General features: G+C 39.2%; 59 protein-coding genes, 2 tRNA genes, 2 rRNA genes and 8 pseudogenes (1 of these 71 running past the window's edge). 30 read left to right on the plus strand and 41 right to left on the minus strand.

Annotated elements, in window-relative coordinates; translation table 11 throughout:
• The 4 genes from N824_RS21230 to N824_RS21245 all read right to left on the minus strand — a co-directional run.
• A 23S ribosomal RNA gene (locus tag N824_RS21230) occupies window positions 1–1,042 on the minus strand (it extends 1,836 nt beyond the left edge of the window).
• A gap of 224 nt (window positions 1,043–1,266) precedes the next feature.
• Window positions 1,267–1,343: transfer RNA gene (locus N824_RS21235), tRNA-Ala, on the minus strand.
• An 18-nt stretch (window positions 1,344–1,361) separates the two neighbouring features.
• Window positions 1,362–1,436 (minus strand) — tRNA-Ile (locus N824_RS21240).
• Window positions 1,437–1,550: 114 nt separating this feature from the next.
• A 16S ribosomal RNA gene (locus N824_RS21245) occupies window positions 1,551–3,072 on the minus strand.
• Together the 16S and 23S rRNA genes with 2 tRNA genes alongside form the textbook arrangement of a ribosomal RNA operon.
• 943 nt (window positions 3,073–4,015) lie before the next feature.
• On the opposite strand from N824_RS21245, the gene N824_RS21250 reads away from it, so the two are divergent.
• The 12 genes and pseudogenes from N824_RS21250 (at window position 4,016) to N824_RS38640 (ending at window position 15,110) form a co-directional block, all read left to right on the plus strand.
• Complete coding sequence (locus N824_RS21250; RefSeq protein WP_048907148.1) at window positions 4,016–4,387, plus strand: DUF5655 domain-containing protein; 372 nt, start codon at window positions 4,016–4,018, stop codon at window positions 4,385–4,387.
• A gap of 87 nt (window positions 4,388–4,474) precedes the next feature.
• Window positions 4,475–5,413 (plus strand): annotated as a pseudogene (locus N824_RS21255) (outer membrane protein assembly factor BamD).
• Window positions 5,413–5,739, plus strand: a complete 327-nt coding sequence (locus N824_RS21260) for a DNA-directed RNA polymerase subunit omega (RefSeq protein ID WP_048907150.1) — start codon at window positions 5,413–5,415, stop codon at window positions 5,737–5,739. The pseudogene N824_RS21255 and the gene N824_RS21260 overlap by 1 nt, the downstream one beginning before the upstream one ends.
• A 42-nt stretch (window positions 5,740–5,781) precedes the next feature.
• Window positions 5,782–6,975 carry a bifunctional phosphopantothenoylcysteine decarboxylase/phosphopantothenate--cysteine ligase CoaBC gene (gene coaBC / locus N824_RS21265; protein ID WP_048907151.1) on the plus strand — a complete coding sequence of 398 codons (1,194 nt, stop codon included), beginning with the start codon at window positions 5,782–5,784 and terminating at the stop codon, window positions 6,973–6,975.
• A 2-nt stretch (window positions 6,976–6,977) separates the two neighbouring features.
• A pseudogene (locus N824_RS38605) lies at window positions 6,978–7,922 on the plus strand (DUF4835 family protein).
• Between the two features lie 77 nt (window positions 7,923–7,999).
• On the plus strand, window positions 8,000–8,380 hold the full coding sequence (locus N824_RS38610; protein ID WP_084498412.1) for a BlaI/MecI/CopY family transcriptional regulator: 381 nt from the start codon (window positions 8,000–8,002) through the stop codon (window positions 8,378–8,380).
• Between the two features lie 27 nt (window positions 8,381–8,407).
• Window positions 8,408–10,021: a M56 family metallopeptidase gene (locus N824_RS38615; RefSeq protein WP_048907153.1), complete on the plus strand. Its 1,614-nt coding sequence runs from the start codon at window positions 8,408–8,410 to the stop codon at window positions 10,019–10,021.
• A 1,465-nt stretch (window positions 10,022–11,486) separates the two neighbouring features.
• Window positions 11,487–11,813: a hypothetical protein gene (locus tag N824_RS38620; protein ID WP_235207231.1), complete on the plus strand. Its 327-nt coding sequence runs from the start codon at window positions 11,487–11,489 to the stop codon at window positions 11,811–11,813.
• 81 nt (window positions 11,814–11,894) lie between these two features.
• Window positions 11,895–12,218: pseudogene (locus N824_RS38625) on the plus strand (SDR family oxidoreductase).
• Window positions 12,160–12,711, plus strand: a pseudogene (locus N824_RS38630) (enoyl-ACP reductase). The pseudogenes N824_RS38625 and N824_RS38630 overlap by 59 nt, the downstream one beginning before the upstream one ends.
• Window positions 12,712–12,728: 17 nt before the next feature.
• Window positions 12,729–13,964: a carboxypeptidase-like regulatory domain-containing protein gene (locus N824_RS38635; RefSeq protein ID WP_048907154.1), complete on the plus strand. Its 1,236-nt coding sequence runs from the start codon at window positions 12,729–12,731 to the stop codon at window positions 13,962–13,964.
• A gap of 72 nt (window positions 13,965–14,036) precedes the next feature.
• Complete coding sequence (locus N824_RS38640) at window positions 14,037–15,110, plus strand: PA0069 family radical SAM protein (protein WP_048907155.1); 1,074 nt, start codon at window positions 14,037–14,039, stop codon at window positions 15,108–15,110.
• A gap of 4 nt (window positions 15,111–15,114) precedes the next feature.
• Here N824_RS38640 and N824_RS38645 read toward each other — a convergent pair whose 3' ends face one another.
• From N824_RS38645 to N824_RS38670, 6 genes are all read right to left on the minus strand, one after another.
• Window positions 15,115–16,053: a hydroxypyruvate isomerase family protein gene (locus tag N824_RS38645; RefSeq protein WP_048907156.1), complete on the minus strand. Its 939-nt coding sequence runs from the start codon at window positions 16,051–16,053 to the stop codon at window positions 15,115–15,117.
• A 38-nt stretch (window positions 16,054–16,091) separates the two neighbouring features.
• Window positions 16,092–17,099 carry an FAD:protein FMN transferase gene (locus N824_RS38650; protein ID WP_048907157.1) on the minus strand — a complete coding sequence of 336 codons (1,008 nt, stop codon included), beginning with the start codon at window positions 17,097–17,099 and terminating at the stop codon, window positions 16,092–16,094.
• A gap of 14 nt (window positions 17,100–17,113) precedes the next feature.
• The gene (locus N824_RS38655; RefSeq protein WP_048907158.1) at window positions 17,114–18,439 is read right to left on the minus strand and encodes a Gfo/Idh/MocA family protein; all 1,326 of its coding nucleotides are present in this window, start codon (window positions 18,437–18,439) and stop codon (window positions 17,114–17,116) included.
• A 42-nt stretch (window positions 18,440–18,481) separates the two neighbouring features.
• Window positions 18,482–19,450: an SUMF1/EgtB/PvdO family nonheme iron enzyme gene (locus tag N824_RS38660; protein WP_048907159.1), complete on the minus strand. Its 969-nt coding sequence runs from the start codon at window positions 19,448–19,450 to the stop codon at window positions 18,482–18,484.
• A 211-nt stretch (window positions 19,451–19,661) separates the two neighbouring features.
• Window positions 19,662–22,202: an ATP-dependent Clp protease ATP-binding subunit gene (locus tag N824_RS38665; RefSeq protein ID WP_048907160.1), complete on the minus strand. Its 2,541-nt coding sequence runs from the start codon at window positions 22,200–22,202 to the stop codon at window positions 19,662–19,664.
• Window positions 22,203–22,568: 366 nt separating this feature from the next.
• Complete coding sequence (locus N824_RS38670; RefSeq protein WP_052334245.1) at window positions 22,569–23,723, minus strand: lactonase family protein; 1,155 nt, start codon at window positions 23,721–23,723, stop codon at window positions 22,569–22,571.
• 220 nt (window positions 23,724–23,943) lie between these two features.
• On the opposite strand from N824_RS38670, the gene N824_RS38675 reads away from it, so the two are divergent.
• Both N824_RS38675 and N824_RS38680 read left to right on the plus strand, forming a co-directional pair.
• The gene (locus N824_RS38675; RefSeq protein WP_048907161.1) at window positions 23,944–25,020 is read left to right on the plus strand and encodes a sensor histidine kinase; all 1,077 of its coding nucleotides are present in this window, start codon (window positions 23,944–23,946) and stop codon (window positions 25,018–25,020) included.
• On the plus strand, window positions 25,017–25,778 hold the full coding sequence (locus tag N824_RS38680) for a LytTR family DNA-binding domain-containing protein (protein WP_048907264.1): 762 nt from the start codon (window positions 25,017–25,019) through the stop codon (window positions 25,776–25,778). Before N824_RS38675 ends, N824_RS38680 begins: the two co-directional genes overlap by 4 nt.
• Window positions 25,779–25,874: 96 nt before the next feature.
• On the opposite strand, the gene N824_RS38685 is transcribed toward N824_RS38680, so the two are convergent.
• Window positions 25,875–26,648 (minus strand): hypothetical protein, encoded by a 774-nt coding sequence (locus N824_RS38685; protein WP_048907162.1) that lies wholly within the window; start codon window positions 26,646–26,648, stop codon window positions 25,875–25,877.
• Between the two features lie 287 nt (window positions 26,649–26,935).
• Between N824_RS38685 and ettA the strand changes: the two genes are divergently transcribed.
• On the plus strand, window positions 26,936–28,612 hold the full coding sequence (gene ettA, locus N824_RS38690; RefSeq protein ID WP_048907163.1) for an energy-dependent translational throttle protein EttA: 1,677 nt from the start codon (window positions 26,936–26,938) through the stop codon (window positions 28,610–28,612).
• A gap of 43 nt (window positions 28,613–28,655) precedes the next feature.
• Here the strand turns inward: ettA and N824_RS38695 are convergent, their stop codons facing one another.
• The 6 genes from N824_RS38695 to N824_RS38720 all read right to left on the minus strand — a co-directional run bounded on the left by N824_RS38695 (window position 28,656) and on the right by N824_RS38720 (window position 33,336).
• Window positions 28,656–29,576: a TIM barrel protein gene (locus N824_RS38695; RefSeq protein ID WP_048907164.1), complete on the minus strand. Its 921-nt coding sequence runs from the start codon at window positions 29,574–29,576 to the stop codon at window positions 28,656–28,658.
• An 89-nt stretch (window positions 29,577–29,665) separates the two neighbouring features.
• Entirely contained in the window at window positions 29,666–30,484 is an 819-nt protein-coding gene (locus N824_RS38700) for an alpha/beta hydrolase family protein (protein WP_048907165.1), read from the minus strand.
• Between the two features lie 3 nt (window positions 30,485–30,487).
• On the minus strand, window positions 30,488–31,360 hold the full coding sequence (locus N824_RS38705) for an ROK family protein (protein WP_048907166.1): 873 nt from the start codon (window positions 31,358–31,360) through the stop codon (window positions 30,488–30,490).
• A gap of 151 nt (window positions 31,361–31,511) precedes the next feature.
• Window positions 31,512–31,739, minus strand: coding sequence for a DUF1456 family protein (locus tag N824_RS38710; RefSeq protein WP_048907167.1), 228 nt, complete (start codon window positions 31,737–31,739; stop codon window positions 31,512–31,514).
• Between the two features lie 44 nt (window positions 31,740–31,783).
• Window positions 31,784–33,091 (minus strand): DEAD/DEAH box helicase, encoded by a 1,308-nt coding sequence (locus N824_RS38715; RefSeq protein ID WP_048907168.1) that lies wholly within the window; start codon window positions 33,089–33,091, stop codon window positions 31,784–31,786.
• A 26-nt stretch (window positions 33,092–33,117) separates the two neighbouring features.
• A complete protein-coding gene (locus N824_RS38720) occupies window positions 33,118–33,336 on the minus strand; it encodes a hypothetical protein (protein WP_048907169.1) in 219 nt (72 codons plus the stop codon).
• Window positions 33,337–33,600: 264 nt separating this feature from the next.
• Between N824_RS38720 and N824_RS38725 the strand changes: the two are divergent.
• Window positions 33,601–34,075, plus strand: a pseudogene (locus N824_RS38725) (ribonuclease H-like YkuK family protein).
• A gap of 34 nt (window positions 34,076–34,109) precedes the next feature.
• Here the strand turns inward: N824_RS38725 and N824_RS38730 are convergent.
• The 3 genes from N824_RS38730 to N824_RS38740 all read right to left on the minus strand — a co-directional run bounded on the left by N824_RS38730 (window position 34,110) and on the right by N824_RS38740 (window position 37,235).
• The gene (locus tag N824_RS38730) at window positions 34,110–34,694 is read right to left on the minus strand and encodes a hypothetical protein (RefSeq protein ID WP_048907170.1); all 585 of its coding nucleotides are present in this window, start codon (window positions 34,692–34,694) and stop codon (window positions 34,110–34,112) included.
• Between the two features lie 96 nt (window positions 34,695–34,790).
• Window positions 34,791–35,633 carry an outer membrane beta-barrel protein gene (locus tag N824_RS38735; RefSeq protein WP_235207232.1) on the minus strand — a complete coding sequence of 281 codons (843 nt, stop codon included), beginning with the start codon at window positions 35,631–35,633 and terminating at the stop codon, window positions 34,791–34,793.
• Window positions 35,634–35,867: 234 nt separating this feature from the next.
• Complete coding sequence (locus N824_RS38740) at window positions 35,868–37,235, minus strand: ammonium transporter (protein ID WP_048907171.1); 1,368 nt, start codon at window positions 37,233–37,235, stop codon at window positions 35,868–35,870.
• Between the two features lie 339 nt (window positions 37,236–37,574).
• On the opposite strand from N824_RS38740, the gene N824_RS38745 reads away from it, so the two are divergent.
• Window positions 37,575–38,051, plus strand: coding sequence for an SRPBCC family protein (locus N824_RS38745; RefSeq protein ID WP_048907172.1), 477 nt, complete (start codon window positions 37,575–37,577; stop codon window positions 38,049–38,051).
• A gap of 25 nt (window positions 38,052–38,076) precedes the next feature.
• On the opposite strand, the pseudogene N824_RS38750 reads toward N824_RS38745, so the two are convergent.
• From N824_RS38750 to N824_RS21460, 11 genes and pseudogenes are all read right to left on the minus strand, one after another.
• A pseudogene (locus N824_RS38750) lies at window positions 38,077–40,152 on the minus strand (family 20 glycosylhydrolase).
• Between the two features lie 253 nt (window positions 40,153–40,405).
• On the minus strand, window positions 40,406–41,356 hold the full coding sequence (locus tag N824_RS21415; RefSeq protein ID WP_048907266.1) for a TIGR01212 family radical SAM protein: 951 nt from the start codon (window positions 41,354–41,356) through the stop codon (window positions 40,406–40,408).
• A gap of 90 nt (window positions 41,357–41,446) precedes the next feature.
• A complete protein-coding gene (locus N824_RS21420; protein ID WP_048907173.1) occupies window positions 41,447–41,947 on the minus strand; it encodes a hypothetical protein in 501 nt (166 codons plus the stop codon).
• A complete protein-coding gene (locus N824_RS21425) occupies window positions 41,940–43,208 on the minus strand; it encodes a condensation domain-containing protein (protein ID WP_048907174.1) in 1,269 nt (422 codons plus the stop codon). The genes N824_RS21420 and N824_RS21425 overlap by 8 nt, the downstream gene beginning before the upstream one ends.
• A complete protein-coding gene (locus N824_RS21430; protein ID WP_048907175.1) occupies window positions 43,205–44,458 on the minus strand; it encodes a condensation domain-containing protein in 1,254 nt (417 codons plus the stop codon). The genes N824_RS21425 and N824_RS21430 overlap by 4 nt, the downstream gene beginning before the upstream one ends.
• Window positions 44,455–45,381: a glycosyltransferase gene (locus N824_RS21435; protein ID WP_200869921.1), complete on the minus strand. Its 927-nt coding sequence runs from the start codon at window positions 45,379–45,381 to the stop codon at window positions 44,455–44,457. Before N824_RS21435 ends, N824_RS21430 begins: the two co-directional genes overlap by 4 nt.
• Before the next feature lie 260 nt (window positions 45,382–45,641).
• Window positions 45,642–46,853 (minus strand): annotated as a pseudogene (locus N824_RS21440) (glycosyltransferase).
• Window positions 46,846–47,610: an alpha/beta fold hydrolase gene (locus tag N824_RS21445; RefSeq protein ID WP_048907177.1), complete on the minus strand. Its 765-nt coding sequence runs from the start codon at window positions 47,608–47,610 to the stop codon at window positions 46,846–46,848. Before N824_RS21445 ends, N824_RS21440 begins: the two are co-directional and overlap by 8 nt.
• The gene (locus N824_RS21450) at window positions 47,601–47,900 is read right to left on the minus strand and encodes an acyl carrier protein (protein WP_048907178.1); all 300 of its coding nucleotides are present in this window, start codon (window positions 47,898–47,900) and stop codon (window positions 47,601–47,603) included. Before N824_RS21450 ends, N824_RS21445 begins: the two co-directional genes overlap by 10 nt.
• Entirely contained in the window at window positions 47,888–52,165 is a 4,278-nt protein-coding gene (locus N824_RS21455) for a type I polyketide synthase (RefSeq protein ID WP_048907179.1), read from the minus strand. Before N824_RS21455 ends, N824_RS21450 begins: the two co-directional genes overlap by 13 nt.
• 12 nt (window positions 52,166–52,177) lie before the next feature.
• Window positions 52,178–59,188 carry a type I polyketide synthase gene (locus N824_RS21460; RefSeq protein WP_048907180.1) on the minus strand — a complete coding sequence of 2,337 codons (7,011 nt, stop codon included), beginning with the start codon at window positions 59,186–59,188 and terminating at the stop codon, window positions 52,178–52,180.
• A gap of 548 nt (window positions 59,189–59,736) precedes the next feature.
• Here N824_RS21460 and N824_RS21465 point away from each other — a divergent pair.
• Window positions 59,737–60,270, plus strand: coding sequence for an OmpA family protein (locus N824_RS21465; protein WP_048907181.1), 534 nt, complete (start codon window positions 59,737–59,739; stop codon window positions 60,268–60,270).
• 40 nt (window positions 60,271–60,310) lie between these two features.
• On the opposite strand, the gene N824_RS21470 is transcribed toward N824_RS21465, so the two are convergent.
• Together N824_RS21470 and N824_RS21475 are read right to left on the minus strand one after the other, a co-directional pair.
• The gene (locus tag N824_RS21470; RefSeq protein WP_152542438.1) at window positions 60,311–60,733 is read right to left on the minus strand and encodes a hypothetical protein; all 423 of its coding nucleotides are present in this window, start codon (window positions 60,731–60,733) and stop codon (window positions 60,311–60,313) included.
• Window positions 60,734–60,787: 54 nt separating this feature from the next.
• Window positions 60,788–61,345, minus strand: coding sequence for a hypothetical protein (locus N824_RS21475; RefSeq protein WP_048907183.1), 558 nt, complete (start codon window positions 61,343–61,345; stop codon window positions 60,788–60,790).
• A 137-nt stretch (window positions 61,346–61,482) separates the two neighbouring features.
• Between N824_RS21475 and N824_RS21480 the strand changes: the two genes are divergently transcribed.
• The 12 genes and pseudogenes from N824_RS21480 to N824_RS21540 all read left to right on the plus strand — a co-directional run bounded on the left by N824_RS21480 (window position 61,483) and on the right by N824_RS21540 (window position 78,507).
• Window positions 61,483–62,433 carry a hypothetical protein gene (locus tag N824_RS21480; RefSeq protein WP_048907184.1) on the plus strand — a complete coding sequence of 317 codons (951 nt, stop codon included), beginning with the start codon at window positions 61,483–61,485 and terminating at the stop codon, window positions 62,431–62,433.
• Window positions 62,434–62,527: 94 nt separating this feature from the next.
• Window positions 62,528–63,988, plus strand: a complete 1,461-nt coding sequence (locus tag N824_RS21485; protein ID WP_048907185.1) for a PP2C family serine/threonine-protein phosphatase — start codon at window positions 62,528–62,530, stop codon at window positions 63,986–63,988.
• 1,605 nt (window positions 63,989–65,593) lie between these two features.
• Window positions 65,594–68,020, plus strand: coding sequence for an FtsW/RodA/SpoVE family cell cycle protein (locus tag N824_RS21495; protein ID WP_255327466.1), 2,427 nt, complete (start codon window positions 65,594–65,596; stop codon window positions 68,018–68,020).
• 18 nt (window positions 68,021–68,038) lie between these two features.
• Window positions 68,039–68,827, plus strand: coding sequence for an FHA domain-containing protein (locus tag N824_RS21500; protein ID WP_048907186.1), 789 nt, complete (start codon window positions 68,039–68,041; stop codon window positions 68,825–68,827).
• A 10-nt stretch (window positions 68,828–68,837) separates the two neighbouring features.
• Window positions 68,838–69,998, plus strand: a complete 1,161-nt coding sequence (locus tag N824_RS21505; RefSeq protein WP_084498413.1) for a serine/threonine-protein kinase — start codon at window positions 68,838–68,840, stop codon at window positions 69,996–69,998.
• A 151-nt stretch (window positions 69,999–70,149) separates the two neighbouring features.
• Window positions 70,150–71,220 (plus strand): annotated as a pseudogene (locus N824_RS21510) (serine/threonine protein kinase).
• Window positions 71,210–71,698, plus strand: coding sequence for a hypothetical protein (locus tag N824_RS21515; RefSeq protein WP_048907187.1), 489 nt, complete (start codon window positions 71,210–71,212; stop codon window positions 71,696–71,698). The pseudogene N824_RS21510 and the gene N824_RS21515 overlap by 11 nt, the downstream one beginning before the upstream one ends.
• 40 nt (window positions 71,699–71,738) lie before the next feature.
• Window positions 71,739–72,653, plus strand: coding sequence for a LytTR family DNA-binding domain-containing protein (locus N824_RS21520; protein ID WP_048907188.1), 915 nt, complete (start codon window positions 71,739–71,741; stop codon window positions 72,651–72,653).
• Window positions 72,654–72,735: 82 nt separating this feature from the next.
• Window positions 72,736–75,486 (plus strand): carboxypeptidase-like regulatory domain-containing protein, encoded by a 2,751-nt coding sequence (locus N824_RS21525; RefSeq protein WP_048907189.1) that lies wholly within the window; start codon window positions 72,736–72,738, stop codon window positions 75,484–75,486.
• Between the two features lies 1 nt (window position 75,487).
• Complete coding sequence (locus N824_RS21530) at window positions 75,488–76,771, plus strand: parallel beta-helix domain-containing protein (RefSeq protein WP_048907190.1); 1,284 nt, start codon at window positions 75,488–75,490, stop codon at window positions 76,769–76,771.
• A gap of 12 nt (window positions 76,772–76,783) precedes the next feature.
• Window positions 76,784–77,848 (plus strand): SO2930 family diheme c-type cytochrome, encoded by a 1,065-nt coding sequence (locus N824_RS21535; protein WP_048907191.1) that lies wholly within the window; start codon window positions 76,784–76,786, stop codon window positions 77,846–77,848.
• A gap of 368 nt (window positions 77,849–78,216) precedes the next feature.
• Window positions 78,217–78,507, plus strand: coding sequence for a hypothetical protein (locus tag N824_RS21540; RefSeq protein WP_048907192.1), 291 nt, complete (start codon window positions 78,217–78,219; stop codon window positions 78,505–78,507).
• Between the two features lie 202 nt (window positions 78,508–78,709).
• On the opposite strand, the gene N824_RS21550 is transcribed toward N824_RS21540, so the two are convergent.
• From N824_RS21550 to N824_RS30535, 8 genes are all read right to left on the minus strand, one after another.
• Window positions 78,710–80,995: a GH92 family glycosyl hydrolase gene (locus tag N824_RS21550; protein WP_048907194.1), complete on the minus strand. Its 2,286-nt coding sequence runs from the start codon at window positions 80,993–80,995 to the stop codon at window positions 78,710–78,712.
• Between the two features lie 359 nt (window positions 80,996–81,354).
• Window positions 81,355–82,167, minus strand: coding sequence for a DUF4249 domain-containing protein (locus tag N824_RS21555; protein WP_048907195.1), 813 nt, complete (start codon window positions 82,165–82,167; stop codon window positions 81,355–81,357).
• Between the two features lie 5 nt (window positions 82,168–82,172).
• Window positions 82,173–84,500: a TonB-dependent receptor gene (locus tag N824_RS21560; RefSeq protein ID WP_048907196.1), complete on the minus strand. Its 2,328-nt coding sequence runs from the start codon at window positions 84,498–84,500 to the stop codon at window positions 82,173–82,175.
• A gap of 165 nt (window positions 84,501–84,665) precedes the next feature.
• Window positions 84,666–85,538, minus strand: coding sequence for a pirin family protein (locus N824_RS21565; protein WP_048907197.1), 873 nt, complete (start codon window positions 85,536–85,538; stop codon window positions 84,666–84,668).
• Between the two features lie 85 nt (window positions 85,539–85,623).
• The gene (locus N824_RS21570) at window positions 85,624–86,073 is read right to left on the minus strand and encodes a membrane protein (protein ID WP_048907198.1); all 450 of its coding nucleotides are present in this window, start codon (window positions 86,071–86,073) and stop codon (window positions 85,624–85,626) included.
• 62 nt (window positions 86,074–86,135) lie between these two features.
• Window positions 86,136–86,720 carry a Crp/Fnr family transcriptional regulator gene (locus N824_RS21575; RefSeq protein ID WP_048907199.1) on the minus strand — a complete coding sequence of 195 codons (585 nt, stop codon included), beginning with the start codon at window positions 86,718–86,720 and terminating at the stop codon, window positions 86,136–86,138.
• A 16-nt stretch (window positions 86,721–86,736) separates the two neighbouring features.
• Window positions 86,737–87,315 carry an RbsD/FucU domain-containing protein gene (locus tag N824_RS21580; RefSeq protein WP_161662348.1) on the minus strand — a complete coding sequence of 193 codons (579 nt, stop codon included), beginning with the start codon at window positions 87,313–87,315 and terminating at the stop codon, window positions 86,737–86,739.
• A 29-nt stretch (window positions 87,316–87,344) separates the two neighbouring features.
• Window positions 87,345–88,164 (minus strand): GH116 family glycosyl hydrolase (locus N824_RS30535; RefSeq protein ID WP_200869922.1); only part of this gene is annotated, 820 nt, incomplete at its 5' end.

Below are 88,164 nucleotides of genomic sequence, written 5' to 3' on the forward strand. Positions count from 1 at the left end.
ACTGTAACTTGGGGACCTTAGCTGATGGTCTGGGTTCTTTCCCTCTCGGCGCGTGACCTTAGCACCCCGCGCCTCACTGCCGTGTATATTAAATAGCATTCGGAGTTTGTCTGGATTTGGTAGGATTTGACTCCCCCGCACCCAATCAGTAGCTCTACCTCTATTTAACTTCACCACGACGCTGTTCCTAAAAACATTTCGGGGAGTACGAGCTATTTCCCAGTTTGATTAGCCTTTCACCCCTACCCACAGATCATCCGGAAACTTTTCAACGTTTATCGGTTCGGTCCTCCAGTACGTGTTACCGCACCTTCAACCTGTCCATGGGTAGATCACAAGGTTTCGCGTCTACCTCCCCTGACTATACGCCCTATTCAGACTCGCTTTCGCTTCGGATCCGTGTCTTAAACACTTAACCTTGCCAGAGAAGAGTAACTCGTAGGCTCATTATGCAAAAGGCACGCCGTCACGCCACCTGGACGCTCCGACCGCTTGTAAGCACACAGTTTCAGGTTCTATTTCACTCCCCTGTTCGGGGTTCTTTTCACCTTTCCCTCACGGTACTGGTTCACTATCGGTCTCTCAGGAGTATTTAGCCTTACCGGATGGTGCCGGCAGATTCCCACAAGGCGTCTCCGACCTCGCGGTACTCAGGATACTACTAGACTAATGGTACTTACGTGTACGAGGCTCTCACTCTATATTGCCAGGCTTCCCATCCTGTTCCACTTCATTGCATTATAATCATATCGTAGTCCTACAACCCCAGTTATGCCGTAACATAGCTGGTTTGGGCTCTTTCCCGTTCGCTCGCCACTACTTAGGAAATCATTATTATTTTCTCTTCCTCTGCTTACTTAGATGTTTCAGTTCGGCAGGTTTGCGTATATATACGACTAGTCTTCAACTAGCCAGGTTTCCCCATTCGGAAATCACCGGATCAATTCATATTTGCTAATCCCCAGTGCTTATCGCAGCTTATCACGTCCTTCATCGCCTCTGAGAGCCAAGGCATCCCCTGTGTGCTCTTATTTACTTTCTTCTCTCCATAGCCTTTTGCGCCTATGGAAATGCTTTTTTTGATTGTTGTTATCTCTTTAGTATACCTACAGCAATTGCTCGCTTTTGGTATCCTGCAGATCAAACAACGTCTCTATTGTTGTTTGCTCTTCTTTTTTAACTTCTTCCAATATGTCAAAGAACTTTTCTATCCCGGAAAGTATTTCTACTTCCTATTTCTGTACCTTTTGTAACAGGTACCGGTGATGGTGGAGAATAACGGAGTCGAACCGTTGACCTCCTGCGTGCAAGGCAGGCGCTCTAGCCAGCTGAGCTAATCCCCCGTAAGATTAATCTTAATGTAGTCCCGAGCAGATTTGAACTGCTGACCCCTACATTATCAGTGTAGTGCTCTAACCAAACTGAGCTACGGGACTTTATGTCTATACTGCAGTATGGAGCACTAAACGATGCTTCATCCTATGGGTTTTCTTTTTTGAGATCTTTTGTCATTATATCATTTACGTAGCGAGTAGTCTAGTCTACTCCAGAAAGGAGGTATTCCAGCCGCACCTTCCGGTACGGCTACCTTGTTACGACTTAGCCCCAGTTATCGGTTTTACCCTAGGACGCTCCTTGCGGTTACATACTTTAGGTACCCCCAACTTCCATGGCTTGACGGGCGGTGTGTACAAGGCCCGGGAACGTATTCACCGCGTCATTGCTGATACGCGATTACTAGCGAATCCAACTTCAAGAGGTCGAGTTGCAGACCTCTATCCGAACTGTGAATGGCTTTTTGAGATTTGCTTGCTGTTGCCAGCTTGCTGCCCTCTGTACCATCCATTGTAGCACGTGTGTAGCCCCGGACGTAAGGGCCATGATGACTTGACGTCGTCCCCTCCTTCCTCTCTGTTTGCACAGGCAGTCTGTTTAGAGTCCCCACCTTAACGTGCTGGCAACTAAACATAGGGGTTGCGCTCGTTGCGGGACTTAACCCAACACCTCACGGCACGAGCTGACGACAGCCATGCAGCACCTAGTTTCGTGTGATTGCTCACTTATCTATCTCTAGATAATTCACTAACTTTCAAGCCCGGGTAAGGTTCCTCGCGTATCATCGAATTAAACCACATGCTCCTCCGCTTGTGCGGGCCCCCGTCAATTCCTTTGAGTTTCACCCTTGCGGGCGTACTCCCCAGGTGGAATACTTAACGCTTTCGCTTAGCCGCTAACTGTATATCGCTAACAGCGAGTATTCATCGTTTAGGGCGTGGACTACCAGGGTATCTAATCCTGTTTGATCCCCACGCTTTCGTGCCTCAGCGTCAATAAAACCATAGTAAGCTGCCTTCGCAATCGGTGTTCTGTGACATATCTATGCATTTCACCGCTACTTGTCACATTCCGCCTACCTCTAGTTCATTCAAGCTCATCAGTATCAAAGGCACTGCGATGGTTGAGCCACCGTCTTTCACCCCTGACTTAATAAGCCGCCTACGCACCCTTTAAACCCAATAAATCCGGATAACGCTTGGATCCTCCGTATTACCGCGGCTGCTGGCACGGAGTTAGCCGATCCTTATTCCTTCGGTACATTCAGCTTATTACACGTAATAAGGTTTATTCCCGAATAAAAGCAGTTTACGACCCAGAGGGCTGTCTTCCTGCACGCGGCATGGCTGGTTCAGAGTTGCCTCCATTGACCAATATTCCTTACTGCTGCCTCCCGTAGGAGTCTGGTCCGTGTCTCAGTACCAGTGTGGGGGGTCATCCTCTCAGATCCCCTAGTCATCGTCGCCTTGGTGGGCCGTTACCCCGCCAACTAGCTAATGACACGCATGCCCATCTCAATCCTATAAATATTTGAACATTGGATAATGCTATCCTGTGTTTTTATGCGGTGTTAATCCGAATTTCTTCGGGCTATCCCCCTGATTGAGGTAGGTTGCATACGCGTTACGCACCCGTGCGCCACTTTCATAAGGAGCAAGCCCCTTAATCTCGTTCGACTTGCATGTATTAGGCCTGCCGCTAGCGTTCATCCTGAGCCAGGATCAAACTCTCCATTGTAAAATGTTATAGTTTGAATCGCTGACCATTCTTAACTTGTTAATAATAGTCTGTATTCTTTTTTTTGTATTGTCTGTCAGAACTTGACTCGAAAATAATAGCGCAGGTTTCATGTACTTTGAATCTGTACTTTCTTACCTCGCTACGTTGATAAATGACATCTCTTTAATGAACTTCGCGGGTCACCTCACGGATCCCCTTCTTATATATCTTTAAAATCATGGCCTGTGTTTCTGCAAGGTCGTATTGCTCCCCGCTTTCTGTTTAACCATTCCTTTATTTCAATCTTTTTTATTCCGTTACTAAACTCCGTTTGGTAACACCCGTTTTGTTTGGGACTGCAAAGGTAGAAATCTTTTTCTAATTATCAAGCTTTTTAAAACTTTTTTTCCTTTTTGTTTTACTGAACTCACATTCACTAAAACCTAAGGGACAATCTCCTTTACATACTTTCAAAATACCATCCTCACTAGCCCTTTCCCCTGTTTATCTTCCTCCGAAGCGGGATGCAAAAGTAGGAAAATTCAACCACTACGCAAACATTTACGCACCATTTATTACAAAATAATCCTAACTCACTAAACCACAACCAGAAAAATTAACAACAAGTTAAAAACAGGTTAATTCTTTATCTTAAAATACCACAAAAGGCGAAAACAAGGCCGGCGAAAATGACTACCTTACACTATATATAGTATATGATGGTCACATCTAATTCTACACTATATTAGTATACTATAATAATATGTATAATACACCATCCCCTGATACCTTACATCAAAAAGTCTTACAAACGACAAAAGGTCGTTCAGAGTCGTCGCAAAGTCGTTGAAAAAATAATATAGCGATTCTTAAATGCATCCTAGTAAACAATAATCAAATAAGAACCGCCTAAGGAAAAATGAATTATCTTTATAGATTGGCACTAATATAATATGCTATTATGGACAACAACATATCATTGCTAGCATTTCTTCAAGGAAAATCATCTTCCTCGATTGAGCTTTTCAATCACTTTGTTTCATGTTACCAACAATTAGGCGAGGTGAAATTCCATGCTACCAAAACAATGATAGCTTTCTCATCCCGCATTAACTTCGCTTACGTTATACAGTTTAGCAAAAACTTTATTGATGTTGTATTTCCATTTAAACAACCATATGAAGACAATATGTGTTTTCGAAAAATAAAGCTTGTTCCTGGGAGTGATGATTACAACCACCATCTCCGAATATATTATAAAGAAGATATAAATGACGAGGTATTAATGTATATGTCTATGGCTTATAAAAATGGAAACGTTAAATTATGTTAAGCACTTGACAGGATGAATGCCTTTACATAGCTTAGCGTCCTATTATTTTTAATTGACGGTATCGTATTATTAACTTATCTTTGCAGAATGTTTAAAATTAAACACGTATTACTATTAAGTTTCACCATTATAGCTCTTACTATTGCTGGTTGTAAAAGTCAGTTTGAGAAGATCAGACTGAGCAACGACGTTGCAAAGAAGTACCAGGAGGCCATGAGGCTATATAACAAAAAGAATTATTCTAAGGCATTGATCTTGTTCGAGGACTTGTCTCAAAAATACAGAGGAAGAGCTGAAGCTGAGGAATTAAATTATTATTACGCACTAACTCTCTTTAAACTAAGAGATTACACAACTGCAAGATATCAATTCAAATCATTTGCGGACAGCTACCCAACTAGTAAATATGCTGAAGAGTGTAGATATATGAGCGCTTATTGCTATTATCTGGATTCTCCAAGACCAAGCTTAGATCAGGAAAACACCTATAAAGCCATCGACGCATTACAGCTCTTTATTAACTTCTACCCAAAAAGCGAACGTGCTGTAGAGGCTGCAAAATACATTGGTATTCTGCGTACTAAACTTGAAGACAAAGCATATGCAAATGCAAAAATGTATTACGAAATAGGCGGTAATGGCGGTGAAGCATCTAACTACAGAGCAGCTGTTATTGCACTAAAAAATGCACAAATTGACTATCCTGATATTAAATATTCAGAGGAAATGGATTTGTTAATGATCAAATCACAGTACGCTTTTGCTAAAAACAGTATTGAGGATCGTCAGGAAGACCGCTTTACAGAAGCTATTACCTATGCAAATGAATTTGCAGAAGCGCATCCTGAAAGTAAATACTTAAAGGAAGCAAATGCCTTAAAGAAAGACAGTGAATCTGGAATAGAAAGTGCTAAACGCTTTATAGCTGAACGCCTTGCTAATTATGAAAAATATMARKMTNARTYAAYAAAAGAAGCTAAAAGAGATAGTTCTGCAATTAATACAATTAAAACCCCCAACAGATAATGAATACGAATAAACCCGCAATACCAAATACTACGGTTACTAGAAATGTTAATGATCTGGATCAAAAAACCGGAAATATCTATGAGTCTTTAGTAATTATTTCTAAAAGGGCTAATCAGATTTCTAATAACATGAAAGAAGAGCTTCACGGCAAATTAGCTGAGTTTGCATCTTCTAATGATAATCTTGAAGAGATTTTTGAGAACAGGGAACAAATTGAGATCAGTAAGCACTATGAGCGTTTACCAAAACCTTCATTAATTGCTATTGACGAATTTCTGAACGACAAAATTTATTACAGAAATCCTGCTAAAGAGCAACAATAATATCGCGCATAGGTATTAAACTGCATCAATGCATTATAAACCATGCTAAAAGATAAAAACATTATTCTAGGCGTTTGCGGCAGCATTGCAGCATACAAATCAGCTACACTGGTAAGGCTCCTGGTAAAGGCTGGCGCAAACGTTAAAGTAATTCTCACTGCAGATGCGGCAAATTTCATCACTCCGCTCACGCTCGCAACACTATCAAAAAATCCTGTTTACACCCAATACTTCGAAGAAGAAACCGGAGTTTGGAGTAATCATGTAGAATTAGGCCTCTGGGCCGATTACATGCTCGTTGCACCGGCAAGTGCAAATACATTAGCAAAAATGGCTACCGGCCTTTGCGATAATCTACTAACTGCAGTTTACCTTTCGGCAAAGTGTCCTGTTTTAGTTGCACCTGCAATGGATCTGGATATGTGGAAACATGAAACCACTCAAACCAATATAGATAAATTATTGTCGTACGGCAATCTTCTTATATCTCCCGGGAAAGGAGAATTAGCTAGCGGCCTATATGGTGAAGGTAGAATGGCTGAGCCTGAGGAAATCGTTTCGTTTCTATCAGAAATAATAAGTAAGGCCCTTCCGTTACTAGGGAAAAAAGTACTTGTAACAGCAGGACCTACTTATGAAGCTATAGATCCTGTACGCTTTATAGGAAATCATTCTTCTGGCAAAATGGGTTTTGCTATTGCAGACGAGTTTTCTCGTTTAGGTGCTGAAGTAACATTAATTACAGGACCAACAGCTGAAAAGAGCTCACAACAGTTCAATAGAATAGATGTTATAAGTGCTGCTCAAATGCTAACTGCATGTCAAAAAGAGTTCCCTACTGCACACATTGTGGTAATGAGTGCTGCCGTTGCTGATTATACACCTGTAACTACAGCCAGTCAGAAAATAAAAAAAACCAGCGGGGAGTTCAACCTGGAGTTAAAAAAGACAGAAGATATTCTGGCTACTTTAGGCACACTGAAAAAAGAAAATCAAATACTTGTTGGCTTTGCTTTAGAAACTGAAAATGAGGAAGAACATGCAAAGGACAAGCTTACGAGGAAAAATCTTGATCTCATTATCCTTAATTCCTTAAATGATAAAGGAGCAGGTTTTAAGGTGGATACCAATAAAATAACTATCTTTAATAAAGCATTTGAGAAGACAGTTTTTGAAACGAAATCAAAAACTGAGGTTGCCAAAGACATTTGCAATGAAATTTTAAAGCTTGTTTAAGCATGAAAAAACGCTACTTACTTATCTTACTTTTCTTTTTTATTTGCCAAACCTTTGTTAATGCTCAGGAATTAAATGCAAGAGTTCAGGTACAGGCTCCTACTATCCCTAATATGGACAGAAGAAACCTGGAAGTTCTTGAAACTACCATAAGGGAGTTCTTAAATAATAATAAGTGGAGTAACGAAAATTATATCCCACAGGAGCGTATTGAATGCAACTTTGTAATCACCATAACTGATTGGGATGGCAGTGCTGCCTATAAAGCAGAGGCACAACTTCAATCTAGCCGACCGGTTTACGCATCAGCCTATAACAGTACCCTGCTYRATCTWAGYKWTAMANAYYTCNATYTSMWYTMKKMKRAARGTMRAWSWTTGGAWWWMTMSRAYCWAAYNTNTRTWTKTCCANWTSTTNKYWMYCTACTAAGCTACTATGCTTATACGATTATTGGGTTAGATAAAGATAGTTTTAGTCACCTTGGTGGCACTCCTTTCTATAAGAGGGCCTCTACCATTCTAAACAACGCTCAGGTATCTGGCAATAAAGGCTGGAAAGCCTTTGATGGGTTACGTAACCGCTACTGGCTAAATGAAAATCTACTTAATAAAACCTTTGAAGAACTTAGGGTATTTATTTACGACTATCATTTTAATGGGCTTGATCGCTTGCAAGAAAATACCGGCCGTGGAGTAAAAAAAATGATAACCCTGCTTAGTGGATTAAAACAAATGGACAAACAGAAATTAGGTTCTATTTTTCCAAACTTCTACTTTTCTACGAAAGCAGATGAGGTTGTAAATATCTTTTCTATTCCTACCGGAGATGTCTCTGATCGTATAAAAGCATACAACCTGCTTGTGCAAATTGATCCCGCGAACATCAATAAATACGAAACGCTCAATCAGGCAATTGCCCCTCTTAATCAAGGTCTCAAAAACAATTAAAAAAAAATGTTAAAAATATTTTGTTTGTACGAATACATTCGTACATTTGAATACGAAACAATTCGTATAAACAAAATATGGCACCATCAATAAATCTTAAGCCTACCGAAAGCGAACTAGAGATCTTACAGATATTGTGGGAAAAGGGTAATTGTACGGTTAGAGACGTCCATGAGATTTTGGAGAAAAGCAAAGACTCTGGTTATACCACTACGCTGAAGCTAATGCAGATTATGCACGAGAAAGGACTTGTTAAACGCGATACCTCTTCTAAAACCCATATTTATACTGCACTTCTCAATCAGCAAAAAACAGAACAGCACCTGGTAAATAAAATGATCGATAATGTTTTTAACGGATCGGCGGCGAGATTGGTAATGCAAGCACTGGGAAACCACACCGCAAGCAAAGATGAAATTGATTCGATAAAAAAATATCTTGATGAATTAAGTAAGTAATAAACCTAAAGAACCAACTATAAACACATGGAAGCAATAGTAAACAATCTCATTAAAGCTACCGGATGGAGTATCTTCCACTCTCTATGGCAAGGTGCCATCATTTATGGTATATTGGTAGCTGTTACAAGTGCATTTCCTAAAATAGATGCAAAAATTAAGCACAATCTGGCCTATGGAGCATTGTGCCTTATATTTCTTGGATTCTGCATTACATTCTTTTCACTATTTAAACTTCCGGTAAATAGCGTTGTAACTGCATCTGATCAAATCTCGAATGTACAGCAATCCGATTACCTTGTGCGCCTGCCTCAGGATATGAGTAGCATAACAGAGAACTTTTTCCCTTATCTGGTTAGCATATATACTATCGGTATATTGTTTCAGCTGCTCATCCTGGGTATAGGCTATAAGAAATTGTTAGATTTAAAATGGGCTGATCGTACTCCAGTTCCCACTTTATGGCTTCCGGTTTTTGAAAGTATGGTGGCTAAATTAAACCTTCGTCAGAATATTGAGTTTTATTTATCGTCAAGGGTAAATGTTCCACTGGTTATCGGTTATTTAAAACCAGTGGTGTTATTTCCAATCGCATTAGCATCGCAGCTTGATATAAAACAAGTTGAAGCAATATTAATTCATGAGCTTTCGCACATACGAAGAAACGATTATCTGTTAAATCTAATAAAAACGGGTATTGAAACCATACTCTTCTTTAATCCATTTGTATGGCTGGGCGGCCGACTAATCAATATAGAACGTGAACATGCTTGTGATGATCTTGTTTTAAAATTTACTGGCAGCCCCCTAACCTATGCTCATGCACTTTTAAAACTTGAAATATTAAAAAATAAAAGCACCCCCGCCCTTTCAATGGCAGCAACTGGAAATGATCAACATTTGTATCAACGAATTAAAAGAATTACGGACATGAAAACCAATTATATGAATGCCAAACAGCAGATTTTGGCTATAACATTAACAATAGCGACTATAATATCTTTAGCATGGATTAGTCCAGCAAAGAAAGCCCCTGTAGTAAAGAAGGAAGATCAACATAGCAAAAAGGTTGATATTGAAGGACTAGCTATAAAATCAAAAATTCAGACACTACTAGCACCAGTTGCTAACGAGGACTGCGATAACGATCTTGTAAAAACAGATACCACAAAGAAAAAAAATAAGTTTAAAATCGTTACCCTTGATGCTAAAGGAAATAAAAAAGAATATAACTCTCTTAAAGAAATGCCTGATAGTTTAAGACAGGAAGTAGTTAATGAATCATTTATGAATGATTTTAAGTTCGATTACAAGTTTAATCTTGACTCGGTAACAAAGGTAAGCATGGCCTATATAAAATCACCTGAATTTCAGCAACAGATAAAAGAAGTGCAAAAAAATGCTGTAGAAATGGCTAAACATTTCAATTCTCCTGAATGGAAAAAACAACAGGCCGAGATGAAGAAAAACATGGATCTGATGCGTGAAAAAATAAATTCTCCTGAATTTAAAAAACGTATTGAAGAGATGAAAGAGCTACAAAACTCACCTGAGTATAAAGAGCTGAAAAGAAAATTTGACAATGGAATTGATAGCATTAAAAAGAAAAAAGGAATTAAAACAGATATAGACCTGAATTGATCTAACACAGATCGTACGAATTATTAAACCACACAATAAAATTAGATTGAGGGCAGAAGAGAAATCTTCTGCTTTTTTTGTTTGTAAGAATAAACATCCATTGATTAAGTTTTCATAATTTAGCAGAGTAATATGCTACAAAAACTTTCTATTCGTAACTATGCTTTAATAGATAGTGTTGATTTGGAACTTAATAAAGGTTTAAATATCATCACTGGCGAAACAGGTGCCGGTAAGTCTATCATGCTTGGCGCACTCTCCCTTATATTGGGTCAGCGTGCCGAAACTAAGTATTTCTTTAATCAGGACAAAAAATGTATTATCGAGGGGCAATTTCTGCTTAGGGACACTACATTACAATCTCTTTTCGAAGAAAACGATATTGACTTTTATAACGAAAGCATTTTAAGGAGGGAAATATCCACAGATGGAAAGTCTAGAGCCTTTATAAACGATACTCCCGTTACGCTTACTGTAATGAAGCAAGTTGGCGAGAAACTCATTGACATACACTCTCAGCATGCTACGCTAGAAGTAAACGACCCTGGCTTTCAGCTGCTAGTGGTAGATACCCTGGCAAATCATCAATCCTTGTTGGCTCAGTACCGTGAGCAATATAAAGTTTATAAAAAAGCGCAGCAACAATTATCCACCTTACAGGAAGCCGCTGCCGAAGCCCGCAGTAGACAAGACTACGAACAGTTCCTTTTCAATGAATTGGAAACCGCAGCCTTAAAGTCCGGTGAGCAGGAACAGCTTGAAACTGAATTACAAATGCTTAGCAATGCTGAGAGCATCAAAAGAAGCCTTTTAAATAGTCAGAATATACTGAGTGAACAGGAAACAGCTGTGTTACCTCTATTAAAAGAGGTTATCAATCAGCTCCAAAGCATTGAGAAATTTAATCCTGATTACGCCACTTTAAATGAACGTTTAAGATCTTCATTAATAGAAATTAAAGACATTGCTCAGGAAACTGTAGCATTTGAAGAAGGAATAATTTTTAACCCTTCCAGAATTGAGGAAATTAATGCACGTTTAGACATCATTTATAATCTCCAGCAAAAACACAGGGTAAATTCTATTGAAGAATTGCAGGCTATTGAAGCGCAATTATCACAAAATCTAAGTCAGCTATTAAGCGGAGATGAAGAGATTGAACGTCTTGCAAAAGAAATAACCTTGATGAAGGAAGATCTGGAACGCAAAGCAACCGAACTATCGGCAAATAGAAGCAAATCTATAACCAATACAGAAGATCAGGTAGCTAAGGTACTTAATCAGGTTGGAATGCCCAATGCTAAAATTAAAATTGAAYMGAAWGTACTTTCTNAATKSMWKWWNGNYGGWAMRSWCARTMTCNWCCTTWYTATTCTCTGCCAATAGCGGGCAGGCGCCTGCTCCTGTTGGTAAAGTTGCCTCCGGAGGAGAGTTATCCAGACTGATGCTGGCTATTAAGTCGATTATGGCCAAGCATACCTCATTACCTACCTTAATATTTGACGAGATCGATACAGGTATTTCAGGAGAGACAGCCGTTCGGGTAGGTAATGTAATTGGAGATCTGGAACAGAATATGCAGGTAATATGCATTACTCACCTACCTCAAATTGCAGCAAAAGGTGATGCTCATTATTTTGTTTATAAAAATGAGGAGACTGAGCGTACCACAACAGGCATTAGAAAATTAAAGCCCGAAGCTAGAATAAAGGTAATTGCCGAAATGCTTAGTGGTAAAGACCCCGGTGCATCGGCTCTCAAGAATGCTCAGGAGCTACTTGGTTTTAACTAATCTTTAACAATAACCGCCACACATATCTTTTAGATTTTTATTACTTTCGATAAATCATAAGAAGAACCAAAATAAAAAGATATGTATAACTTACTAAAAGGTAAACGTGGTATCATTACTGGAGCATTAGATCAAAATTCAATAGCATGGAAAGTTGCTGAAAAAGCACATGAAGAGGGTGCTGAATTTGTTTTAACCAATGCTCCTATTGCCATGAGAATGGGAGAGATTAATGCTTTGGCAGAAAAGACAGGTTCTCAGATTGTTCCAGCTGATGCGACCAATGTAGATGAACTCACAAACCTGTTTACCCAATCACAAGAAATATTAGGCGGTAAAATAGACTTTGYRCKMCRYTCWWYYGRYMTKAGNTGTAAACATCYKWRAAAAAATCCCTTACACTGAATTAAACTACGATTATTATCAAAAGGGTATAGATGTTTCTGCACTTTCATTTCACAAAATGCTTGCTGTAGCCAAAAAACTTGATGCGATAAATGAAGGCGGCAGTGTTGTAGCTTTAACCTATATGGCAGCTCAACGAACCTATCCGTTCTACACCGACATGGCAGATATTAAAGCAATGCTTGAATCCATTGCCCGCAGTTTTGGCTATCATTACGGCCTGGAGAAGAAAGTTCGTATCAATACAGTTTCTCAGTCGCCAACTAAAACCACCGCCGGAGCAGGAATTAAAGGCTTTGGCGACTTCTATGATTATGCAAATGCCATAGCTCCATTGGGCAATGCCGATGCTGAATCATGTGCAGATTATTGTATCACTCTTTTCTCTGACTTAACCCGCATGGTAACAATGCAGAACCTTTTCCATGATGGAGGGTATTCATCAACAGGGGTTAGCGATATCGTTATGCAGAAAATGGGATTAGAAGAATAACCCGTTAGTTTATAATTATGATCCGTCGACTATCATTAGCCATTTCCCTAATATGCTTTTCTATTACTGTTTATGCACAAAATTCATATTCAATTAGTGGTGTTGTCAGAGATCAGAAAGAAACTTTACCTGGTGCAGGTGTTTACATTAGTGGCTATAAAATAGCTACGGCAGCCGATAACAATGGCCGCTTTAAGATAAACAACCTGCAACCAGGAAATTACGATATACTTGTTCAAATGGTAGGGTACCTACCCTATTCCAAAAATGTTGTCATTTCCGATAAATCAGTAGAGGTAGACCTAACCCTTAAAGAGAATACAGTTCAGTTAAATGAAGTAGTAATTCGTGCAGATCCTAACAGGGCCAAATACATTGAGCAGTTTAAAGAGTTCTTTATTGGTAAATCGCCCAATGCTTCCCAATGCAAAATACTAAACCCTCAAGTCCTTAATATTGATTTTGATGTGAGCAAAAGCTTGCTTACGGTAAAAACAGATGAGTTTTTGGTAGTTGAAAATAAAGCTTTAGGATATCGCTTAAAATATATGCTTGATAATTTTGAGTACAATTCCAGAACACGCATAATTTATTATTCCGGCCATCCATTTTTTGAAGAACTAAAAGCTTCATCAGCACGAAGAAAAAAATATACCATAAATCGCGAAATTGCATATTATGGTTCTTCCCAACACTTCTTTAAATCCCTTTATCAAAACAAAACTAAAGAAGAAGGCTTCATCATTAACAAAATGATTAAAGTTCCTAATCCTAACCGTTACCCTGATAAGGTGATAAATGAGAAATTAACCAAACTGAGAACCATTCCACCAAAGACTGGTATCTTTAAAACCGCGGCTAAAATGGACACGGCACAAGTTAACTTTTGGCAAAAGCAACAAGATATGCCTAAATATCTTGATAAGCTTGACCGTAATGAAGTGCTTCCAGACACGCTGGTTCACTATTACAATCAGAGTTTAAAGCTACTCGACTATACTGACGCACTTTGTGTGATATACACAAAGGAAAAAGAATCCTTAGCTTATTCCAAAACCGGATTTTGGATTTTCCGCCCATTGGATTTGCCAAGTTATGAAATCTCCGTAGCCAATTTGATGAACGGACCAGTCCGATTCTATGAGAACGGGGGTATTCACGATTCCAGATCTTTTTTATATGAAGGCTATTGGGCTTATGAGAAAATAGCGGATATGGTACCTATGGACTATATTCCTCTAAAGCGCAAATAAAGATTACATCCCTTCTCAAAAAAGTGAATAACTTCCTTTTAATAATACTAATATTTTTAGTAATTTTAACTAATGATATTAGATAAAGAAACACCGGATAATTACCATAAAGGAAGAGGAGCTCAGTTTAACCCTCATAATCGCTTTGCTAAAAATGATTATGTAAAGGAACATGATGAAGGAATTGACGAATGGGTAGAAGAGGATCAAAAGACCACTTTCATTTTTGGTAAATCAAAATCTATTGTAAACAAAGTAGATAGTCCTGATGTAGGGATGCTTTACTCTCTAAATCCTTATCAGGGCTGTGAACACGGTTGCACCTATTGCTATGCACGAAACGCGCACGAATACTGGGGATTTAGTGCCGGATTAGATTTTGAACGCAAAATCATAGTAAAAACAGACGCTCCTGTTCTGTTCAAAAAGTTTCTGGAGCGTAAGGGATGGGATGCATCTACTATTTCATTATCTGGCAATACGGACTGCTATCAACCCGCAGAAAGACGCTTCAAAATAACTCGTCAGCTTCTAGAAATTGCTTTGAATTATAAACAACCCATTGGGATGATCACAAAAAATGCGCTCATACTTCGTGACCTGGATATTCTGCAGGAAATGGCTAAACTTAATTTGTGCATGGTATATGTTTCGATTAATAGCTTAAATGAAAAGCTCCGTTCAAAAATGGAACCGAGAACAACTACTGCCAAACAACGATTAAAAATAGTGGAAGAGCTAAGCAAAGCTGGAATTCCTATGGGCGTTATGGTTGCCCCGCTAGTTCCAGGTCTAAGTGATCATGAAATCCCGGTTATCCTAAAAACCATTGCCAGTTGTGGAGCAATATCAGCGGGTTATACTGTGGTACGACTTAATGGCGCTATTGGAGGGATATTTGAAGACTGGCTGCGCAAAAACTACCCTGATCGCTTTGAGAAGGTGTGGCATATGATTCAGTCCTGTCACGGTGGAAATGTAAACGATAGCAGATTTGGAGATAGAATGAGGGGCGATGGCAATATCGCTCAGTTAATTAGAGATAACTTTAAACTTCATTGTCGGCTGAACCACCTAAACGAGAAAAAGATTGAGTTAAACTCCGGTTTGTTTAAAATCCCCAAAGCTCAACTCGATCTATTTTAAAATGCTAAGAAAGAAAGTTGTCTTCTTCTCTATATGCCTGTATTACTCTAAGTTCACCTTCTTTTCCTGGTTTTGAATTGCCGTGTTCCATACCCATAACGCCTTTATACCCTTTTTCATAAAGGTGTTTGAATAAGTTCTTATAGTTAATTTCACCGGTTGTTGGTTCATTTCTTCCAGGATTATCACCTATTTGAATGTAGGCAATCTCATCCCAGCATCTATCAATATTAACTATTAGCTGCCCTTCTGTTTTTTGCATATGATAAATGTCATAAAGAATTTTACATGAAGGGCTTTGCACTGCCTTACAAACAGCATAGGTTTCATGCGTTTGTTGTAAAAATAATTCAGGGGTATCACTTAAGGTCTCTAATACCATTATTAAACCATGAGGTTCAAAAATTTCGGCACCAGCCCTCATAGCATCAATAACATTTGCAAATTGATTTCCATAAGGTAATTTGCGTTCGTAAAATCCAGGAACAACTGTTAACCATTTTGCATTACATCTTTTTGCAGCTTCTACAGACTTTTTACAGGTCTCTACGAATTTATCTTTAAATTCTTTTTTACCCGTTGTTAACGACGTTTTCCAATTATCCCCCCCATCAACAACAAAAACACCCATTCTCATGCCCAATTTGGCAAGCAGGTCTCCTATTTTTGTTTGTTCATCAACTGATCTTCCTAAATAGCCATTGTCCTCAATAGAACGAAAACCCTGATCATGCATAAATCTAATCTGATCCAGAAAGCTATCACCAGCATTATTCTTGAACATTCCCTGATGAGGAGCATAATCAAGATTAAAAGTTTTACCAGCCAAGGTTGAGCCTTGACCCGTAGTAGTTTTGTCTGCAGCAAGTCCATTTATTGAAGACCCGGCCACAAGTGCACCAGTGGCAACAAAGCTATTTTTTAAAAATTCTATTCTGTTCATATTTTTGGTTTTTGGTTAGGTACTTTTTTAATAGTGGATTAGTGTATTATCATTTTTTTAAATCCTGCCGTTAATGTATCGGCAACACTTCCATCCTTACGGTGATAGATAATATACGCTTCCATATTTTTTTTAGTTGCAAAATCAAGTGCTTCATTAACATTCATAGCCATTATGGGGCTATCATATCCATCGGCAGTAATAGCATCCTTTGCATAAATTGTCACGCTGATCAATGCATTATCTAAAGGATAACCCGTTTTAGGATCAATTAGATGTGCAATCTTCCTGGAGCCTTTTTGCAAATATTTTCTATAATTACCCGCAGTAGTTATTGCTCCATCATTAATGCTGATAACATGCCTCACTTCAGGTTCAGCATTTGGTGAATCCGCAGGTCCTTCAATCCCTATATTCATTGATGTCCCATCTGGTTTCGGCCCTTTTATCCTTAGTTCGCCTCCTATTTCTACTACAAACGATGTGATTCCTTTGTTAATTAAATGATCAGCCACTACATCAACACTATATCCCTGGGCAATTCCATTAAGATCTACATTTATACATGGCTTTTGTTTTTTAAGAAAATTACCTTTTAAACTAAGGTTATTCATGCCCACGCACTTCAGTAATTCCTTTACCCGAGCACTATCGGGGAATTTATCTATTGGCTTTGCACCAAAGCCCCATGCTTGTACAAGAGGCTCAACAGTTACGTCAAATTTTCCCTTGGTAGCTTTATAAACCTCAAAAGATTTTGCCATTACTTTAGCAAAATGTGGATCTAAAACAATCCCTTTCGAAGACGCATTAAACTTATTGATCAAAGAATATGATTTGTATAGCGACATAGATGAATCGATAACCATAAGAATGCTATCTACATTACCCTTCGTTACAATACTATCCCGAGCAAAATACTTAATGGAATAATCAGTTCCCTGAGCATAACCATGTATAGCATACTGTCGCAGCTCTTCCTTCTTAAAAAGAAGAAAAATTTGCGACAGCAGCAATAAAATAAAAGCTTTATTTATAAAAAACATTACGTTAGTAACGTTTATATCACCTTTGTTTGCCCTGGTGTAGGAATTGGATACAATCCATTAGCATCGGGTAATAGTTTAGGTTTTGCAGTCCAGCTCAACTCATCAGGGAATAAACTGTTCTCTGCTTTTAAGGCATCGTCCCATTTAATTGTTTTTCCAGAATAAGTTGCATAACGACCAATAATGGCTGTCATACAGCTTTTTGCACCACGTTCTGCATCCGAGAATTTATATTCACCCTTAGCAATAGCAGCAAAAAGTTCGTCGTGCTCAGTTTGATAAGGATTAGGGTTTACTTTTGAACTGTAGTTATAGATCAGTTTATTTTTAGTGTCATATAATCTTCCTTCGTTACCTGCAGATAAGAAAACACGACCTTTAGTTCCATGGAAGCTTTCATCAACACGGTTATCAATACCTTCAAAGTGGCGGCACTGACTGTTAATTACAGAACCATCTGCATAAGTTAATTCTACAGAGTGGTTATCATAGATCTCACCATAATCTTTTCCTGTTCTCCAGGCACGGCTGCCAGTACCTTGAACAGAAACCGGATAAGCATTTTTAACCCAATTCGCAATATCAATATTGTGTACGTGTTGCTCAACTATATGATCACCACATAACCAGTTAAAATAGTACCAGTTACGCATTTGATATTCCATTTCAGTTTGGCTGGCTTCACGCGGTTTCACCCAAACGCCACCACTATTCCAATATACCTGACCACCAGTGATATCGCCTATAGCTCCATCCTGAATGCGTTTAATAACATCTCTATAGTTATTTTGATATCTGCGCTGCAGACCTACAACAACATTTAATTTTTTAGTTTTTGCAATTTCGGCAGCTGCTAAAACTTTACGGATACCTGGCGAATCAACAGCCACTGGTTTTTCCATAAATATGTGCTTGCTCTGGTTAACTGCCTCTTCAAAGTGACTAGGTCTGAATCCTGGAGGAGTTGCTAACAAAACAACATCGGCCAGGGCTATTGCTTTTTTATAAGCATCAAAACCTACAAATCTACGTTCCTGAGGAACATCAACTTTGGCTCCAAATTTTTCAGAGATCTCTTTGTATGCACTTTCTAGTCTATCGCTAAAAGCATCGGCCATAGCCACCAACTTTAGGTTTTGCTTAGTACTTAATGCCTGAAAAGCGGCACCCGTACCACGACCGCCGCAACCAATTAAGGCAATTTTGATGGTGTCATCTACAGATGAATGCGCTCCGCCGTTAGCAAAAGCAACTCCATTTAACATAACACCTCCGGCAACAAGAGCCGAAGTTTTTAAAAATTCGCGGCGTTTGTCGCGCAGTTCTTCATTGTTCATTGTAATTTAGGTTTATATATGGTTCTTAGTATGTTTGGTTTATTAGTAATCTTTAATAGGAGCCTTGCTATAATAAGCATCTATCTCTTCTTTTGATGGAGGTGTTACTGGTCTAACTAACCTCATTCCGACAAAAGGAGCTTCAGGAAACCACCAATTACTTTTTGGAATCTGAGGATCCAGCTGTTTCCAACTAGGGTCTGATGCTAATCGGGATGCAGAACGAGCATCTTTAGCTTCATCATTGTATGCACCACCTCTAACTGCATTTGGATATAATTTTTCTGGAACAGCAACAGGATCATTTGCCTTATCACCTTTTACTGATGCATAAAAACCCGGCAGATATTGATCATAGGTCCATTCTGCAACATTTCCATACATATCGTATAACCCCCATGCATTTGGTTTTTTCTGACCAACAACATGAGTTTTACCGTCGCTGTTTCCATTAAACCATGCATAATCACCTAATTTTGAACCATCGTTTCCAAAAGAATATTCGGTAACAGAACCTGCGCGGCAGGCGTATTCCCATTCAGCTTCAGTAGGAAGTCTGTAAAACACGCCTGTTCTGGCATACAGCCATTTACAATACTGAATAGCATTATAATGAGTCATAGCTAGTGCAGGCTGCCCCTCTTTACCCATTCCGAAAGTCATATCCAGATATGGTTTTGTAGGTCTTGTTATTGCATCAACATTTTTTGGAATTGGAGCAGTACTATGTGCCACTTCATAATCCTTATATAAAAATGGCTCGTAATTATCCCAGATCACTTCATAGGTACTCATCCAAAATGGGGCAACTTTCACTTTGTGAACCGGCTGTTCATCAGCATTTCCTTTTTTACTTCCCATCATAAATTCACCACCGGGAATAGCAACCATATCGAATGACAACTTTGTGCCTTCCAACTGTTGTTTATAAGATTCGGGTTTCTCCTGTGCCAGAGTAGTTTGGACAGCAAAAAATGCTAAGGGCACTAACAATGATAATTTCACTTTCATTTATAAAATTTTGATACAACAAATATTTTAACCTAACCTATTTATTCTCTAAAATAGAGGCAATAATTGATAAACCAAAATCTGCACCCATATAATTTCATAAAATGTGTAATATAAACACTAAGCTCACCTCATAAAATGAAAACTACCACAAAAGAAAACGCCTGTCAGATGTTCATCTAACAGGCGTTTTATAGTCACAGGTGGTAGTTTATTCTACACTTCCCTCTTCTTTTTTCTTTTTCTTACCCGGACTTTTATTTTCTACAACAATAACATCTCCTTCTTTATCATAATCGATTTCCAAAGTGTCTCCATCATGAATATCTCCTTTAAGGATTTCTTCAGCAATTGGATCTTCAAGATATTTTTGTATTGCACGTTTAAGAGGTCTGGCTCCAAAGGCAGAATCAAAACCTTTATCAGCAATAAACTCCTTCGCTTTCTCTGTTAATTTAACTTCGTAACCTAAATTATGTACGCGGCCAAATAATGATTTCAACTCTATATCGATGATTTTGAATATCTCTTCTTTTCCTAAAGAATTGAAAACCACCACATCATCAACACGGTTAAGAAACTCAGGAGCAAATGCACGTTTCAATGCAGTTTCGATAACGCCTCTTGAGTGCGCATCGACCTGGTTCACTTTAGCTGAAGTAGAGAAACCTACCCCCTGTCCGAAATCTTTTAGCTGGCGGGCACCGATGTTAGAAGTCATAATGATAATGGTATTTCTAAAATCCACTTTACGACCTAAACTATCTGTAAGCTGTCCTTCATCAAGCACCTGCAATAAGATGTTGAATACATCAGGGTGAGCTTTTTCAATCTCATCCAAAAGAATTACGGCATAAGGTTTACGTCTAACTTTTTCAGTTAACTGACCACCTTCTTCATAACCCACATATCCAGGAGGCGCTCCCACTAAACGTGATACCGCAAATTTCTCCATGTACTCACTCATATCAATTTGAATTAGTGAATCATCACTATCAAACATAAAACGAGCAAGTTCCTTAGCTAATTCAGTTTTACCAACACCTGTCGGACCTAAGAAAATAAATGAACCAATTGGTTTTTTAGGATCTTTTAATCCGGCTCTGGTACGTTGAATTGCTTTAGTCAGTTTTTTAATGGCATCATCCTGACCAATAATTTTCTGTCCAACAGTCTCGTACATATTCAATAGCTTAACGCTATCAGTTTGTCCAACACGTTGTAACGGAATACCAGTCATCATAGAAACAACCTCAGCAACATTATCTTCAGTAACGGTATAACGTTTAGTTTTAGTTTCATTCTCCCATTCAGCCTTGGCACGATCCAACTCCTCTAAAAGATTTTTTTCAGTATCTCTTAATTTAGCTGCTTCTTCGTATTTCTGACTTTTTACAACTTTATTTTTTTCAAGCTTGATCTCTTCAATCTTGTTTTCAATTTCGATGATGTTCTCTGGAACATGAATGTTCGTTAAGTGAACTCTTGAGCCGGCCTCATCTAAAGCATCAATAGCTTTATCTGGTAAAAACCTATCAGTAATGTATCTTGACGTTAAGGCCACACAAGCATTAATTGCTTCGTCGGTATAAGTTACACCGTGGTGATCTTCGTATTTTTCTTTAATACGGTTTAATATCTCAATAGTTTCATCAGGTGTAGCAGGCTCAATCATTACCTTTTGGAAACGACGATCCAATGCACCATCTTTTTCTATATACTGACGGTATTCATCAAGCGTTGTGGCACCAATACATTGTATTTCGCCTCTGGCCAATGCAGGTTTAAACATATTCGATGCATCCAGTGAACCAGAGGCACCACCTGCACCTACAATTGTATGAATCTCATCAATAAACAAAATTACATCTGTAGATTTTTCAAGCTCGTTCATCACAGCTTTCATACGTTCTTCAAACTGCCCGCGGTATTTAGTACCCGCAACCAAAGAAGCAAGGTCTAAAGTAACTACACGTTTGTTGAAAAGAACTCTTGATACCTTGCGTTGAACAATTCTCAAGGCCAATCCTTCAGCGATAGCTGACTTACCAACGCCCGGCTCACCAATTAAAATTGGATTATTTTTTTTACGACGCGATAAGATCTGAGACACACGCTCAATTTCTTTTTCACGACCAACAATCGGGTCTAGTCTTCCTTCCTCAGCAGCTTTTGTTAAATCTCTTCCAAAATTATCTAATACCGGAGTTTTAGATTTTATGTCAGAAACTTTTTTAGGGCTACTAAAGCTCTCTTCCTCACGGTAATCTTCATCACCGCCTGTTGATGCACTATTTTGAGTTTCGTCTTTGAATCCGTTTTTATTCACTTCAACCTCCTGCTTAAAGATTTCGTAATTAACGTTGTATTGTAATAAAATCTGCGACGCAATATTATCATCATCACGAAGGATAGACAACAATAAATGCTCAGTTCCTATCAAATCACTTTTAAAGATTTTTGCCTCCAGATATGTTATCTTAAGAACCTTTTCAGCTTGTTTTGTTAAAGGAATGTTGCCCAGATTTACTGTTACACTTGAGGTACCTCTTACGGAATCCTCAATTGAGCGGCGAAGTTTTGAAGTATCAACTCCTAATGATTTCAATATCTTAATAGCCATACCATCGCCTTCGCGAATAAGGCCTAACAAAAGATGTTCTGCGCCTATGTAATCGTGACCTAATCTCAGGGCTTCTTCCCTGCTAAAAGAAATCACGTCTTTTACTTGTGGAGAAAATTTAGCTTCCATATATACCTTTCTAAAATCCGGAATGCTCTAAACTATAAAAATTGTTTAATAAAAAGCATCCCTGATTTTTTTATTTTATCAACAATTACGCCATTGACTATTAATTAGATGTTGGAACTGCCGTAATTTCATAAATGTTACCAATCTTTGACTAATTCATTTACGCTTAATTTTCAATACTTCCACATATATTTATAGGCCAGAAACGCTTATTTAACTGTTTTAAACATATTCAGATCACTTTGTCGTATAAATGTAATGATTTTTATGGAATAATATCACCTGTCAAAACTGGATATTATCAATAAAAAAACTACCAAAATGGCAGACTTTTGCCAGATCAAATAAATATGGCCACCCAACCTTTTAGTCGGCCTGCACCAACTTTAAGCATACAGGCTGCCCAACGTCTATTTTATTGGATGTTTTTGTCAATTTTCCAGTTGTCTTGTTTACTTTATAAACCGAAACGGCATTGGCGTCTTGAGCTGCAACCAGCATGAAATTGCCAGATGGCGTTATCACAAAGTTTCTTGGCGTCTTGTCAACATCATATCGTTCTACAAAGGTTAAACGACCATCCTTTTGATTTATGGCATAAGCTGCTATATTGTTAGCGTTCCCCCTATTTGATGCATATAAAAATAACCCATCGGGAGATACATGTATATCTGCGGCGCTATTTTCAGTAAACGCTTCTGGCATCATTTGACCACTTTGCAAAAAGGTTAACTTCCCATTATTACAGCTGTATACATTAATAACAGCTGTCATTTCCTGAACAAGGTAAAGGTATTTTTGATCAGGAGAGAAATCCATATGACGAGGACCATTACCAGGCTTCACACTTTCAAAAGCAGGTTCGGCCGGCGTTAAGGGAGTTTTTTTGCTGCTGTTGTAATTATAAATGTTTATCTTATCTGTTCCAAGGTCCGCAAAAAACAGAATTTTCTCATTCTTTGATAGTAAAGCCGAATGTACATGTGGCCCCTCCTGTCTTAATTTATTGGCGCTCCCTCCCTCATCTTGTATACTTTGCAATGCCTGGGCTAAAGAGCCATCGCTGTTTATTGGCAAAACAGTTAAGCTGCCACTCCCATAATTAGATACAAATACATTTTTACTATCTCGATCTATAGCAATATGAGCTGGCCCCACGCCTGAGGACGATTGCTTATTGATAAATTCGAGTTTACCGGTTGAACGATCAAATTTAAATGAACTTACCTCTCCTATTTTGTTCGAATTAACCGCATAAACAAACTTAAGATCATTACTTACTGTTAAAAAAGCAGGATTTTCTACGCCGTCGATCTGGTTTAAATAGGTCATTTTACCACTTTCATCATCAAATTGATAAACCAATATACCCTTACTTTCATTAGTTCGGGTATAAGTACCAATCAGCAGATCAAATGTTTTAGAGGAAGTGCCTTTTTTCTGAGAAAAGCCAATCAGAGGCAGTAACAACATAGCCAGGAAATGGACAGCCTGTTTTCTGTATTTTTTGAAACAATTCATTTACTTAATTTTACTACTATAGGTGAATTAGCTATATAAAAACTGGTTAATGTAAACATATAAAAAATCTTTGACTGGTGTTTTTCTTATCTTTGCTCTAAATAGGGCTCAAATGTGTTCTTTTTCCACTAAAAAATGAATCTTTCATTTCTCCATATGGACCGTACCTCCAACATGTCTTCAAAACTTTGTGAGTAATCAGGAGAAAATATCTAACACAATGAAAAAGATTAAAACCAAAGCTTTGTTGGTACTGGTTTTCACTTTTATGGGCTCGTATGCAACTTTATTTATGATACTTCCATATTCCTATTGGAAAGAGTATGCCGACATGTCTGTTTCCAGATTAATAATAGACCTTCTAATAAACCTAGCATTTTGTGTGGTCATGTTAGAGCTAAGTTTGTTCATAGACAGAATATTGAATAAAAAAATCCCGTGGATGGTTCATCCCTTAAAACGGCTACTGACCCAAACGCTCTTTCAAATTCTGGGGGTGCTGTTCCTTATCATTTGCCTATCATTAATTTATCTGATAATCGTGGGACCTGCAGGTAATCAATCTCCACACATTGGTTTAAGACAAACATTGTACTCCATTATTTCAATTGTATTATGGGCCTTAATAATCAGTGCACTAAATACTGGCAATTTTTTATTAAATAATTGGAAAGCTACTACTATAAAGGCAGCTGAATTTGAGGTAAAGGCAGCCCAAAACAAGCAATTAGCAGCCGAAATAGAATTGCAGGCACTTAAATTACAACTTGATCCACATTTTGTTTTCAATAACCTTAGCGTGCTTTCGGAATTAATATTGAAGGACCAGCAATTAGGATATGAGTATACAGAGAATTTTGCGAAAGTTTACCGCTACCTGTTAATCAACTCGAAGAAAAAACTAATCTCCCTAGGCGAAGAGCTCAAATTCCTTGATGCTTATCTTTTTCTCATAAACAATCGAATGGAAGGAGGAAGTATATTTCGGATTGACATTGATGAGTCAAAGCTTGATTTGTTAGTCCCCCCTGTTACGCTTCAACTGTTTATTGAAAATGCCATAAAGCATAACCGTACCGAAGAAGAAAATCCTTTGATCATAAACATCTATACGAATAACAATGATGAGCTCATAGTTTCTAATACAATATTGCCATTAATTAATAAACCTCATTCTACAGGTATGGGTTTGAAAAACATAATTGATCGCTATGCCTTATTAGGAGATAAAAAACCTACTATTGAGACAAACGACAAAACCTTTACCATAAAGGTACCTCTTATCAAATGGATATGATAAAGAAGATATTGATTCTGGAAGACGAAAAACTTAATTCAGATCGAGTACAAAGATTATTACTCAAAATAAGACCAGAATTTGAAATTCTTGGCATTTTGACCAGTGTTAAAAAGACTGTGGATTGGCTTGCGGATAATGCAAGTCCTGACCTGATACTAATGGATATACAATTGGCAGATGGTGTAAGTTTCGAAGTCTTTAAATTGGCGGACGTAAAATGCCCGGTAATTTTTACAACAGCCTATGACGAATATGCTGTCCAGGCATTTAAATACAATAGCATAGACTACTTGCTGAAGCCGATTGATAAGGATCAGCTCGAAGCTGCCATTATAAAATTTGAGAACTCAATACAGAGATCATACCAACAATCCCCTTTGATAGAAGAATTACTAAGCCAAATCCGGCCGAAAGAATACAGGTCGCGGTTCTTTCTTCCATATCGAGATGGTTATAGAAAAATTAATGTGGAGGATATCGCCTTCTTTTATTCTCATTTGAACATTAATTATGCAAATCTTTTTAATGGTGAAAAAGTTGTAGTCCCTCAGACCCTCGAAGCGTTGGAACAAGAACTAGAACCTAAAAATTTCTTTAGAATAAACCGCCAGTATATTGTTCATGTCAATTCAATTGAAAAAGTCCACAACTTTTTCAATGGTAAGCTAAAGCTCAAAGTAAAGAATAGTACAGACGATGATATTCTAGTGAGCAGGACAAAAGCTCCTTTATTTAAAATGTGGTTAGATTACTAATAAGTAATAAATGCCTGATAGACCCTATATAAGTTTATAAGGGCCCATCAGGTCATGATATTAAATTTTACCTTTCGACAGGGTTTAATACACCCATTATTTTTTAGTATAGTTTGAGTATTCCGTAATTGTCTGTACAATAATTTCCTGTCCAATGAATTTAGCTAACATGTTGAGCTCCTGGCTTACAGGTAGATAACGTTTTGATTGGTCATTTTTTGTATATTTTATGACTAGATCAAACTTTTCAGCATTGAGAATCTTGATTCTTACAGGCTTTTCATTAATGACTTGTACCTGCTCAATTTTCTTGGTTTTGAGATTGATTGTCATATAGGATCTACAGTCTTTCATAAAAGCAGCATCCTTTGGAATAGAGGCCGGATCTATTTTGTGGCTTATTACCAGGTAGTCTTCTGATTCCTTCTCAACCTTGTAACTTGATTCGTCTGTTTGCGTAGATTTCACCTCTTTTCCTTGATTTTTACGGAAGGTATTAATATCTCCTTTAGAAGGCGATTTCCCATCTAGGGAAACTACAGTCCATTGTTCCTCCTTTGGGCTAGACGGATCATATTTAGCTATGGTCACTATTTGCTTGCCTGCAGTTATCGTTGTCTGTTTGAAGTCAAAAGCAAAGTCCTCAGGTTGTTGAATATTGTCGGTATTGAGGATGCTGGCATCAATATTATATTTAGAAAGAGCACTCAATACAGTTGATTTTTGAGCAGAAGCTGTTAGTGAGCATGTTACCAAAAGAAAAAGCGCTATAAGCGTTTTTCTTCCATGACCTTGTAATTCAAATTTTGTTTTTTCGCTACCCGCTTCATTAAGAAGTGTTACCTCATTTTGTTTTTTAATGTTTTTCATTTCTTCAGTTATTATTTTGATAGCGTAAAACTAAAGGTTGCTAAAACTTGTAGTCTGGACTTCTTCTGTGAAGTAGCAAAAATATCAGCTGAATTGTCGATCTGACGTATTGAATTGATAAGCGTTTAATGAGGAGATTAACGTTTCTTCACATTTTCTACACACATCATTATATTGAATATCAAATACACCACTTTTTTAGTGGCTTTCCTTTCTTATCTTTGCAGTAAACATAGGGTTCCGTAAAATTTAATAAAAAAGCCTATCTAATACTCGAAATAACAAGCATGGACGAAAAAATAATATTTTCAATGGCCGGGGTAAATAAGATCTACCCCCCTCAGAAACAAGTTTTAAAGAACATATACCTATCCTTTTTTTATGGCGCAAAAATAGGTGTTATTGGTTTAAATGGATCCGGAAAATCATCGGTTTTGAAGATCATTGCCGGTATTGACAAAGCTTTTCAGGGCGAAGTTGTTTTCTCTCCGGGCTACACTGTAGGTTATCTTGCACAGGAGCCGGAACTAGATGAAAACAAAACAGTTAGAGAGGTTGTTGAAGAGGGTGTGGCTGAAATTACCGCTATCCTTAAAGAATACGAGTCTATAAATGAACAGTTTGGTCTGCCAGAAGTTTATGAAGATGCTGATGCAATGGATAAACTAATGGCGAAGCAAGGTGAGCTTCAGGATAAAATCGACGCCGTAAATGCATGGGAGTTGGACAACAAACTGGAACGTGCAATGGACGCACTTCGCTGTCCAGATCCGGATACAAAAATTTCAGTACTATCGGGTGGAGAAAGAAGACGTGTGGCGATGTGTCGTTTACTACTTCAGGAGCCAGATGTTTTATTACTAGATGAGCCTACCAATCACCTTGATGCTGAAAGCATCGATTGGTTAGAGCAGTTTTTAAAAGAATACAAAGGAACTGTAATTGCAGTAACCCACGATAGGTATTTCCTTGATAACGTCGCAGGATGGATTCTTGAATTAGATCGAGGTGAAGGTATTCCATGGAAAGGAAATTACTCTTCTTGGCTAGATCAGAAAGCTAAACGTTTAGCACAAGAAGAAAAAACGGAGAGCAAACGCCAGAAAACACTTGAAAGAGAGCTTGAGTGGGTGCGCATGGCACCAAAAGCGCGTCATGCTAAATCTAAAGCGCGTCTATCAAACTATGACAAGCTGGCATCAGAAGATTCAAGAGAAAGAGAAGACAAATTGGAATTGTTTATTCCACCTGGTCCGAGATTAGGGAATGTAGTTATAGAGGCCAACAATGTTACCAAAGCCTATGGTGATAAATTGTTATTTGAGAATCTGAGTTTCTCTTTACCACCTGCCGGTATAGTAGGTATTATTGGCCCCAATGGCGCAGGTAAAACGACATTGTTCCGCCTAATTACTGAACAGGAAATCCCTGATACCGGAACCTTCCGCGTTGGAGAAACTGTTTCACTTGGTTATGTAGATCAGATGCACAATGACCTTGATCCAACCAAAACGGTATATGAAAATATTACTGATGGCTTAGATAATATCCAATTAGGTAACAAAGCGGTAAATGGGCGTGCATATGTTTCTAAATTCAACTTTAATGGTGGTGATCAGCAAAAGAAAGTTGGCATTTTATCTGGTGGAGAGCGTAATCGGGTGCATTTAGCCATCACTTTAAAGAAAGGTGCAAACGTGTTGTTACTGGATGAGCCAACTAATGATATTGACGTAAATACTTTACGTGCATTAGAAGAAGCGTTGGAAAACTTTGGTGGCTGTGCAGTTGTAATCAGTCACGATCGTTGGTTCTTAGACCGAATCTGTACTCACATTTTAGCCTTTGAAGGAAACTCTCAGGTTTACTTCTTTGAAGGTAACTACAGTGATTACGAGGAAAATCGTAAAAAACGCCTGGGCGATGTAACTCCTCATAGGATTAGATATAAAAAGTTAGTATAATCCTCTTTTAACAAAACAGGCCGGTAATACCGGCCTGTTTTGCCTATTTATATTGCTTTTGTATTCTTAACAGCAGCTCTTTCGTTTTTTTGATTCCCTCGTCTTCCGACAAGCCGTCGCCCTCATATTCAATACCCACAATACCGCTCCATTTTGCATCCTTAATAATTTTGAACATGCGATCGTAGTCGATATCTTTTTCATCTCCCTTTTCATTGAAATTAAAGGTTTTTGCACTAATTCCTTTTGCAAATGGAACCAGATCAGTTACTCCCTGGTACATGTCATACACTCTATCTTCATTTACCCTAAAATTACCAAAATCAGGCAAGGTGCCACAATAAGGGCTATTTACCTGTTTCATAACATCCGACAACCATTTTCCATCGGAAGAATACCCCCCATGATTTTCAACGATAATGTTGATTTTATTTTGTTTACCATATTCAGTAAGCCTGCCTAAACCATCAACCACTGCGGTTTTTACATCTTGTTCAGACCCATTTCCTGCTGCATTTACCCGAATCGTTTTACAACCAAGCACCTTGGCAGCATCCACCCACTTATAGTGATTTTCAATAGCCCTTGAACGCGCTTTTTCTTCAAGATTACCCAATTCACCTTCTCCATCAATCATGATCAGGTGGTTTTGAATTCCCTCATTTTGAGTTATGCTTTTTAATTCCTTCAGGTATGCCGGATCTGTTTCTTTTTTATTAAAAAATGGACTTACATACTCAACTATATCAATACCGAAATCTTTTTTAGCTTTTATAGGAAATTCAAGGTTTGTTAGCTTACCGCCAAACAATGATTTATGCAACGACCACTGAGCTAAAGATATACTAAAAAATTCTTTTTTAGGGAGCGCCAGCGCGTCAAACGGAATTAAAGAAGAAAGTCCTGCAGCCGCAGACAACATTCCTAAATCTTTGAGAAAACTTCTGCGATCTGTTGTATTCATGTTCTTATTTATAAAGGGTAACTATCGGTTTTGTTCTTCTAAAATAGGAATAATTCCAGCAGATTTCTCCAGTTATTTAGGAAAACGTATTATTTTTTGATGAATTGATTATTGAAGAACATCAGTTGAAATCCAATCGCATTTTTCCAGTAATCCCAGTTATGAGATCCTGGCCTAATGGTAAAATCATGCGGTATGTTATTGTATTGAAGTTTTTCATGCAATTTGATGTTTACATTGTAAAAGAAGTCTTCAGAACCACAATCGATAGTTAAAGCAAGTTTGTTAGGAACAAGCAGATAGGTTAAATCGATAACAGAATTTGCTTTCCAACGTTCAGGATATTTATCTTCAGGCCCAAGGCGCTTGGCTATGTCCCAATTCAATGGAAAAGGTTTAATATCTACACCACCACTCATACTGCCAGCAGCGCCAAATATGTCCTGATGTTTAAAGGCTAGGTATAGTGCACCATGACCACCCATACTTAAGCCCGTGATTGCACGACCTTTTCTATCTTTTATGGTCTTGTATTTTTGATCTACCCAATTAACCAGTTCTGTAGCTACATAAGTTTCATATTTCCATGCAGGGTCTTCAGGACTATCAAAATACCAACTGGTAACATTTCCATCGGGGCATACAATGATCATCTGATAGTGATCTGAATATTCCTTAATTGATGGCACCTTATTTACCCAGCCGGAATAAGCATCTCCGGCTCCATGCAGTAAGTAAACAGTCGGATATGTCTTGCTTTCATTATAACTCTCGGGAGTAATTACAACAGCCTTAATATTTTTCTTCATTGCAGCGCTATAGGTCGATACCGTATCAACCTTAGCTGCAAAAACTGATTCGACACTTAAAAACGCAAAGATGCCGATGAGAAAACCCCATTTTTTCATTTTCTAATTACTTATCCAGGTACATGCAGCACCCACGAGGGCAGCGTCTTCCCACATCTCACTTTGCTTTATTACCACGGTTTTATTAACTAATTTTTCCTTCAATTTAGCAATAAAATGATCCCATGTTTTGGCAATGTTTCCACCAATTACCAACACCTGTGGATTTTCATCAGCAATAAAATCATTTAAGAAAGCGGCCAGGTTTGTAGAAAACTCTTCAAATAATTGTTCTTTTACAGACTCATCTGCTGTAGCGAGCAATTCTTCGACATTTTTCGCTTCCTTTCCGGTTAGCTCTTTATAATGTTTTAAGAACCATCTTGTTGATATGTATTCTTCAGCAATGCTATCTTGAAAAGGAGCAAATGCTAAGTTCATATCCGTTACCCGACCATTGCAATTACTTGTTGAGCCAAGGCCCGTACCTAATGTTATTCCTATTGCTCTTTCAAAATCTGAAGCAGCACCTGATGCAAGTTCCCCCCTTAAAAATGCTTCTGCATCATTTATAAAAACAATATGCTCACCTGGAATACCTAATTTTTCAGATAAAATGGAGCGGATATTTAATCCATATAATGAATCATATTTCTGCATACCTTTCATCAATGAAATACCTTCTTGATAATCGAAGGGCCCGGGCATAGCTATTCCAATTCTTATCGTTTCATCAGAAGATTTTAAAATTAGTGAAGAAAGTGCATCTACCCATGACTGGATAATTACTTCAGCACTGTCCATTGATGCCACGCGTAAACGTTGCATAGAACTATCAATAACTTTATATGTTGAGCAATCTACGTGTGCTGCTGTGATGTGAGAGCCACCTATGTCGACCCCAATAAAGGGAAGTTTAGAGGTTTTAGTGTTCATTTATTTAGGTCTATTTGGTTAACAATAGAATTGATTTGATTCTATAACTCAAATAAAGTCATTTAAACCGTTTTAGCAAAATTTATTTATAATTTTTTATTGCTTACAAAGCGGTAGAACGTTAAGAAATTAAAGATGACTAAAATATAATTTATTTCACTGGTCTTGGCCCACGTTTGTAAATAACGAGTCCATTTAAAAAATTACGAAGAATCTGATCGCCACAAGGCTTAAAATTTGGATGATCATCACTTCTAAAAAATGAGCCCAATTCACTCTTGGTGATCTTAAAGTTTACTAATTCCATGATCTTAATAATGTCATCATTTGTTAGTTCAAGTGCTACACGCAACTTTTTAAAAATATCGTTATTGCTCATGTGTTGAGTTTTATATAGTAAATCCTTTAGATGCTTTTGGTCAATTACATTGCTACTTCAATCTTAACCTTTTTCCCTTTAATCTTCTCATTAGCCAAAGATTTTAGAATTCGGTTAACCATAGTACGCTTCACTGCAACGTATGAAGACTGATCTTTAACTTCAATCAACCCTACATCTTCCTTTTGCAAACCTCCTTTTTTAAGTAATAAGCCAACGATATCAATTTTATTTACTTTGTCTTTTTTACCGGCAGCAATGTATAAGGTTTGCCATTCGCTATCACCTGGCAATACAAAATTACCTTTTAAATTTTCAGTTTCTATATCCGCTTTTAAAAATGGGTACTTTTCATCATCAGCAACTATAAGATATGCAGTACCTTTAGCATTCATTCTGGCTGTACGCCCGTTACGATGTAAAAATGCATCTTGTGTATATGGCAATTGATAGTGAATGATACATTGTACTTCAGGGATATCTAAGCCCCTTGAAGCGAGATCAGTAGTGATAAGGATCTTTATACTTCCATTTCTGAACTTCAATAAAGCCCTCTCCCTTTCATCCTGCTCCATTCCACCATGAAATATATCATGTGCCAGATCTTTGTCGACCAATAAATCGCTAATACGGTCAACCGTTTCTCTATGGTTACAAAAAATCAAAGTATTTTTATTCCCGATTTTACAAATCAGGTTTAATAGGGTATCCAACTTATCCTCAGCGGTAGTAAGTACTTTTTTAAGCTTTAAATCGGGAACAACTTTTATATCCTTTAGAAAGTTAATCTCTGCGGGGTTGCTAACACCAGTAAAGCCAGGAATCTCTTCCATAGCCGTTGCCGAGGTAAGTAAACGTTGCTTTAAAGAAAGTAGCTTATTGATGATGTACGACATGTCCTCCTGGAAGCCAAATTCGAGTGCTTTATCGAATTCATCCAATACAAGTGTACTTATAGTAGATTCATCAAAATTTTCATGACGCAGGTGATAAGCTATCCTGCCTGGCGTACCAATAAGTACTGCAGGTGGCTGCTCCAGATTATTTCGTTCCGTTCTTACCGGATGACCACCATAACAGCAATTTACCTTAAAACCTGTGGCCATCTGTTTAAAAACAGTTTCAATTTGCAATGCAAGTTCTCGTGAAGGGACAAGCACTAAAGCCTGCACACCCTTAACTTCGGCTTTTAGGTTGTTTAGAATAGGCAATAAAAATCCAATTGTTTTACCCGAGCCTGTTGGAGCCAGCAAAATTACATCCCCATCTTTTTTCCATGCAGCTACAGCTGCCTGCTGCATTTCATTTAGTGAAGCTATTTTTAAATTTTCCAATACCTTTTCTACCATCATGGCGCAAAGATAGCGGAATTAAGGCATTAAAACTTCAGATACTTCTTTCTTAAGTGTTTCATTGAACTGTTTAGCCGAACTTCCATGTTCATCAGCATATGTCCTCTTTCACAGATCCATGTTGTCATTTTCCGATTCGCATGTTTAATTGGGGTATATACGTTATCGTCAAGCATTTCATTATAATCTACAGATGCCCTGCTTCGTTGCATCAAATAAAACTCATTTATCAATTCTGTCTTCATAATGATTTAATCTGATTAATTTATTATTGGTACATTTATATAATCTTATCTAACGCTGTTTTGTTTTAACGAATATTCTATTTGCAATAGTATAACAAGCATATATTAAAAATACCAAAACTTGCAACAAAACAGCACACTAAACTGTTGAAAACTAGAGAATTGTTAGCAATTAAACAATAAAGAATTAACTTCATTTTAATTTAATCCTCTTATTTTTAGGAAACCTGAATACGGGTTGTTAATAATAACACCAATTAGCGTATGATCTGGAAAAAATTTAGCGGCGAGGTAATCCACGCACCGATCTTAGAAGAAGTAGAAAAAGCCATCATCAGAGAAACTGAAAAAGGCTACCACCTTAAAGTTTGTATTGGAACAGATTCACAGGTCAAAGNAGCTWWRANCKGAWTTTGCGACTGTAATAGTCCTGTTAAGAGAGCACCATGGAGGTTTTATGTACATCCACCAAGAGAAAACACCTCAGCGAATGAGCATAAAGGAAAGAATGCTTATTGAGGTTCAAAAATCTATTGAAACCGCTTACTCAATTTGCGATCTTTTAGATTTGTATGATGTAGATCTGGAGGTTCATGCTGACATTAATACTAACCCAATGTTTAAATCCAACAAGGCCTTAAATGAAGCCATGGGCTATATTCTAAGCATGGGCTTTATTTTTAAAGCAAAGCCAGAAGCTTTTGCCAGTTCTACTTGTGCTGATAAAATGGTACATTAAGTAAAGCGTATATTCTAAAACTATTTTTAAACCGTTACCACTTTGTTGTGGAAATGGCAGCAGGCTTCTTTGTTTCAGGCTTCGGATCTTTAACGGTATTACTCATCATAGTTTTTAGCTTATCTGCAATTTTTCTAGATTCTCCGGCAATAGATGATACATTCTTTTCCCATTCAGTATTATTTAATTTGCCTGGAGATTTCTCAAGTGCTGTACTAACAGCCACTGGCACAAAATTACCGTAGCGATCCCGCTCATAAGGAGTAAACATAAAGTCGGTAAGTATTAATCGATATTTACCATTACGCAGCTCCAACGAGATATTATATTTAGCTTCGCCCGTTGGATGACCTACCCCTACAAGGCTTTTATTTAAAACCATTTTTCCTTTTCCATAAAAAGCAGTATCTCCTTCTGAAGAACTCAATTTAATTGCTTTTGAGTAACCTTTGAAAAAGCGCTTTGCATTTGCTGACATCACCTCTTTTTTAACAAGAGGAAGTTCTGCAACCTCCAAAAAAGTATACTTTCCGCGCTCATCCATGGGTAATGCATTTGTTTGAGAAAATGCACCAAGACTAAATACTAATAAGGGTAGAACAAACATTATTTTTTTCATCGGTAAATAATTGATTTAAGCTTAGAAAACAGAATAAAAAACCGCCAGAAGTAATATTCTGGCGGCTTAAAATTAAAAAATATATTGGACAAATCTCTAGAATGCGTAAACGGCAGCCAGCGAGAATTGTGAGGCCGATTTAGCCATAGCACCGCTCTTTTTCACAAATTCCTGAGAATAATCTTTATCACTATCAAAACGTACTTCAGGGATAAAAGTTAATCCACCTGCTTTAATATTACCAGATAAAGTAATGGCCGCTACACTTGCATCAGGAAGCTCACCTATACCCTTGTAATTAAAATACTCACCTCTTAAACCCAATGAAACAGCAGTGGTAAATGCATATTGCGGATACAATGCAACACCTGTATAACCGCCATTATCATTAGAAACAGAGTAATCAGCAGCGTTTAAACCTAACTTGAATTTATCAGTTACCTGATAAGCAGTTGTTAAATCAAAAATAGTTCCTGTACCTCCAGCACCGGCTGAATAACCAGACAAGAAGTTCAGGTAAGCAGACCAGCCCTCAACAGGTGCCACCATTAACTGAGCACCTATATGTGACACTCCATTAAGATCCTGATAAACATTCCAATCGTTAAACAACCCAACCATTAAACTAGCTTTTTCTGAAAAAGCATAAGTTCCTTTGATACCCGCATTTTGAAAAGGGCCGGCACCAAAAAGGTACGAAGTAGAATAGTTAAAGTTAGCAACCGGCGATATCACCTCATAACCGATAAACGTACCCATATAACCTGCGGTCATGCTAAATTTATCAGTAAATGCATAGTTAACGTACAAATTCTGGATATGGAAAGAGTTATCATCTGGTCCATTTGGAATAGATTGATACTGTCCTCTTGGTCCAAAAGATAATTCTCCAACAAATGAAGCTTTACCGGTAGTTTTCTTTAAAGCCAAATCGATCATCCCGAKMGANMACCGAGWTNTNNNYKCTYTNMMSYAMAMKASGYTYTWMYRWTCGGAGCTTTCGCAAAATCATATTTAAAATATGTGTCAACTGAACCCGAAATTTGCAATGGAGCTTCAGCGGCTTCCTGAGCGTAGGTAGCCGAAACAATAGAGAGTAATGCTATAGTTAGTATTGATTTTAATTTCATAATTTTCGGTTTGAGGTTGATAATTCAGATAGTTTGTGGTGGATTAAAATGTATTTTCTATTTCTGCTCCGGTTGAAGCAACAATCAAAGTACCTTGAGAATATTTCTCATTATGTTGAGAAGCATCTAACCCTTCTTCTTCTTCTTCTGAAGTAACACGGATTGGTTGAACTACGTTGATTAATTTAAAGATGATGAAAGAAACTACGAAACTGAATATGATTACAATTACAGCTCCTTTAAGCTGAGTAAAGAAAAACTCAGGATTTCCATAAAACAACCCATCTGCACCAGCGCTGTTAACAGTTTTAGTAGCAAATACACCAGTTAATAGCATACCAACAATACCACCTACACCATGGCAAGGGAACACATCTAATGTATCATCTAAACTAGTTTTTTGTTTCCATGAAACAACAAGATTAGAAATAACCGCTGCAATTACACCAATAAAGATACTTGAAGGAATACTTACGAAACCTGCACCTGGAGTAATGGCAACCAAGCCCACTACAGCACCTATGCAGAAGCCTAAAACAGAAGGTTTTTTACCTCTTGCCACATCAAAGAACATCCAGGCTAAACCAGCAGCACCAGCAGCAGTATTGGTAGTTAAGAAAGCCGAGACCGCTAAAGCATTAGCACCCAAAGCAGAACCTGCATTAAAGCCGAACCAACCGAACCAAAGCAAGCCAGTACCAATTAGCACATAAGGAATATTAGCCGGTGGAACTTCCTGATGCTCAATATGAGATTTTCTGCGTTTTAACACCAAAGCACCAGCCAGGGCAGCCATACCAGCAGAGATGTGTACAACGGTACCACCCGCAAAATCTAGTACACCCATTTTTAAAAGGAATCCATCCGGAGACCAAGTCCAGTGTGCTAAAGGAGAATAAACAAATAGGGCAAACAATACAATAAACAAAATGTAAGAGGTAAAACGAATACGTTCTGCAACCGCTCCAACAACCAAGCCTGGAGTAATGATAGCAAACATCAATTGGAATACCGCAAACAATGAAAGTGGAATAGTTCCCCATGCCGGACCAGAATTTACACCCTGGAAGAACAAGAAGGTAGTTGGATTACCTATAAAGCCACCGATTGTTTCTCCAAAAGCAAGACTAAAGCCTACAACAATCCAAAGCACGGTAATTACACCTGCAGCCACCACACTTTTAATCATGGTAGATAGAACATTTTTACGATGAACCATACCGCCATAGAAAAATGCAAGTCCTGGAGTCATCAAAAATACAAGAGCTGAAGCAATTAATACAAACGCAATATCAGGCGCACTGTATTTTCCCTCGTCAAAGTTAGGAAGTAAGGGAATAAAAAGAGCCATAATTGCAATTATTAATAAAACTGCAAATGGACCCCATTGTTTAAATAAAACTTTTGCCATAAATGTTAGATTTTACTAGTTTATAATTATACTTTATCTGATTTTTTGATAAAACTAGATAAAATTTTCAATTATTCATATTTTTAATCAAACAAAAACAACAGAAAACAACAAAAAATCCAAAAATTACACCAAAAAACATTAAAATTTAATAAAATCACTATCAAATTTTTAAATATTTGTCACATTCAACATAAAAACACCTTTATTTTTTAACAAAAACATAAAAATTAGCAAAAAGCAAAAAACACAAAGAAAAAACCCGAAAGCGAACCAAAAGAGGTATAAACAAAGAGAAAAAAACAATTTCACCTCTTTTAATGTATCTTCAAATACATTATGAAATCATATCACCTCATTTTTAAGCAGAAATTACCAATTCTGAAAAGAGAAACATGGGATTTTTTCTCTTCCCCGATGAACTTAGCCAGAATAACCCCAAAAGAGATGTTGTTTACCGTAACTTCCGACATAAATCATTTAGGGGAAATGTACCCTGGAATGATTATTACTTATAAGATATCCCCATTAATGGGAATTAAGCTTAATTGGATCACCGAAATCACCCATATTAAAGAAGAAGAGTATTTTATCGATGAGCAGCGGTTTGGTCCTTATAAGTTTTGGCATCATCAGCATCATTTTAAAGAAATAGAAGGAGGCACAGAGATGACGGATATATTAACTTATGGACTGTCGATGGGACTAATTGGGAGATTAGCCAATAGTATATTTGTTGCAGATAAACTACAGCAAATATTTAATTTCAGAAAACAAAAGGTTATTGAATTATTTGGAGCTTATCCGGAGATTTAAAAGCACTCTCCGGATAAGCAACATATTAATGAACGAAAACGGATGCATCAACATCCTTAAGTTTACCTGAAGGGGTTTTATATTGTAATTTTAGGGTATAGCCTCCACCACCTTCCAAAAACATAAGTTCAAATGGATGATATCCTTTTTCAAGCGCAATTTCGGCAGACTTTTCAATGGATGTGTGCATTCCATCACTATCAATAAATACTTTATTGCCTAATTTTAGTACACTTCCATCATCTGATCGCAATGCGAACGAATAAATACCCGTTTCTTCGGCATAAAAATAACCTTTATGACGGGTAGCAAAACTCTCCGCTGTTTTTGCTAGAGGAATTTCAATTGCCGCACTAATGCTTTCGCTGGCAAGGTCTTTTTCATCAATTGCGTTTACGGTTTTGTAAAAGCGTGGATAATATGAAAACTTAAGTCCCTTTGCAGGTGATGATAACTGCACAGGCTTCATATAATCCTGATGCTCGTAATTAATGGTATAGACATCTCCTCTGTTACCATTTGGCCTAAAACCTGCTACTTTAAACTCTACAGGCTTGGTTATCGTCAAATCGTCATTAAAAATTTTCGACTGCAAGGTAGGCAAGGTACCATCGGTGGTATACCTTATTGTTAAACCTGCAAGTGGTTTGTTTATATGTAACTTACCTTTATCAACAAATACACTCTGGGTGGTAAATCCATCCAGATCCGGAAGCCGATAATTTATATTCATAGCATCCAACAATGAAAAGTGCTTTTGTACACGCTTTTCAAAATTATTCCAGTCTACTCCCCCTTTAAACCAGGCTACTTCAGCCATAGCCAACATTCTTGGAAACACCATGTACTCTAATCTTCTCTCAGAAGGAATATATTCCGTCCATATATTAGCCTGCACCCCAATTATAAATTTCTTCTCATTTTCTGCGAGGTTAAATTTATATGGATCAAACGAATACACCTTTTGTAATGAACCTCCGTCTTGTTGAGCATCAAAATAACAAAACTCACCAGGAGTCATGATCACATCATTCCCTTTTTCCGCAGCGTGTTTAGGTGCTGTAGGCACCCAGGTTCTCCAATACATCATTGTAGCTGTTGGTGATACACCTCCATCCAGAATTTCATCCCAGCCGATAAGTTTTTTTCCGTTGCTGTTAAAAAACCGCTCCATCCTGCGCACAAAATAGCTTTGCAGCTCATCCACACTTTTCAACCCCTCTTTCTTCATCAGCGCCTCACATTCAGGTACATTTTTCCAGCTGCTTTTTTCAACTTCATCAGCACCCAGATGGATGTATTTGCTCGGGAATAATGCCACAATCTCTGTAAAGACATTTTCCGCAAATTCAAAAGTTGTTTCTTTACACGGGCACAATGGGTCAGAAAAGTCCTTTGCCTGTCCGCCTTTGCCATGAGAAGTTAACCATTGCATAAGGTTAGTTGCAGCCATCATATGCCCTGGCATATCAATTTCAGGTATAATCTCTACTCCTTTCGAATCAGCATACGCAATTAGCCCACGCATCTCTTCTTGAGTATAAAAGCCTCCGTACATCTTTTTTCCATCAATCATTTTGAAGTGTTTTTCAGGAATAGCATAGTCGGGATTTGTTTTAGCAAGTGCGATACAACTCGAATCCTGGCCATTCATCTCTCTCCAAGCGCCTTTCGATGTTAGTTCAGGGTATTTTTTGATTTCAATCCTCCAACCCTNAKCWWMSRTTAAATGCAAATGAAACTTATTGAATTTATAATAAGACATCCTATCTATCATTGTTCTCAAATAGGCAAGATCAAAGAAGTGACGTGAGACATCCAAATGAATACCTCTCCATGAAAAACGTGGTGCGTCTTCAATTTTTACGCAAGGAATGGTGATTGCGCTCAACAATGTTTTTTGTAAAACCTGTTTGCGACGAAATATCGAAATTCCCATCAATTGTTTCAGGCTGGCTATAGCCCAAAAGGCGCCTTGTATTGTGGCAGCCTTAATAACAATTGAATTTTTCTCAACTGACAACGTATAACCTTCATTTGCAATAGAAGGATCAAGACCTAAAGTAACTGTATTTGCCGCTATTTTTCCTTGTTTAAGCACTGTGAAGGTCGCCTTTAATTCTTKKRAARCWGRMGNNARAYKWTSCKRGKKTWCAKNCAWGANAYYARYYKKKTMSCWSWWRTMMWCTKWRAATNAMCNGWTRYMGGRNTSWSMWTMAYRGRWTKARKWWKMAWAGCAKANTCKGTAKNCTNTTNTWGCKNGNTKMRMMKGTTSYMWSWAMWCAAAKWWRYANAAMTWMSRYSAYCTTNANAKMKTCRARGKRWYNAWMRTKGKTSNTAAAATATTTGGTAATCTATTTCGCTAAGTATTCTGATCCTTGCACTACCCCTCTTCGTTCAATTTCCTTATCAATATAAGTTTGAATTGCTGATTTATTTAAACCCCAGTTAGGTGCTATTAACAAATCCCAATCTGATATCCCAAATAATCTTTGAATAACGATATCGGGTCTCAATAATGGAATTAATTTGCAAAGCAGATCGGTATACTCTTCTAGCGAGAATAACTTAAAGGGTTCCTTTTTATATTTTACACCCATGATCGACCCCTCGACTATGTGAAGGTGGTGGAATTTTACAAATTTGATTTGAGGGAACCGGTTAATCTCATGGATGTAACCCAGCATCATTTCTTCTGTTTCCCAAGGGAAGCCAAAAATAGTATGCACACACAGATCAAGCTTACTGTTTTCAAGTAATTTAACCGCCTCAACAAACTCGCCATGACTACATCCTCTATTGATCTGATTAAGCGTTTCGTCGTATATAGACTCCATGCCCATCTCCAAATCTACATCGAAGCGATCAGCATAGCTTTCAAGTAAAGCAATCTTTTCTGCATCAATACAATCCGGCCGGGTTCCCACAGAAAAACCTACCACATCTTCTGTATTTATAGATAGTGCTTCATCGTACATCATTTTTAAATAATGTACCGGAGCATAGGTATTCGTATTAGGCTGGAAATAAACAATAAACTTATCGGCTTTATAAAAACCCTTACCTCTTTCCATACCCTGCTCTAATTGTTCGCGTATGGTTGGCAGCTTTCTGGAAAGCTCAGGAGTAAAAGAGTCTACATTACAATAGGTACATCCTCCATAACCTTTACTGCCATCACGGTTAGGACAAGTAAATCCACCATCAACTATTACTTTAAACACACGCTGCCCATTGTATTTCTCTTTGAGATGTGTTCCGTAATTTCTATATCCTTTTATTCCTTGATCCAGTAAAGTTCCCAATTGCTTTTTTTCTTGCAAAAATACAGCTTTTAATTTATTTCTGACAAAGAATGATTGTTAACCACCAGGTAGTTACTATCAAGCTAGAAATTAAGCGCTTTTTAACTCCTTAATTTTTTTAATGGGCCAGAGGGTAAAAACTATCGACAATGTGCCAGCCAGGACACCCAAAAGGATAGAAAGCAATTTCCCATTAAAACTATAATCTTTAGGGATACTAAGTTGAACCGCCAACATAAAAAACAAAATAACAGAAGAGGTAGTTACACCGTTAATACCTGCCATCTTAAACATAAATTTATTCTTTGTAAAATTATCAGGCAGCACAAATCCTACTTTACCCTCTTCAGAAAGCGCTATGGTCTTTTTTAAAATATCAAAAGTGATTATAAATGGAAGCAACAATGCCATAGGTAGCAGAAACCTTGCGATGCAATACTCCCCTTCAAATAAATGAACCGCATTGAGATTTTTAAAGCTAAAATAAGGGATAATAGTGTTGGCGATCACATTGGGAATAAAGTAAAGCGGTAGGTTTCGTAGAACAAGCCTTTTCAATACCATGTCATCACTTTTTAAATCTTTAAGCATAACTTACCATCAACTCTTGCTGTAACAGTTCCAGCGCTTTATTTTTAATTGCTATTGCCTCGCTTTCAGGTAAAAAAGCGTCATTTGAGCAAAATGTGAAATCCATTTCTCCTCTAAAAGTACTTACAACTATGGTATTGGAATTTCGCCAGGGGAAACCGACTGTTGGACTATATATAGCTTCCACTTCAAAAGAATCGTAGTTTTCAAGAATTCCCAGCCTCCCCATATTTGAAAAAGTTACATCATGACTACCTTCAGTGCTCAATAAATACTTCACCATCTTCTTTACCGAGCTATGGAAATATTCGCTCATGATCAAGAGTTCATGAACATTCATGGCAGCAATTTTTGCATTCAGGTCTTCCTTTACTTTCTTTGCTTTTTCCCAAAAGCCGATAAGCTTATCATCAACCGATAGTTCGGCAATGGGTGCAAAAGCAAACATGGTATCCCCTTTTATTTCGCTGATAAATCGCCTCACATCAACCGGACAGATTACCTTGCCATGAGCCTTGGCCCCTTTGACAGATTGAAATGCTTTTAATAAAATAACACACAATGCGGAATATACACTTACACCTGCTGTTTTACATTCAATAGCAAGTGCTGCCGTTTTCTCTGCATCCAGTTTCCAATGCAAGAAATAGTTTTGTCCATCCGGACTTTTACTTTTTGTAGATTTAAAAAGAAAAAACAGCCTTGCAACTACTGAAAAAAACTTCGCTTTTAAAACCTTTCCTTTACTCGCTTTAAATGATTGAGAAAGTAATCCTTCCATAGAATTAAATGGCAGGTAGCTGGACAACTCCTTTTCCGGCTTATCCAGTACTCCTAATATCTCATTCATTAAAGCAACAAAGGTAGTACCGTCACAAATACAATGTGGACAAACTAGAATCAGATCCGAAACTTCGGCATCTTTAAGCCATACAACTCTTGCCAATGGCGCACTTTTCCCATCAAAGAGTTTCCTCCATTCAGCTTTAGATTGTACTTTCCAATCGTCATCACTAACCCGTTCTCCGATTCTAACTGGAATTTCGGAGAGCTTATTGCTTGAAACAAAATACGGAACCCCAGCAGCATCTTCTTTTATACTTGCTCGCAATAAAGGATGTTTTTGCTGCACTTTATGTAACGCATTACGTAATCTTTCAAGAGTAAAACTCCCTCGAATGGTAATCGCAAATACACAATTTAAAGGAGTAGAAGCATCCACATACATGATTCTTTCTCCCATAATCAGTCTTCTTCTCATAGCTCATTAAGTATTTCCATCATTTTTTCTTTAATAGCCTGCGCTTCATTGTAAGGGATAAACCCTTCGCTGGCAATAAATGTAAAATCCATTTGCCCAAGATAGGTTGAGGTTACAAGTGTTGTCGTATTCCCCAACGGACCTATTACAGAGGGACTAAAAATGGTTTCAACAGCAAAATTTTTATACAGGTAAGGGATATCTACTTTGCCCAGATTAGAAAACATGCAATCGTTACTCGATTTCCCATACTTTAGAAAATTAGTGAAGTTATTTAATGATGAATGAGACTCTTCCATCATCATAATCGTTTCATACGGATCTAGCTTTGCTGTTTTCTTATCAATATCTTCCTGCATTCTTTTAGCGTCCGCAAAAAAGCCGAGATCTTTATCTGCAGAAACCACCAGCATCAAACCAAATGCAAAAATGTTATCTCTCTTTATTTTTGGTGCAACCCTGCGAATATCAACAGGGAGTGAGATTTTGTTATGAAAATTTTTTTTTCGAACCCCCTTAAAGGCATTTAATACTGCCACACATAGCGCTGTATTAACGGTAACTCCTTCAGATTTACACTTATGGATTAACCGGTCGCTCAATTCTTTTTCAAGCTTCCAGTGAATCATATAATCGCGCTTTCTTTCGATCAATTTCTTCTTAACGGGAATCAGCCACAAAAACAGGTTTGCTACACCTCCAATTAATTTAGCCTTAATGATCTTCTTCTTACTGTTAAGAATCGAAACCGGTATAATATCTTCAATCCTTAAAATAGGATCTTCCTTACCTATCTCTACTGAGCCATCATCTATTAATAGTAAAAGCTCCGCCAAAATTGCCATAGCCGAGCCTCCATCACAAAGGCAATGATGAATAACCATTATAAATTCAGAAAACTCCTCGCCTTTTATCCACACCAGCCTCATTAAAGGCCCTGATCTGGTATCAAACACGGTCGACCACTCATTCATTGACTCTGTCTTCCAGTCGTCATCAGTATTCCGAGTTACAATCCTTAAAGGAATTTGCAGTTCAATTTTTTCACTAACCACAAACCAAGGCCTCAACTTCTGGTCATCGATCACAAAAGCATTCAAAAACGGGTGCTTTTCCTGGAGCCTCCGTAACGCATAATGCAAACCCTCTATCTCAAAACTGCCCTTTAGTTTTATAGGAATTACGGCATTAAAGGGTGCTTCTCCATTTCCATGAAGCATTCTTTCGGCAAATAGAAGTTTTCTTTTCATACAAATTCTTCTAATAGTTGCACTGCTTTATCATTTCCACCGGCAGCAATAAATGTTTCTTTAATTCTTAAAGAGGCGTTTCTGTATATCGGATTTTCCAGCAATTCAAATACCGCCTTTTTCATGTCCTCAATGCGTAATCTTTTATAACGGATCTTGATCCCGCAACCCGCATTTTCAATAAGTTTTGCTGTATGAAAATGATCATAAGCAATTGGAGTAATCAACATCGGCAACCCATTAATAAAAGTATCGTTAACGGTATTAAAACCACCATGACAAATCACAGCATCCATTTTTGGCATCAGCTCAGCCTGTGGCACAAAACCATTAACAATAAAATTATCTGGCCATTGCTCAAAGATATCCGGACTGGTTGCTGCCACGATAGTTACCGGGGCGTCGGCAAAAGCTTCGATCAACTTACCAAAAAACTCTTTTCTAATGTCAACCAGCAAAGTTCCTAATGAAACAAATACTTTGGGGGTAGTTGCCTTTTCTAATCTCTCCCAATCAAAGTCAGCATGATTTGGCCGACCTTTAACAGGTCCAACAAATTTCATATGAGGCATTGAGCCCTGAGCTCCAGCAAACTCTTCAGAAGTAAAAACGATGTTCATTTTATGTGAGTGAATAATAATTTCCTCACCATACACACCAAATTCCCGCTGTAATCCTTTAATCAGGTTTTCCTGCCATTCAAATATTTTAGGTGCGCTGTTCGCCGTATCTCCCATCACATCTGGCGGCACCGGTGTGGTGGTAACACAAGGAACTCCTTTAATGTAAGCACATAATGCTCCCGCAAAAGTGATGCAATCGTTTATAATTACATCTGGCTTCCATTCATCCACACACTTACCAAGGCCTTTCATCATAATGCGGGCTATAGGAACATAGGTTTCTTCAAGTGCCAGTTTCATTACCTCAGGACCAGAACAAGCCGGGCCATCGKMNTGTSWYKKKANATAYKKYNNGAASWKCKYNCCTRATGTTCAACCAAATCATCATGTGGATAGATGTACTCACCACCCCCAGGAATATGAGAATCCGAAAGTGGTATAACGCCGAACCATTTCACCTCATGACCGTTAGCAATCAGACTAGCTCCTACGCTTAACGTTGGGCTTATATGACCAAAAAAAGGCGGCACAACGAACAAAAACTTTGACATAATTCTCTTTTAATTATTTAATWYCWSMWCANATSTYNCCRCRNCTKNAACTGNNCWASCWKATCTNGMTGCAGTCTCCGTTCCTCCGGCCTCTTCAAAAGACAAACCCATCTGTTGGGCTGCATTACCGAAAGAGTCATTATTTAAAATTTCATCAGCAGCTTCCTTAAGATGTTTTGATTTGAACCGATTGAAATTTAACCTCAAACCAGCACCCACTCTGACCACCCTCCCGGCAACGTGCGACTGATCATACGCAATTGGCACAACTACCATTGGCAAGCCATTAGTTAAAGTTTCACATACTGTATTATGACCTCCATGACAAACAACTGCATCGAGATAAGGTAGCAGTTCCAGTTGTGGAACATTGCGCTGAACTATAAAATTCTCGGGCCATTCCTCAAACAACGAAGGGTCAGAAACAACCACAACTGTTAAAGGTTCCTCAGCAAAAGCTTCAATCACCTTAGCAAAAAAACTCTTCTTATGTTCGTGATCAAAAGTGGTCCCTATACTTACCAGTATTTTTGGCTGCCCGGTCCTTTGCTCCAATCTTTTCCAATCAAAAGCAGTTTGACCTTCTCTCTTATGGAAAACAGGACCTACAAATTGATAATTAGAAGGCAGTTCCATTTCACCAAAAAATGCTTTAGAAGTCAACACCATTGTTAATAGGTCCGAGCAGGCAATGGAGTTCCCGGTTTCAATACCCAACTCCTTTTGAAGTGCCACAATTTGGTTTACCTCCCATTCATGGATCTTAGGTAGTTCATCCATCACCTTAATTGCAGCCGGTGCAGTTACAGAAGTTGCATAAGGAATATTTTTATTAACTGCAGCAATAGCCCCGGCAAACATCTGATGGTCTGTAATTATCAGATCTGGCTTAAACTTATCCAACAAACCCACAATACCTTCGTAACTGTGTCTGTTCAAAGGGATCAGAACTTCCTCATAAAGAAATTTGATGCTATCGATACCATAAACGATCTTCTTCGTAATGATGTCAAGATATTTCTCGCTGTCCTGTTTTTGCTGATCATTTTCATCATATTCGATAAGCAGTAACTCCCCCCCTTTAGGTAGGCGCAAAGCCAAAGATTTATCCAGACTAATCCAGGCTACTTCGTGACCGCGATGCAATAAAACAGCACCAATACTTAATGTAGGGTTAATATGCCCTGTTAAAGGCGGAACTATAAATACGAATTTAGCCATTATTAAAAAATGTTTCCATGATATTTCCAATACTTACCGGCTCCTGAATAGGAATATTATGGTCGCCGTTAACCTCAAGCAATTCTGCGGCTCTTATCTTATTTTTCAATTTCTTACCCGCTCCCAGGCAATTTGAATTTGCACCATATAGCAATAAAGTGTCTTGCTGTATATCCGAAATCTCAGCATCGCTAAAAAACTCCTTCTCAAGAATCATATCGCTCTTTATACTGGTTTCATGAAAAAGATACTCATACATGCGATGGTTACGTTCCATCTGTCGCTTTCCCATTTTTACTTTCGTGGTATTTGTAAAATTCATTACGTAATGCTCCAGAAACTCCCTGCTGTAATCATCTATAATATCTCGTGTTTTATCATCATTTGGGTCTGGAGCTTCTATAACAGCAAGCTTTTTTATCTTTCGGGGAAAGCGCGCAGCCATTTTCAAAGCAATAAGTCCCCCAAAACTATATCCGCCCAGATGCACCTTATCAATTCCCAAACTATCCAGCAAATCCACCAGATCATCAGTCATACTATTAAGATCATAGCCATTTTCTATCCTTTCACTTAAGCCATGGCTTTTAAGATCATACATAACCACATGAAAGTGTTTTGCTAAAATGGGAGCAATATTAAAATAGTAAATAGAAAGGTTGCTGAACATCCCATGAACAAGCAGAACTGTTTCAGCAGCCCCTTTATTCAGTTCCTGAATATGCACCCCTCGGTTATTTACCTCTATTATTGGCATTCTTCTATATAATTTACAATTGTTCCTAAATTCAGATTGATAAGCTGATCAAGATCCATATTAGACAACCATCCTGTAAAGTCTATCTGCTCACCAAAGTGTGCCTTAATTTTCTCAGAAAAGGATACAATTTCAATACTATCCATCTCAAGGTCTTTAGTGAAAGAGCTTTCCATAGTGATGTCCATTTCCTCCACAAACTCTTCCCCTATCACCTCTGTAATAAATTGTTTCATAAGATCAAAGATCTCGTTGCTGTTCAGTTTTGCTGTCGATACTACTGCGTCCATCCGATTATATAATTTTTATGTTTTATTGTTTTTATGAATATGTCGTTAATTCTTAATTCTTCTCCTCTGATCTCTTGTATAGCATATACTTTTGGATTTCCCTGTAAGCCTTTACCAAGGTATTTCCCGTAAGCTTCCTTCGCCACCCAGAAACGGGTTGCCCATTCTGCCTTGTCTTTACCAGCTAATAAGACCTTTTCTTCCTCAGAGAAAACGAGATCACTAAACCCTTCACTTCGCTCTTTAATCCGTTCAATGTCAATACCAACAGCGCGATCGTATTGTGCAATTCCCACCGCATCAGTCCCTTTATGAGCAATAGAAACATGTATGCCGTCAGTCATCTTGCCATGTGGGTAGGGCTTCCTGAATTCGTCAGATCTGATTTCAAAAGCAATAGGAAAGTATGCTTCTTGCTTAGTCTTGTTCAGTAAATTTCGAACAGCATCTTTTACTGCAACCCTACTGATCACCCATTCTTTTCGCTTATTTGGCAATAAAGAATTATGATGTTTTTTCTCATCCTGATTGAAATAGCGTTTTAAAATAAAATCCCACGAAACCACCCTATTGTAAGCGTTGTGAAACATGAACACCCCTGGAGCAATTTCTTCTGAAAGTCTGTTATTTAATGGCGACATAGATACACTCCACAAAGCATCGTCAATTTCAAGTCTTCTGTTTTGCCAGCCTGATATTATCGCCCAGATCTTATTGTCCCTTTTCATCACAAAATCTGCGGTAGCAAATTCATCATTCAACTCCGTGAGCACACAAGTACATTCAAAGCTTCCCTTCTGGTCTTTAAAATCATCAAAGAATTCTATTTCCTGTATTTTAACAGGGAAAGCGATGCGATCTTTTGTAAGTGTAAGCTGTAGCCATAAACCAAACAGCTGTCCGGCATTGTCCAAAAGAGACCCCTTGCCAGTATCACCTTCAATGATACCGGTAATACCCTTTTCACCAACAGCAATTAATTTCTTTATACCCTGATAGCGGGGTCCATGAAACATATGTCCATCATATATTTGTTCAGTTGTTCTGTCGATGTTCAAAATCTCACCCACGTCAAAACTCCTAACAGGAGCATCGGCAAGTTTTCTAGCCAGCAATACTTCTGCATTTGCAAAACGCTCCAGGTTCAAATACACCAACTGCTGATCTTTCCACTCGCCTATAACGGTTTCTACAAATGGTTTTGCAACATTCATCCATTGAAACACCTTTATGTTCATGATCTTTTGCACCTGCTCTTCGGGCGACTGCTCAACTGCAATTTCAGCGAACAGCTCAAAAATCATTGTCATAGGAATTACTGGATCCATATCATCTACACAGTGCCACTCTTTGGGTTGTCTGAGCAATGAATGGTCTACCAGGTACGGACAGTTGTCTAAGCTGACATCCAGCTTTTTAGAAAACGGCATCCGCTTCCCCGGGGCCGTCATAACCGGAGTAGGGGCATCTATAGTTTGACCAACAGAACCTCCATTCTTAAATAGCTGAAGTAATTCAGATTGAATATCAATCATCTCCTCAACATTCTCATTAAAAGCCTTCATCAGGGGATGTGAAGCAGCAGAATCCTCCAGAACTGCCTCTCTGCGACAAGCAGTTCTTTCCTGTTTTAGTGTTAGTGCTTTAATGCCCGCAATATTATTAATTATGGGTAAGCCAAGTTGAAGCACAATGCCCTTTCTAGTTGCATTTTTTTTCTTCTCATACCCCATGAATTGCATTCCGGCTTCCTTACCTTCAACAAACAATGCAGCAAGTACGCGCTGCAACTGGGCAATACCAGAACGGATTGGTACGTTTGAAGATACCGCACTATAATTTTTGCCACGTAAAGTATCATCAATAAAACCAATCAAACCACCCGACCCAATTTGGACAAACACCCTTGCGCCTTCATTATAAAGTCGCTCAGTAAGTTCACGAAAGCGAACAGGCTTTATCAGGTGTTCTACACTTAATTGTCTTATTGCTTCAAAACCTTCCGGATAAAGCTCCAAAGTAGTTGCCGACCATAAAGGAAACTTCGTTTTTCTAAACTGCATATCCTTCATGCCCTCCAGCATAACATCCAGTTTAGCTGCCACAAAAGGGGAATGGAATCCAGACTGGAAAGGGAGTATCTGATGAAAGATTTGCTTAGTCCTTAATATTGGCACCAGCTCATCAAGAGCCATATTACTTCCGCAAAGAATAACCTGTTGCGGGCAATTATCATTTGAAAGATATAATTGATCTATGTTTTCGATAATAGACTGCAGCTTGTCAATTCCACATCCTACAGCAATAAATTTGGAATCCTTTAACTCAAATGTTTCCGGATTGAGGTAATTTAGCAATTGCATTACCGATGATTCTTCTGCTAACTCAGAAGATCTTGCCGCGAGCCATTCACCTAAACTATGTCCAGCATTCATATCAGGCAGTATACCTAATTGCTTAATGGCCGTATCAAGGATACTGCTTTTCTCCAGAATTTTCAAAGCTTCATCTAATAAGCCCCCAGCTGTCGAAGCCTCCTTATGTGCAATATTGAAATGCTCAGCAACACTAAGCACCTCTCCACTTGCCAAACCATCAAGGCCCGGAAACACAAAGGCTACTTTCCCACCGTTGCTTAAAAGAGGTTCATTATTATACCATATATCTTGTTTATTGCGCCATGGAACATTTTTTCCCACGATTTTAAGCGCTTTCTTTATTCGCTCGGGAGTCGGATCAAACACTGCAATGCGATATTTGCCTTCACCAGGATCTTTGTCATTGGTTTCCAAAGCATCCAGCAAATCTTCGTGGCTGTGACGCGCTATTAACAGCACCTCATCTGTTTGGGTACTCTTTAAAACAGAAGCAGGCTCCGGCTTATTAGCTCCATAACCTTCAAGTACCACATGTGCATTTATACCCCCAAAACCAAAGGCATTTACCCCCGCAATCCTTGGTAATCCTGAGGACTCCCAATTCTGCGGATCTTGCACCGCTCTAAATCTCGTTTCTTTTAATTGCGCTAAAGGAACATCACAATGCAATGTTGGCGGAATAATGCCATGATACAATGCTAATGATGTCTTTATCAGTCCCGCAATACCCGAAGCAGGCATGGCATGACCAATATTAGATTTTACCGTTCCAACACCTGCCTTTGGCAATGAATTATCACTACCAAAAAATTGCAATAAAGTCTCTATCTCAGTTTTATCACCCAATGGCGTGCCGGTACCATGGGCTTCTATATATCCTATATCTTTTAAATCAACACCTGCATTTTCCCAGGCTTGAGCAATTGCTTTGATCTGTCCCTTCACCGAAGGGCTCATTACACTGGTGCCGCTACCATCACTACTAACACCAATACCTTTTAATATGGAATAGATCCTGTCGCCATCTGCAATTGCATCTTCAATGCGTTTTAGTACCACAAACCCACAACCTTCTCCAATAAGTAATCCATCGGCTCCCTCATCAAAAGGAGCAATCTTTCCTTTTCTGGATAAGGCACCCAGTTGAGTAAAAATACTCCAGAATGCAGCATTCTGGCCAACATGAACACCCCCTGCAATAACCATATTGCAACGCTTACTATTCAACTCCTGCACCGCATGATCAATGGCAATAAGAGAGCTCGCACAGGCCGCATCTAAAGTATAAGCCACCCCGCCAAGATTTAACCTGTTGGCAACTAAAGAAGCCACAAGATTAGGAATAAGCCCCATTGCAGTATCAGCGCCAAAACGACCTTTACGAACCTGAAACTCTTTCTTTACCTTATCTATTTCTTCTTCGCCCAAATGAGGTAAAAGATCTTTTAAAACACTGGCAATCTGCTCGCCTGTTCTCACTATTTCTATGGCGCGGGTAGCTCCCGGCCCGGCATAATTCCCTTTACCGATAATGATGCCCGTTTTATCAAGCGAAACATTTTTTTCAAACACCCCTGCATCTTCCAATGCTTTCTGAACCAGGTTAAGTGTTAATAAATGATCAGGTTCTGTACCTTCAACAGCTAATGGTAATATCCCAAAACCGGCAGGATCAAACTCCACTTCAGGGATAAAACCTCCACGGTTACAATAAAAACGATCGACTCCAGCTGAACCCTTTTCAAAATGTACCTGATCAATTCTATTGGCAGGAACAATCTGCGTAGAATCTACCTTGTTAATTATATTTTGCCAGAAGGTCTCCACATCACCCGCACCGGGAAAAATGCAAGACATTCCTACTACAGCTACATCCGTTTTTTTCATAACACCCTCTGGCTACCAGTTACTTCCTGCCATGATGAGTACCTGACTCTCATTTCCGTATTTAACTTCATTTACAAAGGTCTCCATGCCATCCTGCAAGGGTATCATGGAAATTCCTCTGCGTTCATATTCTTTTTCCAGTGTAGACGAAACCATGCCTGCGCCTTTCCAGGGGCCCCAGTTTATCGCCATCACCTTACCCTTTATCTTGGCTTTTAATGCCCAGGCGTACCTGTCCATTACGCTATTTGCTGCCGCATAATCTGTTTGTCCACGGTTTCCGTAAACCGAAGCTATGCTCGAGAAGAAGATTACGAATTGCGTTTCTGGTCTTAGTTGCTCCGCAAGTACACGTAAAGGAGTTACCTTGGTTTCAAAAACCCGTCTAAAGGATTCCACCGTTTTACCATGGAACAATTTATCCTCCAGCAAACCCGCGCCATGAACTACTCCATCTATCCTTCCGTATTCTTCATAAACCTGACCAATAAATTTGCTTAAGCCTTCTTCGTCACGCAAATCAAGTGATGCATATGATACTATAGATCCTGCTGATTCAAGTGAGCCGATAGTTTCCAGAATCTGGTTGTTTTTATAGATTTTGTTTGTTTCCTGCTCTATTTCTACCGGTTTTTTAAGATTACCCTGTTTGATTAGATAAGCCCTGATCTCTTCTTTGGTTTTCATAAAAGTAAACTGGTCCAATCCATTGGCTCTGGGGTCAGGAGAACGGCCAACTAAAATATATCTGCAAGAATAATCCTTTGCAAAATGTGTCATCAGCTTAGCGGTAATACCCTGGGCCCCACCAAGAACCAGCACCACCGCTTCTTTATCCAGCTGAATATGGGAATCAGTCAATCCGGTTACCAGCTGTGAAGGAATAAGTTCAAGCGTCTGTCTGTTAACGCCATCATATATAACCTCAGAAGGCTCATCCGGATTCAGGATCTCATTCAAGGTGATTTTAGCAATTTCTGATGTTGCAGATTTTGTGGTTAAACTTACAACCCTGCATTTGGTATTTTCATATTCCTTATCTAAACTTTTAAACAAGCCTGAGTATCCCTGAAAGTGCCTTAACATGGCCGCATCAGATTCATTATCCATATAACCCTTGGTATCCGAAATTAGATATACCCATTTCATCTCCTCAAAATCCAGCTCCTTTATCATTGCAATATTGTCAATAATAGTAGCCTTATCTGGCGTACTGAACATGTTCAGCATGATCAAACCTTTATAACCTTTTAAACTATCTTTAACAGAAACAACATCTACAATTGCTCCCTGAGCCTCAAATAGTTCTTTAATGGCCATGGCCTGCAAACCAGCATCGTCAGTTACCGCAAAACGAACTCCTTTTAATGATGAGGTATCTTTATTTAAAAGTTCCGAAGGGGTAAGCTCAAATCGAAGTCTCGACAACGATTCACCATAATTATCATTTACTGCGCTCTCTTCAATAATCTTTTTAGCCTCAGCAACGGTTTCGGTACCTTCAGATTCTATCTCCGAAATCCAATTTACCAAACCGTTAAGCGTCTTAATCGCGGCAAGTTTTTCCATTAGATTATCGCCACTTTCCTCACTTTTATTAAAACCGATCTTTACCTTCAGCTCGCCAATAATTTCCATGCGTTTAATTGAATCTATACTTAGATCCGCTTCGAGATCAAGATCCATCCCCAGCATATCCTGCGGATAACCGGTCTTATCACTTACAACTGAAAGAATTGCAGATTTAATATCTGCAAGCGTAAATTTCACACCAGTCACTTCCTCTGTAACCGGAACAGCCGAAGCAGTACTTTCATTGATCCAGTTTACCAAACCACTTAATGTTTTAATACCTGCAAGCTGCTCCATAAAAGCATCTTCATTTTTATCTGCATTACTAAAACCACCCAGTTCAGTGCGCAAGGAACCTATAATCTCCATACGCTTAATAGAATCAATACTTAAATCAGCCTCTAAGTCCATTTCCATTCCAAGCATCTCCTGAGGGTACCCAGTTTTATCACTTACAATACTCATTAAAACCGCTTTAACATCAACTTTTAATGCTACAGGTTTTACAACGGTCACCATTGGCTGAATCTCGGCCACAGGTTGCCTGGTTGCAATCTGTACCGATGGCGCTGATTGCGTTACAACCGGTGCAGGAACATACATTTGTTGAGGCATTTGCATATTTGGCGATTGCTGAGCTAAAAACGTTAACATCACATCACGTTGTGCCTGAATCATCATTTTCATACTGTTCAGGTATTCCTGCATCATTTGTTCTGCCCCATTCGATGGGTTATTTATATATTCTGTTTTCACTTCTGTTCCTTTTAGTTTAAGTGGTTGCATTATCGGCAAAGCCCCGTTAGCAGGTAGTTTCCCTACCGATGGAATTGCATGCTGCCCATTTACATACCAAACTGTTTTACTCTTCTTGTACTGCTGTGGTTCATCCAGGTTTAAATGCCTGCCATTACGGCCTTCAAACAATTTCTCCAATTTAACATCACGCCCTGTGGCTATGTAAGTCGCAATTGTACAAAGCAAATGTGTTATCTTATTGTGGCTATTGTCCTCTGCATAAAGGAGCAACTCATCTCTGCCTAAGCATGCTTTCGCTAGAGCTGTTAATACTTTTCCAGGTCCAACTTCAATAAAGATTCTTGCTCCGTCCTCGTACATCTGTTTTACCTGTTCTACAAATTTCACAGGTTTCACCAGGTGATCGGTAAGTCTTTCCTTTACTGCTTCCGCCCCTGTCGGATATAATCCAGCGGTCGTGTTTGACCAAACAGGTAAGCTAGGATCTGTAAACTCAACCCTATCTAACACATGCTTATAAAGTGCTTTCGATTTAGCCACCAGCGGACTGTGGAAAGCACAGGCAACTTCCAATTGTCTGAAAGAAATTTTAGCAGTTTTAAGTATTTCTGTAAGCTTTTTAATTGCAGGCGTTGTACCTGCAATTACCAATTGAGTTGGCGAATTATAGTTTACTGCATAAACATCCTTCATGCCATCAATCACCTTAAATATCTCATCCTCCTTACTGGTTACCGCAATCATAGCCCCCGTATCTCCATCTTCTACAGCATCGAGAATCGCCTTGGCCCTTTGTTCACTTAAAAACACCAGTTGATCATCATCAAAAGCACCGGCAAAACACAAAGCAGGTAACTCACCATAACTATGTCCCGCAACCATGTCAGGTTCAATACCCAAGTCTTTAAGAAAATTAGCAATTGCCAGATCCACAATACCTAAAAGTGGCTGTGCCATACGGGTATCCTTAATTCTTTCTTTCTGAGCTTTTAAGGAAGCTTCATCAAATACCGCATTTGGGAAAAGGACTTGTTCATATTTACTCCTGTTGTTTAGCAGTTTCCGCATGGCGGGAAATATCACAAAAAGATCTCTTGCCATATTGATACGCTGACTACCCTGTCCAGGGAACATAAACGCTACCTTACCTGCTCTCTTCTTAGTGATATAGGTATCTTTACTTTCAACGCCCGATAAAGCCAGGTCAATCTTCATAATCAGGTCTTCAACTCTATCAGCTACAATACTCAGCTGTATCTGCTTAGTATTTCCCATGGCCAAGCTAAAGGCAATGTCCTTTAAATCTATATTGTCGTTTTCATCCAGTAAAGCCTTTACATTACTCAATTGTTTTTTGGCTTCCTCATAGGTATCGCCTCTAAAAACAAACAGTTCAGACGGCAATGAAGTTAATGCAGATGCCTGTTCAGAAACTTTATGATCGCTTTCAATAACCGCATGGAAATTAGTGCCTCCAAAACCAAAGGCACTTACCCCGGCATAACGTTTATCTTCCATCCACAACCCGGCTTCGGTATGAAAAGCAAAAGGACTTGTACTACTGTTATAATAACTGTTAGGTTTTGTTAAGTTAATGGTTGGCGGTTTTACGCCATGATAAACAGATAAAGCAGCTTTTATTAAACCTGCTAAACCTGCCGCACATTTGGTATGGCCTATCTGGGTTTTCACTGATCCCAAATGAGTTTGATTTGCCCTCGCGCCTGATTCATTCAACATATCAGTTAAAGCGCTAAGCTCAGTTCTGTCGCCGACTACGGTACCCGTTCCATGTGCCTCTACCAGTCCAAGAACTGATGGCGAGATGCCCGCCTGCCCATATGCACGTTCAAGCGCCCTAACCTGACCAGATTTACGCGGGGCTGTTAAACCAAGGCTCTTCCCGTCACTTGAACCACCAATACCCTGAATTACAGCATAAACCCTATCACCGTCCCTCAAAGCATCTTCATGCCTTTTCAGCACCACCATAGCTACACCTTCACCTAAGGCAATGCCATCAGCCTCAGCATCAAACGTTGCACATCTTCCCTTGCGGGATAAAGCATGAGTACTCGAGAACATCAGGTAATCATTAATACCGTTATGTAAATCCGCCCCACCAGCAAGTACCATATCCGACTTCTCCAGGAACAATTCCTGACAAGCCAAATCGATAGCCGCTAAAGATGAAGCACATGCCGCATCAACAGTATAATTGCGCCCACCAAGATTTAACCTGTTTGTAATACGTCCTGAAATTACATTGGCTAAAATTCCAGGAAAAGAATCTTCTGTGGTTTTCGGCAGCAGTTCGTCCAGTTCAGCCGGCATGTCGCCAAATACCTGTTTAAAGAAACCTCTGAAACTGTAGCTGTTGGCCAGGTCATTCCCACCCTCGGCTCCTATTATTACAGATACGTTCTCTGCATTAAAGTTACCCTCTCTATAACCGGCATTTTCCATTGCCTGTTTGGCTACCATAAGGCTCAATAACTGCGTTGGCTCAATTGCCGCTAACGATTGTGGGGGAATTCCATATTCCAATGGATCGAAATCAATCTTAGGAATAAAACCACCCCATTTAGAATGCGACATGTCATTCTCCATTGATTCCGGATTATAGTACAGCTCCTTATTCCAGCGTTCATCCGGAACTTCCGTTACCGAATCGTTCCCCAGAATAATATTACGCCAATACTCTTCAATATTTTTTGCGCCCGGAAAAATACAGGCCATTCCTACTATGGCTACGTTTAGCGATTTTCCGTTAGCCTCAGGAAGTGCAGCCAATGCTGCGTTTTCAATATATTTATAGTTGCCTTCAGCAACATCTTTATGCAAATCTAAAATAGAAACAACCTCGTTACGCATTGCCGCTATCTGCCCAATCATGTACATACCCAAGTGCAACTGATCCTTTTCATCAATGGTTACCAGCTTATCACCTTTGCGTTCAATTCCTTTTGCTGCAATACGCAGGCGGCCGACATTTAAGCTTTCCAGCTTCGCCCAGATTTCCTTTTTATCTATCCCTTCCTTCTGGAGCTTTTCTTTTTCTTCATTAAAGAATGCCGCAAACGGAGATTTTAAACATCTGGTTTCGTGACCTGGTGCTGTTTCCAATAATACCGTATCGTTAGACACCATAGCTTGTTCCTGGAATTTATCCTGAATAGCCCCCGTAGCTACTGCCTCTCTGGTATATAAATATGAAGTACCCATCAACACCCCAACCTTTACACCTTTTGCTGCTAAGGGCGCTGCCATTACAGCAATAAATGCGGTTGATAAGGCATCGTGGATGCCACCAGCAAAAAACACACTGATCTGTTCCGGTTGATCTTCTTTTAATAAACGCTCAATCTGCTTCTCCCAAAGCACCATACTCGATAGAGGTCCAACATGCCCGCCACACTCTCGCCCTTCAAAAACAAAACGTCTGGCGCCTTCCTTTAAAAACATATCCAGAAGTGAAACCGATGGCACATGAAGAAAGGTTTTTATGCCCAGTTTTTCAAGCGGTTTAGCTTGCGATGGTCTGCCACCCGCAATTAACACTACAGGAGGCATCTCTTGTTTTATATATTCCAGCTGCTCATCACGCAACTCCTGAGGAGCAAAACCCAATATGCCCACGCCCCAGGTCTTATTTCCCGCAAGTCTCTTAGTTTCACTGATCAGTTCCTTTGCACGATCTCCCTTTAACAATGATAGTGCAACAAAAGGCAATGCCCCTGCTTCAGCTACAGCGTTAGCAAAAGGTGCAACATCACTAACCCTTGTCATAGGCCCTTGTGCTATAGGATAGGTAATATTTAAATCTCTTGACAATGCATTATCAACGCTAATCACGTTGATTGATTTAGCCTGATTAAGATGTCCGTGAACGGCTTCCTGAATCCCAAATATTAACTTGTCTAATTTTTTGTACCGGTTTACAAGGTCTGCTGAGATCGCAACATCCTGCCCCATCGGGAGGAACGAGCGCTCCAGATCAAATCCATTAAAATAAGGTTCAAAATCTTCCGCTGTGGCCTCTTCAGCAAGTACAGGTGAATTTGGTCGCACCAATACCCTGAAATCTCCAATAAGTCTGGTTTCGTTACCACCTAATTTTTCGCAGATCTGTTTTATAGGGGTTGGAACGCTGCATTCAGGGAACAATGCAAGTTGACTGTCCAATACAACTCCTGCTGCACCAGATGCAATTAAAGCAGCAGCAGTATGTATACCAACACCACCCTGTACATATATGTTTATATTTTTAATCTCTTTAACAATGCGTTGAAATAGGATATATGATGACTCATAGGCAACCTTTCCGGCGCCTTCATTACCTTTCACTATAATCCCGTCAGCTCCTTCGGCCTGGGCTTTTTTGGCATCTTCAACATTGCAAACCTGATAAAACAGCTTAACCTGTTTTTTTCTGGCAATTTGTATTCCGTACGGCAGTATAACCATAGTTACCTGTTCAGGAAAAACAACATCCTTAAGATCGTCCGAAATCAGGCACACGCCAAATCCTTTCGAACATTTTTCTGACAACTGCTCTAACGCTTCGGCAGCTACGGCTTTATCTCTTCCGAGGTGAAGTACAGGAAACGCCTTCGCATTTGACACCGCACAGGCAAGATTTACATCAGGCCGTTCAAATGGAGTTATTCCAATAATAATGGGAGTTTTCATGTTGTTGAGGGATGATTAGGGTTCAACTTCGAGTATTCTTCGAATATCATTTAACATATTCTACAGAAGCAGGATTTTTATACAGAAAAGCACCATGATTTTATTCAAAGTAGCTCTATATCAAGAAAATTATGCGCTTTCAACTAAATATTTCAACAACATTTTAAAAAACACAATAAAAAGCAATAATCCTACGCTCTTGCATACCCAAAATTACAACTATAAAGACTCAATACCTCCAAAAAGACAAAAGTGAACAAAAAGAACAAACACAAAAAAGCCCAATTAAATGTGTTTGACGCAATAATTTAACAACCTATTAACATCAAGCTAAAATCCGACAATAAAGGGGGCAAAAGTTCGTTCAATACGACTTGTTTAATCAGAGGATTTACATGAGCACCAACACTCCATTTTTTAAATAAATTTAGTAGAACACACGTTCTTAATATAACTGGCGTTATTAGTGTGTTATTTTATTTGCATTTTAAGATATAATTAATACCTTTTGTGCACATAACAAATGAACTAAATTTTATAAAACTCAAATGAAAATTACAAAAACAATTTCGCTCCTTGCAGTCATCGGACTTTTGTCAATCTCGATGTATTCGTGTAAAACAAAGAAAGTAGTAGCGAAACCAAATCCGGTTCCGGTTGAGAAACCAGCACCTGCGCCAGAGCCAGAAAAACCTGCACCAACTCCTGCGCCAGAGCCAGAAAAACCAGCTCCTGCACCTGAACCAGATTTTAACTTCAAAAACATTCAGTTTGAATTTAACTCTGACGTGTTAAAAACGGCTTCATTCCCAATTTTAGATAAAGCCGTTGCCGAAATTAAAAAGGACCCTACAGCTAAATTTGTCTTAAACGGACACTCTTCAGCAGAAGGTACACCGGAAAGAAACATGTCTTTGTCTGTTGACAGAGCGAATTCAGTTAAGTCTTATCTTGTTAATGCAGGTTTAAATGCATCTAACTTTACCGTTAAAGGTTTTGGCGAAAGTCAGCCAGTAACTTCAAATTCTAATGAAGAAGGAAGAATTTTAAATAGACGAGTAGAGATTAAAGCAGACAAATAAGATCTGCTAAAAGGAGGGAGTATTTTGTCGAACCAGCAAATTAATCAAACTTAATTTGCTCAGGCCCATCAATTTTTGATATATGGCAGGCACAATTCCCTCCTTTTACCTTTATAATTGCCGACTTGGTCTGTGCACTTTTGGTATACGTTCCGGTAACTTTAACACTATCTCCACTTTCTGAAAGTTTGCTGATATGCCGGTCGCTAGCCACAATATAAATACCAGTTTCAGAATTGATATCACTTGTCGCAACACTTAAAGTATCGCCCGTACGTTGGTTGACAGCACTATAATTATCAACAGCTACTCCTTCTCCGTTTTTATCTACAAACTTCACCACCAAAGTAGCAAAACTTTCATCGCAAATTTTATCCTGGCAATTTGAATTATCTGTTTTATCACATGCTGCCAGCAGTATTACCCCTACTGCGCAAACAAGCATCGCTATTTTCTTAAACATAAACATCCTTTTCATCACTAAACGTAAAATATATCAAAAACGCTACATGCTTTCTTATTTGTCGATACTCATGGCCTCAATTTCCGCCATGTATTGAGTTAGAGCTTCGCCATAAGTAAGCTTAATATGTTCCGGCTTGCTTAAAAATACCTTAAAATCTTCAAGGTCATTGACCGTAAAACCCATTCTTACGAATAGCTCTTTATCTGTTTCCCATTCTTTCAGACTTACCTTCTTCTTTTTTAGGTTTCTGTATAATACCATGCCTTCAGCAAAATCTTTATAGGATGCCGTCTCTCTAAAAACGGTCAACATCTCAATCAGCGTTCTGTAGGTAGCCGGTTTCCCCAATCTTACCTGATCCAGCATTAAAGCGCCTAATATCGGCCCTTTAAAAAACTCATTGTCAATGCTATCAAAATTACCGCAGTGTTTTAAAATCTCTATATCACGTTTCAGCATTACATCTTGTTCTGCAGTTTTATGCTTAACAAAATAGGGTTCAGTATCAAGTACTTTAACGCAGTCAATTGTATCTTGCTGTGCAAAAACCGGAAACCCTGAAAACAAAAAGAAGAAAGGGCTAAACAAACAGAAAATAGATAATTTCATAAGTTCCCGCAAAGTTAACCAACTCCTTCATACTCCCGACACAAAATCATCGTTGTAATTGTTAAATCTATGAAGGGCCATTTGGCAATGTTTTTTTTCCTTATCTTTCGATCTAATATTTACTACAGCAATTATAAATGAGTACAAAACCTTCTATTTGGCAACGCATGGGCATCCAGGACTGGTTCTTAACCAATAATGGATCCACATCATCGGGCAAGTCGAAACCGCTTACACCTAACCAGGTTTATAAATATATCATCGAAGAATTTCGGAAATCCATATCAGAATTGTCATTTGCGGAACGTGTGGTATTTTATCATGAGTTTATTATATGCCTTAATCCCGACGACTATCGTGAGTTTATAGATAACAAAAAAGGTATTCTTGGTCTAATATCTCAGGAATCTGTCGATAACTTTTATGAAATATTAAACAAACAGGTTGCAGATGGTAAAAAGGTAGAACCGTCAAGTAATAAATGGGTATTCAGATTTGTATCTCACCCGGATTATAAACCTGGGGATATTAGTTTTATAGGAAAATTATTGCCAGACAGCACACAAAAAGAAGAAAATCTTAGAGTTACCTTTATACCACGGCAAACAGGGCTGGCCCAAACATTCGACATAAACAATGATATTCTAAAAGACTTTATATTTTACAGCGAAGGATACTATGAGATCCCTTATGTAGATATACAGAAACCTGAAGAAAAGACAATAAATGATAGCCAAAGAGTGGTGTTGGCACGTTTTGAAACTACTATTCCAGATAAAGCTTACTCCGGACAAAAATTAGAATACCTGATGAAAGCAGACAATATAGTGGTTTCCGGAAACGAGGAAACAAGAGAAGAAAATCATATTTTCAGGATTCCGTCTGAGTGGGTAAATACGCCTCATCTTAAAATAAGGTACAACAGACCCGAAGATAAGTTCTATGTAGCCTCTTTTGGTGAAAAGACCATTCTAAACGAGAATCTAATTGAAAGAAGTGACATTACCGGACCTAAATGGTCTGAACTACCTGTTAACTCTCGACTTATATTAAACGGAATTATTGGTGTTAACATATTTAAATCCTGATATATGTCGCATATCTTATCTATAGCGTTATTCATTATATGCATCATTTTATTGATCGCACATTTTAGAGACATTAAAAATTCGCCCAAATAAAATGGATAGAAATTACTTTGGACTAACCGATACAGGAAAAGTAAGAGATAATAATGAGGATACCTTTATTGCCGAAACTACGGCAGCTAACGATCTGATTATTGCCTGTGTGATAGATGGGGTTGGGGGTTATTCTGGAGGCGAAATTGCTTCGGCGATTGCCAGACAGTCAATTTTACAACACCTGAACAGTCAGCGTAAAGACTTGCCTTCGCTGATGAAGGATGCAATTATTGCTGCCGATGGACAGATAATGGCCGAAAAGCAAAAAGTTAAGGAACATGAAAACATGGCCTGTGTACTTACGCTGGCAGTTGTCGATCTTCAAAAAAACCTGCTCTATTACGCACATGTTGGTGATACGAGGCTGTATTTACTTCGCGACGGATCATTAGTTAAAATATCAAAAGATCAATCTTTTGTAGGCTTCATGGAAGATAGCGGACGCCTTACCGAAGAACAGGCCATGAGCCATCCCAAACGTAACGAGATTAATAAAGCTTTGGGTTTTGGTGCAAAAATAGCAGCGCAGGACGATTATATAGAAACCGGCCAATCCCCTTTCCTTCCTGGTGATTTGTTATTGCTTTGTAGTGATGGCCTTTCCGACATGGTTAACAGACAAGGCATTACAGACATTCTAACCAAAAAGACCACTTTACAGGAAAAAGGAGCTGAGCTTATACAAGCAGCTAACAATAATGGTGGGCGCGACAATATAACTGTTGTTTTGGTTAAAAATGGTAAACAATCATTGGTACATGAGGCAACAAAACCTGCAGTAAAAGTAGAAAGCCCAAAACCTACTGTAAATCACCAGCCTTCAATAACCCATACTGCCCCTAAAGAGGTTACGGTGCAAAAAGAGATTACTCCTGTTGCTATTCCCGTGGTACAAAAAAACAACAAGGGTTTGGTAACACTGTTGTCTGTACTCTGCATTGTTTTTCTGGCATTCGCACTTTATCTGCTATGGCAAAATAACGTCCGTTCAAACGCCATTAAGCAACAAAAGCTGACAGCTTTGCAACCTGTCCGTAATGAGCAGGAAGCAAAACTTCAGGACACGATTAACAAATTGATTGGTAACACGCTAATCATTTCCGACTCCCTGTTCAAATCGCCAATTATACTTAATGAGGATATACATTTTAATAAGGATACGCTTTTCATCATTGCTAAAACGCCTATTATCATCAGAAGCGATTCTGCATATAAAGGCAGTGCTGTGTCTATTAAACCCATCAGTAAGTATGTGTTTTTAGAGAACATCACATTTGAAAACTTCCATACAGCTATATTATCCCAAAACAATGTACTGCAGCTAAAAAATGTACGGTTCAACAACTGTGTTAATTCCATAGAAGCTACTTATAATTTGCCTCAGAACATGTACATCCAGGGAAAAATACCTGCAAGTTCTTTTAAAACAGATTCATTACCAACCACGGGAAGTCATTAGTATGGAGAGCAGGAAAATAGAGCGTGCTTTTATTATACTGATAACTATCGTATTAGGATCATTATTCTTTACACTTTTCAATACCTTACAGCGTAATTTTGCCGATGTGGGTGTCCGTTTGGACAATGGAACCATGATGAACCTGAATGCTAAAAATCCAGGTGGACTCATAAAAACCTTACTTGAAAAGGGATACTATTTTGAAGACAAAAAAGACGTCAACCTAATAGAACAAACTGTTGCAAACGGGGTTAAGTCTTTTAAAGAGCCACTTGACAACGTTGGGGAGCTGAATAAAAGCAAATTCTTTGTTGAGGCGGATTATGCTTTTGCCTCTGGAGGACAAAATTTCAAAAAAAGAGCTAGCGACTCGCGCGCATTACTTGGGTATACCGGCGACGACTCTTTGCGTTTCACCCAGGAAAGAAACCGGCCTCCTCAGTTACCTGCTCAAACCGACCTTAAACTAGGGGTCCATAGCATATCGGGTAAGATTATAGATACTGCCAATAAAGCCGTATCCGGCGTTCTGATAAAACTACAAATGATAGTTCCTCAGGACAGTGCTTATGTTGATGATGAGGTAGAAGTAAAATCAGCGGGATTAACATCATATGTCCGAACAGATGCCAACGGGAATTTTGCATTTTTAAATTTACCTGAAGACAAAGCCTTTGAGCTGTTACCCTTAAAACCCGGCTTTCAATTCGGAAGATCACAGGGTATACAGGAACTTCAAAAAGATGCTTCGTTTACATTTAAGCAAACACAACATACTATCCGGCTTTTTTCTGCAAGGGATTTTAAAATCTTAAAGAAAGAAAAATCGCTGATAGTCCGTACTCCTGATGAATTTAATAAATGGTTCTGGATCATTACCGGAAGTTTTTTTGCAGGATTTTTCCTGTTGCATTTCCTGCTAAGCATTAAGTTTCCTCAGGCAGATCAGCTTATTTTACCGATCATTATGCTAATGACGGGACTCTCGTTTATAGCATTACTCAGTTTACAAGATCCATTACGGGATCGTTTTTTAGCAAAAGATACCCTTGTTTTTTTTGGCATGGGCGTTTTCGCCATCATTATATTAATGCTCATTAAATTCCGGAAGTTTAATGTCGACTCCAGGTTTTACCGGATGCTTGTGCTTAATAAAAACTCAGGAAAAGCAAACGGGTGGCAATGGGCGGGGCTGGCACTGGCGCTACTGGCCTTAACCATCATTTTCGGAAATGGCCCTGAGGGCAGTGGTGTAAAAGTAAACCTGTTTGGTGTACAACCCAGTGAGATCGTAAAATATGCCATCATTTTATTTCTTGCAGGCTTTTTTGCCAGTAATGAGCGTTTTATCACCGAATACCGCAGCTGGCAAAAAAGATGGTATTTCTTCTMRWTCKNACWYNTSKYWMYSKRCANCGMYRYYCTKMYGWWCYTRGYTNTRGGCGAWNNGGNYYYTGCMAWRRYRRTRYSWKWKRCAYWYAYCNAYANTGWTWTCWTKNTCGSNGTGKNGMYTNCNTGRTRWTGYTNNTTGSCANNAWWMCTTMNCMYAYWMMCTGWCYNGKTWWKYSAMCAYCWGRNATAGCCAGTCTGGTTACCGTTGTATTGATGGGCCTGGCCATGCTGATCAATAAAAAACAGACCAGCGAATCAGCAATAATGGTCATCATGATCATCGCAGGTTTCTTATTGATAGATCAGGTTCCTTATCTCGACAAACTCATCCCGGGACCTGTTAACCGACTTACAGAACGTAAATCTATATGGCAAGACCCATGGAATAACGAAGTCTATGGCGGAGACCAGGTCGCAAATGGTATTTGGGCTATGTCTGGTGGTGGCTTAACGGGTCAGGGTGTAGGCGAAGGTTTTGCCAAAACAATACCAGAGGCACACACCGACATGATATTGCCAGCCATAGGCGAAGAATTCGGGTGGACAGGTATAGTGAGCATATTTGTGTTGTTCCTGATTTTCTTAAACAGGTCAATAATTATAGGCCGGCAAACGGGCACTCCATTTCTATTTTATCTCTGCGCAGGTATTGGGATAAGTATGTTTGTGCAGTTCCTGCTCATTGCCGGTGGTTCTACAGGAGCATTGCCCCTATCAGGTGTTGCATTGCCGTTTATCAGCTATGGTGGGTCATCACTGGTAGCAAATATGATGGCAGCCGGCATTTTGCTTTCCGTTTCTTTAATCAGAGGCACAGATGTACAGATGGCATTTATTACCAAACAGCAAGATAAGAACCTTGTACCGGCACTTTTATCTGCCAGCATCGCCGTTCTTCTGTTAACCATCACCATATCAAGATACATTGCCAATAATAAAAAATGGGTAGTACAGCCATCGCTTGTAGCCGATAGAAGTGGTTTACGCATGTTTAGCTATAATCCCCGCATTGCAATTTTAATGAACAAATTAGAAGCGGGCCAGTTATACGACAGAAAAGGAAGGGTTCTTGCAACAAGTAATCCTGACTTTGTCAGGAAACAGGCAGATACGCTAAAAACATCTGGCATTAGCTATAATCTCGATTCGGCCATGCATAAACGAGTCGACAGGTATTATCCTTTCGAAGAGCAAACCTTTTTCTGGATAGGTGACGCAAACACGGGAGTATTTAACGGTAGCACAAACGGGTATTTTGCCGAGTATGAACATGCAGCAGAGCTTAGAGGCTTCCATACACCTATTACCTCCTTCAATACAAAAGCGAATAAATACCGTGAAGACCGCTTTCTGCCGAGAGGCGTAAAAGAGATGACGGTAAGCAAAAGAGATTATGCAGCCCTGGCTCCTTTACTACTGGCAGGAATCAACAGCAATGAGGTTGAATCTTTCAAAAAAAGAAACAGAGATGTTAAGCTCACCATAGATGCACGTTTACAGTCAACCATCCAGCATTCTGTTGGTTTGGATACCTCACTAAGAAAAAGCAGGGTTTCCGTGGTAATCATGGAAGATTCAACTGGCGATGTACTCGCTTCATCAGTTTACCCCTTACCTCCAGTTAAGGATTGGGAGCTGTTAAACATGACTACCAACGAACAGAACAAGCTTTCCGGCTGGTATACCAATGCAGATCTTGGATTTACCTACGCAACACAGCCAGGCTCTACTGCTAAGGTTTTAACAGCAATGGCTGCCTTTAACAAACTGGGCATTAATGCAGCCAAAAGATCTTTTACAGTAAGTTCCTATGAAAGGATCAGAACCAAGGGTATAGAACCGGATGAAACAGGAAATATTACATTGGAGCGTGCAATTGTAAACTCAAACAATGTTTATTTTATTAAATTAGCTAATGAAGAGCATTTGCAGGAAAACATGGCCGCTTTATATATGAAAACCGGAATGTTCCTTAGGGGCGTTGGTGGTTATTACTTTGATAAGGACACCAGTAATGCAAAACAAGAGAACAAGTGGATGAATCTTTGGCGTAAAACTGAATTTAATACTAAACCGAGATATGATCCTTCAAATATACGTCGCACCAGGGCCAAAGGTATTTCCGGAATGGCCTGGGGGCAGGGCGAGTTAATTGCTACCCCCGCCTCTGTTGCAAGGCTTATATCCGGGGTGGCTAATAAGGGCACATTAGTTGCTAATCGTTATGTTTTAAAGATCAGCGATTCTACAACTAAAGTTAAACCAGGTATTAAGTTGGCCAATGACCCGCAATACGCGGCTTTGCTTACAGATTATATGCTTAAGCAGAGTGCCAATAAGCGGTATACATTGGGCATTACTGTAGCAGGTAAAACAGGAACACCAGAAAGGATCTGGAAAAAAGAGCGAATTAATGACGGCTGGTATGTGTTCTTTGCTCCCAAAAAATCAGGTCCCGGTCACGTGGTTGTTTGTATTCGTATAGAATCTACCAGGGGCTCAAGTAAAGCGGTACAACTTGCCGGAAAACACGTTGTACCAGCATTATTGGATCTTGGATATATCAAAGATTTTAAACCGCCTGTTGCAAAACCTGTTATAAAAGAAAACATAGTAGTAAAAAAAGATAGCATCAACTAGTTAAAGAAAGGATAAAACATGTTTAACCTATTTAGTAAAAATACCTCAGAAAAGCCACAGGATGTTAAAGCCATCAGGGAGGCTATACTTGTTTTCATTAAGCAGGAACTACAAAAAATGGAAGGCGGAGAAGGAAAACACATTAAAGGTTTCCAGCTCTACATTGCCTGTATACCTGTAGAAAAATACATGTATGAATCGGCGGTTTTTGCCGAAGAGGAGGATCATTTCAAAAATGAGGTACAAAGAATAGCTGATGATTTTGCAATAGACCTTCCCAAAACCTGGACAATGGAAACTGTTTTTGTGGATGAGCTACCTCAGCAAGCCATAAGGATGGCTAATCTGGAAGTGGCCCTTTACATAAAAACACCTGAACATGCAGCAGTACAAAAATCAGGAACAGCATACATAAGAATTTTAAGTGGTGAGGCCGAGAAAGCCGAATATCCCCTCTCTTCTTCTGATGGCAAGATTAATATTGGCAGGGAAAAACAGGCACAGGATAGCGACGGCTTTATCAGGGTTAATAACATTGCCTTTCCAGATTCCAGCACAAATGAATGCAACAAATACATAAGCAGGCAACATGCCCATATAGAATGGAATAATGATGCTGCAGCTTTTATGCTTTTTGCTGATGATGGAGGTGTGCCTCCCCGAAATAAAGTAAAAATAAGGTCTGTAAAGGAGCATAATTCTGTAAAACTTACCTTCACAGAACTGGGGCACGCACTGCAAGAAGGAGATCAGATAATTTTAGGAGAATCAGCTGTTTTGGAATTCAGTTATCATTCTAATCAGTAATTATAAACAAATGGCAAAAGTATTTACTATAACAGAAGGATTGGAAAATATGGGTGCACTACGCACCGGCGGACAAGGATCTGTATATAAGGGTAAGAGAATGGGCGCCATTCTTTCGGCTGTAAAACTATTGCCCACACCTATCCACGCAGAGAACACTGAGGACAAGAATTTCAGGGATTTCCAGAACGAAGTAGAAAAACTAAAAAAAGTTAATGAAGATCCAAGTCCCAATGTAGTCAAAATATTAAACTCAGGTCTTACTGAAAGCGGCTCTCTTCCTTTTATAGAAATGGAATACATAGAGGGCCCTGATCTGGAAGACTTGCTGAAACCGCCACATAGTCCCATATTTACCATAAGAGAAACCATCAAGCTGGCCGATCACCTGGCCAATGCCCTTGCGCATTGCCATAAAGTAGGTGTTAAACATGGCGATATTAAAAGTAACAATATCAAATTCAATACGGATACGGGTAACTATATACTGCTTGATTTTGGTTTGGCGGTAATGTCTGATGAACAGCGCCGTTCCAGTTTACGTCATGCAGGTGCGGTAGAGTTTATGGCTCCTGAGCAGCACGATGGAAAAATGCTTTTTCAATCCGATATTTACAGTTACGGTATTATTCTTTATGAACTTTTAGCCGGAACAGTCCCTTTTCCATTGATCAATAAAACAGAAACATCTCGAAATATGGTGATGCTTTCACATATCGAAAAGCAGATCCCTGATGTGATGGAGCTCCGTAAAATCCGCTTACCGGTAGAATGGTCAGAAGAAAAGAAAGCACATGAAATGATGGCTCCGGCCTGGTTACTCCAGGTTATTGAAAAATGCCTAGAGAAAGATCCGGAGAAAAGATTCCACGATGGAGTCGGCCTGTATGAAGCGGTTAGCAATAGCAATCAGGACATCCTTAACAACGAACAGGTTACAACAATAATAAATGAGCTGAAAGCCGAGAACGAGCGATTAACCAATCGGGTTCAGAAGTACGAAAAAGGAGGCAAAGCAAAAGCATTTCTTATTGGCGGAATTATATTATTTATTTGTTTAGCTACATTTGGAATAAATTTGGTCTTAAATCAACGTAAGGGTACTGAAACAGACAGCACTAACGTTGTAAGTAAACCAGTNGCWRMSAGTAAAAAGCAGTTCAAAAACTGAACCTGGCAAGAAAGTTACAACAGTGAATCCGGATACCTTACAAACTGTTCCGGCGGCTAAAAAGGATACGATCAAACCAAAAACGACTAAAAAAACAAAGGACGGATTGATTAATGATGTTCCTGAATTTTAATAAAACAACAAAGACACTATGAGCAAAGTATTTACCATAACAGAAGGATTAGAGAACATGGGCGCCCTACGTACAGGTGGGCAGGGTTCTGTTTACAAGGGTAAAAGAATGGGTGCCATTATTACTGCGGTAAAGATATTGCCAACTCCTATTCATACTGAAAATACGGACGATAGAAATTTCAGGAATTTTAAGAATGAGGTTGAAAAACTAAAAAAGGTAAATGAAGTACCAAATCCAAATGTAGTTAAGATCCTTAATTCGGGCTTAACCGAAAGTGGCTCTTTCCCATTTATTGAAATGGAATACATCGAAGGGCCAGATTTGGAGGAACTGCTTAAATCACCACACGCTCCAATTTTTACGATCAGAGAAACCATTAAACTTGCCGAACAGCTGGCAAATGCCCTTACGCATTGCCATAGGGTTGGGGTTAAGCATGGCGATATAAAAAGCAATAATGTAAAATTTAATACGGATACGGGGAATTACATCCTGCTCGACTTTGGCCTGGCAATCATGTCCGACGAGCAGCGCCGCAGCAGTGTGCGACATGCAGGTGCAGTTGAGTTTATGGCTCCGGAACAGCATGATGGCGAAATGTTCTTTCAAACCGACGTGTATAGCTATGGTATAATACTCTATGAGCTTCTGGCCGGTACAGTTCCTTTCCCATTGATCAACAAAGGAGAATCGGCACGTAACTCGGTGATGCTTGCCCATATGGAAAAGCAGGTGCCCGATATATTAGCACTGCGCAGAGCTCAATTGCCAGAAAACTGGTCTGACGTTGTGAAGGCACGAGAAATGAATGTGCCTGCATGGTTGCTTGATGTGATCAGGAAATGTTTAGAGAAGCGACCTGAAAACAGATTTTCTAATGGAATGGAATTGCAGGATGCCGTATTGCACCATAGCCATAGTAATGTATCTGCAACTGCAACTGCTGCAAAACCAGCGGCCACAGTAGCAAGCGCAGTTACTGCAGCACCGTCATCAGGAGTTCGTGTTGCAAAGCCCGTATTTGTTTTAATGATCATGGCCATTTTAATGCTGGGTATWCKWYSMKCWTMYNGCTTTGTTTTTTAAAAATCTTGAACCGAAAAAAGAGTTGGCTACCGATTCTACAAGTATCGTTCATCAAGATACTACCCACCAGGCCGAAGAAATAATTCCTGACACCACTGAGGAAATCAAACCTATTATTTTAGATACCGCAGTACAACAAACCAACCAGGATAGCTTAAAAAAAGAGTTTGAACGCCAAACCGCGGCAAATACACCTAAACCTACTCCTCCTCCTGTTACACAACCTAAAGAAGGACCAGAGGAACCTGTTATATTTAGCGAGGGCAAAAAATACAGAGTCCCTAAAACCACGCTCTATTTTCATGAGTCTCCAAATAACGATGCGCCAAGAAAAGGTATTTTAGGGCTGTGGATTAAATCAAAATTCGAGGTAATTGATGAACAGGGCAACTTTATCTATGTTACACTTACCAATGCTGATGGGGAGGTTACAAAAGGCTGGTTAAAAAAATCAGACCTGAAGGAAGTTCCACAATAAATGCTTAAATTTCATTACCAAATATTAAGCATACCGTTGTATGGCAAGAACTACACCGCTTTCCGTCAATTACACTGTACTTAAGAGTGCACTGGATCAACGTTTCCTTATACTTAACTCATCCGTTAATAAAATAATATTTATTAGCCTGGTTACTGTAATCAGCTTGCTTTTCATGTACACCTTTGTGCCTTTTAACATCAACAGATGGTATGAGGATGCAAGCAAATTTGACTTGTTCAAAATCTTTAGCATCTTTTCACTTGCCGGAACATTCACACTCCTGCTCACCCAATTTGGATTGCGGAAATGGCTACGTATCGAATACCTTACCTACGGACAATATTTCTTCTGGTTTCTTGGCGAAATACTGATTTTAACCTTTGGCATTATGGGTTGCGACTGGCTGCTCAACAATCATCCCGACTTGTCTGTAAGCAATTATCTCGACACATTCAATTATACCATACTTATTGCCATCCCCCCTTATGTAATTTCATTACTGATTTTATTTGGCGCACAGCAATACAAACTGGCACACAACCTTTCATTGGTAGCAACAGAACACAAAGCACTTTCAGATAACCTGTTGATCGGAGATGAGAACGGAAAAATCATACTAACCCTTCATCCGAACAATGTATTGTTCTTTAAATCTGAAGACAACTATGTAGATGTTCATTACTTATTGGGTGGTGAAGTTAAAACAGAACTTATCCGTACCACATTAAAAAAGATTGAGTCAACCTGCAGTTATTCCGGTTTAATAAGGGTACACAGGTCATATACCATCAATATAAAAACCGTTTCTTCTTCAAAGAAAACACATAAAGGCTATGTGCTTCAGTTCGATCCATTGCCCGACTTGCAGATTCCTGTTTCAGCATCACATCAAAAACAATTTGAGCAATACCTCAGCAGTACTACCTCTACGTTCCCATTCACCCCATTATAGCCCTATTTCGTCCCAAACACGTTCTAATCATTGTATGCAGATGGTTTTGCAATCTATATTGCACTAACCAAAACCAAACACAATGAAAGTAACCAGACTATTTTTATTGATCCCTTTTCACTTTTTATTTGCCAACCTAAACGCTCAGGTTATCAAAGGAACGATTAAAAACAGCGCCACACAGGAGGCCGCACCAGCTGTATCCATTCATGTAAAGAATTCTTCGGAAGGAACTTATTCTGATGACAGGGGAAGGTTTCAACTGACCATTAAAAAGAAATTACCCATTGTACTTGTCATCTCTTCTATCGGTTTTGAAACTAAAGAAGTTGATGTGCAAAGGACCTCTGCCGCGCTCGATATCACCATTAACCCCACATCTATACTTGGGCAAGAGGTAGTGGTTTCGGCCAGCAGGGTGGTACAAAAAAAGCTCTCCTCTCCGGTAACCATAGAGCAGCTCAGCAGTAAAGACATCAGCAATTCCCCTCAGCTAAACTACATGGATATGATCCAGGGTTTAAAAGGAGTTGATGTAACCGTTTCCAGTATTGGCTTTACCAGCATCTCTACAAGAGGGTTTAACACCAGCGGAAATACCAATTTCACACAAATTGTGGATGGGATGGACAACCAGGCACCAGGGCTCAATTTCCCTCTGGGTTCGGCCATCAGCTTAACACAGCTTGATGTTGACAACATTGAAGTACTCTCGGGTGCATCATCTGCACTTTATGGCTCAAGAGGCTTAAATGGCACCATGGTAATGACCGGCAAAGACCCATTTAAATACCAGGGCTTAAGCGTGCTAATCACACAGGGGGTAAACCACGTTAAAAACAGCGGCAGTTATGATCCTGTAGGCGCATCACCATATTATGACTGGGCAATCCGCTATGCCACAAAGATCAACGAGAAACTGGCTTTTAAAATTAACTCTCAATATACACAGGCAAGCGATTGGGTAGCTACCGATAGCACCAATAAAAATGGCCCTGGCAGCAGGTTTACAGATCCAAATTATAATGGCGTAAACTATTATGGTGGAGCTACAAGTACAGATATTAATCCGTTCTTAGAGGGAGCATTAGCGGGCGATCCTTCCCTGGCTCCCCTTATTGAACCTTTACTTGCCAAACCTAACTACGTAGCCAGAACAGGATATCCGGAGTATGGATATCTGGATAACAAAGCAAAATTATTCAAAGTAAATGCCGAATTCAGGTATAAAATAAATCCCAAACTAGAGGCAATCATGTCGGGCACATACGGTACAGGAAACATCGTATACACCAACGATACCCGCTACCAGCTTAAGGCCTTTAAAGTTGGCCAATACCGCGCAGAATTAAAAAGCGACAATTGGTTTGTCCGCGCATATACCACTTCAGAAAATTCCGGAAGAACCATAATTGCCGGCCCAACCGCTCAATACATCAACGAAGGATGGAAAACGAGTTATGATGGTGCTACAGGAGGATGGTATCCGGAATATACCGGTGCTTTACTCGCTTCCCTTGCCGGAGGGGCCAGCTTAAATGATGCACATTTAGCTGCCCGGGCATTTGCAGATCAGGGTCGCGCACAATTAGGCACCCCGGAATTCAACGCCCTTAAAGAAAAGATTTCCAATACACCTATTTCCGAAGGGGGCACCTTATTTCTTGATCGCAGTAAGCTCTACAATGCAGAGGCTCAATACAATTTTACCGATAAGGTTAAGTTCATGAGTGTAATTGCCGGCGTTAACTGGCGCTTATACAGCCTGAACAGTAAAAACACATTATTCCCTGATAAGGATAAACCAATCAATGTAAAAGAATACAGTGCCTACATTCAATTGGCAAAAAAACTGGCAGCCGACAGGTTAAGCCTAAGCACCTCTTTCCGGTACGACAAGAACACGCTTTTCTCTTCTCCTAAAGTAACCTCAAGAGCCTCGGCAGTGTATGAGCCCGTTAAAGAAAACTTTATCCGCTTCTCTTATCAAAATGCGTATAGCTTTCCATCAAACATTCAGGCATTGCAAAACACACTTAACGGATATAACAGCTACTCCTCAGGAGGCTCTTCTTTGCTGTTAAACGACAATTACCATTTCGATCAGTTTCCGCCATATACACTTGAAAGCGTATCCGCTTATCAGCAATCAGGCGATGCCTCTGTGTTAAAGAAATTTGAATACAATGACATTAAACCGCAATCTGTAAATGCCTTTGAGCTTGGTTATGCAGCTTTAATTGGCAAAAGAGTAATGTTTGATGTATTGGGCTATTTCTCTACATGGAAAAACTTTATCGGCTACGCCAATGTGGCAAATACTCCGGGAACCGACGATGTAACGGCTTTTAAAGATCACAGCACATATGTACAGTACAATATTGCTTTTAATGGCGGACAAACCGTAAACACTTATGGCTACGCTGCCAGTGTAAGTGTAGACCTGTCGCATAACTTTTTGGCCAAGATCAACTACTTTTCAGACAACATTAAGAACAAAAACAACAGCCAGGTAAACAACTTTAACACGCCTCATTACCATGTTAACATGGAATTTGGCAACAGTGGTTTCGGCAAAAAGCAAGAATGGTCGTTTGGCACTACCCTACGTTACAAGCCCGGCTATTTCTATGTTGTTTCGGGTGGCTTAGCTGAGGGGAGGGTTCCCAGTTCAGCAGTTATAGATGCCCAGGTAAGCTACAAACTTATCAAAGCACGTTCCGGCATAAGGCTGGGTGCTACAAACATTACCAACAAATACTATTCAACCGGCGTTGCCAACCCAAATATTGGCGCGGTCTATTATGTAACTTATGCATATAATATCCTTTAATATGAAAACCATCCCATCATTACTAATTGCCCTTCTTGTTACCCTTTCTTTGTTTTCCTGCACAGGAAACAAGTCAACGCAAGCGGGAAACTACAAAACCAGGTTAACCTTTAAACCTGGCGAAGAACAGAAAATTGCCGAAGCTTTCCTGTCGATAAAAGATAGCACTCAAATTTTATTGAAGCAGGGCACCTATAAATTCGACAACCTGAGCATTGCACAGGTGAACCATATCATGATACAGGGCGAAGGACATGACAAAACTATTCTCGACTTTAAAGAACAAAGCCAGGGCGGAGAAGGCATTAGGGTAACAGATGTAAAAGGCTTTGTGATCGATGGCATGACCATTCGCGATTCTAAAGGCGATCTGCTAAAGATTAACAAGAGCCGAGATATTACCATTACCAACCTGCATGCGGTTTGGAGTAAAGCCGACTCAACCAGCGGTGGCTATGCCATTTATCCTGTAATGTGCAAAAATGTACTGATAGAAAACTGTTATACAGAGGGCTCATCAGATGCAGGCATCTATGTTGGTCAAACGGATAGTGCGGTTGTAAGGAAATGTAAAGCAGCAAAAAATGTTGCAGGCTGTGAAATCGAAAACACATCTAATGCCCAGGTTTACGACAATGAATTTTATAACAACACCGCGGGTTTTCTGGTATTCGACTTACCGGATCTTTCAAAGAAAGGCGGCCATGTTAAAGCCTACAACAATTACATCCATGATAATAATTTCAGAAACTTTGCAAAAGCAGGCAGCTTTGGCACCTCATGGGGTGTAGGTAATGCCTCACCGGGAAGCGGTATTATCATATTGGCCGCATCAGATATTGAGATCTACAACAACCGGATCATTAACAACAATTCATCCTCAATAACCATTGCTTCGGGCTTTGCAGTTGATGAAAAAGCTGCCGAGAAAATAAACGACAATTACTTTCCCATTTCAAAAAACATCAACATTCACAACAACACTATTGAAATGGGCCCTGCCTTTCCGCAGCCAGCCTATGAGCACCGTATCGGAAAAATACTGGTAGCCGTTGAACAGCAGTTAAATGCCAGTGATCCAGCAAGAAAAAACAAACGTATCCCTTTCATTATGTACGATGGTATCTCGAGCAATATCTTAACCAAGGGTACAGCAGTTAATCCGGATTCTATTTGCATAAAACAAACGGGCGACAACCTATTTGTAAATGCCGACTTTTTAAACATCAGCAATCCTAAAAACTGGAAACCAAACACAAACATTACCCCTTATATCTGCAAGTAAAAACTAGTATCAATGCGTAAAACTTATCTTTTGGGGTTTCTCCTCCTTTTCAGTATTTCACTTTCCATTTTAAGTGAGCAGGGTTGTAAAAACAAAACCGGCCAGGCTGTGCAAAACAGTGGCTTTGTGTTTAAAGAAAGACTATCTGATTATGGTTTCTTTAAAAACAAACTAAAGGATCTTGATCCCAATGAAGGGGTTTTGCATTATGATATCAGTACCGCTCTCTTTACAGATTATGCCGTTAAAGACCGCTTCATTGTTTTACCAAAAGGTACTGCAATGAAGTACACGGCAGCGGGTGCGCTTGATTTCCCTGACTCAACCATCATTGTTAAAAACTTTGCTTATACCAATGTTTATCATCAGAAGATCATCATCGAAACAAGGTTACTGGTTAAAGACCCCACAGATAAGAATTGGAAGGTAATGAATTATCTGTGGAACAAAGAACAAACAGAGGCGATCAAACACATTACCGGAGCAAAAGTCCCGATTACCTTATTGGATAACGATGGCAATAAGGTCTTTACAAATTACCAGGTACCAAATACCAACGATTGCAAGCGTTGCCACATTAAAAATGATGTGTTAATCCCTATTGGTCCAAAGGCCAGAAACCTTAACATTACCCTTGCCGGGCAAAGTACCAATCAACTTAAGACATGGGCGGCAAAAGGAGTATTAAGAGGATTGCCAGATACAGGAGCGGTAGCTCAATTACCGAACTGGGCCGATGCTAACCATTACAGTCTGGAACAACGCGCAAGAGCATACCTTGATATAAACTGTGCCCACTGTCATACCAAAGGAGGCGACGCCTATAATACAGGTCTGTTTCTAGAATATGAGCAAACCAACCCCAATCATTTAGGGATCAGAAAAGCTCCGGTTTCGGCCGGAGGTGGAGCTGGCGGGCTTGATTATGATATTATACCAGGCGATGCTTCCCATTCTATTTTAGCTTACAGGATGAATAGTACAGAGCCGGGAACTGCTATGCCTGAACTTGCAAGAACACTTCCTCATAAAGAAGGAATTAAATTGATCCGTGAGTGGATAAATAGCTTAAAATAAAAAAGAACAGCCGGATATTTCTTCCTACTGTTCTAACCTAATTCACAAAACTCCCTAAGTTTATGAATGCTGTGTATCCATCCGGATCAACACAGCATTCAGCCTAAATAGTGTTAAACCAAATATGGTATGGCCAGATCAGGGCTGACCATTCCCTGATCCTTTATTAACTAACAATCCGGAAGGGGCGGAAAGATCTTTATTACAGTTTCTCCTTCAATGCCTCATAGGTCTTTTTATAATCCGCATTATCGGTTCTTTTTCAACAAGCTTTTTACTCCTTGTCAGCGCTTTGGTAAGTTCATCTTTGTCCGCACTATGCTCCAATACAAAATTGGGGATGGTGTTTGCCTATTGGAAGATGGCACATGCGTTTATGCAATCGTGTACACGGCATGCTGGCTGAAAAAGCCACAATAGCCAAAGGACGGTTCGCCCCTCTGCCCGAGGATCTGGAGGATGCCACGGCAGCAGAATTGCCCAATGGTGTAATGGGTGCTGCAATGGGATTAAAGTTTAAAGCAGATATTCAGCCTGGAGAGGTTGTGCTGATCAACGGCGCCACCGGCTTTATCGGAAGAATTGCCGTACAGATTGCTAAATTATACGGGGCATCTGCTATATTGTTATACTATAATGTTGACCAGGATGACTATTAAAACCACCCAAACCGATGTAAGTGTTGAAGATTTCATCTATGAATTTGCAGCCACACCGCAAAAAAAGCAGGATGGCTACCAGCTTTTGAAATTGATGAAAGATCATACGGGCTACGATCCTAACACGCTATCAAACTGGAACCCAAACACGTCGCACCCAAGAGATCTCTCCTGCGTCAAAATGACGAGATGTAGAAACCGACTATCTTTCTAACCAGCCCTCTGAAACCGAAAACGGCTTATCATCATCACTTATTCCCCTCGACAAAGCAGGTTGATCACCCATTTGTAATTCAAAAATCCCTCCGTTTATGATGTCATTATATGCAATCCAGTTCTTAGTATAACGCTTTCCATTCAATGTTGCAGTCTGGATATATACATTCTGTTTGTTATTGTCTTTTGCATCGATGATAAACTTTTTACCATTTTCCAATGTGATGGTCGCCTTTTTAAAAACAGGACTTCCGATCACATACTGGTCTGTACCAGGGCAAACACTATATAAGCCTAGCGCACTAATTACATACCATGAAGACATCTGTCCCTGATCTTCATCGCCAGGATATCCGCGTTCAGTTGCATTGTATAGTTTTTCCATCACCTTTCTCACTCGGTATTGAGTCTTCCAGGGTTCTTTCGCATAGTTATATAAATAGGGTACGTGCATCACAGGCTGATTACCGTGAGCATACTGCCCCATACCCGCCAACACCATCTCTGTCATTTCGTGAATCTCTTGTTTATAAGAACCTACTTTAAACTTGGAATGCATGGTAAAAAAAGTATCCAATTTCGCAGTAAACTTTTCCTCGCCTCCCATTAATGAGATTAAACCTTTAGCATCATGAAATACCGACCAGCTGTATTGCCAGGAATTGGCTTCAGTAAAAGGCCCTCCCCACTCGATAGGATCAAAATCAGGAATCCAATCACCTGCCGGCGTTCTACCTCTCATAAAACCCACGCTTTGGTCGAACACATTCTCATAATTGAACATCTGTCGCCTATAGATGTCCTGGTATTTTTTGTTGCCAATTGCTTTTGCCAGATTGTAAGCACAAAAATCATCATAAGCATACTCAAGCGTTTTCGCTGTACTTTCATGCACTTCACCCAAAGGAACAAAACCTCTGGTAAAATAATCCTTCCAGCCATCTCTGCCATTTGAACCTCCAAACGGGCCTCTATTGGTTGACTCGTGATAGTAGGCATCCAATGCTTTCACCGGATCAAACGTACGTATTCCTTTAATCCAGGCATCGGCAAGCAGGGATATCGCATGATTACCGAGCATTACCCCAGACATACCCGGGTTAGACCAGGCAGGAAACCATCCGCTTTGTACCTGCGCGTCCAGCAACGATTGCATATACCTGCCCTGCATCTCTGGATGAAGGATATTGTTTAATGGAAACTGGGCTCTGAAGGTATCCCAAAAGCCATTATCAGTGTACATGTATCCGTCGTAGATCTTGCCATCATAAGGTGAATAGTAGTAAGGCTTATTGTCTTTATTTAGTTCGTAAAACTTTCTTGAGAAAAGATTAGCCCTAAAAAGACACGAATAGAACGTTGCCTTTTCCTCTTCCGTTCCTCCCTCTACCTTAACCCGCCCTAACAGTTTACTCCATATACCAGCCGCAGCATTTTGGGTTTGTTCTAAATTTTTAAACCCACCCAGCTCTCTTTGCAAATTTAATTGAGCTTGAGCTTCGTTGATATACGAACTGGCTATTTTCACCTGAACCTTTGCTCCCTTTTTGAATTTTATATAGGCACCCATTCCTTCTCCCGCAGCGCTAAGCTGCGATGCCGAAATTTTGCCATCCTTATTCCCCCAGGTTCCGTATGTTTCAAAAGCTTGGTCGAAGATCATTACAAAATAGCTTTTAAAGTTATCGGGAACAAGTCGTCCGTTATTCACCCAGCCAACAATCTTACGTTCTTTTGGAAATATTTTAATTTCACTGTTTTTGGTATATCCATCCAATACTAAGAAAGCATCTTCTTTGGCTGGAAACGAAAAACGCATATGTGCCCCGCGCTCAACAGGAGAAATCTCTGTGACAATACCATTGTCAAAACCCACCTTATAATAGTTTGGTTTTGCAATTTCATTTTTATGATTAAATGTTAAAGCTCTTTCATGCTCATCCACAACTAATTTTCCTTTACCCGGCATTAGTGAAAACACAGCGTAGTCATTCATCCAGGGGCTGCATTGATGTACTTGCTGAAATCCTCTTATCGTAGTTGCAGTATACTGATACTTCCAGCCATCACCATTTTTGCCCGTTTGCGGAGAATAAAAATGTTGGGCAAAAGGAAGTCCAATTGTAGGATAAGTATTTCCATAGGATAGCCCATAATTTGAATCAGTACCTTGGAGTGTATTTACATATCTTACCAGGTCGTCTTGTTGTGCGAATAAGCATTCAGAAAAAAGAATTGAAATAAAAAAGAACAAACGGGTTGTTAGTTTCATGTTAGATTTAGGTGGAATTTAAAATTCGGTCTCAAATATCGTATGCTATTCAAAAATATAAATATTTGCGTGGCTTTGTGGAAGCCGCTCAACATTATTACAATACGCTCTACCGTCATCTCTCCTGCGTCGAGATTGACGGGGAAGGATGAAGACATTTACTGTACCAACACCGGGCATAATAGTGTGATTGCTAAGGCCAGCTTGAAGACAGCGTCGAGGCAGCTTCGACATTCCTTCGGAAAAAGGCACTTATTTTCCGAAGGAATCCTATCCCAGTCCTTAATCTGCCTTGATTCAGTCGAAGCCCAGGTACTAGCATGTACATATTGAGTACCATACAAAAGGAGATTGGCTCCTTACTTCACTACCATTTCTTTTTTGCTAACTGCATGTGCGCTGAAATAACCCAGGGCATTATTGCTAATATTGGAAGGTGGATTACCTGGGGTTACACCACCACCAGGACCATTCTGCGATTGCTGACTTAACGTATTCCAGTAAGTAAATACATTTTTATCTATACACTGCATTTCAACTTCTACGTTATCGCCTGTTTTTAGCTCATCGTCATCATCATTTTTCCCATTAAAAAACATCACACTCGGAACATTGTTTCCATCGGTAAAGCGGTCATTTTCAGAATACACACTTCTCGATTGAAAACCATTAACTTTTAGCACAAACCGGTATTGATTGGCAACTCCGGCAGGATCTTTATAATGTACCTGTGCCTGCTTCTGTTTTTCATTACCAAAATTAAACACCTTAACATCCAGCGAATCAATACCTACCGAATCTGGCATGGTTGAAGAAGCTGTGTAAAGCACATTATCTATATTTACTTTAAGGCTATATGTGCGTCCTGGTTCTCCTTTGAGTGGACCAAAAGTATAACTGCCGGGTGCGCTTTCGGTAAAGATCCATGAACTGCCCTGATCATCGGTTACATTTACTACTGCACCTTTAACCGCGGGGAAATCGTTAGGTTCTGTATAAGCAACCGATTGGCTTATTTTAATGGTTTGCAACCCCAATTTATTGCTAATATTACCTTCTATCACCAACTGATTTGGAGAAGTATTAAGCTCAACATCTATCACTTTTTCACATGAGCATATGCTAAAGGATACGGCAAGTAACAGACTTAAATATTTGATTTTTCTTAGCATCACTGTTAAAATTTAAAGTTGTAAGTTACCGAAGGAATAATGCCAAAAAGGCTGGTTTGCACTGCTTCGGTACGTGTTGGATCATTTTCTTTATCGCGGAACTGGATAGAATAAGGGTTTTTACGGTTCAATGCATTGTATACACTAAACGTCCAGCTTGTACGGAACTTCTTAGTCTCTTTGCCTTTTAATGTAGCTCCTAAATCTAAACGGGAAGTGTATGGCATTCTGTTGGCATTTCTATCGGTATAGTAATAAGTTGTAAGGCCACCTACATTATATTTTCCGGCCGGGTAGGTTACGGCATTACCGGTGCTGTAAATGTAATTGGCCGACACTGTCCAGCGGCGACTAAGCGTGTACATGGCAACCAGGGCCAGATCATGCGTACGGTCTTGTTTTGCATTGAAATATTTGCCTTTATTGATTTCATCAAACTGTCTTTCAGTTTTTGAAAGCGTATAGCTTAACCAGCCGGTAAGTTTGCCTTTGGTTTTTTTACCATAAAGCTCAAGTCCATACGCCCTACCCTCACCATACAGCAATTCAGATTCAACATCTTTATTGGCAGTCAGTTCAGCAGCATCCCTATAATCTATCTGGTTTTGTAACCATTTATAATACACCTCGGCAGAAAATTCGTAAGCATTGCTTTCACTATTTTTGAAAAACCCTAAAGCTACCTGATCTGCAATCTCGGGCTTAATGTTATTGCTGCTCATTACATATTGATCTGTTGGAGAGCTGGAGCCTGAATTGCTAAGGATATGGATATTTTGGGTATTGCGGTTGTATGATGCCTTTATAGAGTTTTTCTCATTTAAGCTATAACTTGCCGATAGACGTGGTTCCAGGTTGAAGTAATTTTTAACAAATTCACCGCTTTTATAGGTTGATGAGGAACTTACTTCTCCTGAACTATCATATGTATTTAATGTTCCAGGCCCTAAGAGGGAGAACTGGCTTAACCTTAAGCCGTATAATAAATTAAATTTATCACTAATGGTCCATTCGTCTGAGGCGTAAAGAGCTAATTCCAATCCATAGCGATTCTCTATAGAAAGTGGATTGAAGCTTGAACCGGCCGATGTAGTAATATCAGAAGGGGCAATTCTATGGTGCGTGGCGTGCAATCCGAATCTTAGAATATGATCATTACTATAATACTGCAGGTCTTCTTTAAAATTGAAATCTCGGATCAGGGATTTTACCTTAGCACTGCTATTTTCATCCAGTAGCTCGATAGCATAGTTATACTTGTTATAGATCAAAGATGTATTTGAAAACAATCTGTTGTTAAATACATGGTTCCAACGGATAGTAGCTGTTGTATTGCCCCAATCGTTTGCAAAAAGGTCTTTGATACCAATATTATCCTGCCCAAAATAGCCCGAAAGGAACAGCGTATTCTTATCATCAAACTTGTAGTTTACCTTGGCATTAATGTCGTAAAAGTTTAACGTATTATTCTTTAATGCCGAATCACCCGAGGCTTTAAGCAAAAGATCTATATAAGTACGTCTGGCACTGATCATAAAAGAACTTTTATTCTTAATGATTGGCCCTTCTGCTTTTATGCGTGACGCGATGAGCCCTAGTCCACCTTCAAAGCCATATTCTTTATCATTACCATCCTGCATTTTAACATCAAGCACCGAGGATAGCCTGCCTCCATATTGCGATGGCATACCACCTTTGTACAAGCTTACGTCCTTTATAGCATCGGCATTAAAGGTTGAAAAGAAGCCCAACAAGTGAGATGAATTGTACACTGTGGCTTCATCTAAAAGGATCAGGTTCTGATCGGCAGCTCCCCCGCGTACAAAAAACCCTGTATTACCCTCTCCCCCAGCCTTTACTCCCGGTAAAAGCTGTATGGTTTTCAAAACATCCTTTTCGCCAAATAGAATAGGTACATTGTCGAGATCGGCCATATTAATCTTGTTGAGGCCCATTTGAGGACTCTTTACATTTTCATTTTTCCTTTCACTGGCACTTATTACTACTTCTTGCAAATCTGAAACGGCAGCAAGTTCTATATTTAGTTTTAAGGCCTTGTTTAAGGTGATTTTTTGAGTATTGCTCTGGTAGCCACTGTAGCTTACGATAAGACTATACTCACCTCCATCGGCTGTTAGGGAATAAAATCCGTATGCATTTGTAGCAATACCTGAATTTTGGGTGGCACTTTGCAATCTAACCGTTGCTCCAATCAAGGTTTCTCCGGTTGAAGCATCCCTTACCGTACCACTAATGGCGAAACGCTGCTGCGCAGATAAGAAGAATGGTGCTGATGTAATGGAAAATAAGAGGAAAAAGAGATATACTTTCATAGTGTTTGGGTAATTAACCGCAAAATTATCGTATTAGTATACCATCACCCCAAAAAAACCGATGAAACGGACAAAATAAGTAATGAAGTGTTCAAAAACTCCTTTGAATTGTAGAAAATAGCAATGACGGTGTGTGCTAGCACACACCGTCATCTCGAATTATTTCTAATCTTCCAGCACACCAAATTTCCCCATATTGAAATCAGCAATCGCGTCTCTGATTTCTGCTTCAGTATTCATTACAAATGGTCCGTAGCTTACAATAGGCTCATTCAAAGGTTCCCCGCTTAACAACAAAACAACACTTTGTTGATTTGCTTTGATATGAATCTCTTCGCCTTTGTTTTCAAATAAAACAAAGCTATGTTCTCCAACTATTTCATCGTTTACCTGAACACTTCCGTTTACAACTAATAAAGCGGTATTGTGGCCGGCCGGAATACTGGTAGTCGTTTCGGCACCTTCATTCAATTTGATATCAAACAGGTTCACCGGACTGTATGTTTCTGCAGGACCCGCAACACCATTGAAGTTTCCGGCAATTACATTTACCTCTCCACCATTGTCTGCAAGCTGCACTTTACCCATACCATCTTTGGTCAACTCCTGGTAATGCGGAGCAGTTGATTTATCCTTTTTAGGGAGGTTAACCCATAACTGAACCATTTCAAAAGGTCCTCCTTTTTTAGAGAAAGTCTCTTCATGATATTCTTTATGCAAGATTCCATTACCAGCAGTCATCCATTGTACGTCACCGGCATTAATTATTCCGCTACTTCCGGTGCTGTCGTGGTGTGCAACACTTCCTTTGTAAGCAATGGTTACTGTTTCGAAACCTTTATGTGGATGAACACCAACACCTCTAAGGTGATTTGAAGGCCCAAAATCATATTCAGGATTAAAGTCCAATAGTAAAAACGGACTTATTCTCTCCTGCGGAATGCCAGCGCCCGGGATATAATTAAATACCCTGAAACCATCACCAACCATATGTGGGCGATCAGAATTTATCACAATTTTTTCAATTAACTTTTTCATTTTTAATTCTCCTTTTAATAGTATAGTACAAAGTTATATCAAATAAACATGCGGTTAATTGATCTAGGATAAGAAGTAAAGCCCCCTATTTGACAGAAAAGTACCACACCCAACCTATAAAAAACAATTGAAGAGGGATGCGCTGCCACAAATAAGACATCCCTTTCCCATCAAACTTTGCAGTTTCATAGTTGATGCTATGCATTGAGGCATATATGTTTGCGGGCAAAAGAAGTATAAAGAAAATGATTAGGAAGTACCCTGCATAAGGCCTAACTGCCGGGAACAACAGGGCTATTCCCAAAACAATTTCCATAATTCCAGTTAAAAACACGATGGAATCTTTAAATGGAATTACGGGTGGTATCATTAGGGCCATTCCTTTTGCATAAATGAAATGCCCTATCGCAGTGAAGCAGAGCATAACCAGCATTGCCAGATTGCCCCCGAATGTTAAATTCCAGTTTCCAGTTATAAATCTCGAGATAATCGAATACAATAAAAAAGTTATTGACAATATAAATAAGGGCTTCATTGTTCTTTGTTTTAACGTTCAACAAAGCTGCAGAATGATAGCTGCGAAAAAAATGACATATGTTAGTTTCGCACTTGAAGCTTACGGATCCGACTAAGGCTTTCGGGCTGAATCCCTAAATAGGAGGACAAATGTTTAACAGAAATATTCTGTATCAACTCAGGGTTTTTACTTAAAAGTAATGCATACCGCTCTTCAGCAGTAAAAGCAAGGAGATCCATTTCCTTTCGCAAGCGTTTTACGTATTGAAATTCAGCCATTAAGCGGCCAATTCTTTCTCCTTCATGATCTTTTTTATAGAATTCCTGTAAGTGTCTATAAGGAATAGCAACTACTTCAGCCTCTTCTAAAAGCTCAATAAAAATAGGGCTTGGTTCTCTGCTAATGAAAGAAAGATAAGCGGTTACAAAATCGCCTTCAAATTGGAAATCTACGGTATAATCCCGGCCATCTTTCAAAAAGTAATTCCGGGTTGCACCCGCATTCAGAAAGTAGATATAATTTTCAGTCTGTCCTTCTCTGATTAGATAATCGCCCTTTTTGAATGTTTTTAAAAGTAAACCGGAAGAAAAGGCATTCCACTTTTCATCAGTAAGTGCTACAAATCCAGAAATTGCCGACTTTATTTTATCGAAATTACAATTCATAGCTATAAAGATAGCTCTATTGAGTATTCAATGCATCCCGCAACTGTTTTTCTTTATCGCCATTCCAGTAAGCGCAATCCAACTGTAAAAAGACCGAAGTATAGGGAATGGTCTCATTTGTTTTAATGACCAGAACTTTGAACAGCTTCGATTCCGTATCCAACTTCCTGAATACTGAATCGTGAAGCATCGTTTGAACAGTTTGATTGCCGAAGATCGTTTTTGATTCCTGTACAAACTGCTTAACCCCCCTGGCCTGACTTTCTGTAATAAAACCTAACTCCTTATCCTGATAGATAATGGGTTTAACATGGCCAGACAAATTGATTTGTGTAAGTACCTGTTTTAACACAGGCAACAGAGCTTCATTAACATAAATGTATTCCATGCCCGGAGCATTTTGCTCTGGAAAGGCTTTATCAACAACAAGAATCCAATTCCTGTGGCCGAGGATTGGCAATTTCTGATTAAGTTGTTCTTTCCAGTTGTGATCTTTATCCAGAGCATCTCCATTTGTTTTGCTTGCGGATCCCTGGCAACCAAACAGTGTTACTGAAGCAATAAACACTAAAACTGTCAACAGTTTCTTATACATATCATTCAATTTTCTCATGCTACTTCTATCTATGAAAAGGTAATATTTAAATGCTCATTGGTTTTAATGCTGATCTTCTTGTTGCTGGTAATCTGCAATTCGGCACCGCTCTGTTTAAATTGGACAGGAATATTTTGAGCGCCCAGCATTACTGAAACCGATTTTACGCTGCCTGGGCCTATTTTATTAAAGGCCAGTTCCTGTAACTGCAACTCGCCATATTTTAGATTTATGGTATGTAACTGCTTTGCTCCTGTTTTTTTCTGTGTATAACTGCCCCATCCATTGGCCGAAGTAAAGGGAGCTTTAAAATTTTCTGCATTCCAGGCTGGCGCGAATTTGATATAACCTTTGGGACCATGATACTCAAAACCGCATGCGTTAATAAACGTTCCATAACTTGCCATAGCCCTTGCATAATGGTCGCTACACTCAATCTCATTGAATGGGTTTCTTTTGGCTGCATGATACCTATCATGAATAAATCGCGTAAGAATCAGACTCTCTTGTACCATCCCTTCGGCCATCAGGTGCGCTGCAACCTGATGTTCAAATCCACTCATACATTCGTGAAAGTAGCCCAGCTGCCAGGATACATTATCTCCAAATGGTTTAGGTTCGTTATGCGGATTGGTGTTCATGACCATTCCACCTTCTCCTGGCAAGGCATATGGCCTGCCACCAACGTGGGTTTTAATGTATGGGCCAACATCGGCGGTAAAGTTATATTTCCATAAGGCTTTTAGGGCAGCAACGGCTTTATCTTTACTCAACACGCGTGGCAGTCCTACCTGAAATGCCCAGCTTTGGCCGTATACCTGATCAATATGGCAGGTATTATAAGAGCCT

The organism is Pedobacter sp. V48 (assembly GCF_000523515.1).
Lineage (GTDB): Bacteria > Bacteroidota > Bacteroidia > Sphingobacteriales > Sphingobacteriaceae > Pedobacter.

Excerpts from the sequence above, each read along its gene's own strand:
- N824_RS21525 (WP_048907189.1), top strand. The coding sequence starts at position 72,736 with ATGAAAGTAACCAGACTATTTTTATTGATCCCTTTTCACTTTTTATTT.
- N824_RS38735 (WP_235207232.1), bottom strand. The coding sequence starts at position 35,633 with ATGATCGATTTGGCTTTAAAGAAAACTACCGGTAAAGCTTCATTTGTT.
- N824_RS38640 (WP_048907155.1), top strand. The coding sequence starts at position 14,037 with ATGATATTAGATAAAGAAACACCGGATAATTACCATAAAGGAAGAGGA.
- N824_RS21455 (WP_048907179.1), bottom strand. The coding sequence starts at position 52,165 with ATGAAAAAAACGGATGTAGCTGTAGTAGGAATGTCTTGCATTTTTCCC.
- N824_RS38665 (WP_048907160.1), bottom strand. The coding sequence starts at position 22,202 with ATGGAAGCTAAATTTTCTCCACAAGTAAAAGACGTGATTTCTTTTAGC.
- N824_RS38675 (WP_048907161.1), top strand. The coding sequence starts at position 23,944 with ATGAAAAAGATTAAAACCAAAGCTTTGTTGGTACTGGTTTTCACTTTT.
- N824_RS38680 (WP_048907264.1), top strand. The coding sequence starts at position 25,017 with ATGATAAAGAAGATATTGATTCTGGAAGACGAAAAACTTAATTCAGAT.
- N824_RS38615 (WP_048907153.1), top strand. The coding sequence starts at position 8,408 with ATGGAAGCAATAGTAAACAATCTCATTAAAGCTACCGGATGGAGTATC.
- N824_RS38710 (WP_048907167.1), bottom strand. The coding sequence starts at position 31,739 with ATGAGCAATAACGATATTTTTAAAAAGTTGCGTGTAGCACTTGAACTA.
- N824_RS38730 (WP_048907170.1), bottom strand. The coding sequence starts at position 34,694 with ATGAAAAAAATAATGTTTGTTCTACCCTTATTAGTATTTAGTCTTGGT.
- N824_RS21460 (WP_048907180.1), bottom strand. The coding sequence starts at position 59,188 with ATGAAAACTCCCATTATTATTGGAATAACTCCATTTGAACGGCCTGAT.
- N824_RS21420 (WP_048907173.1), bottom strand. The coding sequence starts at position 41,947 with ATGCTTAAAGATTTAAAAAGTGATGACATGGTATTGAAAAGGCTTGTT.
- N824_RS38685 (WP_048907162.1), bottom strand. The coding sequence starts at position 26,648 with ATGAAAAACATTAAAAAACAAAATGAGGTAACACTTCTTAATGAAGCG.
- N824_RS21570 (WP_048907198.1), bottom strand. The coding sequence starts at position 86,073 with ATGAAGCCCTTATTTATATTGTCAATAACTTTTTTATTGTATTCGATT.
- N824_RS38720 (WP_048907169.1), bottom strand. The coding sequence starts at position 33,336 with ATGAAGACAGAATTGATAAATGAGTTTTATTTGATGCAACGAAGCAGG.
- N824_RS21575 (WP_048907199.1), bottom strand. The coding sequence starts at position 86,720 with ATGAATTGTAATTTCGATAAAATAAAGTCGGCAATTTCTGGATTTGTA.
- N824_RS38715 (WP_048907168.1), bottom strand. The coding sequence starts at position 33,091 with ATGATGGTAGAAAAGGTATTGGAAAATTTAAAAATAGCTTCACTAAAT.
- N824_RS21555 (WP_048907195.1), bottom strand. The coding sequence starts at position 82,167 with ATGCTAAGAAAAATCAAATATTTAAGTCTGTTACTTGCCGTATCCTTT.
- N824_RS21450 (WP_048907178.1), bottom strand. The coding sequence starts at position 47,900 with ATGGACGCAGTAGTATCGACAGCAAAACTGAACAGCAACGAGATCTTT.
- N824_RS21435 (WP_200869921.1), bottom strand. The coding sequence starts at position 45,381 with ATGAAACTGGCACTTGAAGAAACCTATGTTCCTATAGCCCGCATTATG.
- N824_RS21425 (WP_048907174.1), bottom strand. The coding sequence starts at position 43,208 with ATGAGAAGAAGACTGATTATGGGAGAAAGAATCATGTATGTGGATGCT.
- N824_RS21565 (WP_048907197.1), bottom strand. The coding sequence starts at position 85,538 with ATGAAAAAGTTAATTGAAAAAATTGTGATAAATTCTGATCGCCCACAT.
- N824_RS38655 (WP_048907158.1), bottom strand. The coding sequence starts at position 18,439 with ATGAACAATGAAGAACTGCGCGACAAACGCCGCGAATTTTTAAAAACT.
- N824_RS21445 (WP_048907177.1), bottom strand. The coding sequence starts at position 47,610 with ATGCCAATAATAGAGGTAAATAACCGAGGGGTGCATATTCAGGAACTG.
- ettA (WP_048907163.1), top strand. The coding sequence starts at position 26,936 with ATGGACGAAAAAATAATATTTTCAATGGCCGGGGTAAATAAGATCTAC.
- N824_RS38650 (WP_048907157.1), bottom strand. The coding sequence starts at position 17,099 with ATGTTTTTTATAAATAAAGCTTTTATTTTATTGCTGCTGTCGCAAATT.
- N824_RS38700 (WP_048907165.1), bottom strand. The coding sequence starts at position 30,484 with ATGAAAAAATGGGGTTTTCTCATCGGCATCTTTGCGTTTTTAAGTGTC.
- N824_RS21470 (WP_152542438.1), bottom strand. The coding sequence starts at position 60,733 with ATGTTTAAGAAAATAGCGATGCTTGTTTGCGCAGTAGGGGTAATACTG.
- N824_RS21530 (WP_048907190.1), top strand. The coding sequence starts at position 75,488 with ATGAAAACCATCCCATCATTACTAATTGCCCTTCTTGTTACCCTTTCT.
- N824_RS38620 (WP_235207231.1), top strand. The coding sequence starts at position 11,487 with ATGGCCAAGCATACCTCATTACCTACCTTAATATTTGACGAGATCGAT.
- N824_RS38635 (WP_048907154.1), top strand. The coding sequence starts at position 12,729 with ATGATCCGTCGACTATCATTAGCCATTTCCCTAATATGCTTTTCTATT.
- N824_RS21430 (WP_048907175.1), bottom strand. The coding sequence starts at position 44,458 with ATGAAAAGAAAACTTCTATTTGCCGAAAGAATGCTTCATGGAAATGGA.
- N824_RS21485 (WP_048907185.1), top strand. The coding sequence starts at position 62,528 with ATGGATAGAAATTACTTTGGACTAACCGATACAGGAAAAGTAAGAGAT.
- coaBC (WP_048907151.1), top strand. The coding sequence starts at position 5,782 with ATGCTAAAAGATAAAAACATTATTCTAGGCGTTTGCGGCAGCATTGCA.
- N824_RS21465 (WP_048907181.1), top strand. The coding sequence starts at position 59,737 with ATGAAAATTACAAAAACAATTTCGCTCCTTGCAGTCATCGGACTTTTG.
- N824_RS21260 (WP_048907150.1), top strand. The coding sequence starts at position 5,413 with ATGAATACGAATAAACCCGCAATACCAAATACTACGGTTACTAGAAAT.
- N824_RS38740 (WP_048907171.1), bottom strand. The coding sequence starts at position 37,235 with ATGGCAAAAGTTTTATTTAAACAATGGGGTCCATTTGCAGTTTTATTA.
- N824_RS38705 (WP_048907166.1), bottom strand. The coding sequence starts at position 31,360 with ATGAACACTAAAACCTCTAAACTTCCCTTTATTGGGGTCGACATAGGT.
- N824_RS38660 (WP_048907159.1), bottom strand. The coding sequence starts at position 19,450 with ATGAAAGTGAAATTATCATTGTTAGTGCCCTTAGCATTTTTTGCTGTC.
- N824_RS21560 (WP_048907196.1), bottom strand. The coding sequence starts at position 84,500 with ATGAAAGTATATCTCTTTTTCCTCTTATTTTCCATTACATCAGCACCA.
- N824_RS21480 (WP_048907184.1), top strand. The coding sequence starts at position 61,483 with ATGAGTACAAAACCTTCTATTTGGCAACGCATGGGCATCCAGGACTGG.
- N824_RS38695 (WP_048907164.1), bottom strand. The coding sequence starts at position 29,576 with ATGAATACAACAGATCGCAGAAGTTTTCTCAAAGATTTAGGAATGTTG.
- N824_RS21535 (WP_048907191.1), top strand. The coding sequence starts at position 76,784 with ATGCGTAAAACTTATCTTTTGGGGTTTCTCCTCCTTTTCAGTATTTCA.
- N824_RS21475 (WP_048907183.1), bottom strand. The coding sequence starts at position 61,345 with ATGAAATTATCTATTTTCTGTTTGTTTAGCCCTTTCTTCTTTTTGTTT.
- N824_RS38645 (WP_048907156.1), bottom strand. The coding sequence starts at position 16,053 with ATGAACAGAATAGAATTTTTAAAAAATAGCTTTGTTGCCACTGGTGCA.
- N824_RS38745 (WP_048907172.1), top strand. The coding sequence starts at position 37,575 with ATGAAATCATATCACCTCATTTTTAAGCAGAAATTACCAATTCTGAAA.
- N824_RS21500 (WP_048907186.1), top strand. The coding sequence starts at position 68,039 with ATGTTTAACCTATTTAGTAAAAATACCTCAGAAAAGCCACAGGATGTT.
- N824_RS21540 (WP_048907192.1), top strand. The coding sequence starts at position 78,217 with ATGCGTTTATGCAATCGTGTACACGGCATGCTGGCTGAAAAAGCCACA.
- N824_RS21580 (WP_161662348.1), bottom strand. The coding sequence starts at position 87,315 with ATGTATAAGAAACTGTTGACAGTTTTAGTGTTTATTGCTTCAGTAACA.
- N824_RS21495 (WP_255327466.1), top strand. The coding sequence starts at position 65,594 with ATGGGCCTGGCCATGCTGATCAATAAAAAACAGACCAGCGAATCAGCA.
- N824_RS38670 (WP_052334245.1), bottom strand. The coding sequence starts at position 23,723 with ATGAATTGTTTCAAAAAATACAGAAAACAGGCTGTCCATTTCCTGGCT.
- N824_RS38610 (WP_084498412.1), top strand. The coding sequence starts at position 8,000 with ATGGCACCATCAATAAATCTTAAGCCTACCGAAAGCGAACTAGAGATC.
- N824_RS21520 (WP_048907188.1), top strand. The coding sequence starts at position 71,739 with ATGGCAAGAACTACACCGCTTTCCGTCAATTACACTGTACTTAAGAGT.
- N824_RS21550 (WP_048907194.1), bottom strand. The coding sequence starts at position 80,995 with ATGAAACTAACAACCCGTTTGTTCTTTTTTATTTCAATTCTTTTTTCT.
- N824_RS21250 (WP_048907148.1), top strand. The coding sequence starts at position 4,016 with ATGGACAACAACATATCATTGCTAGCATTTCTTCAAGGAAAATCATCT.